Raw genomic sequence first — 109,822 nt, forward strand, 5'->3', positions numbered from 1 at the left:
GCCGCTTTTTTTATAAAATCTCTTCTGCTTTCCATTTATATCATTTCAACCGAAGCGGGTTGATTGGTAGTTGTTTGTGCTGTTGATTTGTCTGACCTGGTGGCGTTGGCGTTCTGTAAAAAATAGATTAGCGATAATACAGCGGCCACACCGCCAACTACGGCCACCACAATAGTGCCCGCATTAAAAAAGTTTAACCAACTGATGCTGCTTATCCCCAACTCCTTGGCCAATAGAACCGCCACGCTGCCCAGGTAACCAATGGCATCGGCAATGCAGATCAAAAAGCCTACGTTACTGCGGTAGTTGAAAGCGGCAATCATCCGGTCAAAGAAAACGGAATTATAGGGCACGTAGCCCATATAAAGACCCAGCCCGGCGATGGTCATCCACGTAACCGGACTAATCTGGTGGTTGTTATAAAGCACGGTGCCTACGCCTACCATCACAAACCCGGCAATCATCATGATGTGGATAATACTAAAGGCTAACAGGTTTCTTTTAACTAATATAAGCAAACCCAGGGCAACCAATACGGTAACGGCAATAATACTATCAATACTGGCATATAACGATGGGGTTTTAATGCCCATTCCGGCCCAGATCTCTACCTCAAAGTTATCGCGTACATCGCGCATGATGTTCAGCATCAGGTAGGTAATTACGGCTAGTAGAATACCCGGGAAGAAGCGGATAACAAACTGGCGGCGTTCTTCGGCGCTCATTGGGGCGCGTTCGGTGCGCAGGCGTTTATCCTCATCGTTTGGTGGAGGCATAATCTCCAGGCAAAACATAAACACGACGAGCGGCAACACAAATAATGCCCCGGTAAGAAAAGGCATATAAAATTCGCTCACATGAAAAACGTTCATGAGCGTGCGGCCAACAAACTTTACAAAGCCCGAAGCAAAGATGAGGCTGATGGCCATCACCGCAGCCATAAACTCGGTAGAGCGACGGCCCTCGATATAACCGAACACCAGGCCCCAGATCATCCCCAGTGGCAGGCCGTTGATGAACAAAAAGATGATGTTATAAGGCGGCGGCACCAACGCAAACCCCAGCAAAGCCAGCCAGGCAACGCCAATAAACAGCAAAATACTTCTGCCCCGGTTAGCCTGCTTAACTTCTGCCACGTAACGGATGCCATAAAACTTGCTGATAGTATAGCCTAGCACCTGCACAATAACCAACCAAACTTTATAATCTATATGCCAATACTCGTGCCCGCTAAAAGTGGCGGCGGTAAATGCCTTGCGCATAGAGTACATACAGGTATAGGTACCAAACGAGGCGATGGCCGCCATTATGGTTAAACCTGAGTAGTGCCATTGGGCCACCCTTGTACGGAGTTTCTCTTTGAATTGCATTGAACTGAGCGTTTAGGCCGCTGCAAAAGGCAACAGCATATCAATTCAATATTAAGACTGTGTTATAAACAGTTCAGTAAATGCAGGTTAAGTGTAAATTAAGTATTTTCAAATAGTTAAGTGTAGTGTGAAATTATGGTTACGCGCCACTGGCAATAGCCTGTGATTGAAAAGCATAAAACTAACTTAACATGAAGTAGATAGCTTTGCCACTACCATCAACATAAAACCATTACCCCATGCCCCTAAAGTATTTAAGTTTATTGCTGCTGTTGTTAATTGGTCGGTTGGCCAACGCGCAGCAGTTGCCCAACGCCCACTCGCATAATGATTATAACAAGGCAGAGCCTTTTGATCATGCTTATCGCAATGGTTTTGGATCAATAGAGGCCGATGTTTTTCTGCGGAAGGGGCGGTTGTTGGTATCGCATGATACGGCAAGCCTTTCAACCAGTCGTTCGCTGACCAGGATGTATCTGAAACCGTTGCGTAAGGCCTTGAAGAAAGATACCTCGCGCCGTATAACCTTGTTGGTAGACTTGAAGGAGAGTTATAGCAGCATCCTCCCTGAGTTGATCCGTGAGCTGAAACCGTTACGTAAGTTTTGTAAAGGCTATAACCTGAATGGCCGACTGCAAATCCTCATCAGCGGCAACAGGCCATTGCCGGCACTGTTTGTAAATTACCCGGATTATCTCTGGTTTGATGAAGATTTGAAACACCCCTATGATGCCGTGGCGCAGAGCAAGATAGGGCAAATTAGTCTCCGGTTCTCTGATTATGCCAGCTGGAAAGGTGTTGGGCCGATGCCTGCCGAAGACGAACAACGCGTAAAAGCCGTGATAAAGGCCGTACACGCCATGCACAAACCCATCCGTTTTTGGGATGCACCCGATAGCCCCGCCGGTTGGACGAAGTTATTGCAGCTGGGTGTGGATATGATTGGTACGGACCATATTGATGAGCTGACAGCGTTTTGGAAACAACGCTAGTAGAACGAAAAGGATCGGGGGATTTGCCGGACGGATATTGTTTTTATTAGAATTAAAGCCTATTTTCATTTTAAATGAAACCTATATCACTGCTCTTACTCCTGCTATTATTCAGCATTTGGGGATTTGCCCAGACTTATGATCCGCTTAGTTTAAGCAAGCGCATATTCTCAAGGGATACAATGCCTGATTTGTCTAAGTACAGTACTGACGAATATCAGGGACACCCAAACGGTACGGATTTGCCGTCTTATTTTACACCGTCTTTTGAATTATTGGGTCAGACAGCCAACACCGCAGTTGTTTGTATGGCGATAACCGACACCACTGGCAATGTTTTGAATGCTTATCTGCATTTTAAACATGAAACGGTTTGGAAACTGGCCGCCTTTCGAGCTCTCGCTATGACAGGAATTATACAGCAGGTTAATGCAGAGTTAAAAGCCATGAAACCGGCACAAATTGATAGCATTATTGCGTCAAAGCCAGTGGATGGAGTAGATCAACGAATATTTAAGTCTAAAGAGGAGTATCAGTTCGTGTTAGACAATAGCAGTTTGACCCTTGCATCAGACGATAAATTGGTGGCACATTTTAATCATCATCGCCAGTTATTTGAACAGTTGAAGGATGAATTGTTAGCAAATAATAATGCGTCAGCTTTTGAGAAAGATGTAAAAACGAAAGCTGACGGTATGAAGCCGCGGATTAATGCATTGCTGATAAGTAATGTAACGGCAAAGGGAGATACACGTTGCACCGGCCTTGATTTCTTAATAGGCGGAATTACAGATAATTCAGTAGGCTATCTATATTTTAAGAATGAGAAAGATGTGCCAGAAATGTCACCCGGCGAATACATTATGATCAGAAAATTGGGCAACGGGTGGTACTTGTATAAAACCACGTAATTAAAAAATGCCCTCCGACATTGCGCCGAAGAGCATTTAACTATAACTGATTATTAATGGAGGCTTAGCCGTTATATCTTTTCCTAAGCAGATTCATCATATAAACATTGTTGGCCCATTGGTCTGAAATGGGTTTTTGTGAGTATGGCAAATGCACCATGTATGGATACGGGCCAAACTCTGGCGTAATGGTAGCCAGTGTATCTCCTGCTGCACGTTTGCGGGCAATTATCTTGTCCCACCAGGCTATGTGGTGTTGCAGGGCTTCATCCCACTCCGGTGCAGCCGGATCTGGCACTTGTGGGCCCTCCTGGTAGCCTACGCGGGCATGAATATGTTCCGCACGCTCAATGGCTATTGCCATGGCTTCTTGCTGATCTTGCAGGAAAGACTCTGCCACGTTTACCCAATGCGAGGCATCCAGCGTGATGCGTAGTTCTGGGATGCGTCTCAGATAATCAGCGGTGATATGCGCTGCGAAAGTGAATTTATTGCGATGCGTTTCATGATACACCTCAACCCCGGTGGCACGGGTATGCTCGGCTGCGCGTTCTACCAGCTTTTTGTTTTGCTCAAAGCTGAAGTAGTCTTTACCGGTTTGGGCATCTATCTTGAGCGCTTTGTAAGGCGCAATCATGTCCAGCCATGCACCATAGTTTTTTAAATGCAGGTCAAAATCAGCATCGTAGGTGCTATAGTGCTGCGGGATGGCCAGCAGGCCATATTTTTCAAAATTGCTCCAGGCCTCGTCCAGCTCCTCTTTGGTTGACTCGGCAGGGATGCCGTATTCAACGCCGTCATAACCGGCCTCTTTTACGTTGCGGCAAAATTCATCCCAGCTTACGTTCTCGCAGCCCCAGCGCGGGCAAAAGAATTTTATTTCCATGTGTTTATATGGGTATATGCGTTAGTTTATTGCGATGCACCAGGCAATCTACAATATGTCATGCTGAGGAACGAAGCATCTCTAAGGGTAGTCCTGTTTGCTTGTCCTCAGAGATGCTTCGTTCCTCAGCATGACATTGTGGTTGAGCATCTCTGGGTGCCGCAATGACTTGTTTTGTTTTCTACTTTACGTTCAATGTAATCTCGTTCTCTTTCGATAGGAAATCCCTATCTGCCGATAAGCCCTTCGCACCTGATTTTGCCACCGCATCATTAGTCACAGTTTGCACCGGCGTGATACAAGAAGTATTCTTCTCGCGGAACGGCACATTGTAAGCCAGGTTGTAAGCCGAGATCATTGACCAACGCGGTTTGTCAGACAGGTTTGCCTCAGACATGTGCAGCGTGTTGGGGTGGAAGAACAGCAGGTCGCCGGGTTCCAGCTCGCAGTGTACCAGTTCAAAACGCTCAAGGGCTACGTTTACAAAGTCCATATCGGCACCTTGTTGCTCGCCCGCAAAACTGTGCTCCAGGCGACCGATCTTATGCGATCCTTTCAACACCTGCAGACAGCCGTTTTGTTTGGTAGCTTCGGTCAGCGCCAGCATCACACTAATCAGTGCATCAGGAAACAGGAAGCCGTTTTTATACCAGTAGCCATAATCCTGATGCCATTCCCATGCGCCGCCAACCTTCGGCTCTTTCTGCATCAGTTTAGAGTGAAAGTGACACACCTGGCCTTCGCCCAGCAGGTCTTGTACTGCGTTAACCATGGCTTCGCTACGGGTAAGCAGGCCGTAGGCATCATCGCCGGGGGTGAACCACAGCGTCAGTTTGGTGCGTTTGCCGGTTTGATCGTTAAAATCAAAGGCTTTATCCTTCAGCACATCATCGTCGGTAGCAATATTATAGAGCATACCTACTTCTTCGGCGCTTAAAAAGCTTTTAACCACCAGGTAGCCGTCGCGGTCATAAGCGGCTTTTTGTTCGGTACTTAATTTTAAATCTTTCATGGTATTAAAATTTCAAATGGATGTTTAATTATAACGCTTGGGAGATCAAAAAGTACTGGGATTGTGCGATTCCCCTCTTGAGAGGGGGGAGGGGTGTGTCCTTTACTCGTCGCATGGTGAATGACACACCCCCGCTTTCGCTCTTTCCTTCGCGCCCCCTCTCTAGAGGGGAGGTCATTTTGGCCCTTACGCCCCTATCTTTTTCAGCGTATCATCAACAAAACGTTTGGCGCGTGGGATGTCTTCCTCGTCCAAATGCTCAATGATGATCGGGATATTCGGGTGTTTTTTTGACAACAGTTTCAGATACAGCTCGTAGTTCAGTACGCCTAAACCAGCAGCTGGCAGCTCTACATCGCCTGCACCGCGGAAGGTGTGCGATTCTACCGCATCAATAGCAGCGTGTTTTTCCTGGGCATTTTCGGCCCGTTTAATGTCTTTGGCGTGGGCTATCTTGATTTTGTCTTGCAGGGCATTAAAGATGCGGTACAGCTCGCCGTCAACATCTTTAATATTGTGTCCGTTGAAATAGTTGGTCGGGTCCATCAGCAGGCCAACACCGGGATGGTCCACCTCTCTGAACAGGCGCAGCAGTTGGTCTACGCTGCCTACCACGTTGTTTACATAATTTTCTACCAGAAAAACGGCATCATGCGCGTAGGCAAAATCAGCCAGTTCCTGAATTACCTCTTTAATCTCCTGGAAAGCTTCTTCGGTAGCATTTTTTTCGTGGAAAACCCAGTCGCTGCTTGGCTCGTAGGTGCCGGTTTCACTGATGACGTATGGAGTACCAAACTCGCGCGCAAACTTCAGCAGGGTTTTTACGTACTCAATATTCTTGCGCTTTTTCTCCGGATCTGGCGAGATCAGGTTGGTATAGCCTGAGATAGCCACAATCTCAATATTTGCATCGCGGAAGGCGTTGCGGATGGTGCGTGCTTTTTCTACCGTTAAAGTTTGTGGCAGCGTATGCGGATCATTCAGATCAAAGTCTTTAAAGCTCAGGTCGAGCTGGATGCAGTTAAAGCCATCTTTTTTTACTTTGGCAATGGTTTCTTCTAAAGTATATGGATAGTATCCATTGAAAATGCCTACTGAGATCATAAAGGGTTTATTTAAGGTTTTGCAGTGTTTCTGATAGTTTTACGGTTCTTTCTTCTTTGATGGAGAGGTACAGCGCATCAATAGTAGCCATAGTGTGCAGGTTGTCGCGGCCGTTAATTTCGGGCAGCGTGTCATCCTCTACTGCGCACAGCAGTGAGGCCATGGTGCCTTCAAATGCATCGGGGAACCAAACGGTATCCCACGTAGGTTCAATCCATTGGTCAGGGTGTTTGCGACTGGTAAATTTTAGCGTGCTCAACCCTTTCTCGGGGAACTTTGGCCAGCCAATCTCGCCGGTAGCCATGCCGTCCAGGCCTTCTACCCGCCAGCGGATGTACATATCCTTTTGGGTGCCCTCGCCCTGCCATGCCCATACATCATCCAGGCTACTTGCCATAATGCCATTGGCATATTGGAAAGTATATTGCGTGATGCCGTCGATATGGTTGAACTTGGTGCGAGGGTCAGGGCGGGTAATGGCCGTAACTTTCTCCGGATCGCCGAACAGGTAGCGGAAGGTATCAATGTGGTGGATACCCATGTTGAGCATCTCCAGACGATCATATTTCTTCAAAAACTCCTGCCAATGCGGTATGGCGCGCATATCAATAGTAGCCAGCACGATCTCGCCAAAGTAATTATGGTCCAGCAAGGTTTTCAGTGCGCGGATAGATTGATCATAACGCATGTTGCTGTTAACCGATAGCTTGATGCCGGCCTCTTCACACAGCAGTACAATCTGGTTGGCCTCGTCCAGGTTCATAGCCAGCGGTTTTTGGCACAGAATGCCTTTGATGTGGCTTTTCTCTTTTACGGCCTCGCGCACAATTTCCAGTTGCACATCGGGTGGAACGGCTATGTCCAGAATCTCAACCTCGGGGTCTTTGATCAGTTCCTGCCAGGTGTCATACACGTTGGGGATATTGAACTCGGCGGCAACTTCTTCAGACTGTGGGCGGTGCAGCGATGCAATGCCATAAGAGTTAAAGCCGGCATTGCGATAAGCCACCTGGTGGCAGCCTTTGATGATGGCTCCCGAACCGATGGTGCCTATCCGCCAGTCTTTACGCCGGGGCATTTGCGCCGCAATTTTGAGATCTAAATTAAATTCACTCATAATTATATACAAGAAATGGTTTTATGGTCAGGTTAAATTGGCTGCCTGCATCGCGCGACCGGCAACGTGTGCGAGTATCTCGCTAAGTGCTTGTTTTTCACACTTCTGTACAAGGCATAGCAAAGCGCTGGCTGTTTGAGCCATCGTTAAGAATTTGCCAGTATTAAAGCGCTGCGTTTATAGCAGTTGGTTAGTTTGCATAACAAAGCTAACGCCAGGCCCCAAACCAATTGTGTAGGATTTTTGCATAATGATGTGATATTCTATCAATCCAAAGAAAAAAAGAGGAAATGGAGAGTGCGGCGATAACCTGAAGAGTGGTTATCGCATGGGGGAATTTAAGCTGCTGTATTTAAGTCTGAATATTGCTAAAGGCCTGAATAATAATCGTAACCGTGTTCTGCCCAGTAGTCTGGTGGTCGCTGATTGCTGAAAGTGATGGTGCCTATTCGCTTTAGGTTCTTGATGCCATACTTTACCGGGATAATTAGCCGCAAGGGTTTCCCGTGTTGGGTAGGCAGAGGCTTGCCGTTCATTTCATAAGCAAGTAATGTTTGGGGATGTATAGCGCTGGATGTATCAAGGCCAACGTAATATCCCTTATCGGGTGTCATCAGGCCCACATAATCCATCTTGATCTCTTCCTGCAAGCCAAAGTGATTGATAAAATCGATAAAGCGAACGCCTCCCCAGTGCTGGATCTGGTCCCAGCCTTCTACACATTTAAAATCAAAAACAAGATCAGTTTTTGGTAGCGCCTGTATTTCCGGCAAACTGACATTTAAACGGCTGCCGTCTTTTTTTATCACCTCCAACCGCCAGGCGCCTGCATCAATTTCTCCTTCTGCGCCGATATCCTCATTATGACGCACATTTTTGGTGGCCATTTCCACCGGATAGGTCTTAACGAGGTGGGTTTCATTAAAAACCAGGCGACGGAAAAAGAGCTCTGTTTTATTTAGGGCCCGCCGTAATGGCAAGCGGGCACCAGCGGTAACACCCGGTGTTTCCGCTGGTGCATTGTACAGCCATCTCCATCCCCCATAAGCAGTGGCGCCCAGCAATCCAAACACGCCAAACGACAGGAAATTCCGGCGTTTGATCTGCTGTTCAACGGTAAGCGGCTTTTTAATTCCTTTCTGCTTCATTGGTTTTTATTGGTGATGATTCTTCAATAACCTCAAATCCTGAAACTACCGACCGGAAATTATTCCAGCCGGCAAGGATAACTTGCACAATATGGATCAGAAAAAAGAACAGGTACCCAAGTGTCAGCACGAAATGCCAGATGCGGGCCATGTGATAGCCGCCCATTACCCAAAGCAGCCAGTTGATTTGAACTGGCTTATAAATAGCCAGGCCGGTTAACACAGAACCCAGCCCCATGATAATAATTGCGGAATAGGCGATGCGCTGTGCTGCATTGTATTTGCCTTGCGGGGGCGCTGTTTTACGGATATGCAGATCATGCAGCATAACCGCCCATGCTTCTTTAAATGACTTTTTCTGTGGCCAGAGCTCGCGCCAATCACCAGAGATAATGGTATAAAGCACGTAAAAGATGCCGTTGAGCGTGAAAAACCACATAAAAAGAAAATGGAAAGCCATGCCCTCTGACAGGTGGTGCGGAATGTGCAATAAATTATAGAACCACTCCGGAAAAAAGCGAACAAAGGTATGGCCAAAGATGGTGACGGTATAAACGTCATTAGCCCAATAGATTAGCAGTCCGCTCCAGATCATGATACCCAGCAACGGAAAATTAACCCAATGGGTCCAGCGCATAACCAGCGAATGCTTTTCTTTAATGGCCTTCATCTGAGTATTAAATATACGACTTACTATTTACCTCAGATTTTGTGTTGCATGTTTTTTTAGGTCAGCGTATTTGTTGTGTGCTTCTTTGTGTTGACAAATTTTTTGCTTTTGATGCAATTCAGGAATTCATTATCGATGTTTTGAAGCCATTATTCGTCAACAAGTCTTTTTAATTATAAAAACACTTCTCCATTATCAGGTACATGGGCCCGATGCTCAAAGCCGTTAGCTTGCAATGCCGCCTTGATGTCGGCGCGCGACTCTGTTATGTGATTAACGCTTTCAAGATGTACTACATATATGTTGGCTATTGGCGCATAATGGCAAACGGTAAGGATGTCTTTAATATCCATAATAATGGGATCTCCGGTGTTGAACCGGGCGCCTCCGCCATTTAATATAATATGATTAGGCTTATATTTATCGATAGCTTGTGCTACTTCGTCGCACCAAATGGTGTCGCCAGCTATATATATGCGTTGTTGCTCGTAAATGATAACATACCCGCAGACTTTGCCCAATAGGGTCTCGATTTCGCCCTTTCCGTGATGTCCGTCAGTACGGATAATTTGTACTTTGCCAACCTGGATTTCCTTTTCAACAGGTATGACATTATTAAAGCCAGACTGTAGAATGGCGTTTACATCTATCGGTGACGCATATACGGGGATGTGTTTAGGTAAAAGCTGCTGCGCGGTTTCATCCCAGTGATCGCGGTGCAGATGGGTCAATAAAACGGCGTCAGTGCTGTTAATAAGTTGTTGAAGCGCCTGGTCGTTTATCGGCAGATCTACTGTTGGGTTTCTGATAGAATTAGCCGTGTTTATTATAGGATCATAACTTCCCTTTTTGCCCAGCATGGGGTCAATCAATATAGTTTTACCATTGATGCTGAGAACTAATGTGGCATTGCGTAAAAGCTGCAGGTTCATGTTTTTTGTTTGCTAAATTTGACACCTCAAAAGTGGTGTTTAGTAAGCTCGGCGCCAAGAAATGCACTTTTTAGTAACCTGTTCACCTATTTGTAACCATGGATTTAAAACAGTTTAAACATTGTGGACTGAATGTAACGCTTGGTATGCTGGCTGGAAAATGGAAACCCATTATCCTTTTTTACTTGTTCCATAACGATCAGATGCGCTTTACCGAACTGTGGCGGGTAATTCCAAAAGTGACGAAGAAGGTATTGTTAGAGCAATTGAAAGATCTTGAAGCCAATCAATTGGTTATACGGGAAGAGAGGCATACTTTCCCGCCAGAAGTTTATTATGGATTGTCAATGCAAGGCAAGGCATTGGGTCCGGCGTTGGCCGCTTTGGAAAACTGGGCTAACGAATATGTACCCACGCAGGTAGAAGCAATGCGAAAAGCCACAAAGCCCATCAATAAGTAATGAGCTCTGGTGGTGCAACGAGCAAACGCCGGTGGCTTATTTGAATACTTTCACAGATATCAAGACAATATATGGCATAAAAAAAGCCCCTCAGATGATCTCTGAAGGGCTTTTAAGTGTGGGAGCAACAGGATTCGAACCTGTGACCCTCTGCTTGTAAGGCAGATGCTCTGAACCAGCTGAGCTATGCTCCCCTCGCGTTTGGGATTGCAAATATAGCATTTAATCGTGGTTTTCAAACTCTGTCTTGTTTTTTTCTCTTCAGATGGTGCTGCTGTGCAAACTATTTGCAAACTATGACCGGGTTAATAAATTGATTGACTTTGTTGGTGTTGATTTAATAGCTGAATTATACTTTTTGTACTTCTATCCATTAAACGTTTATAGTGATTACTTTCACATCTGGCATTTTCTCAATATAGGTTTTTCTAACCTTTGGCGACAGCATTAATAGGAGGTAATAAATGGGAATCCATATTGCTGATTTGATGACTGATTCTAAAAATGGGAATAAAAAAAATGTCATTATACTCAAAGGTTTGTAATCATAGTTTGGATCATAATATCCAGCGACAATACCTGTTTCTTTGAAAATAAATGATCGCGTTGTTAAATATTCATAGTCATCGAATTTTCCTTCTTTCAATAAGTTTTTAAACTCGTCCTTATCTACCAAAATTTTATTTGAGCTTTCAATCCAAATGGGTTCACCATTAGAGCTTGACTCTGAAGAACCATTAAAGCCTTTGTAATTATTGATAAACGGACTGCCATTTAAAATAAATACAAATGTAAAGAGTAAGAAACAAGATGAATAATCCAAAGGGTCGGATTCATAGTTGATACAAAGAAGTAACCAAGAGTATGAGAAAGGTATTATTAAACGCTCTTTTAGATTTCGTGGCTTATACTCTTCAAATAAAGTTTTATACTTATTGCCGTTGGAAGACTTATTATAGTAGCTGGGAAACTTTATAATAAGATATTTACCTATAATGACGAATATCTTAAGACTAAGAAAGACTAATACAATGCGTATGGGTAATTCAAAAATTGAATGATAATTAATTAGATATGTTATCCAAACCAAGGGAATAAATAAACATATTCTTATAGAAACGTATGTAAGAATACTTTTATAGGGGTATTTATTCATTCTTTGTTCCATAAATTCCCATTTTAAATTGACCGCTGGTTAAATCTTTATATGAAAAAAATAAGGTGTTGGAAAACGTATCCTTAACAGGTAGATTGACACCAAGAATAGCGGATGTAAGAAGATTAACCGTCCTAAATTGAGCACCTTCGTCTATATTGTCCCAGTTGAACATTATTGCATGGTATTTAGATGAATCATTTATATGCCATTTAAAACTGCCCTTCGGGATAATTAAATCAGTAGTGTTAACATGTTTATATGAATACCCTGTACCGTTGCTCTTAATGATTAAAAGAGTGTCCGTTGTGTTTTTGCCAATATAAACTCCGACATATTGATTTTTAATCTTATAAAAATAATAGCCAAATGCAATTAATAGGCCTGTAATTAATAAGGTGATTATTGTTTTAAGTTTCATTGAAATAAGATTTAATTTAAAATTAGTAAAATATGGGATATATCCTATAATAGATTAATTGGGGTTACATCACCTTAGCAGAGGTGAATAATATTAGAAATCAAGAGTATTTAATTGCTTTTGGTAGTAACCTTAGGAGTATCAGAAAAGCAAAAGGGCTTTCTATGGAAAAGCTTGCCCAAAGAGCTGGAATTGAGTATTCCCAGGTTTCTGATATTGAACATGGAAAAATAAATACGACAATTTCAACGGTTGCTCTTATTGCATCTACATTAGAAATACCGGCCAAAGATTTATTTGATTTTTAAGCCTCAAATAAGTCAAAATAAAATCAGCAATAATTTAGGCTATATTAATTGAATGTATGCTTCTGTAAGATTGCATGCAGTGAAAGGTTATTAGCTGAGTTATACCAATCGATTAAATTCACCCATGCTCCTTTTTCTTCTAAAAGAGATGAGTAAGTAGGAAGCTATAAAATGTCATCTATAATAATGTAATTCATGTACAGCTGGCATTGGTTATCTATTATATAACAGATTTGATTATTCAAGATAGCAATCTTTTCTACTGATAAAATACATCCTTCGCTTTCTGCATTCTTCTGATATACATTAAATGGACAATAAATACGCTTTAAGGTTCCTGAAGTAGTAATAACCAAAATGCTTATATTATTGACGTACTTATAAAAATCTGAGTTTTTCATAATGATTTAAATTATAGGAATAAGAAAAGGTAACAGACGTCTAACCAGTTACCTTTTCAAATACTAATAGGCTTATAAAATCTATCCTTCAAATACTGTTTCCTCTATACTGTTGTTTACTTCTTTTGGTGAGTACACATAGCGATAATCTAATATTACTTTCTCTTTGGTTTGAGGAATAGTGTATTCATAAGGTTCTTCAACTTTGGCCTTAACAATTGCTCCAGGCATTTCTTTACCAATTAATGTTTTGCAGATAGCTTCATCAAAAGTTGAAGGTATCTTACATTTTCTTGCTGTAACATAAGGCATACCCGTAGCCTTTGATAATACAACTTCGATTTCTCCTTGCAATTGCAACAAGAAAAATTCACCATCAGTCCCCTGACATTTTTCGTAATTCAAGATCGTTACCATTTTTAAATGAGTTTAAATGTGAAATAAATTTGATTGCCTAAGCTTGACGGGGTATGCCAAGCATCAATTTCAGGTGTAACCCCTCCTAAAAGTCGGACTGCTTAAAGGACGAAAAGTCTTAACTTTAAACAGTCAACAATGAAGAACTCTATTATTACCGAAGCACAGATTGTCAAAGCCATCAAAGAATATGAAGGAGGCCGTGAGCTAAACGACATCTGCCGGGAACTGGGCATCCACAAATCAACCTTTTATAATTGGCGAAAGAAGTATGCCGGCATGGATAGCCAAGAACTGAAACGATTGAAAGAGCTTGAAGAAGAGAACCGCAAGCTTAAGCATATGTATGCAGAACTGGCTCTGGACAATAAGATGCTGAAGGACGTTCTTTCAAAAAAGTTCTAAAGCCCTGCCAGCGCAAAGACATGGTTGCTTACTTACTGGAAGTTTACAGCGTAAGCATTAGCAGGGCTTGCCGGGTAGTAAAGCTGCCCAAATCCATGTATTACTATAAGAATGTCCGGGATGATTCAGAGACTATTGATAAGCTAATTGAGTTATCTGAACGTCATCCAACCGAAGGTCAGGATCTATATTACAGCAGGATTCGGCATCAAGGGTTGCTATGGAACTACAAGCGTGTAAGACGTGTTTACCTGCTGCTGGGTATGAATAAACGCCGCAAGGTCCGCAGGCGTGTGCCGGCAAGAGTCAAGGTCCCACTGATCGTGCCTGAGCAAGCTGGAGATACCTGGTCGATGGACTTCATGTGTGATGTTCTGATGAACAGAAGAAGGTTCCGAACGCTGAACATTATTGATGACTATAATCGGGAAGCTATTGCCGTAGAAGCTGCTTATACCATGCCAGCCGTTCGGGTAACTCAGATATTGGAGCGAACGATTCATGAACAAGGTAAACCAAACTGTATCCGGGTAGATAACGGGCCGGAGTTTAACAGTAAAGAGTTTAAGGATTGGTGTAAAAGCAAAGGCATTACAGTACAATTCACGCAGCCTGGCAAACCCATGCAGAACGGCTATATCGAGCGGTTCAATAGAACCTTCCGGGAGAATATTCTGGACGCTTACTTATTTGAAGATATCCAACAGGTACAGGTACTGGCTGATGAATGGATGGATGATTATAACTACAGCAGGCCTCATGAAGCATTGGGAGGGATAACGCCTGACCTGTATAAACGGCTAAACTGTGGGGATATTGAAAACTCTGGCGAGTTTCCAACATCTCCACAGTTACAACAATGATAATTATATTTTTGAATTAAATAATTCTATAAAATACCGGTCCGAACTAAGGGAGGGTTACACAGGGAAGGGAGGTGTTGATGGGCAGGATGGAGAAATAATACACAAAAAAAATACTGGTGAAATTAATCGCCAGTATTTTTGTGTTGCAAATGTTGCATTCGTTGCACTGTTGCTGCAACACTTGAAAGATTTTAGTTTTCTAATTCCTTTCTCCATCGACCAACGGTGGATTTATGTACACCTATTTCATCTGCGATGTTGGTGTCACTAATACCCTGTTTAAATAGAGCGTTAGCTTTATCCCGTTGTTTTTCTTTAACAGCGTCTGATTTTTCCAATAATACATGTTGACTTTCATCAACGTCTTTCTCTTGAACTTCAAACCATAAAGTTTCTCTATTCAATCTTAACAACGTTGCGCTATCACTCTCCTCCGCTTCACGTGATTTCATCCTTTTTAAAATACGATAATCGATATTTAAATAGCTTTTACGTAAGAAGAAATCAGCATCGACTAAATCTGTTAAAGCACCCGCCCCCGATTGCATATCACTATGCGTAAGCTGGTTATAAGAACCTTTTTTTGAATGATGAACGACTAAGAATGCGCAATTAAAATCATCTTTTAATCGATTGATTTCTTTAATCATTTTAGACATTTCATGATTACGCTCATTATCCTTAGAAAAAGCTGTTCTAAGATTATCAATCACTATTAAAACAGGATTATATTCTTTACAGAAATTTCTAATCGATTCAACGTTTTCAAAAAAACCCGATCTAGGACTAAAACAGTAGGCTTCATATTTACTTTCAGGATTGTTATTTCCCAATAAGGTATCCATTCTCTTTTTTATGGAATGATCGCCTAATTCTAAATTTAAATAAAGAACATTTCCATTTAATTCGATTTCTTCTCCAAGAAATTCAGTGTCTCCGGCAGCTACTTTAATGGCTAGCTGCATTGCTAAAAACGATTTTCCTACCCCACGTTCAGAAGGAAATAGAACAGTATTTTTTTCAAGAATAAAATTTCCAAATAACTTCCTAAGCGGTTTTAGATTTTTTCCTTCTTTAGCTAATGCGCTAAAGGACTTGAATTCACTTGTCCAAAGCTTTTGTTGCGAAACTTCTGCAACACTTGCAACCACTGCAACATTTCTTTCTTCTTTAAAATTCTTCATATCAAGGTTTTCCCTTTGACTCTTTTCATTCTCACTTATATCTTGATATTTTTCTATCATAGATTTAAATTAAAATATTGCGCTCCAATATTAGAACGTGAAGCAAATATTAGGATAAGAAAAAAGTCTAAAGGTCTTAAAATGGTCTATTAGACTATTTAATTCATCATTTATATAGGAACATACTCTTTAGTCTCTTAAAGTTATTGGCTGTTTTTTTGAAGTATCTTCTATTCTTTTATCCGGTTGCAAATATGTACTGATAGTGCTTTTAGAAAACTCCCTGCCATCCTTGTCTACGAAATTATTGAGGATAAAATGTTCTAGTTCTTGCTTAGTCAAATCCAGAAACTGTTTTCTTAGATTATTCTTACCATCATTTAAGTCAAGCAGCAATGTTGTAAGTGCATTAATATTACCAAGCCATTTAATTTTCTCATTATTTCCAACTAAAACAACATTGCTTTTGGTTTCCTCATTAACGGATATGTATTTTAAAAGATGGTTTTTTAGGCCACTTATATGAAGTCTAATTGTTTCTAATACTTTATTATCTTCTTTATTAGTTGCATTCTGTATATCTAATTCAAATGACCTGCTTAGGTTATCTAATTCAATTCTTATTATTTTGAGAAACTTGCTTTTTTTTAAATCCTCATTATAAAGTTGGAAAAGCTTCTCTCTTAAATAATTTTCAAAATAGTTATCCCATGATTTTAACTTGCCAACTAAATATGTTTCAAAGGAAATCTTACTTTCTGAACCATCTTTAAATAAGAAAGAATAAACTTGTTCTTTCTCATTCCAAATAATATTTGGCTCATCAAGGTCATTGCTACTGTAGTCTAAAAGGGTATTTGCAATAAATTCGTCGACCGCGTTAAATCTTCTGTGTAGACCGAGGTACTCTTTATTTTGAACAAACCGAAAATAATTATGAAGAGGGTGCTTATCCATCGTTTAGCCAAATTATAAATTATACTTGCAAAAACTTATCAGCTTGATATAATTTGTATAATACGGAGAAGTTGACCAGGTGATTCCGTGGCAAATTGACCACCCAAAGTGCTGGCGAACGAGCGCAGCGAACGCTGTAGAAGCGTTGTCAAAAGTAGTTATTTAAAGTGTGTTTTGCAGATAGCTTTTTTCGGGCTCTGCGGGCCTTCTTTTTCTCATCGACTCTCCCTTTAGTTCCATCCGGTGCGCATCATGCACGATGCGGTCGAGGATAGCATCAGCGATCGTCTTTTCACCAATGACCTCATACCATTTACTGACCGGCAGCTGAGAGGTGATGATCAGGGATGTCTTACCGTGCCTGTCCTCAATGATCTCCATCAGTGCGGCCCTGCTCTGCGCATCAAAAGGTTGTATACCGAAGTCATCCAGGATCAGTAGTTGCTGGCGTTCCAGTTTGGCTACATCCTTCATGTAGGAACCATCTGCCTTGGCCATCTTCAGCTTAGCAAAGAGTTTGGGTGTGCTGGCATAGAACACGCGGTAACCCAGTATGCAGGCTTGGTGTCCGATAGCAGAAGCGATATAGCTTTTGCCGATACCGGTGCTGCCTGTGATCAACAGGTTCTCATTCCGGTCAATAAAGTGGCAGTCTGCCAGGCGCATTACCTGATTGCGGTCGATACTACGGTCGGCATGGTAGTGGATGTTCTCTACCGAGGCCTTATAGCGGAACTTAGCATACATGATCGTACGCTCTATGCGCCTGTTCTGCCGGTCGTCCCATTCGGCCTCTACCAGGTGGGCCAGCAGTTCATCAGTGGTGTATTCTGCGGTCTGTCCCGTTTCCAGGCAGCTTTTAAAGGCATGGTACATGCCATAGAACTTCAGTTTGCGAAGTTTGTCTAAGGTGTTCGTGTTCATATCGATCTGTTCATTAATGGTTATTTATAGTAGTTCTCTCCCCGGATATTGTCATGGCTGGGCATAGGCAGCTCGTCAGCAAATAAGCTTTCCTCGTAGCTGTCCATCTTGTTCTCCAGTATCTGCTGTATGGTCTTGTAGTTGTACACGCCATAGCCGAGCGCACGCCTGCAAGCGCTGGCCAGCCTTTCGTTACCTGCCTTGCGCGCCAGGCTGAGGATACCGATACAGGAGCGGTAAGCTTGTTCCGGATGTTGCTTTCGGTCCAGTATCTTCAGGATGTAAAGCCTCACATCCTCGTGAATGGATGCTGCCCATTCCAGGAACTTATCGGGTGTCCATTCGGTCATAAAGCGGTGTGTCGAAGCCAGGTGATCTTTATCCGTTGTGTAGCTGTAAGGGCTTTTGATGCGCCTGTGCATGGCGATGCGTTCATAGTGGTAGTAGACTTCTACGTTGGTGCGGGAATACAGCAGTTTGACCTTCCTGCCGATAAAGCGGTACGGTACGCTGTAGTAGTGTTTGTCGATACCCAGACAAACATGTCCGTTCTTCATTACAGTGGCCTGGTGCTGCCGTTTGAACTCATAACGTAATGCCGGTAATGGCGAGAGTGCCTGGCGTTCTATCTCCTCGAACTGGAGCTTTCTGCTGTAATTGCGGCCTTTCAGCGGCTGGCTGTTATGTGCTTCTAAAGCGACCTTGATCGCGATATTCAGTTCTGCAAGGGTATGATAGGCCTCTTTGCGAACAGGTGCGTAGATACGGCTGTAAACGATCTTAACGGCTCCTTCTACCAGTGCTTTGTCACGAGGGCGGTACGCCCTCGCTGGTAAGATGGTCGTTCCGTAATGGTCGGCAAAGTCAGCAAAGGTCTCGTTCAGCGTTGGCTCATAGCGGTTACTCTTGGTAACGGCAGCCTTCAGGTTGTCGGGAACGATGGCGGCAGGTACGCCGCCATAAAAGTGCAGGGCATTCTCACAGGCTGCTATAAAGTCTTCTTTCTGCTGGCTCAGCACAGCTTCTACGTAAGTTAGTTGGCTGGCGCCAAGGATAGCAACGAACACCTCGGCCTCGATGACCTCACCGGTATCCTTGTCCGCTATGCTTAGCTTTTCACCGGCAAAGTCCACATACAGCTTATCACCGGCTTTATGATCCAGGTGCATCGTGGGGTTCACGCGGGCTTTCCACTGGTTGTAATAAAAGCAGAATTGGGTGTACTTGAACCCGTCAGGGAACTCTTTGATATAAGCTTCCCACAGGATGCGGCGGTTCATACCGACACGCTTTAACTCTTTATCTATCTGCGGGAAACAGCGTTGCAGGGCCACCATTCGCTTGTCCGGGGGACGTTCACTGCTTTTGCCAAAGAAGTCCTCCAGCTCCTTATCATTAAGGGTATTGATTTCCTCGAACGTAAAGCCGCTGGCATCGAACGCAATAAGGTACTTCTTTGCGGTATTGCGTGACACGCCGGTCTGGGCCGCTATCGATAGCTTGCTGCGGCCCTGGCTGTACATCCTGAGGATCTGTCTTATCTTACTCATGCTTATCGTAGTGTTGGCCATTAGTGAAGTTGTTAAACCTCAAAAATAGGCCTGCTTCTACAGCATATGTGGCTCGTTCGGGGTGGTCAGTTTCCTCCGAAATCAGGTGGTCACTTTCCCGCGGAATCGGTGGTCAGTTTGCGCCGAAATCAGGTGGTCAATATCAGCGAATTCTCCAATATAATTAAAGTACCAAGCCGATAAGCTATTGTAATTTACGTCAGCAAACCTCTATATCACCTTCTTATCACCTCTAAATGCATTTTATCGATAACTTCCTTATCAAAGCTATCCAAATAAATATTGGTAATCTTGTTACCATACTCATGCCCCATTGCTTCTGCAATTAATTCATTAGAATATCCTAATCTTTTAGCTGAGGTAGCCCATGTATGCCTTGCCACATAAGTTGTCACCATATCACCACCAACTCTTTTTAAAAATTTATTTGTGGTTTTAATCCACTGATATATTAGCTTCTTACTTTCTAATGTGTCTTCTTCAATTGAATTTGGCAGCACAGGGAGTAAATATTTGTTCTCGGTTTTTGAATAAACGTTTAGGATTGTATAGGCTTGGCTGAAGAGTTTAATACTGTATAATTTATGTGTTTTTCTTCTTCTAAATTCTACTCGGCCATTTACTACATTCTTACTAGTTAGATAAGCTAAGTCAGTAAATGAGATGCCTATTAGGTAAAAGCTTAAGAGGAAGTAATTACGGGCATGCCATTCCTTAGAGCCTACTTTTAATGGTAAGTTCTCAATAGTATGGATGTCTTGCTTTGTAATGGCTCTTTTTGCCGTCTTTTCAGTTTTTATGGTAGTATCATGGAATGGATAGTGTGATCTATCAATAATTTTAGCTTTTATAGCTTTATTATAAATAGCTCTTATAGTCCTAAGGTAATTGCTGATCGAATTAATTTTAACCTCACTTGATAGTAAGTGATTTTTAAATTCATCTAATAACTGATAGTTTATTTCAATGAACTTCAGATTTGGATTAGTATACTTGATTAGTCTATTTGTTGCCGTTTTATAGACAATTGCATTTCCAATCTTTTTTGATTTGTATAGATCAGCTATTAACTTATCCGCATAGGTTTTAAATGAAGGTAAAATAGGTTTAGCTTTTTTTATCTCAGACGATGAATTAATACATTGTTTTAAAGTATCAAAACTAAAATTACCATCTTCTACTAAATCCTTAATAGCTTTTTGGATTTGATAAAACTTCTTGCTTAGCGCGGTATTTAATAACAAGGCATTGGGGTGATTTTTTCTGATAGTTCTCTGTTCAATATCCCACATATCTGCTAATACGGATGTGCCAAATTGTATGTAAAGAACTTTTTTTACATCGGTTACCCTAAATGTAATTGGGTAAGTGCCATCAGATTTTTGTCTTCTTGTATCTAATACAATCTTTAACTGTACCATAATTTGAGTGTTATGGTCATAGTTGCATTGTTTTGAGCAGCATGCAGTTTGCAAACTATTTGCAAACCACCACATTCAAGCCATAATAAGATGAGGGAATAGTAAAAGCCTTATTCAAGCAAAAGCCCCTCAGATGATCTCTGAAGGGCTTTTATGAGTGGGAGCAACAGGATTCGAACCTGTGACCCTCTGCTTGTAAGGCAGATGCTCTGAACCAGCTGAGCTATGCTCCCTTGCGTTTGGGATTGCAAATATAGAGCGTTAAAATATTTTACCAAAAAATATTTTAAAAAAGCTTATTATATGCAGATTGTCAGTTAATTAGCTTTTATTTCGGTTGTTTGTGAAGCTGATTTAGGTTAATTATTGGGCCTTCAGGAACGAAATTAATCCTTCCAGCGCCCTTGCGCGGTGACTAATGGCATTCTTTTCGTCCATGCTCATCTCGGCGAAGGTGACGCTGTAGCCGTCGGGCTGGAAGATCGGGTCGTACCCGAAGCCGCCGTTGCCGCTCAATTCGTGTCGAATGCTGCCTTCTACCGTGCCTTCAAAAAAGTGTTCCTGTCCCTGCCACATTAAGGAGATGACAGTGCGGAAACGGGCTTTGCGGTTTGCTTGTCCCTGCAGGTTTTGCAACACCTTGGTTATGTTGGAGGTGTGATCGCCATGCGTACCTGCGTAACGGGCGGAGTAAATGCCCGGTTCGCCGTTCAGCGCGTCAATTTCCAGGCCGCTGTCGTCGCCAAAACAGTCCAGGCCATATTTGTTAAAGATGTAGCGGCTTTTAATAGAAGCGTTCTCGTTAAAGGTCAGGCCGGTTTCTTCAATATCGTCGGTACAGTTGATGTCGGTCAGCGTAAGCAGTTTAAAATCATCGCCCACCTTGGCTGCAACCTCATCCACTTTGTGGCGGTTGTTGGTGGCAAAAACTAATTGATGCGGCATGTATTAAATGGTTTTTACTTGCTCCCAAAAGGCACGGGTGTTCTCTTTGTTGCCCAGCATATCGGTAAAGCTAAAAGTGTATAAAAGCGAGCGGTTGCCAGCGCGAATCACCTGGTTGGTTGGTGGTTGTTTTAATCCCTGCGGCAGGGCGTCTGCACCCATAATCAGGGTGCGCTCGGGTTTAAAATGTTCGCGTATTTCGGCGTAGGTTTTACCCGCATGCTGGTGCAGGTTAAATATGGCAATGTCTGCACGGATAAAGCCTATGCGGCCAAGGGTAGCTTCAAGTGCGTTTAGGTGTGCATCATCCATAAACTCGTGCGCAGGGTAATTTACCAGCACCAAAAATTGTTTGCCAAAGCCGCCCAGGTACTTAAATGCTGATGCCGGCGTTTGAGTGGCAGGTTGGGGCACAACTGGTATTTGCACTATTGGTTGCGGAGGAGTGATGTTGATCACAGGCTCTGCAACAATCGGCGCAGGTGTTTCAGTAATGTTTACGGCTTGCTCCGCTGCCGGTGCAGTAACCTGTATAGGGGCTTCTGCAATTGGTTCTGGCAATGGGGCGGTAGAGTCAGTAATGGCGAAAGCGGGCTTTTCGTTGCGCAGCAGGTACACATCATCGGGCAAAATATAGCGCAGGGCAAGCGGGTTTTCGACTAGCATTTTTTAACAAATTTTAACCAAAAATAGTTAAAGCAATTGAGGCTTTATCAGCATATTCGCAACAAATATTTAGCGTAGCCGCGTTTTGGCGTGTGTTATGACTTCATAATCAAATAATTTTACGAAATTCGTGGGCTTTGTTGGCCGGTAACGGCCTGCATCAGCATAAAGAAGGATACATGAGAAAGTTTGGCATAGCCGTTTTAAGTTTAGTTTTATTTGCATCGGTAGCGCACGCACAACGTGTGTTAGATAAAGTGGCCGCGGTAGTGGGCAGCAGCATCATTTTACAGTCTGATATTGAATCTACATACGCGCAGTACATTTTGCAGGGGCAGCAAATGCAGCCGGCTTTCAAATGTCAGCTGTTGCAACAACTGGTTACCCAAAAACTGTTGGCCCAACAAGCCGTAATTGACTCTGTTGATGTAAAAGACGACGAGGTAGATAACGAGGTAGAGCGCCGTATGCGTGGCATGATTCAGCGTGCCGGTGGCCAGGAGCGCCTGGAGCAATTCCTGAACCGCTCGGTTATCCAGTATAAAGACGAGATCCGTCCGGACATTAAAGAGCAAATGATCGCTCAGCGTATGCAGCAAAAAATTACCGAAAAGGTAAGCGTTACGCCAATGGACGTGAAGAAATTTTATGAAGGCATCCCTAAAGATAGTTTGCCATTGTACAACAAAGAAGTTGAAGTGGGGGTGATTGCCTTTAACCCTTCCCTTACCAAAGAAGAAAAAGAAATTTACCGCCAGAAACTGGAAGATATCCGCGCACGCATTAAAGCCGGTGCCGATTTTGGCAACATGGCTACCCTGTACTCGCAGGATACCGGTTCTGCTCCTGATGGTGGCGATTTGGGTTTCCAGGATCGTTCTGGCTTAGTAAAAGAGTTTAGCGCTATGGCATTCAAGCTTAAAGCTGGTGAAGTTTCGCCGGTGTTTGAGACTGAGTACGGTTTCCACATTTTGCAGGTAATTGAGCGTCGTGGCGAGCAGGTGCATGCACGTCATATCCTGATTATTCCGCAGAGCACCCCAACAAGTTTAGATCGCAGCAAATCAAAGGCTGATAGCGTTTATAACCTGATCACCCGAAACAAAAAGATTGATTTCTCAAGCGCAGCATCTTTTTACTCTGATGATAAAGACACCAAGTTTAACGGTGGTATGATGCTGAACCTGGAAAACGTACAAAACCGCTCTACTTATATCCCGACTGACAGATTAGATCCGCAGGTGGCTGCCGTGGTTGATACCATGAAGGTGGGCGAGATTGCCAAGCCATTTATCTACGCAGATCAGGCCGGTAAAAAAAGCTACCGCATTCTGTACCTGAAATCGGTAACAGAGGCGCATAAAGCAAACCTGGCGCAAGATTTCCCTCGTTTGAAAGAGATTGCACAAGACGATAAGGTTAACCGTACCGTTAGCGAGTGGTTTGAGAAAAAACGCAAAGAAACCTTCATTCGCATAGATCCTGAGTACGCGCAGTGTAAACAATTGAAAGATTGGTCTACCACTGCTACCGCATCATCTACCGCAAAAACAAACTGATAACACTATGCAGCACCGCACCGATGTTGAAGCCGCCGACGCTTTGAAACATGCCTACGGGCAGATAAAAGCAGAAATTGGTAAAGTAATTATCGGGCAGGATGACGTAGTGAAATCTGTGCTGATCTCTATTTTTAGTAACGGGCATTGTTTGCTGGTGGGCGTGCCGGGGCTGGCCAAAACCCTGCTGGTGCAAACCGTAGCGCAAGTGCTTGATCTGGAGTTTAACCGCATCCAGTTTACACCCGATCTGATGCCGTCTGACATTATTGGTTCAGAAATTCTGGGTGAGGATCGCAATTTTAAATTTATTAAAGGCCCGGTGTTCTCCAACATCATTCTGGCCGATGAGATAAACCGTACGCCACCAAAAACACAGGCTGCCCTGCTGGAAGCCATGCAGGAGAAAGCAGTGACCGCCGCTGGTGTTACCCACAAACTGGCGCAGCCTTTCTTTGTACTGGCCACCCAGAACCCTATTGAGCAGGAAGGCACTTACCCGCTGCCCGAAGCACAGTTAGACCGTTTTATGTTTAACGTAGCGCTGGATTACCCAACTTTTCAGGAAGAACTACTGGTGGTAAAAAACACCACCGGCGGTAACAAGGCTGAGGTAAGCAAGGTGCTGAATGCCGAGCAGATTATCTACTTTCAGCAACTGGTGCGCAATATCCCGGTGACCGACCATGTGTTGGAGTATGCCGTGAAACTGGTGAGCAAAACCCGCCCGCAAAGTGAGTTTGCTCCCGCACAGGTGAAACGTTTGCTAAATTGGGGCGCCGGTCCGCGCGCTTCGCAGTTTTTGATACTGGGGGCTAAGTGCCATGCTGTCATCAACGGTAAATACTCGCCGGATATTGAAGATGTGCAGGCAGTAGCCAAACCTATCCTAAGGCATCGCATTGTACGCAGTTACCACGCCGAAGCCGAGGGCTTGACCGCCGATGATATTATTACGCAGCTGTTTTAAGCTGATATACATGAAGCGCCTTAACCGAGGCGCTTTTTTTATGATGATTGTTGTTAGGTAGCTTTCAGGGATTTAAAACATCTTTTTGCCTGGTGTTTGGTTTTTAATTTTAACTTTTACATTTTGACTTATTATGTCATCCCACCACATCATCCGCGAAAAACAAGAACCCGCATTACTCATACTCAGTCTGGAAGATTTTCCTGATGACTGGCTGGGCCAACTGCTGGAATGGAGCCCCACGGTATTGGCTGCCGCCGATGTGGCCGAGAGTCTCCAATGTCAGGACATTAAGGTGGACATTATTTTAGGTGCTGATGTGTTGCCCGCCCAGGAACATGTCAATCCAGTAACCACCACGGTTGAAGACGTGTTGATTACCGGCCTGCAGCTGCTTAAAACAGAGGGTTATCCTGCTGTTAATATTGTTTCCAATAGATTTAATGCTGATGCTATTCGCTCGTTTTTGCCGGCGCTGGATGTGGTTGTTTATCACCAGCAGCAAAAAATTGTCGCTATACGTTCTGGATTTAGCAAATGGCTGCCCGCCGGCCGGGTTGTACGTATTCTGGAACACTTGCCTAATTTAGTGTACACTAATTTGGCCGGGGTGGCCCCTGATGTTTATAAAATAGTACAAGACGGCCTGTTTTCTATCAGTTTTGATGGCGATTACTTGTTTATAGCCGAAGAGCTCTAATGGCTACGCGATGGTTTTTTCACCATTGTTTATAAAAATTTCATGGGTTACTTCTCGCACAAGACAAAATTTGGCGGTCCTGCAATTTAACCTATAAGTAAGGGTATCAGTCTGGAAACTATGTGGTTGAAATAGGCACAAAAAGAAAAAGCCCCGCAGACTTGCTCCGCGGGACTTTCAACCTAAACCTTATCACAATTAAACTGGTAAGTTTACCAGTTCGAATAGAATAATACAATTAACGTACCAAAAACGGCTATGCCAAAAATTTCATGAAAAAAGGATGAAATTTTCTACTTAAACGTTTTCGTAACTTTTATCACACACTTTCCACTGCCCTCTTCCGCCGGCGCAGCCATGTATCAGTTAAAAACAGGGCAACTACCACGTCAAATAACACAAAGCATTTTAAGAATACCCCGTTAAGGTGTTGACTGATAGTGTTTTGAAAGCTGATATTTAGGGTCGGTAAATTGCCGGGTGCGCTTTGGCTCGTTCCCAAACTGCCTACTATAATAATCAATAGCGCTACAATAGTGAGTATGAAAAACACTGAAATAAAGCGTATTACGCGCGCATTGATGCTAGCTTTCAAAGGTTTTAAAGCTGCTTCGGCGCGGATGGTTTCCATTACGTTATAAGTGAAGGCCATTGGCGGTTCATCTAACTCTAGTTGGCCAAACTCCTGGTGCAGGCGCAACAATTCCTCATATTGTAGTCGCAATTGCTCATCTTGTACTATTTGGTGTGCAATTTCGTCATGCTCCTGCGGTGTGCAGGTGCCATCAATATAGGCCCACAGTTTTTCTTCTATGTTGCTCATATCAGTTCGTTTACTTCGTTTTTAAGCATGCGTTCCAGTTTTTCTTTCAAACGCTGGCGCGCTCTGAATAATTTTACTTTCACAGTGCCGGTTTCCATATTCATAGTGTCGGCTATTTCTTCCAGCGATTGCTCGCCATTATAGAACAAGGTAATAATGGCAGCATCATCAGGCAGCAATTGTTCAATGGCCATATTGAGATAGTAGGATCGCGACTTACGCTCGGCCAGGTTATTATCAAAACTGCCGGAGCGGTCTGCCACCTGTATAAATGTATCCTCATCATCTATAGAATCCGTTGCCACGCGTTTTTTACGCAGATGCGTCATGGCCGATGTATATACAATGCTATACAACCAGGTACTGAATTTTGACTGCTGCTGAAAGCTACTTAATGACCGGTAGGCCTTCACAAAGCAATCTTGCGCCACTTCTTCGGCATCCTCGCGGGTTTTTACAAAACGCAAAGCCAGTGTAAATACAAAGCGCTGGTGTCGCTTCACCAGATTGGCATAAGCCGACTGGTTGCCACCCAGGGTGTGCGCTATCAATTCTATATCAGAAAGCTTGCTTTGCATTACTAACCACTCTGACGCAGTAAAGGGATAAGGGGTTACACTAATTTATTGATTTTTTAGCGGCATAGAGTAGTTTAGTTAAATCTCCGCCGAAGGCACTATCTTTACCCCACATGAAAAAACTCATCCGCAGTTTTGGTTATGCCTTTAAAGGCTTTGGGTACGCGGCGGCTACGCAACTTAACTTCAGAATCCATGTGGTGGCTATGCTGACGGCTTGCTTGCTGGGGTATGCCTTACACATTTCTGCCGGCGAGTGGATGTGGGTGATGTTGTGCGTGGCCTTGGTCATCTCGGCAGAACTGATTAATACCGCTATCGAAGTGCTGACCGACCTGGTATCACCTGAGTACAACGCCAAGGCCGGGCACGTAAAAGACGCGGGAGCCGCGGCTGTATTGATCATCGCCATTTTTGCGCTGGGTGTAGGGTTGATTATTTTTCTGCCGAAAATTATAGCGCTCATCCATGCTGCATAAAACCCGTGGCATCGTTTTTAAAGTGACCGATTATGGCGAGACCAGCGTAATTGTTCAGCTTTATACCGAGGCTTTCGGCTTGCAATCGTACATCATCAACGGGGTAAATAAGCCGCGTGCAAAGGTGAGTCGTAATATGTTGCAGCCGTTGCATCTGCTTAGCCTGGTGGTTTATCATAAGCCCAATGGCGGCATCCAGCGCATCTCTGAGCTGAAACCGCTGCCCGTGCTGCAAAGCATTCCCTATGATGTAATTAAAACCAGCATCGCGCTGTTTCTGAACGAGGTGCTCTACAAATCGGTTAAACAGCAAACGGACGACGAGGCGCTGTTCAATTTCATATTTTACGCCATAGAACTGCTGGATAATACCGACGATAACCTGGCCAACTTTCACCTGGTGTTTCTGCTCCGACTGAGCCGGCACCTGGGCTTCTACCCCGATAAAAATAAACCCGAAGGTGCCGACTACTTTGATCTGAAAAATGGCACGTTCAGTCGTTACAAGCCTGAGAGCTGGCTGTACCTGTCGCCGCCACATACCCAAAACTTTTACGATCTGCTGCAACTCAACTTTGAGAACTTAGGCAACATCCGCCTGAAAAATGACGAACGCCGCTACCTGCTGGATAAGCTGCTGGAGTATTATGCGCTGCACATTGAGGGGTTCGGTCACATCCGCTCGCACGAGGTGCTGGAAGAGATTTTAAGTTGATTAAAATCGCCTTTTTTTTGGGGCGATAGCCAATTGTGTCATTGCGAGGAACTAAGCAAGCTACGCGAAAAACATGTCATGCTGAGTAATAGAATTCCTGCTTTCGGGACTATGAAGGTGAAATGACGTTATTAGCCGTTAACCAACAGCGTCGGGCTTCTGGTGAAAGCGGGCAGCACAAGAAGGGTTTGTGTGGTGGCAGAGGGCATTCAATTGCCGCCTGAAGCGCAGGGCTTGCGCGGAGCGACAGCAGGGGCGGTAATTGCGGCCCTGTGGTGCTGACTGATTTGCAGGGTATGGCTCTGTGCGGCAAAGAAGCCATTACGCTGTTAAGCGCTTTGGTTACTTTGGTGCCTCAAACGGCGAAGCCTTCTTGAGTGCCTTTAAGAAGCAAATTATACTACGAAAAACTAACAGCCCTCCGGCGGCGACTGAGCCGGACTGACGCTCAACATCAGCACTTACTTTACCCACAAAGTACAACATGTCATGGGTAGCCCCGTCGAAGCATGGTGGGTGGGCCTCTCCGCGCGAGTCTTCGACAAGCTCAGACTGACAGCCCTCTCGTTTGTCATTGCACTTTCATAGTCCCACCGTCGGGATTCTATCGCTCAGAATGACATAGTCAATTTGTTTATCACGCAAACTTCTTCACCGTCTCGGTAATATGCGCCAGGTGATGGCGGCTGTGCCAGGCATACATAGCAATTACCTGCTTTAAAGGTGCAGTAGTTTTTGATTCAGGGTGATAATAGGTGCGCTCCAGATCAGATTCAGTTAAATTTTCCAGTAAGATTACTAGTTTACCATGTAGGCTTTCCAATAAGGCCAATGATGGTTCTATGTCTAAACTATACTCCGGTAGTTGCGCAAAGGCGGTTTCATTATACGGTTTAATGGTTGGATTATCTTCTGTAAGTGCCCATTTAAAACGCAACATTGCACTGAGGTGGCTGTCTGGCACGTGATGGACCACCTGGCGTAGTGTCCACCCCTCTTTACGGTAAGGCGTGTTAAGCTGAGCGTCAGTTAATCTGGCGGTAGCCGCACGCATTTGGGCAGGCAGGTTGCGCAGTACGTCAATCCATTCTTTAATTAGTTGAGGTGTATAGGTTTGCGGCGTTTCAAATTTCCCGATAGGGTAGCGCATCTGTTCGTCGGTAAGCATAGGTATTTTAATCTTTCTTGGTGTCAGGTTTAACCATTGTTGGCGCCATGCTAAATTAACTGTTATCAATCAGTCTAAAACAAAATCCCTGTGGTTTATTGTAATGATAGTAGTGTACTTTAGGCTATTATTTTTTGCGTAACATAATGGTTAACCCTAATTTACGTTTTACAGATGTTATTTTTACCCCATGACTAAAAAACTCCCGGTTCTGCTTTTTATCCTGTTTTTTGTTGCCACCACTTTTGCCGAAACCATTAAAACCAACGTTTTGGTTGTGGGCGGTACGGCCAGTGGCACGGCTGCTGCGGTACAAAGTGCACGCAGTAAGGTAAAGACGATGCTGATAGAACCTGGCCCTTGGTTGGGTGGTGAGATGACTGCCGGTGGTATGTGCATACTGGAGGGCAACAAAACGATGCCCTCGGGCGTGTGGGGCGAGTTTAGAAGCAAGGTTAACGAGTTTTACCGTCATCAACCCGGGTTTGATACCAGTGCAACTGCGCCCGTGCGCTTTGAGCCCTTTGTGGGAGCCGCCATATTAAAGAAGCTTTGTGATACGGTAAAAAACCTCACCGTAAAATTAAAAACGCCTTACACTGATGTAAAGAAAGATGGCGATGGCTGGGAAGTAACCGTTACCATCGATAACAAACCGGTAACTATAAAAGCCAAGGTATTGGTGGATGCCACCCCATGGGCAGATCTGGCCACTAAAGCCGGTGCGGTGATGACCAGCGGATTTGACAGTCGCGCGGAAACCGGCGAAGCCCTGGCCCCAGAAAAAGCGCTGCCGCTGATTGAAGACGTAACCTGGGTTGCCGTGGTAAAAGATTACGGCAAAACCGCCCACTACCTGATGCCTAAGCCCGAAGATTATGATCCTTCACGTTATGCCTGCCTGAAGGGTATGGATATTAACAAAATGCTGCAAGGTGCCAAACTGCCCAATAGCAAATACATGATTAAGTGGGGCGAGTGCGCCAATAGCTACGGCATAACGGTAGAAGATCTATCGCCAGAGAAGCGCGAGGCTTTCTATAAGAAGCTGCGCCTGCATACCATGGGCATGATCTATTTTTTGCAGAATGAGATGGGCTTTAAAAACATTGGGATTGATGACCGTGAGTTTGGATCGTCAGATAACTTGCCCTATATCCCATTTATTCGTGAGTATCGCCGCATGACCGGCGACGTACGCATGACACTGAATGAGATTTATACGCCATACGCTAACAACCTGTACCGTACCAGCATTGGCGTAGGCGACGCGGGCTTTGGTCAGCATTATGAAGATCCGGAAGCACCGAAGACGAATTACCCGCCGCTGCCGGCTTATACCATTCCGCTGGGGGCAATCGTTTGTCGCAACGTTACCAATTTATTTGTGACCGAGAAAGGCATGTCAACCACGCACCTGGTCAATGCCAGTACATTCTATCCGTCTGTACAAATGACGTTGGGGCAAGGTGTAGGTGCCGCCGCTGCCTATTGCGTATTTTTTGAAAAGACTACTAAAACGCTTGATGTGCGCACCATTCAAACCGAGATACTGGATTATCATGGGATGCTTTACTCTTTTGCCGATGTGCCCGTAACCGATAAATATTTCCGCTCGCTGGAGCAGATCAGCGCCACCGGATTAATTAAGCTGGTGCAGGAGACTAAGGGTCGCACGGCTCAAACTCTGTTTAAGCCGGACTCGGTAATCAGTACAGCAGATGTAAAACCTATGCTGATGGATCTGTACACCCGTGCCTTTATCTGGTTTGGTAGAAACAAGCCAGGGGAACAGTTTACCGTAGCCAATCTGTTATCCTTCATCTGCGACCAGACGCTTACTGACCCAAAATCATTCCAGATGATGATGCAAAATCAATGGCAGGACGTCTACAAATTCAGTAAGCCGTTTGATATGGATCGCCCCTGCACACGTTACGAGTTTGCGGTGCTGATGAACAAATACGTTAATCCGTTTAAAACTAAAGTTGACGTGAACGGTAAGGTAGTGAATTGATCTGCTCCGCATGTCAACAATACCCACTTGCGCCTGTTAGATAAATATGCCTGGCAAAGTTGCTCATACCGGTACTTTTATTGCTCTGGCGGTTTTAGGCTGTTGGGTGGCGGGTACCGTTGTGTTGATGCAATGGCATTTTAGCTTTGCCAATCCGCTGGTTTATTTGCTGGTGTTGGTGCAAATGCATTTGTATACGGGCCTGTTTATTACCGCGCATGATGCCATGCATGGCACCATCTCTCCCAACAAGTCTGTCAACAATATCATCGGTTACTGCTGTACGTTTTTGTATGCCGCGTTTTGGTACCCGCGATTGTATGTAAAGCACCATCAGCATCATCGACATGTGCATACCACACAGGATCCAGATTATTATGACGGCAGCTTTTGGCGCTGGTATTTCCAGTTCATGAAGAACTATCTTTCTATCTGGCAAATCATCTGGATGGCAGTGTTGTTCAATATTCTTAAAATATGGATCCCACAGCCCAACCTGCTTTTGTTTTGGGTGGCACCATCATTACTAAGCACGCTGCAACTGTTTTACTTCGGCACCTATCTGCCTCACCGTGGCGAGCATGATAACGTGCACCAATCGCGCAGCCAAAAACGCAATCACGCGTGGGCTTTTATATCCTGTTATTTCTTTGGGTACCATTATGAGCACCATGACTCGCCGGATACGCCGTGGTGGTTACTGTGGCGACACCCCTCTAAATCTCCTCAAAGGGGAGATTTTTGAAGAAAGACAGACAACTTTGTCATTGCGGGGAACGCCGGGGCGCGTGCGTAAGGGTGACGAAACTCAGGGCTTCCCGCTCAACCCTGTTCGCACTTGACAATGTTTTTATATGGTATGATGTCCTGCTTGCCAATTAAGCCCTCGCCTTTGGAGAGGGTTTGGGTGAGGTTAACTATCTTTGCACGATGATCATCAACGTATTGCTGAAGAAAGGCAAAGAAAAAGCCGTACTGCAACGCCATCCCTGGGTATTTTCAGGAGCGATAGAAAAACTGAAAGGTAACCCTGCCAATGGCGATATTGTGCGCCTGGCCGATATTAAAGGGCAGTTTCTGGCCTGGGGCTTTTATAATGATCAGTCGCGCGTGGCGGTACGTTTGCTGGAGTGGGACGAAAATACAGCGGTTGATGACAATTGGTTTCGTGCCAAAGTTAAGCAGGCGGTTGACAGCCGTGCCCATTTGCTGGCCGATAAAACCACCGATACCTGCCGATTGATTTTTAGCGAAGCCGATTACCTGCCCGGCCTCATTGTTGATAAATATGCCGATTACCTTTCGGTACAGGTGCTCACCTCGGGCATGGAAAAACGCATGAGCGTTATTATTGACGAACTGCAAAAGCTACTCAACCCGAAAGGCATTTTTGATAAAAGCGATGCCGGCGCCCGCGCCCACGAGGGTATGGAAGCATCGCACGGTGTATTGGCCGGTGAAGCCCCGCCCGAACTGGTGGAGGTAAAAGAGAATGGCATCACCTACGGCATCAACATTGCCGAGGGACAAAAATCAGGCTTTTATTGCGATCAGCGTGATAACCGCCGCATCCTGGCCGGCTTTGCCGCAGGCAAATCTGTGCTGGATTGTTTTTGCTATACCGGCGGCTTCACGCTGAATAGTTTGCACCAGGGGGCAGCATCAGTAACCAGCGTAGATAGCTCTGCCCTGGCCATTGATACATTGAAAAAGAACATCGCCCTCAATAACCTGCCTGCCGATAAACACCGCGCCATCCAATCAGACGTCAACAAACAACTCCGCGCCTTCCGCGAGGCTCGCGAAACGTTTGACGTTATTGTGCTCGACCCGCCTAAATATGCACCATCACGTTCGGCCTTAGACCGCGCTGCACGTGCTTATAAAGATTTGAACCGATTAGGCATGCTACTCCTTAACAGGGGTGGCCTGCTGGCTACCTACTCCTGCTCTGGCGCTATGGATATGGAGGCATTTAAACAGGTATTGGCCTGGGCCGCGTTGGACGCTGGCAAGCAGGTGCAGTTTATCTACCAGTTCTGCCAGCCAGAAGACCATCCGGTGCGCTCATCGTTCCCTGAAGGGGAGTATTTGAAGGGATTGTTGTGCCGGGTATTTTAAAGAACCCGGATTTAACGAAAATTTAGAATTTACAGGATACCTCGTAGAGCCACATATTTGTGGCTCTTATTCATATGTGCGGCGGCCTAAACGTGCAATTGGGCCTTCGCGCGCCCTTCGACGGAGCTCAGGATGACATCCGATGCGCATAAAATCGAATCAAAGAAAGGCGAGGGTGTCATATTGAGCGCTGTCGAAACTCGTACGGTGGTCTAAACGAGCTTAATGAGCCACAAATATGTGGCTCTACATTGTATCCTGTAAATCCTAAAAATCCTGGTTTAAATTCCTTCCCTTTTCCTCAAAAACCACTCTACACTCAGCAGTGCCAGTATCAGGAAGAAAACCAGTTTGGAGTCAATCAAATCGCTGTAGCGTTTATCTTCATAAACCACCGTTTTGATGTTCTCATTCTTGCGGATGAGTTTGGCCAGCTCGCTGATTTGCGATGGCTGCAGCATTTGTCCGCCAGATTGTTTGGCCAGCGCGTAAAGCAACTGATGATTGGCGGTGCTTTGACGGGTTTCCAGGTTAAGGGCTTTGATGGTGAACTGTCCGCGGGCGGTTTGTGGTTTATCGCCCAGTTTTACGGTGGCAGTATAAGTATACTCGCCAGCTGGAAGTACGCCCGCATCGAGTTGATAGCTTTGCCCCGCGCGACTGAAAAGAAAACTGAAATTCTTGCCTGCATCATTTTGCAGGTTGATTTTCACGTCAGGGGTATTGGTCAGTTCAAGGGCATCATTGTAAAGCTCTGCATTGATCAATACATTCTCTCCCTCATCAAATACCGCTTTAGCCGGATACACCCTGAACCGCTGCTGACCGGCATTGGCGGTTAAATACTGCACCGCCTGACTAAACAGGTCTTCCACCGCATGGTGACTGCCGTAGGCCTGAAACTCTGACAGCTGCCAGCGCCAGATACCCTCGGCGGCCAGCACTGCCTCGCGGCGACCGCCCTCATCACCAAAAACCAGCAGCGGGTATTTGGTAACGATGTTGCCTATCCGTTGGTTCATAAACACCGTAGCGCCACCAGCAGCTTTAAAACTGCCGAAAGGAGCCAGCAGCGGAGGGAAAAGCTTGAGCTTTTGCTGCGTAGAGTCGGCCAGGGTGAACAATGCAAAACCATCAGCCGGTTGGGCAAAAACCTCTTGTACATCAGTCCGATCAGCGTTAATCTGTAATAACTTTTCTGAATTATTGAGTGTGCTGAGGTCGGTTTGTGTGCCGGCTATGTACCAAACAGGTACGCGGGTTTTAGCCACCTGTGCGGCCAGTGTTCCGGTTGGTTGGTAGCAAATCACCAGGCTATAGTCGTTCCATTTGGTGGCAGCGGTCACCTCGTCAGCACGCAGGGTTTTCAGTTCGTAGTTCTGATTGCTCTCGATGGCCTGTTTGATTGCCGTGATATCAGGATGTGGTGCGCTGTATACCAGCAAAATCTTCTGTCGGGCGTCAAGCACTTCCACATAAATGGTCTCGGTGTTGTTTTGAGTGGAAATTTCGTTCTTTATCGGCGCAATGCTGAAAGTGAATTTGTGCACGCCCTTTTTATCGGCATTCAATTTTAAGGTTACTGCCTTGCGAAAGGTGTTGTCGGTCACTGCAATTTGTTGGCTGCCAATAGGGCGACCGTCTTCAGTAATAATCAAATGCATTTGCTCGCCCTTGCTTTGGTTGGCGGCAGTGAGTACTTCTACCTCAAAATCATTCCCCAGAAAAGCGGTTTTATTATAATTTACGTTGGCAATCAATAAATCGCGGCGGGCAATGGTGTCACCAAGGGCAATGGTGTAAATACTGGTTTTAAGGTTGCGCGCCTCGTATTGTGGGTCGGCACCGTGATTATAAAGGCCATCGGTTGCCAATACCAGCGCACCGATATTCTGGTTCACAAAACGATCATTCAGTTGATGGATGGCGGCGGCAATGTCCGTCTGTTTGCCGTTGTAGGTGGTCGAGAAGTCATCATGTAGGTTGCCGTCAAAGTTGAACGTACGTACATCATAATCATCGCCCAAATCTTTTTTCAAGGCTGATAGTTGCTGCTCCATTTGCTGCGGATCAAAGCCCTGCGCCCGGAAATCTTTGATGGATGATGAATTATCCTGCGCAATCAGCACCAACGGCTTTTGCGGCTCATAGTTTACGGCCTTAATCATGGGCGATACCAGCAGCCAGGCCGCAATGGCAACGGCTACCGCTCGAAGTACGGCCAATAGATTGCGCATTTGCCGGGTAAGGTTTACCGGGTTACGATAGAGCAACCAGGCGTACAACACGCCCAACAGCAGGCAGACCGGCGTCCACCAACCAGAAACAGAGCCCCATGTAATGGCAAATAATAATGGCATAGGATTATGGCACGGCGGTTGGCGCGAAGCGTTAGGCGGTGCTTCTGCAAAATGCGAAAAAAAAATGAACTGGGATTTAACGCATTTTTAAGATTAACAGGATATAATGTAGAGCCACATATTTGTGGCTCATTGACGCAACAGAGCGCCCTCCTGAGCATCGTCGAAGGGTGTGCGACGGCTAGCGTTATTAAATATTTAAGTAGTTTTATATCTATGAATCGATACCTTTTCCTGATCTGCTTTATATTTTTCTGCCAGTTATCAAAAATTTCTGCCCAAAGTAAAAGGTCCGTTGATTCTTTGTTAGGACATAGAATACTAAATCAGGAAGAACAAGCCATTACTGCCAAAGAGGCTGCGAAGATGATGGGTAAGGACGTTTACCTATATGACGAAGTTAGGAGTTATAGAACGATCAATGATTCTCTAACTGTCTTGACGGTTGGTGGTTTGCGCCGGACCGAACAAATATTAATACTGATAAAAGGATCTGAAACCAACAGAGAGTGTAAAAACGCACGCCGTGGCAAATGGCATTTCGGCGGAGTGGTTAGTAAATATAAAGGCAGGCCTGCTATCGTTGTTACTCGCGCAGAGCAGTTGGGTACGCGGATTCAGATTTAGTTCGATGATTACAACGTTATAAAAGCCTTCGCGCGCCCTTCGACGATGCTCAGGATGGCACCCTGTCTGGATATGTGAGCCACAAATATGTGGCTCTACGTTATATCATGTTAGTCTTTATCAGATCAAAACTTCTGCATCCAGCCCTGCAGCAAAATCGTGGCCGATACGGTATCCACTAGTCCTTTATCCTGTCGCTGGCTTTTCTTGGCGCCGCTTTGCAGTATGGCGGCGGTGGCCATTTTAGAGGTAAAACGTTCGTCGAACATTTCTATGGGAATCTCCGGGAAAGTCTTTTTCAATAAGTTCACAAAGCCACGCACGTGTTGGGCCGATTGCGATGGTGTGTTATCCATCTGCTTGGGCTCGCCAACAATGAAACGTTCTACAGGTTCGGCTTGCATATATTTTTTCAGATACTCGATGATCTGGTTGGGGTGCACCGTATCTAGTCCGGTAGCAATAATTTGCAGCGGGTCGGTCACCGCAATACCAATGCGTTTGGTGCCATAATCAAAGGCCATGATGCGGGGCATAGAGAGTTGTGAATGGTGAATAGTGAGTAGTTATATGCAAATGTATTTCTTAATAATGAGAGTTGGTTAATTGTAAAATAAAATATCACTCGCAAAAAACTCACTACTCACTATTCACCACTCAGTGTAAATTATTACCTTGCACCAATGCAGTTTAAACAAATAGTTGGCCAGCATGATGTTAAACAACGTCTGCTTAACTCGGTGAAAGAGAACCGGGTGAGCCATGCGCAGCTATTTTTGGGTCCGGAAGGGTCGGGTAGTTTGGCGCTGGCCGTGGCTTATGCACAATATGTTAGCTGCGAAAACCGCCTGGCAGACGACTCCTGCGGCGAGTGCGCATCGTGCCGTAAATACCAGAAACTGGCACACCCCGATCTGCATTTTTCATACCCCTTCTTTGCCAAACATAAAGACGATACCGCGCTTACGTTTATAGAACAGTGGCGCGCGGCCCTACTGGCTAACCCATACCTGAGCCTTGATATTTGGCGCGGGTACCTGGAAGCCGAGAACAAGCAGGCCAACATCAACATAGCCGAATGCCACCAGGTAATCAAAAAACTGAGCCTGAAACCGTTTGAATCGGCCTATAAAATTCTGATCATGTGGTTGCCGGAGTTTCTGGACAAAGAAGGCAACGCACTGCTAAAGATTATTGAAGAACCTCAGCCTAATACGCTATTCCTGTTGGTGGCCCAAAATCAGGATCAGATACTGAATACCATCCTGTCACGCACGCAACTGGTTAAAATACCGCCGCCAGGGTATGAGGAAGTGAAATCATTCCTGATATCGGCCCATCATCAAACCGAGCATGCCGCCGGCGAGATTGCCTACCTGAGCAACGGCAACCTGACCGAAGCGCTCAATATGCTGCAGCAGGACGATAACGGCTACCATCAGCAATTTGTGCAATGGCTGCGCCTGTGCGTAACCAACAAAGGCCAGGAAGTAATTGGCTTTACCGATGGACTGGCCAAGCTGGGCCGTGAGAATCAGAAGAACTTTTTGCGGTATGGCATTAGTTTTATCCGCGAGATCTGTCTGATCGTATCAGGTGCAGGCAACCTGGTAAAATTGCCGCCGGCCGAACTGGAAACGGCCGAAAAAATGGCCAAACTAATAACCGCCCGCATGGCCGAAGCCATTGGGGATGAGCTGGAGAAAGCGCATTATCATGTGGAGAGAAACGCTAATCCCAAAATATTATTTTTAGATGTATCTTTACAGCTTATCAAAATACTGTATTTTAAAACGTTCCCCACAGGGGCTCAATATATACCAACTTAATTATGGGATGTGGAAGTTGTTCTACAGGCGGTGGATGTACGCCTGCGGGCTGCAAAAGTAATGGCTCTTGCCTCACCAACGGCTGCAGTAAATTAGATGTTTACGACTGGCTGTCGCATATGGACATGCCGGCAAATTATAGGCCTTTCCAGATCATTGAAATAAAATTCAAAGGGTCGCGTAAGGATTTTTATGTCAATCAGGATAACCTTTACCTGGAAGCAGGCGAACTGGTGGCGGTAGAAACCACCACCGGCGGTTATGATATTGGCCACGTATCGCTCACCGGCGAACTTGTGCGTATGCAGATGCAGAAGCGCCACGTTAAAGAGGCCGATGTAACCAAAAAAATCTACCGCAAAGCAACACCTGCCGATGTAGATAAATGGAAAGCTGCCAAAGGCCTGGAGTGGGAAACCATGCACAAGGCCCGTACGCTGGCGCTCAATCTTAACCTGAGCATGAAGCTGAGCGATGTGGATTACCAGGGCGATAAAACCAAAGCTACTTTTTATTACACTGCCGAAGGCCGTGTTGATTTTCGTGAGCTGATCAAGAAGATGGCCGAGCAATTTCGTATCCGTATTGAGATGCGCCAGATTGGTATGCGCCAGGAGGCCAGCCGCTTGGGTGGCATTGGCTCGTGCGGGCGTGAGTTATGCTGCTCTACCTGGTTGACTGATTTTAAGACCGTATCTACCGCTGCTGCACGTTACCAGAACCTGTCGTTAAATACCCTTAAACTGGCCGGACAGTGCGGTAAGCTAAAATGCTGCCTTAACTACGAGCTGGATACCTATATGGATGCCCTGAAACACATCCCGGATAACGTTAATGTGTTGAGGACTGAAAAAGGCGATGCCCGTCTGCAAAAAACCGACATTTTTAAACGCATGATGTGGTTCAGCTTCCCGCAGGCCGAGAGCTGGATACCGCTGCATATTAACCGCGTAAAAGAAATTCAGCGGATGAACAAGGAGGGCGTATTACCGCCAGACCTTGGCGAGGTGCAGGAAGAAAAACCGGTAGTGCCGGCCAAAGTACTCGATTACGAGAACGTAGTTGGTCAAGACAGCCTTACCCGTTTAGACGAGCGCAGTCGTAATAAAAAGAAAGCCAAGAGCAAAGGCAAAGGTGGCCAGCCGCAGCAACAGCAGCAAGGCAAGCCAAATAATCAGCAGCAAAATGCGCAGGCCAAACCTGAGCAGCAGCAGAATAAACAAAACAACCAGGGCAACCGCGGCGGCGAGGGCGAGAATCAAAATCAGAACCGCAACAGGCAAAACAATCAGCCCAAACAGCAGCAGCAAAACAGGCCAAAACAACAGCCTAACCAGCAAAATAACCCGAACGCCCAGCAGCAACCTAAAGCCGAGCGCCCACAGCGCGAGCCAAACGTAGCAGCTCCGGCAGAAGGTGCTCCAGAGGCGCAGGGCGGCGGTGAAGGTCAGAGCCGTAACAAGCGTAATAACCGTAACCGCGGCAACAGAAATAAAAACCGTAATAATAAAGAGGGCGGCAACACCGGTAACAGCAGCAATGAAACTAGCCAGGCTTAAATTTATTTTACCCGCGCTGTTATTATTTATGCTGATGACGGCCGCCTGTAACGACCCTAACCGGGTGATGGATGACAACACAGAGATTGCCAGCCGCAATTGGTCATACGCCAACCAAATCCGGTTTGAGCCAATTATTGATGATCCGTCTGCGGCTTATAACCTTTACTTTAACGTCCGTGTAACGGGCGATTATAAATATTCCAACCTTTACGTGTTGCTGCATACCTCGGGCCCTAACATGAAGTCTGGCGTAATGCGCTATCAGCTCAAGCTGGCTAACGCCGAAGGCGCCTGGCTGGGTAGCGGCACAGGCAACCTGTACAGCTTCCGTATTCCTTTTAAAACCAACTATCATTTCCCGGCCAAGGGCACTTACCATTTCGCTATTGAGCAGAACATGCGCGATAACCCGCTGCGCGAAGTAAGTGACGTTGGGTTGAGGATAGAGAAGGCTAAGTAATTCTACAAAACTTTATATAAAAATGTCATCCCGAACGATAGTGAGGGGTCTTTTCGATCAAGTATTAAAGCTTATCGCTCCGAAAAGATCTCTCCCGTTGGTCGAGATGACATTTTGTTTTTATAGGGACTTGAGCGGGCGTGAATTTGCATCCAATACCTCTGCGCCCGGTCAAGCGTCTGCGCTTGACCGAACCAAAAGCATTCAGCGTTCTTGCTGAATATCGTGCAGGCATGGACATATGGCTGCAGGTGAAAGTCAGTTAAATTAACTATTGTCATCCCGAACGAACCAGAATGGGTTGTGTGTTGCGGTGAGGAGAGATCTTATACCTGCAGTGATGTAGACGACTTGGCAATTCTGCTTTGCAATCGGTATAAGATATCTCCCGTTGGTCGATATGACAAGTTAGGTATGATGCCAAATCTTTATTAAATTAGAGTATCCGCATCATGAAGAAATTATATCTCCTGATAGTATTGTTGTTTTGTTTTTGTGCCGTGCAGGCGCAAAAGCTGCAATCGCCGGCTGAGTTTTTGGGTTACCGGCTGGGTGAGCATTTTACTTTCTACTCGCGTATTGCAGATTATTTTAGATATGTGGCACAGGCGTCAAAAAACGTTAAGCTGCAACAATACGGCACCACTAACGAAGGGCGGCCGCTTTTAGTAGCGTTTATCGGGTCTGAACAAAATGTTAACCGACTTGAGGTAGTCCGCAAGTATAATTTGTCGCTTGCCGGGTTGGACAATGGTGTCGCTATCAACAATCCGCCCGTAATTGTATGGCTGAGCTATAATGTGCATGGTAACGAGCCATCATCAAGCGAGGCTGCCATGTGGACGCTGTATGATGTGGCTAATCCAGAGAATGCCAAAACGCAGGCCTGGCTTAAAAACACGTTGGTCATCATTGACCCTTGTGTTAACCCTGATGGGCGCGACCGTTACGTAAACTACTACAACATGGTGGGCGACCGCATCCCAGACGCCAATCCTGCTTCGCGCGAGCATACCGAACCTTGGCCCGGTGGCAGAGTAAATCACTACTACTTTGACCTGAACCGCGACTGGGCCTGGCAAACACAGAAAGAAACTCAGGCCCGTGTAGGTCTTTTTAATAAATGGCTCCCGCAGATTCATGTTGATTTTCATGAGCAGGGCTATAACAGTCCCTACTATTTTGCACCCGCAGCCGAGCCTTTTCATAAGGTAATTACTGCGTGGCAGCGCGAGTTTCAAACCATCATCGGTAAAAACAACGCCAAACTGTTTGATCAGAACGGTTGGATGTATTTTACACATGAGGAGTTTGATTTGCTGTATCCATCCTATGGCGATACCTATCCGTTGTATAACGGTTCCATCGGGATGACTTATGAGCAGGGCGGTATTAGCGGCGGTCTGGCGGTGATAACGGCCGGTAACGATACGCTTACCCTCGCAGACCGCATCGCCCATCACCATGCCAATAGTTTGAGTACGATAGAGACGGCCTCCAAATACGCCCAGAAAGCGGTGGATGAGTTTAAAAAGTTTTATGATAACAGCCGCAGCAATCCGCCGGGTGATTATAAGACTTATGTAATTAAGAACGATAATCAGGATAAGATCAATGCACTGGGGCAGCTACTGGATCGTAACGGCATTCAATATGGCTTTGGGGTTAGTCGCCCGGCCAATGGTTTCAATTATTTTAATCTGAAGACGGAGAACTTTAACATCGGCCCTAATGATATGGTGATTGACGCTTATCAACCCAAATCTGTTCTGGCCAGTGTATTGTTGGAGCCTAAAACCTTTGTGGCCGATAGCAATACTTATGATATCACCGCCTGGTCTTTACCTTATGCTTACGGTTTAAAGGCTTATGGGCTGAAAGAAGAGGTAAAAGCTGCTGATGGCAAACAAACCATTTCCGCGTTGAAGGCAAATGTGCCGGCACCAGGATCGCCGGTTTATGCTTATGTGAGTGCGTGGCAGTCGGTAGAGGATGTGAAATTTATGGCGGCGCTGATGAAGAAAAACATCCGCGTGCGGTATGCTGAGATGCCTTTTGAGGCGGCGGGGAAAAAGTTTAGCCGTGGATCAATCATTATTACCCGTGCGGGCAACAGTCGCCCGGATTTTGAGCAGTTGGTGAGCGGCGCGGCTAAGGAGTTTAAGCGCGAACTCACAGCGCTCTCATCGGGCTTTGTAGATAAGGGGGCAGACATTGGCTCTAAAGAAGTGCACCTGATAGCCAAACCGAAAGTGATGCTGCTCAGCAATGAAGGTACGTCATCATCAAATGTGGGCGAGATCTGGCATTTCTTTGAACAGCAGATTAACTACCCGCTCACGCTGGTGCGTTACCAGGATTTAGGAAAGGTAAAGTTGTCAGACTTTGATGTGCTCATTCTGCCTGATGGCAACTACCCCGATTTGCCTGCTGATAAACTACAGGCCTGGGTGCATGATGGCGGCAAGCTGATTGCCATAGGCGACGGGGCAGCAACGTTGGAAGATAAAAAAGGCTTCCGCATCAGCGGGAAAGACTCGGATAAAGACGGCAAAGACGATAAGGATCAAAAAGCCGATAAAGACAAAAAAAAGAAGACCATCGATGATACCCGGGTTTACGGTGAGCGTGAGCGGCAATCGCTTAAAACCAGTGTGCCCGGCGCCATCTACAAAATGAGGTTAGATAATACCCACCCGCTGGCCTATGGCTTGCCCGATTACTATTATACCCTAAAGCTGGATGATAAGATTTATGCCCCTCTGGGCGATGATGGTTGGAGCGTAGGCACTATAAAAAAAGACGGCTTTGTGGCCGGCTTTGTAGGGCAAACCAGCAAGAATAAAATAATGGACGGTATGCTGCTGGGCGTACAACCTCTTGGCCGGGGCACGGTAGTTTATATGGTAGATGATCCGCTGTTCCGCGAGTTATGGGAGAACGGTAAATTACTGTTTAGTAACGCGGTGTTTATGGTAGGGAACTGAGGGGAGCCAGAGTATAAAAAAGGGTGATGTAATGAGCCCCAGTCGAGACACGCGCGGTGCCCCTCATCAATACGCTTTGCAGAGAGGGAGGCCTTCGCGCACCCTTCGACAAAGCTCAGGATGACACCCAATAATCGTCATAAGAAACTAAACTCCCCTTTAGGGGCTGGGGGCTAAAAAGCTTCCAAAGCGGCTTTTACCTGCTGCATCAACCACATTGGAGTTGAGGTTGCGCCGGCTATGCCGATGGTATCGCCCGGAGCAAACAGGTTTTTGTCCAGCTCGTCAACAGATGATACAAAGTAAGTATCGGGGTTATGTTTGCGGCATACCTCGTAAAGTACTTTGCCGTTTGATGACTTTTTGCCCGATACAAAAACAATTTTGTTGAAGCGGTTGGCAAACTTGGGCAGGTCTTTGTCGCGGTTAGATACCTGGCGACAGATGGTATCGTTAGCCTTAACCTCGTAGCCTTTGGCCAGTAAATGCTCTTTGATCTGATAAAATTTCTCGGTGCTTTTAGTGGTCTGGCTATAAAGGGTAAAGCTTTGCGGCAATGGCAGTGCGTCCAGTTCGGTGATGTCTTGAAAAACCAGAGCTTCGCCGTTGGTTTGCCCTTCCAGGCCAATTACCTCGGCATGGCCATGTTTGCCAAAAATGACAATCTGCTCGTCATTATCATGCGATGTTTTGATGCGGTTCTGCAGTTTCAGTACAACCGGGCATGAGGCATCAATCAGCATAATGTTATGCTCCATGGCCAGGCGGTAGGTTTCCGGTGCTTCGCCGTGGGCACGGATCAGCACTTTCTCGTTATACAGGTCTTTCAGCTGACTGTGATCTATAATCCGCAGTCCTTTTGCTTTCAGGCGCTCTACCTCTTCATCGTTATGCACAATATCGCCCAGGCAGTAGAGGTAGCCGTCTTCGGCCAGTATATCTTCCGCCATATCAATGGCATATACCACTCCGAAACAAAAACCTGAATCCTGATCTATCGTAACCTGTAAATTATACTCGCCCATGTTGATGCAAAGTTAGTTAGAAAATGAATTAGTAGTATATAGGAAGATGTCAGACCGCAATCACCTTGTCTTTTAGTACTCCGAAGATGCGGTCAGTTTCCCGATGGCGCAAGGCTACCCTGCCGGTAAACTTGCCAAATGATGGCAGAATGGCTTGTCGCTCGCCAAAGGCAAAACATGGCAAGGTAACACTTTGCCGAGCGCGACCACTCAGGCAAACGCCCGGGTGGATATGTCCGCAGAATACATAGCCTTTGGCCTGTTCCAGTTGTTCATCAACTAACGGGTGGTGCAGCATCAGGAATGGGCCAACCAATAATTCATTATGTAAGTCCACATCCAGTTGGATGTAATGCCTGTCATGAATAATATCATGATTGCCGCGGATCAGGACAATTTGCAAATGTGCAAAGTGACGGCGCCAAAGGGCAAACCACTCCCAATCACTGTTCATATCACTGTGGAAAAGATCGCCCAGAAAGATAATCTTCTCTGGATGATATTCTTCGATCAGGTCAGACAGACAAGCCAGGTCATCCTGTTCCATATCGCGCGGTACGGCAATGCCTGCTTTACGGAAGTGCCCAACTTTACCCAGATGCACATCGGCCGCAATCAGCGCACGTTCCTCTTTCCAGTAAATAGCTTTTTGCGGTAAAAGTGATAGTGTTTGTCCCTGTAATTCAATCTCCAGCCCGGCAGCAGTCGTCATAGTACAAAGATAATTATTTAGTGAGTTGTGAATGGTGAGGAGTGAGTGGTTTTATGCGGGATACGATTTGCCCTGCCCGTTCACCAGTCGACCACTCACAATTCACTACTCACAACTCACTACAAATCCCTACCTTGCGTTTGCAAAACCAATAATGTTATGAAAAGAATCCTGCTGGCAATGGCGCTTTTATCGGCCGTGCCTGTTTTTGCTCAGAAAAAGCCTAAAGACAATACCCCAAAATCATTCGATCTGCTCATCGGTACTTATACCACCGGCGAGAGTAAAGGCATTTACGTTTATCGTTTTTATACCGAAACCGGCGCTACGGCTTATTTGAATGAAGTGGATGGTATTGATAATCCATCATACCTGTGCGTTGCTGCCAATAATCATTTTGTTTACTCGGTGAACGAGGTGGGTACCGAGCGTAAGGGCAGCGTGAGCTCGTTTTCTTTCGACCCGAAAGAAGGACGCATCGCCTTGCTGAACAAGCAACCGTCTACCGGTACCGGTCCGTGCTACATTTCTATTGATAAAGCGCAGAAGCATGTTTTTGTGGCTAACTATGCCAGCGGTGCGCTTTCTGTATTGCCGATTGCTAAAGATGGTACCTTGCTGCCGGTGGTGCAAACCATTCAGGATGCTGGTACAGGTCCTAACAAGGCCCGTCAGGAAGGACCGCACGTGCATACGGCGGTGCTGTCGCCAGATGAAAAGTATTTGCTGTATACCGATCTGGGTACCGATAAGCTGAACATCTATCGCTACAAGCCGTCGCAACCGCAACCGTTAACCCCGGCCGATCCATCCGTTGTGAAAGTGCTAGGCGGTCATGGTCCGCGACATATTGATTTTACGCCCGACCGTAAGTTTATGTACCTGATTACCGAAATGGGTGGCGTGATTTATGTTTACGATTACAACAAAGGTGAGCCCAAACAACTTGAAGCTATCAGCATAGTGGCCGATGGTTTTAAAGGTGCAGTAGGCGCGGCGGATATCCATGTATCGCCCGACGGCAAGTTTCTTTATGCCACCAATCGTGGTGACGCTAACGAGATTGTGGTTTTTGCGATTAATCCTGATACCGGCAGCCTGACCTTTGTTGAACGCAAACCAAGCATGGGCAAAACCCCACGCAACTTTGTGATTGATCCAACTGGTAATTTCCTGCTGGTAGCCAATCAGATGAGTGACGATATTTATGTTTACAAGCGCGATAAAGCAACCGGTAAACTGACGCTGACGCGTAATAAGATCAGTGTAGGTAATCCGTCTTGTTTGAAATTTACGCCTGCGGAGTAAAAAACAATTTGTCATTGCGAGGAACGAAGCAATCTCGTCTGAGGACATTTGGCCATGATTAACGGCCATGCATGTGACGGGATTGCTTCGTCACTCCTGCCCGCTTTCCTCTGCCGTTCCTCGCAATGACAAAAGATATATAAAAACAAGAAAGGCGCTTCAACGAAGCGCCTTTCTTGTTTTATTTCAAATCCTGAGGTTACCCAACCAGAAAATTCCAGTTGTGCGTATCAGGCGCCTCGCCGTAGCGGATGGCGTTTAGGGTTTTTAATACTTTTTGAGAGAACTCGCGGGTGCTTGGATCACTCATCGGGTAATCTACACCATCGTAGTGCATAGCGCCTACCGGGGCAATGGTAGCAGCAGTACCGGCACCAAAGGCATCTGTCAGGCTGCCGTTTTTGGCGCCTTCAACCACCTCGGCAATAGATACGCGGCGTTCTTCAACCGGCATACCCCAATCGCGGGCCAGGGCTATTACCGTGTCGCGGGTTACACCATCCAGAATGGTATCGCGGGTTGATGGGGTTACCAACTTGCCGTCTAGTACAAACATTACGTTGGCTGCGCCCATTTCTTCTACGTACAGGTGCTCTTTGGCATCGGTCCAGATCAGCTGATCAAAACCTTCTTCGGCCGCTCTTTTAAATGGCTCCATAGAACCACCGTAGTTGCCGGCTGCTTTGGCATAACCAAAACCACCTTCGGCAGAACGAGTATAATGGCTCTCAAACTTCACACGCAGTGGTTTTGAGAAGTAAGCACCCACTGGGCAGCACAACACAATAAATTTATACGTTTTTGATGGCGACACGCCCAGGTATGGGTCTGTAGCAAACATAAACGGACGGATATAAAGCGAGTGACCAGGAGCCGTAGGGATCCACTCGCGCTCCAAATCAACCAGGGCAGCAATGCTGTTCACAAAAATATCTTCCGGCAGTTGCGGCATGCACAGCCTGTCGGCACTTTTGTTAAAGCGTGAGGCATTTTTGTCCGGACGGAAAATGGTGACCTTTCCGTCGGCGTGTTTATATGCTTTCAGTCCTTCAAAAAAGGCCTGTCCGTAGTGCAGGGCAGAAATAGCAGGGCTCAGTTCCAGCGGGCCGTAAGGGACAATCTGGAAATTTTTCCATTCGCCATCAGCATAATCGACGACCAGCATGTGGTCGGTGAATATTTGCCCGAAAGGCAGGTTACTGAAATCTGTTTGTGCTAAACGCGATTGTTGCGTCTTCGTGATCTTGATGTCCAGCGTATCAGTCATGACTTTATGAAAAAAGATGTGAATAAATGAGATGGGCAATGTAGCATTTTTTGGCCACAAGGTTTGTAATCCTTTAGTAAATAATGACGTATATGGTGTTATTTAGAACTTTTTCTAGTAAGCCCCCTTGCAACAATGCTCAGTAATTCCCCCTTCAGGGGGTTAGAGCGCTAAAGCATCTTCCACCCAACCCTTACCCCAGTTTTCTATTTCCTCTGCGCTCCACAGGTCAGGGTAAAAAATACGTTTCTGGAAACGCGGCGGCAAATACTTCTGCCAGTTGGTTCCACCGGTGGCCTTGATCTCTTCGGGCTCGCGGTGGAGGTAGCGAACGGCAGATTTATAATGCACCAGCGGCCAGTTTACGTTTACATGCACATCAAAGCTGCGCAGCTGGCTTTTTAGCTCAGGAGTATTCTGCCCATTGGCGGCCAGTTGTTGATAAAGCTTATTGAAATTGCTGGTGATGTTGGCCTTGCCCAGATTAATAAATGTTTGGGCGTATTTCTTTTCAAATTGCTTGATTGTGAGTGTTTTCTTGCCGGTTGATAGTTCGGTAGCGCCAAATTTCCAGTAGATGTATTCAAACTGTTCTTCAATGGTGGCTACGCGGAGTTCCTGTCGCTTGTCTTTAGCTATCAGGTTGATGAAATCTGTAGCGTAGATCTCGATCATCCGGTACTGGCCCGACTGAAATCCGCTGGCCGGCAGTAGCGACATGCGGAATTTTAGAAATTGCTCTTTCTCCATCCCATCCACCATAATGCTGAACGATTGCGTAAGCGCATCAAAATAACGGTTGACGCGTTTTAGCCGTGTGGTAAAAAACTCCGCTGTTAATTGCTCATTGCCGGCAATCTGTTTGCACTCATGCAGCACCAGCTTAAAATACAGCTCTGTAATCTGATGATACATGATGAAGATCTCCTCATCAGGGAACGGTGTTTTAGGGTTTTGGAGACTGAGCAGGGTATCCAGGTGGATGTAATCCCAATAAGTCAGGAAATCGGCATGCAGCAACCCGTCAAGATAGCTGGTCATATCCTGCCCCATAGCCTCATACTTCTGTTGCAGTTGGGCCAGACGTTCGGCAATTTCAGGCGTAATGTCCATATACTAATTTAGTGATTAGTTTTAATCAGTTGTCATTGCAAGGAGTATCGACCAGGCAATGACATGCTCTTAATAAATCCAAAATCGAACATCCGAAATCTGAAATAAAAAAATCATCTTTGCACCGTACTAACAAGGCGATGGTTGCCGCCTAATTGAACCGCCCTCAAAAGCTAATGCGCCTACCCGGATAAATTTTCATTTATTTGCAAGTAGCGTTATGTTTAAAAAAGTCATCAACCAAAATCTTCCGTTTTTTCGTTATCTCATCCGCTGGACTTTGTTGTCCATCCCCGTTGCCATTGCCATTGGCAGCATGGTAGCCCTGTTTTTGTGGTTGCTTACCTGGGCCATCAACTTTAGGTTTGGGCATAAGTGGCTGCTGTATTTGCTGCCGGTTGCGGGTGTGCTCATCCATTTTTTGTATAAGCTTTACGGTGCCTCGGCAGAGAAAGGCAATAACCTGATCATCGACGAGATTCACGAACCCGGCGCAGGCGTGCCCCGCCGCATGGCCCCGCTTATTTTGGTTACTACAGTAATTACCCACTTGTTCGGTGGCTCTGCCGGGCGCGAGGGTACGGCCGTGCAAATTGGCGGCAGTTTGGCTAATTTGTTTGCCGGATGGTTCAAGCTCAATCAGGCTGATAAACAAATGCTGCTTACCGCTGGCATTGCCGCAGGGTTTGGGGCGGTTTTCGGTACGCCGTTAACGGGCACCATCTTCGCCCTGGAGGTGCTGACCATCGGTCGCATTAAGTATGATTCGCTATTGCCCTGTCTTATTGCCGGTCTGGTGGGCGATGCGACGGTATCTGCGTGGGGTATTATGCACACACAATATCATATTGGTAATGTAGAGGCCGGTCAGTTATTCTACGGGCACCAACTGCATGTAAACGTATGGTTGTTGTTAAAAACCATTGTAGCCTCAGCGGTATTTGGGCTGGCGGCTTATACATTTGCCAAAACAGCGCATGCCGTTAAAGGCATTTCTAACAAATACATTAAAATTAAATGGCTCACCCCGGTTTGCGGTGGTGTTATCATCATCCTGCTCACGGTTATTTTGGGTAAGCCCGATTATCTGAGCCTGGGTGTAAGCCCCGAGTATCCTGGCGCGGTAACCATTGTATCGGCCTTCCGGCCCGGCGGTGCCGATTTCTTCAGCTGGCTGTGGAAATTGCTTTATACCACCATTACGCTGGGTACCGGTTTTAAAGGCGGCGAAGTAACCCCGTTGTTTTACGTTGGTGCAACCCTGGGCAACACGCTGGCTACGCTAATGAGTGCGCCGGTAAGTCTTTTTGCGGCGCTGGGTTTTATTGCGGTTTTTGCCGGGGCAACCAACACGCCGCTGGCCTGCACTATTATGGGTATTGAGTTGTTTGGCGGCGAGTATGCGCTGTTTTATGCAGTAGCCTGTTTTACAGCCTACTTTTTTAGCGGCAATACCGGTATTTATAGCGCGCAACGTTGGCTCACCCCTAAAACTGTTGAATAAAAAAGCAGCTTGATTATCAGTGTGCCTATGCAAACAAATTGCGCTTTTATTGTTTATTCAGGTAAGTATATAATAGCCTAAACATGAAAAAGATTTTAATAGGCGTGGATGATAGCAAGTTTGCCGACCATGCCATAGCATACGGGTTTGAACTGGCTCAGAAATTGGGCGCTGCGGTAGGGTTGGTGCATGTGATACAACCAGTGCCAATGATGGAAGCAACAGATACAGGCGTGGGCATGCCCATAGAGGGCGTTGTGAACTACGTGGCCCCAGAGTTAATGGACCTGCAACAGCAGGGCTCTGAAAACATGATTGACCGCGTAATAACAAAATATGGTCATGGCGAGGATATCTCTCACTTTACCGAATTTGGACCAACGGCCGAGGGTATTGTTGATTGCGCCAAGAAGTTTCATGCCGATATGATTGTGGTGGGTACACACAGCCGCACCGGTTTAGACCGTCTGTTTATGGGGAGCGTAGCCGAGCATGTGGTGCGCTACTCGCCCGTACCGGTAATTGTTGTGCCGATGCCAAAAGAAGAAGAAAAGTAGATTTGATGACTAGGGCTGGTAATTTGATTGTCATGGATAGAGGCTACCTGGGCATTTTGACAAACATTTAACACACAATCAACATCACACAGATACCTTTGGCGGCATGACATCGCATCTATTTACTCCTTTTAACTTAAAATCGATACAGTTACGCAACCGCGTAGTGATATCGCCTATGTGCGAGTACTCGTCTGTTGACGGTTTCGCTAATAACTGGCACCTGGTACACTTGGGTGCATTTGCCACCGGCGGCGCCGGACTGATTATTACAGAGGCGGCGGCCATATCGCCCGAGGGCCGCATCAGCTTTGCCGATCTGGGGATATATAAAGACGAGCACATCGCCAAACTAAAAGAGATTACTGATTTTATACATGAGCACGGCGCGGTGGCTGGTATACAACTGGCACATGCCGGCCGTAAAGGCAGCCATCACCAGCCGTGGAACGGTGGTGCACAAATCCCGTCAGACCAGCCTAATGGTTGGAAAAATGTAGCACCGAGCGCTATCCCCTTCCAGCCAGGAAACGAAGCGCCCATAGAGCTGGATAAAGCAGGCATAGAAAAAGTTAAGGCCGATTTCAAGGCGGCGGCATCCCGCGCGTTGCAAGCTGGATTTAAGCTGATAGAACTACACGGCGCACATGGCTACCTGATCAACCAGTTCCTCTCCCCCATCAGCAATCATCGTACGGATGAGTATGGCGGCTCGTTTGAAAATCGAACTCGTTTGCTGTTGGAAATTGTAGAGGGCATTAAAGAAGTATGGCCGGCAGACCTGCCGCTGCTGGTGCGCCTTTCTGTGAGCGAGTGGACCGAAGGCGGCTGGACCGTTGATGAGTCCATCGCGTTAGCAAAGTTGTTAAAAGCCGAGGGTGTTGACCTGATTGATTGCTCAAGCGCGGGTAACGTGTATGGTGCAAAAATTAATGTGAAACCCGGTTACCAGGTGCCTTTTGCTGAAGCGGTGCGCCATGGTGCAGACATTGCTACCGGTGCTGTAGGCCTGATTACCAGCGCGCAACAAGCCGAGGATATTATAAAGGCCCGTCAGGCCGATCTGGTTTTTATTGCCCGTGAGGCCCTGCGCGATCCGCACTTTGCCCTGCGTGCAGCGCATCAGCTTGGTGCAGAAATTAAATGGCCGGTGCAATATGAGCGCGCTAAGTGGCATTAAACACTTATCTTTATAACAAATACATCTTAAATCACTCAAGAACCATGAAAAGAACCGCGAAAGCACATTGGAACGGTACCCTGAAAGACGGCCAGGGCGAACTGAGCACTCAAAGCACTACCTTAAACAACACCCAGTACTCTTTCAAAACCCGTTTTGAATCTGGCGTGGGCACCAACCCTGAAGAGCTGCTTGCTGCTGCACATGCAGGCTGTTTTACTATGGCTGTAGGTGCTGTTCTAACTCAGGCAGGCTTTACCCCTGGCGACTTGAACACCGAGGCTATCCTTGACCTGGATATGGCTAACCTGACCATCACCGGCATTCACCTGGAACTTACCGGCGCTGCCATTGACGGTGTTGACGAAGCTAAATTCAAAGAAATTGCAGAAGGTGCAAAAGCAAACTGTATCATTTCAAAAGCACTGAGTGTGCCAATTACGCTAAACGTTACTTACGCATAAGTAATAGCTTAATGCAACAAAAAAGGGTGGCCGGTTGGGTCACCCTTTTTTGTTGGTATGTCCGTCTGTCATTGCGAGGAGTAGGGTGAGGATGCGTGTCAGGGACGACGAAGCAATCTCGTCGCATGTGTAAGTGAGCGACGAGGTTGCTTCGTCACCCTTCCCCACGGGGCCATTTTGTTCCTCGCAATGACAAAGTTTATTAGTTGCTTATTTTTGCATTCTCCCGTGCCATCTCCTTATTAAACGCATCTAGCCAAACATGCTCGCCAAACAGCGTCCAATGTGTATCAGAACGGCTGTAAATCTTGTCTTTATCCGGGTTGTTGCTAAACAGGTGGTAGCTATCAAACACGCGCAGTTTCAGGTTCGGGTTACCCTGCACGCGCTGGATGATGTGGTTGTAAGTCATTCCGTTTAGGTTAGGACAAAGCACGCTTACCGGGTTAGGGATAATGGCCAGGTAAACCTCGTCAAAACCCTGATGCTTATAGTTTTCATAAACTTTATTCAGGTTGCTCACCACGTCGTTCACTTGTGCGTCGGTTACTTTTTTAAAGGAGCTTTCGCGGTGGGTGCTGTCAGCTGTGGTATTGTAGAACAGGTATTTTTCATCGGGACTTACCACCACATCGGGTGCGGTACGGTTAAACCATTTGTAGGTTATCCAGGCTTTAAATTCTTTTATCGGGGTAAGGAAACGGTAGTCCCACAGGTTAAACTCAAAGTTGGCGTCTGCATCCTTCATGTTAAAGTTAAAGTGGAAACCTTTCTTGCGGCGACTGGCAGTTTCCAGCAGCGAGGTATCTTCGCCTGGCTTCAGCACGTGGATGGCTTTGCTTAGGTATTCAACGTTATTCAATACAGGTAAAACGTTGCGCTCATTAGCCTCAATAACAATAATATTTCGGGCTGTGGGGTCAAATCGCACCGGTAGCTGATCGAAAAAGTTGGATGCTGCGTAGCCACTTTGGCTGGCGCCGCATAAATTGGCCGGGTTTTTAAATACATCCCAGGTATAACTGTCGCTCACCGCGTAAACATGCAGGTTGCGGGCAGTGCCCTCGCAGGCTGCTTTGGCGGGTGTTATTTGGCCATGAGGCGTGTTTTTAAACTGGGGCAGGTAACTCATGCCATATAAATCGCCGTGATTGTATTTATCAGATCCCCACCAGCTCTCGCTTGCATATTTAGCCTGGGCGGGGAAGTGGGTCAGGTCATCAACCGAACTGATGATGAACACGGCCAGCGTGAGTATTAAAACAATATATCCAAAGGCTTTTCTCATAACTTAGAATTGGAAATAGATAAATTGTTTATTGTTAAACACGCCGAACAGGTAGCAGCTACAAACCATCAGGATAAAGATTACAAAAAACCAAAAGGTGTTTTTGGTAGGGATGGTGAGCCAATATTTTTCTTTAATGCATAGCAACACAATGAGGCCGATAGAAAAGAAGATCTCGGTTGTATTCATGGCGAATGATGCCGGCCCGAACGGCTTCATGTGCACTATCTTACCCAGAATATAAAACGCCTCGTGTACATACGGCGAGCGGAAAAACACCCAGGTAACACAGGCAAATAGATAGGTAATGACAATACTCAGGTTGTTATACAGCCAATGCGGCCATGATTTGGAGAGCTTTTTACGAAACTTCTTGGTTTTAAACTCATACACCATGGCAATACCGTGCAACAGGCCGAAAATAACAAACGTCCACCCCGCCCCATGCCACAAACCACTGATGGCAAAGGTGACAATCAAAGCAAATACCACTGCGTTTTTGCCCCAGTTGCGTCGGGCAATCATAATGGGGGTAAATAAATAATCGTTAAACCAGGTAGAGAGCGAGATATGCCACCTGCGCCAAAACTCGGTAACGCTGGTGCTGATAAACGGCCTGTCGAAGTTGATCATCAGGTTATAGCCCATCGTGCGGGCTGCGCCCAGGGCGATGTCAGAATATCCCGAAAAATCGCAGTAAATCTGAAAGCCGTAAAACAATGCGGCCACACAAAGCGACGAGCCTGATTGTGTTTGTGGGTGTGCATAAGCGCCGTCGACAAGGATTGCAATTCTGTCGGCAATTACTACTTTTTTAAAGAAACCGGTAGCCATTTGCATAAGGCCGGCTTTCAGGTTTTCAAAGTCGTAGTCGTGCTCTTCATGAAACTGGTGCAGTACATTTTGCGGGCGCTCAATAGGGCCGGCTACCAGCTGCGGGTAGAACATGACATACAGCGCATAAATGCCAAAATGCTGCTCTGCTTTTTGGTTACCCCGGTAAACCTCCAGCGTATAACTCATGGCCTGAAACGTGTGGAACGACAAGCCAATAGGCAACAGGATTTTCAGGTAAGCCAGTGGCGGCGTATGGCCCGATACATCAAACAGCTCGTTAACGTTAAAGGCAATAAAGTTGTAGTATTTAAAAACGGCCAGCACACCAATATTGGCCACCAAACTCATCACCAGGAAACGGCGTCGTTTACGGTGATCGGTTATTTTTTCAAGGTAGATGCCTGCATAATAATCAATCACGATAGTGAAACCGAGAATGAGGATATAGATGGGCACAAAGGCCATATAAAAGTAGCAGCTGGCTGCCAGCAACAAGATCCACCGGAATTTATAAGGTAGCTTAAAATAAGCTATGGTTACAATGATGTAAAAAAGAATAAACGGAAGAGAATTAAACAGCATTGAACCGGTGTGTAATTTTTAAAGGCGCAAAATTAAGCAAATTAACGTAAGGTAGAAATGAGGGTATGTACAGCGGCAGTGGATAGGTGTGGGGATGGATGTCCTTGTCATGCTGAACTTGTTTCAGCACCCCACTTGCTTGGTAACGTGCCGACCGTCCTGTGGGGTCCCGAAACAAGTTCGGGATGACCTATAGTGCGGCCGAAGAGATAGTTAATCATTCGTCCGTCGCTCTTTTAACCAGTACCAGCCCAGGTTAAAGGCAATAATAAAGTGATTGAATATGGTTGGTACTAGTCCATAGTAGCGCTTCATAATATCAAAACGCTCCATCAGGCTTTGTTTGTGTTTGGTTTTAGACATGCCGCCAACCATATATTTAGCTACATAGCCGGGTACGCGCACAATGGTTTTAGCTTTTTTAGTTGCGCGGATAATCCAGTCGATATCTGCGCTTAACTGATATTTGGGGTCATACGGCTCGGCCATACTGCGGCGCACATAAATAGCCTGGTGACTAATGCTCATGCCGTATTTAAACCCGCGCCAGGTAAACCGCTCGGGGGCCTTGTGCCGGCGCTGACCCAGGCTCACCTGTTGATCGGTAATCATCTCGGTTTCGCCATAATAAATATCAGCATCGGGTGCGGCGGCAAAAACATGGGCCACGGTTTCGTTATCATAAAACTCATCGCCAGAGTTCATGAAGATCACGTAATCGCCGGTAGCTTTGGCCAGGCCTTTGTTCATGGCATCATAAATGCCTTTGTCTTTTTCGCTGATGAGTTGAGCAATTTTATGGCCCTGCTGCTTTATTTTATCCAGCGTGCCGTCGGTAGAGGCGCCGTCAATCACCAGATATTCAATATTGGTATACGTTTGCCCGATAACCGAACGCATGGTGCGCTCAATATGCCGGGCATCATTATACACCACCGTTATGACCGATAATTTGGGTTGAAACGTTGCCATTATTTTAACAGGGATTGATAAACGGCCATGTATTTAGAGGCTACTACCTCATCGTTAAACGTTGCCAGCACTTTCTGGCGGGCGGCTTGTGCCAGTTGGGTACGATCTGCGGTTGTTAATACGTGATTTAAGCCCGCAGCCAGATCTGTTGCCGATTTATATTTAGCCAGATAGCCGTTCTGCTGATGATCGATCATATCCGGAATGCCGCCCGTGTTAAAAGCTACCACCGGCACGCCGCAGGCCATGGCTTCCATCACAGTGTTGGGCAGATTATCTTCAATGGCAGGGGTTACAAAAACATCGGCCAGACCATATATTTCAGCAATATCTTTTTCTGAACTGATGATGCCCAGCTCATAAGCCTTGAATGGCAGCATCGTGGTGCCAAAAGCCTTGTTTTTGCCAAAAATTACCACGGCAATATCATCGGCATCAACATGCTGCTCTTTTAATAACTCCAGCGCTTCAATTAAATAGGTCAAACCTTTGCGGCGATCCATAATGTTGGCTGCGCCGAAAAGGATAATATGTTTTTCATTACCTATGCCCCATTTGCTGCGCAAGGCGGCTTTATCTCCCGGTTTAAAAACGGTGGAATCGATAGGATTAGGAATGGTCTCGATACGGAAGCCCGAGAGCAGCGAACTTTTGCGCGCCATATCTGCCAGCCAGTGGCTGCACGTTACAAAAGTGATGCTGTCTTTACGCTCATACAAGCGGTTCTTGTGTTTCCATCCGTATGAAGACAGATCTTTGGCTTGGTTGCTGTTCAGCATCCAGCAGTGGCCGCAATGATGCTCAAAATGGTTGCAATCGCCGGCGTAGTGACAGCCGCCGGTAAAGGTCCACATATCATGCAGGGTCCACACCACTGGCTTGTTGAGGCGCAGCAAACGTTTGAGATCTTTGATGGAGAGGAAGCCCTGATTGGTCCAGTGCAGGTGCAAAACATCAGCCTGGGTAATCACCTGTTCTTTGCTGATGTCAGTACCGGTAGATGCTGTTGAAAACGCAAAGCGCACAGTTTTATCCGCCTCGTGAAACAGCATAAACGGAATGCGCTCTGCAAAAAAGTTAAGGTTTTTACGCAGGCGACCGATCAGCCCATTATTTATTGAAACAACTGCTTCATTATCGGTGCGCTTTTCCTGTACCAGTAAACGCGCCTCAGGTGTTTTTTTGCGCAATGCCCTTAGCAGGCGCATACAGGCGGCAGGAGCGCCACCACCGGCGTCGGCAGTGTTAATTAGGGTAACTTTCATGGCAGGCATTGCTTTTTAGGGCAATGATAATGATTATATGCCAATAGCCACAGTTGCCATTTACCTTTGCCCGTAATAATTTTGTGCGCGCCGCTATATCATCAAAATGAAAATTTTACTTTTGATGCTCAGCAACAATGGCAAACAACATTAGCTATAATCTATTTCAGGACCAAAAGGCAAACCGGGGCAACTTTAAGGGGCAACTGGTGATGTTCTTATTTCGGTTGGTGATGCTGATTAACCGCTCAATGATCCTGAAGGTGATCTTGTTTCCGTACCTGATGTTTTACCGCTTTTTTGTGGAGTGGGTGCTGGGTGTTGAACTACCCCGTAAAACACAGGTAGGCCGCGGATTGATTATCTATCACGGTCAGGCACTGGTGGTAAATTTTAAAACTATTATTGGCGAGAACTGCGTACTGCGTAACTCGGTTACCATTGGTCATAAAAAGCTGGCCGACGGCACGCTGAGCGGCTGCCCGCGTATAGGCAACAACGTAGATATTGGTGCTAACGCCTGCATCATCGGCGATATTACCATCGGCAACAACGTTATTATTGGTGCCGGTGCGGTAGTGGTGAAAGATGTGCCGGATAATTGTACAGTGGTAGGAAACCCGGGGAGAATCCTGAGTTCCACACCCCTCCCAACCCTCCCCGAAGGGGAGGGCTTTAGAACTAATTGAAGCTTAATCATGAGTGAGAATAATAATCAGACCGATTCTTTAAATGTCGATAAAGGCAAAGAAACCACGCCATCAGGAGCCCTCCCCCTCGGGGAGGGTTTGGGGGGGGGGGGGTTAACCGACCGCGCCTTCTGGAAAGCCTTTTGGGAATCAAAGAAAGACTTGATTTTTCACATAAAGCCCGATTATTATTTTGGCGATATGATGGGCAAACTGATTGCCGATAAAGGCATCAAAAACGCTATTGAGTTGGGTGGTTTCCCTGGTTATTATGCCACTTATCTCAAGAAATACCAGCACCTGGAAACCACGCTGTTTGACTATTATATTCACAAACCCATCATTGATGAACTGCTCACGTTTAACGGATTGAAGCCGGGCGATGTACAGATCATCGAATCGGACCTGTTTACTTATCAGCCAGAAAAACTGTATGATATGGTGACCTCGTTTGGTCTGATTGAGCATTTTAGCGATACCAAAGATATCATCAACCGTCACCTTAACTTCCTGAAACCCGGTGGCGTGCTGTTTATTACCCTCCCCAACTTTAAAGGCGTAAACGGCTGGGTGCAACGCAGGTTTGACCGCGCTAATTACGATAAGCATTTCATCGAAAGTATGGATTTGCCACGCCTTACCCGAATTTGCAAAGAGCTGGGCTTGGAGGAGGTGGAAAGCACCTATCATGGCCGTTTCTCTGTTTGGCTGGAGAACCGCGCGCAACAGAGTGGCCTGGTAAAAGGCCTGGTAAAAACCATTTGGCTGGCCGGTAAGGTGTTTACTAAGCTGGTGCCTGTGGAGACCAAATCATTATCGCCATATATTGTGGTAAAGGCGGTGAAACCATTAGCTTAAATTTAATTTCCTGGTCTGCATAATGTGCGGGGCCATTCATCAACAACGGCTTTGTAAACACCAGACGTTCCTCCGGAACGTATCCGGACAATGCCGCTTTGCTACCCACCAAACATCCCTCCGGGATGAAAAACGAGATTCGTTCCAGCGGAATGCTGGTCAGTTGCTATCAACCGTATCTGTCTAGAACGTCCCAGCGGAACGCCTGGTGAAAGACGACTTTATCAGTATTCTGTTTTGCCTCGAACAAGCGTGTCTCTTTCATTCCTCACAAAATCACCACTTTAAATTTATTTTCCTGCCCATGTAATATTTAACTAAATTTTTCGTCATATACCGCAACCGATCACAAACGGCCAAACTGAAACCTATATCAACCAAACCTAAATGACCAAATCTATCGCAATCCTGTGTGCTTTGCTGTGCCTTATTGTGTCAGCATCTGCGCAAAATCGCGGAAACATTCATGGGAAAATTATTGACTCCGCCAACCACGAGCCAATGGATTTTGCTACTGTTGCCGCTGTAAACCCTAAAGATTCATCATTAATTTCTTACACGCTTACCACAAAAGGAGGGGCTTTTGCATTGCATAACCTGCCGGCGGGTAAACCGCTAAAACTGGTGGTATCATTTGTCAGCTACCAGAACTATCGTGAAGAGTTTATGCTGGACAAAGGCGAGACGCACGACTTTGGCTCCATCAAACTAAGCAGCAAAATTGCCAGCCTGAGCGAAGTGAAAATAACAGCTGATGCACCGCCTGTTATGGCAAAGAAAGATACCATTGAGTTTAACGCAGAGGCCTTTAAAACACCGCCCAACGCCGTAGTTGAAGAGTTGTTGCGCCGCTTGCCCGGTGTTGAGGTGGATATGGATGGTAATATCACCTACAACGGTAAAACAGTAAACAAGCTGATGGTAAATGGCAAACGCTTTTTTGCCAACGACCCGCGCATAGCATCAAAAAACCTTGATGCAGCCCTGATTGCTAAAGTACAGGTATATGATGACCGGGAGGATGACCCAGACCACCTCATCCCAGACTCGAAAGTAAATAAGATTATCAATCTGAAACTAAAAGCTGCTATTAAGAAGAGCACTTTTGGCAAACTGCACGGCGGCGCCGGTACGCGTGACCGTTGGGATGCGGGCCTGCTCTATAACCAAATGCGCGATACGCTGCAGGCCAGTTTAATATTGGTTGGCAACAACCTAAACCGTACCGGGTTTAACAGCAATGATCTGGGCACTATGGGGGGCTTTAACCGTAGCAATGGTTCAAATGGTGGTTATAACACGGGCATAGCTACCGGAGGGCGCAACCCATCTGGCATACAAACAGTAGCGTCGGGCGGTCTTAACCTCAATAACGATTATGGCAAGAAGTTAAAAGTTAACCTGCTTTATTATTACAGCTACACTAAGGATGAGAACAATTCATCTCAGTTTAATCAACAACTTTTTTCAGATACCACACTTTTTGGCAGAAACAGCTACACACGTAACAACGTTACCAACAATCATAACATTAGCGGTTTGGTAGAGTGGAACCCTGATACTACCACCAAGATCAGGTATCAGCCTAAGGTTACCTTTACCAATAGTAATGGGGGAAGCCATAGTAATAGCTTTACCTATAATAATTTTGTTCCCCAAATAAACCAGTCTGATAACACCTCAAGCAACGCTAACAATAACTTTCAGTTTCAGCACACCCTGAGTTATTACCATCAAAAAGGTAAGGATGGGCCATCGCTTAATATTAACCATAGCTTGTCTGTCAACCCGGGTAGCGGACAAAGCTATAACACCAATTTAATTACGTCTTATACGTCTGCACTGCCCTCTGCCAATTTGTATAGGCTAAGCGATGATGCTAACGAAAGCAGCAGTGGTAATTTGAGTGTTAACTACCGCTATCCGTTTAATAAAAAGTTTACCGGTACGGTTAATGCCAATGCTAATTATAGCTATAGCCACGGGCGCAATTTTATTTATGACGAGGATCTGAAAACCGGCCAGTACACTATTTATATAGACAGCCTGAGCCGCAACATGATCCGTAGGCAAATGACGGAGACTTTGCACCCCGAACTACAGTACCAGGTAACTAAGAAAACCCGCCTCACGGCCGGTTTGGATGTACAGTTGATGCAAACTTACAACATCTTCCATCGCAATCTGCCCGATCTTAACCGTCATGACGTGTTCCTGATGCCATCATTCAGCATGTACACCGGTAACTTTAGTTTTGATTACAATACTTATGTGAGGCAGCCAGATATTAATAGTTTGATGCCAGATACACTGGTTTACAACCAGCTTTCCAGCTCGGCCGGTAACCCCGACTTGAAGCCTACGCGCACCCATAGTTTTTACGCCAGCTATTACGCCAGCAACAGCGATAAAAACATCAACTATAATATTTACGGCAACCTCTCTATTGATGAGAACAGCATTTCTAGTCAGCGCGTAATTACTGCGCAGGGTGCCAGTTTCACCAGACCCATTAACCGCAATGGCGCTTACTATGCTTATGCCGGTGTGGCATTTAGCAAAGGGTTTAAGAAAATAAACAAATGGCAGGTCAGGTATTCTCCGCGCATCTTCTTTAATTATCAACGCAGCTTTTTCCAGGTTAATAACAAGGAGGGTTTCACACTTACTTACGCTGCCCAATTTTATCAGCAATGCTATCTTAATTATGATAATAAGTTTGATCTTAACCCGAGTATCAATATTTCTCCCCGCATCACTACGTACCAGGACGTAGATTATCCGCGGGTAAATTATGTATCGCGCGGTTTTTCATTACCGCTTAACGTGCGCGGTGTTAAGCACTGGGTATTTGAGGCTAATTATGATTATACGTACAACCCGCTGGCTACGCAGGGCTTTCAGCGCACCATGAACATCGTCAATATAGCTGTTACCCGTTTGTTCCAGTTTCGAGATCGCGGGGAGATCAAGCTATCATGCTATGACCTGTTTGACCAAAATGTTAGTTCCTATCGGTACGCAACAGGCAACATTACTGCCGACGTGCAAAGCCTGGTGCTGAAAAGATATTTCCTGCTGACGTATGCTTACCGGTTTACTAAGACGATTACGAAGAAGTAGCGGCTAAGAAAAAGACCTCTTTACAAAGAAATGTCATCCCGAACGAAAGTGAGGGACCTTTTCGGTTTTGCATCCCGTTTGATCGCTTCGAAAAGATCTCTCCCTACGGCCGGGATGACGTTTTTTATTTCTGCGTTTTGTTATTGTTTAATCGCGCAATCACTAATCATTGTCACCTTATTGTCTGCATTTCATAAATAATTTACGCGCTGTTAAACCGTTGAGTATGTTATCCGTCTATGATAATAAATAGACTGAAACAGATTATGAAAAGTAGATATTTGATGCGCGCTGCCCTGAGTGGTTTATTTGTGTTGATGGTAGCATTTACTGCCAGCGCACAACGTCATGGCGGTGGCGGCGGAGGCTCCCACGGTGGTGGTGGTTTCCATGGCGGCGGCGGTTTTCACGGTGGTGGCGGCGGTTTTCACGGCGGCGGTTCATTTAGTCGAGGTGGTGGTTCGTTCCACGGCGGCGGCTCGTTTAACCGCGGTACTGCACCATCGGCACATTATGGCGCCCCACGTTCTGTTGGTCCACGTACTATGAGTGTAGCGCCACAAAACAGAGCCGGCTTACGGGCCTACAGTGCGCGTCCGGGCATTAATGGCAGTCCGGCAGGTCCGGCTTACCGTGGTGCTTACAGAGGCGGTGTTGGCGTAAGAGGTTCTTACGGTTACAGGTATCGTCCTTATTCATATGGCGGTCGTACTTATTACCGTCCGTATAACCCGTTCTATCGTTATAACTACTTTAGCAGATATTACTATCCGCGCTTAGGTTTCCACCTGGGAGTGTTGCCATACGGTTACTACCCATTTTGGTGGGGCGGCGCAGAGTACTTCTACAGCGATGGTTATTATTACCAGTATGACAATGACCAGTATACCGTAGTAGAGCCGCCGCTGGGTGCAATATTGAGCCAGTTACCTGCGGGTGCCCAATCACTGATGATTGATGGCGAACAGTACTACGAGCTGAATGGTGTTTACTACCAGGCGGTAACTAAAGACGACGGTTCTACCGGTTATCAGGTTGCCGGTAAAGACGGCCAGTTAACCACCGGCGCAGCCGACAACGGTCAGTATGATGACAATGGTCAGTATCAGCAAGATGATAATGGTTACCAATATCAGTCGCAGCCCCAGTCGCAACCACAACAACAGCAAAATGTTGATGGCCCGCTTAGGGTAGGTGATGTAGTGGGCAGCTTGCCACCAAGAACTTCAAAAGTGAAGATTGATGGCCAAGCCTACTACCTGTCTCAAGATGGTTACTATTTCCAGGAAGACCGCGATCAAAGCGGCCGCAAAATATACCGTGTAGCCGGCACAGCCAGCGAAGGTTTACAACAATAAGATTTGATGTAGCGTTTTTTTGAAGGTGATTGTTGATGAGGGGGATGATACAGGGATGTATCATCCCTTTTGTTTTGGGGGCGTTACTGCTCCTTGTCATTGCGAGGAACTGCGGAGAAGGTGGGCCGGGGAGACGAAGCAATCTCGTCGCGTGTAAGTCCGATAGGCGTGTCTGAATGTCCTTCGACGAGATTGCTTCGCAGCGCCTTTGCTCAGGCCTTACGCTGCTGCTCGCAATGACACGGTGTAAAGAAATAAAAAGGAGAAGGCTGCCATTGGCAGCCTTCTCCTTTTTATATATAATGCAGATATTTTACCCTCTCACCTGCCCGTCACCCAGTACCACCCATTTGTAGCTGGTCAGCTCTGCCAGACCCATTGGGCCGCGGGCGTGGAGCTTTTGGGTGCTGATACCGATCTCTGCACCCAGGCCAAATTGGGCGCCGTCGGTAAAGGCGGTAGATACGTTGGCGTATACGGCAGCGGCATCAACCTTATTTAAAAATTCGGCAATATGCAGCGGGTTCTCAGATACAATAGCTTCGCTGTGTTTAGAGCTGTTGATGGCAATGTACTCCAGCGCTTCCTCAAAGCTATCTACAGTTTTGATAGCCATTTTTAGCGACAAGAACTCGGTGCCAAAATGCTCCGGCTCGGCATGCTCTAACAAGGCAGCGGGGTAGCCACCATCCAGCGCTGCATAAGCACGGTCATCCGCATAAATAATTACCTCTTTCTCTGTTAACGGCTGTGTGATTTGCGGTAACGATGGTAGTAAGGCTTTATGAATAATCAGGCAGTCGAGCGTATTGCAAACGCTTGGTCTGCGGGTTTTAGAGTTGAAAACAATAGGTGCCAGTTTGGCTATATCGGCGCTGTCATCACCATAAGTGTGTACAATGCCTGCACCGGTTTCAATTACCGGTACTTTACTGTTTTGACGCACAAAGTTGATTAATCCCTGGCTTCCGCGAGGAATCAGTACGTCAATAAACCCAATGGCATCCAACAGGGCAGCGGTGGCTTCGCGCTCGGCCGGCAACAGGGTTGCTGCGTTAACATCAATGCCATGTTGCTGCAATACCGAGTGGATTACCTCAACAATGGCCTTGTTAGAAAACTCCGCATCGCTGCCGCCTTTCAGCACAGCCACGTTGCCGGTTTTAAAGCATAGCGTAAAGACGTCAAAGGTAACATTCGGGCGTGCCTCATAGATTACCCCTACAACGCCAAGCGGTACCCGCACGCGCGAGATGCTCAGGCCGTTAGGCATGGTTTTTTCGTCCAGCAGTTCGCCAACCGGGTTTTCCAGGTCGGCCACGTTGCGTATTTCGGCAGCAATGCCGGCAATGCGATCGGGGGTTAGCTGCAGGCGGTCATATTTCGGGTCGGCCGGGTCCATGCGGTTCAGATCTTTCTGGTTTTCCTGCAATAGTCGGTCGGTTTGCGCTACGGCTGCGTCGGCCACGTCAAGCAAAACGGCGGTAATCACCTCGTTGCTTAAGCCGGCAATGTTGCGTGCAGCCTGTTGCGCGTTCTCAAAATATTTCCTGTAGTCCATATCAGTTACGCGTTCAAATACAAATAATCATAATGCACCAGTGGGCGCTGTTTTTTCTGGCCAATGCGCTCGCGGGCTTTGTCGGCGCCATATTCGGCTATGCCTAAACCCACTTGCCTGCCCTGCTCATCAATCAGCCTGATAATGTCGCCTTTTTGAAAATCGGCTTCAATATTTATTACGCCAATAGGCAGTAAACTGGTGGCTTTTTGTGAGGTTAGAACCTCGCGGGCGCCATCATTTATTTTTACTACTCCTTTGGCAAAATTTTCTGAATGGGCAATCCATTTCTTTTTGCCAGAGGTGTTTTTATTAGGAACAAAGTGGGTGTGAGTAGCTTTACCGGCCAGCACGTCGGTCAAAATACCATCGCGGGTGCCATTGGCAATGTGTACGCTGATACCTAGCTGCGCCACTTTTTGCGCCATGTGCGATTTGGTGAGCATGCCGCCCCTGCCAAACTGCGATTTACCCGAGGTAATAAACGAGGCCAGCGATGTTGCCGAGCCTTCAATCCGTTCAATTACCTTGGTGCCAGGCGTTTTTGGGTCGCCATCATAAATGCCATCCACGTTGCTGAGGATAATAAGTGCCTGGGCGTTCAGCATAGAGGCAATCAAACCGGCCAGTTCATCATTATCGGTAAACATCAGCTCGGTTACAGATACCACGTCATTCTCGTTCACCACCGGGATTACGCCATGCTGCAGCAAGATCTCCAAACAGTTTTTCATGTTGAGATAATGCATGCGGTCACGAAAATCCTCTTTGGTTACCAACACCTGCGAGCACAGCAGTTGGTATTTCTCAAACAGATGCGAGTAGGTATTGATGAGCTTTACCTGCCCGATTGATGCCAGCAACTGGCGTGTGGCCACGGCGTTTACTTTCTCATCAATTGTAATCAAACTACGGCCTGAGGCTACAGCTCCTGACGACACCAGGATCACCTCGCGCCCCTGCTTTTTAATGGCAGCAATTTGATCTACCAGGTGACTGATACGCGCACCATCAGGCAATCCATTTTTTTGTGTGAGCACATTGGAGCCTATTTTAATGATAACGCGTTGATACTGGTGAGACATAAGGCCGCTAATATACGCCAAATGCTACTAAAATTGAAGGCTGAACGGGCACGGAACGGCGTTTAAGTATCACTTTCGCGTCATTTAAACAAGCGCAAGCCTTATCTTTACCACTATGCAGAAAAGAACCGGCAAAGGTAAAATGCCACGAGCGGCAAAAACGGCACTGATATTATTGGCCGTTATTTTGGCGCTGGTGTTGTTAATGCAAAGTCCGTCGCTTACAGAGCAGCTTTACTCCAACGGTATCTATCATTTGTTTTGCTGGGTGCTGCGACCGCTTACCTGTATCTTTCCTTTTAGTTTGGGCGATGTGTTTTATGTGGTGCTGATACTCTATATCATGGTCGGCATAGTCCACTTCTTTAGATACTTGTTCACTAAACGCCACGCTGAGCTAAGGAAGCTGCTGCTAAAAGGCGTAGTGGTTTTTGAATTGGCCTGGCTGGCTTTTTACTGTTTTTGGGGGATGAATTATTACCGTCCGGCGGCGGCAGAGCTGCTCGATCTGAAGGATACTTCTTACCGGATGGAGGATGTGGTTAAAGTAACTAGTCTGATTATTGACAGCGCCAACGCTTGTCGCGCCCAGCTAACACCAGCCGAACTGGCCGACAAAGACAATAATTTCTATAATACATCGCTGGTGGCGGTTAAGAATTTATCGGCCATCTCTCCAAAATTTCAAACCATTTTGCCGCGATTAAAACCCTCGATGATTAGTTTGATAATTAGCTATATGGGTACATCCGGCTATTATAACCCATTCACCTCAGAAGCACAGATCAATACGCTGATGCCATCATTTGAAAAGCCGTTTGTGGCCTGCCATGAGCTGAGCCACCAAACCGGTTGGGGGCGCGAGGATGAAGCTAATTTTGCCGGATACCTGGCCGGCACGCAATCAAACGATAAGTTGCTGCGCTACTCCAGCTATTACGCCGGTATTGAAGAATTTATGCGATACCTGCGCCTGCGCGATACCATTGCACATAAGGTGTTGGTAAAACGAATTTCGCCCCTGGTAATACTGGATTTTAAGGCCGATAGCGCGCATTGGGCAAAATATCAGGGTAATGCCTCAATGGTATCGGGACTGTTTTATGACCGGTTTTTGAAAATGAACAATCAGCCGCACGGGTTACATACCTACAACCGCATGATCCGGCTTACCATGGCCTGGTACCGGCGCAGGTATCATATTTGGTAAGGTTGTTTTATTCGCTCCTTTCTATAGGGGAAATTTATTTACAATTTAATTACAAATTATTGTTTTACAGGAATTTATAGTGCCGATATTTGTAGTTGGGTAATGATTTTAATTCGGTAATTTAATTTCGCCGAAAATTGGTAAATTATCACTCAAAACCGGGACTTCAGGATATATAAAAAAATGCCAAGCCCCTGCGGTAATACTGCAGGGGCTCTTTTTTTAAAACAATAAACTAAAACTATAAAACAGATTATATAAAATCTAACCCGGCAAAATTGCGGGTAAGTATGGCGCTGTTATCTACCTCCAGCCATTTGGTAAGCAGGGTGGCGTATACATCTCTGAAATCTACTTTAAATTTAAGGTCGCCGCTGTCCAGATCGGTCAGGCTGGGGGCATCGTTATAAATACCGGCTTTGGCTAGTTTGCCGCCAAAAACAAACACGTTGTTGGCTGTGCCGTGATCGGTGCCGTTGCTGGCGTTTTGCTCTACCCGGCGACCAAACTCGCTGAAAGTCATAATCAGTGTATCGTCCAGTTTGCCGGTGGCTTTCAGGTCTTTTACAAAGGCGGCTACAGCATCAGCATAAACCTTCAACTGACGGCCCTGCTGGTCCATTTGGCCCACGTGGGTATCAAAGCCACCTAATGAAACGTAGTAAATCCGGGTATCTAGTCCGGAGTTGATGAATTTCGAAACATTCTTTAATTCATTGGCAAAGCCAGTGGCCGGGTAAGTGGCGGTAACGTTATAAGTTTTTGATGTTTTCTGTATGTAATCTGCCGATGAGTAGGTTTCTATCATGGTTTTATACAGATAGCCCAGGTTGTCTTCGCTTAAGTGCTCGGCAGCGTGCTGCTGCTGGATCAGGTTTTTAAAGAAGGGCTCGCGCGTGGTTTGGAAAAGACGGTTAGGGTCTTGCACGGCAATGCCTTTGAGCTTTTCGCCCTTCATGGCCAGCGAGAGCGTATCGTCTACCTCAATAACCAGGTAAGGCGTTTGTGCCGCTTTGTTATTTGCATCGAGATACCGGCCAATCCATCCGGTAGTTAAGAACTGGTTGGCATCGCTGGCTGTTTGCCAGATATCCATAGACCGAAAGTGTGATCGGTCCGGATTTGGGTAGCCTACCGCATTGATCACGCTCATCCATCCCTGGTCATATAATTCCTTTAGGGCGGCTAAGTTAGGATTGAGGCCCTGCATGTCATTCAGCGCTATAACGTTGGGTTGCTGTATGGCAATAGTCTTGCGTTTCTGGTAGTAAATATCATCGCAATAGGGCACAACGGTATTCAGTCCGTCGTTACCGCCTGAAAGCTGGATAACCACCAGATTTTTAAAACCGCTGAGTTGCGAGCCATCGGCAGCAAAAGCTTCAAATGGCTTTAGAAAAGCCGGCATCATTAAAGCGGTTGACGCCAGCGCGGTTTTCTTTAAAAACTCCCTTCTTTCCATGCAATTTTATATTTAATGAGTGAAGGAGTGAGTTGTGAATGAGTGAATAAAAGCAATCACTCATTCGCTCATTCACAATTCACTCATTGATTGAATTCACTCATTCGCTTAACATAACTGATACTCTGGTGTTGATACCACCTGTATCAACATGGTTTTTATATCTGGTGCACTGTTTACTTCGTCTAATACCCGGGCAGACATGGTTGGTTCCAGCATAAACTGGGCGATCTCCGGATGCGGTGTTTTTAGCGGGATCTTCTGGAAAAACCTGTCCCAGTCTGGCACCGTAAGCGTGCGTTTAATTACATTGAACTGCTGCCTTTTGGTGGCGGCCAGGTATGCCTGGTCTTCGGGTGTTGGCTTGCCGTTAAAATCAATTATTCCGGCGCTAAGTATAGTGCTGGGTATCTTCATGCGGTACATGAGCGATGAGCTGTCAATCCAGCTGCGCCCGCCCGGCCAGCCGGCCACGTTTGGCGGCCGGAACAATACCTGCCCCAATGTGCGCTGAAACTGCATCAGCACATCAGGGTTTTGATAATTCACATAAAACTGGCGATTCAATCCCACCAGAAACTCCACCGGCGATTTGATGAGGTTGCCAATGTTCTTATCGTCATAAAACCAATCGGCCGTAAAAACAAATTCCAACAGTGGCGTAATCTCGTAGTTGTTTTTGTAAAACAGATCGGCCATCTGGCTAATGTGTCCATCATCTGGTATATCATTTACCAGATAACGGTACAGCTTGGTGCAGATATACTTTGCCGTAACCGGGTTTTTGATGATGATATCGATGATGTCTTCGCCGCAAAAATTGGCCTGGTTACCCAAAAAAGTTTTAACGCCTGTATCATGCACGCCCGGCCTGAAAACAAACGAGGCCGTTTTGCCATCATACTGCCAGCCGGTAAATGCCCGGGCCGACTCTTTAATGTCCTGCTCGGTATAATTGCCGCGCCCCATGGTGAAAAGCTCCATCAGTTCGCGAGCAAAATTCTCATTCGGGTGGTTTTTAACGTTTTGCTGATTGTTCAAAAACTGCAGCATGCCCGGTGCTTGTGATACCTGGATGAGCATGGTTTTGAAATTTCCCAGTGCATTGGCGCGCTCAATATTATTCAGCTGTTGCTCATAATAAGAGTTGCCAATGTTACAGGCAAAATGGTTGTGCCAAAACAGCGTCATCTTCTCGCGCAGCTGCGCATCACTGGTAGACATTTGCTGCATCCATGTATTGTTAAGGGCTTTCTCCTGCTTGTTGCGCTCCTCTTGTATGGCTTTCTTTTCGTCTTCTGATTGATTGGGATGGTAACGTAAATCCAGGTTCTCTGTCACCACCTTGATGTTTTGTATCTGCACAGATGCCTCAAAAAGTTTTTTTGCGGCTTTTTTTACAGACCAATTTTCATGCTGATGCAAATCTTCAAACCGGATACCAAAGCCAGCACGGGCATATAGGTGTTTTATTTGCCTGGAATTGTTCATAGATGCAGGGGTATTAAATACTAAGACTCTGTATGTTAGAAAAAGTTTGAAAAATTTTGATTAATAAATCAGTCAGAATTTATTGTTTAGTATTACTTTTAATACAGATTGACCAAATCTTAATCGCAATGAAAAGAATTATTATGCCGGCCATACTATGGCTGGGTGTTACCTCCGTGCAGGCCCAAACTCCTGTGGCCAAACCTCTAGCCTACGGTAAAATTGATAAAGCAGATCTGACAATGACCGGGTGTGACTTTGAAAAAGATGCCAATGCCATGGTGCTTATTGATAAGGGCGACCTTTATTATGACCAGGAGCTGAATATTACCGAAGATGTGCATAAACGCATAAAAATTTTTAATGAGAATGGTAAAAAGGAAGCCAACATCCGCATTACTTATATTACCAGCAATCGTTATGAATTTATTACCAACCTGCAGGCAGAAACCATCAACCTGAATGATAAGGGCGAGGTAGAGATTACCAAGCTGGATAAAAAGGTTCTGTATAATGAAACGGTAGATAAATACACCTCGGCCATGGTGTTCTCATTCCCTAACGTAAAGCCAGGTTCGGTAATTGAATACAAATACACGCTTAACCGTCATAGCATGTCATCTATCCCCGCCTGGTATTTTCAAAGTACGTTGCCGGTACGCTACAGCGAGCTGCGCACGTCAATCCCTGAGTATTTTTATTTCAGGCCACAACTTCGGATGCGCGATGCTTTTGCTGTGAATGAAAACTCTGCCGAAACCAAGTCACTGGGTTCCGGCTCAAACCCACTCACCTTTAACTGCTCTGTAGACACCCGCGTAGCAGTTAATGTGCGCTCTATGCCTACTGAGCCATATATGCGCTCGTTAACAGACAATCTGGAGAGAATCAGCTTTCAGTTTGTTTCGTTTAAACCACCGGTGGGTTTTGTTGAAACCTTTTCTGATACCTGGGATAAAGTTGGTACAGGCCTGACTGATGATGAAGACTTTGGCGCACAGTTAAAACGCAAACTGGCAGGCGAAGAAGCAATTATAGCCAAGGCGAAAGGGATGCATACCGACCAGGAAAAAATTAGCTACCTGTTTAATGAGGTGAAAAACGGCATGAAATGGGACGGCTATGACCGTTGGTACACCAACGATGGTACGGTTAAAGCCTGGGACAGAAAATCAGGTAACTCTACAGAGATTAATCTGATCCTGTATCACCTGCTCAAACAATCGGGGGTAAAGGCCTATCCAATGGTGGTAAGCACGCGGTCTCACGGGGCAGTTAATCCGGCGTTTACCGATATCAATCAGTTTAACCGCGGTGTGGTTTATATACCAGTAGATAGCCTGCACAGATATGTGCTAGATGCGACCAGCAAGTATAACAGTTACTGCGAGGTGCCCGATAACCTGTTGGGGTCTGAAGGTTTTTATATAGATAAGGAAAGCAAAACCTCTGACCTGGTATTTTTAAACCAGGTTAACCCGGTTTTGCAGCTGGTTAATGTTCAGGCTGATATTAAAGCTGATGGCAGCATGGCCGGAATGGCAATGATTAAAAGCTACAGCTATAATCGCCTGAGCGGTATTGAACGCTATAAGACCGATGGCGAACAGAAGTTTATAGACTATTTGCGTAATAATGATAATACGTTAAAAATAGCCTCCTTAAAATTGGAGAACATGGAAACAGATACGTTGCCATTGGTTCAAAATATCGACTTTAAAAAGGAGCTTACCGGCTCTGACGGTAACTACATCTACTTTGTACCAAGCGTGTTTGTTCCATTACGCAATAACCCGTTTGTAAACGAAGAGCGTTGGTCTGACATTGATTTTGGTTACCGCAATAATTTTAGCCTGACCGGTGTTTACAACCTACCGGCGGGCTATAAGTCAGAAACGTTGCCACAATCAGTTTCCCTTGAAATGCCCGATCATAGCATTAGTTTCCGCCGTATTGTTGGCGAGCAGAATAACAGCATATTCGTGCGCTATGTTATCGACCTGAAAAATACGGTATATTTTAAGGAGGATTATGCCGGTATCCATGAGTTCTACAAAAAAATGGGAGAGCTGATTAACGAACCCATTGCCCTTAAAAAAGCTGCAGAATAATGATAGGAAGGTTAATAAAAGGCTTTGCTTTTGCGGGTGTACTGGCATTGCCTTACCTGGCTATTGCTCAGGACAAAAATTTGCCTAAAGAGTATTATCAGGCAGCGGCCATTCCTGATTCATTGAAAAAGGATGCGCATGTGGTTACCCGTTATTCATACCAGGAAATAGTAATCAAGGCACCCGGACGCGAGGTGATAAAAACGCATGATATAACTACCATTCTGGATGAGAAAGGCGATAAAGCCGCGCAGATGATTTTGCCTTACAATAAAAAATTTGGCACGATAGACGATGTAGAAATGCGCGTTTATAATGCAAACGGTCAGCTGATCAAAAAGTATAAAAAAAGCGATATGTATGATCACTCTGCCGTTGGCGGAGAAACAGTTTATACTGATGACAGAGTATTGTTGCTGGAACATACAGTAGCTACATACCCCTGCACAATAGAAACGGTGTATGTAGAAGATAACAACAGTTACATGAATGTAGGTAGCTGGAAGATCAGTGATGCTACCGATGATAACGCCACCCAGTTAAGTATCTGCAAGGTTGTAGTAAACCCGGCTATCGGCTTTCGGTACAAAAATCAAAACACAGATATAAAGCCCGAGAAAAGCACTCAAGACGGCATGGATGTATATACCTGGCAGGTGCAAAACCTTAAAGCCGAAAAAACTGAAGAATCAGGCGTGCCAGGCTGGCTTTCTACTAAAAGCGTAGAATTTGCTGCCGATAAGTTTGAGTATTATGGCATCCCCGGCCAAATGAACAATTGGCAAAACTATGGTAAATGGATAGGCGGACTTACCGCCGATGTTAATTCGCTCAGTCCGGCACGAGCTGCAGAAGTCAAAGCCATGACCGATACCATAAAGAACGACAAAGACAAGGCCCGCTTTTTATACCATTACATGCAGCAAAATATGCGATATGTAAGCGTGCAGCTGGGCATTGGCGGTTTAAAGCCTTTCCCTGCTACGTTTGTAGACGAGAAAAAATATGGCGATTGCAAAGCGCTGGTTAACTACATGTATGCCCTGTTAAAGGCAGCTGGTATACCGTCTTATTATGCAGTTGTACAGGCTGGCACTAATGGGCAGCCTGCCGATCCGGCGTTTACTTATGACTCTTTTAACCATATTATTTTGTGCATGCCCATGAAAGGTGATACCACCTGGCTGGAATGTACTAATATGCAGCAACCCTTCGGAAAATTGGGCTCATTTACAGAAAATCGTAATGCAGTATTGATTACCGAAGATGGCGGCAAGCTGGTGAACACCCCACGCAGCCAGATGGCCGAAAATAGTTTAGATGGGCTAGTGCATTTAAGGCTTTTTGCCGATGGCAGCGCCAAGGCCAATATTAAACTACAGGCTACCGGCGACGACAGGGAGTTGTACACGGAGCTGGCCGCTCAAAAGGCGGATTTTCAGAAAAGTTACCTGATGAAAAATCTCAAGATCAAGCAACCATCTGTTTTTGAACTTAAAGATGCCCCAGACGTAGGCGGCGTTAAAGAGACGGATATTGAGCTGGAGTATGATAGTTTTTGTGATCTGCTGGCAGGCAATAAGCAGTTCTACCGCCCAAGCGTGCTGGATTTATGGAGTAACACGCTGAAGGATACCGAGAAGCGTAAATATGATTACTATTTTGATTACCCTATGCAGAAGAGCTGCGTAACCATTATAGATCTGCCTCAGGATTTTGATGTGGAAAGTTTACCGGCAGATGTAAGCCTTAAATTTACTTATGGCGATTATCAGGCATCATATAAATATGACACGGCTAAGAACCAGGTTACCAGCACCACCCATTTTAAATTAAATGATCAGGTAGTACCAGCAGCAAAATATGCCGAAATGCAGGCTTATATGGAAAATATAGCCAAAGCGCAAAACAGAAAGCTGGTGATAAAAAGAAAGAGCTAATTTAGCCCTCATGATATTTGCCCTTGACAAGCGCCTGATATTCCCCAACCCCGAGCTGGCCGAAGACGACGGCCTGTTGGCCGTGGGTGGAGATCTGTCTATCGGGCGCTTGTTACTGGCTTATCAAAACGGGATCTTTCCATGGTATAGTGATGAAACGCCCATCTTGTGGTACTCGCCGCATGAGCGTTTTGTGCTTTTCCCGGCCGAACTGAAAATTTCTAAAAGTATGCAGCAGGTGCTGCGCTCGGGCAAATTCCGCATTAGTTTTGATGAGGATTTTGAAGGGGTGATTGGCAATTGTTCTGCTATTGGTCGTAAAGACCAGGACGGTACCTGGATTACCGCTGATATGCGCGCGGCCTACCTTAACCTGCATCGTGCCGGTCACGCGCACTCGGTAGAGGTTTGGCAAGGTGATGAATTGGTGGGCGGTTTGTACGGCGTACAGGTAAACCAGGTGTTTTGCGGCGAGAGCATGTTCAGTAAGGCAAGTAATGCTTCTAAAGCGGCCCTCATTTGGCTGTGTACTCATAAAGATTTTAGGTTGATTGACTGCCAGGTGCATACCGAACATCTGAAATCAATGGGTGCACGGATGATTAGCCGGGAGGAGTATTGCGGGCATTTAGATTTTTAAACCAAAATGCTAAAAATATTGGTTAAAGATAATTAGCTTTGTACCATGCAGTCAGCAGTCCCGGTTAAAGAGCGTATTATTTTAGGTATAGACCCAGGTACGGCCGTTATGGGTTACGGACTGGTAAAAGAAACCGGTAACAAGCTGGAGTTGATAAGCCTGGGTGTGGTAAAAATGGCCAATCTTGATGATCACAATCTGAAATTGCAACGCATCTTTGAGAAAACGGTAGCCCTGATTGATAATTACCACCCTGATTGCCTGGCTATTGAAGCGCCATTTTATGGCAAGAATATACAGGTGATGTTAAAATTGGGTAGGGCACAAGGGGTGGCTATAGCAGCGGCGCTATCGCGCAGTTTGTCTATTTGCGAGTATGCACCACGCAAGATCAAGCAATCCATCACCGGAAATGGTAATGCCACCAAAGAGCAAGTGGCCGCCATGCTGCAAACCTTGTTGAAATTTAAAGAAACACCTGAGTTTCTGGATGCAACGGATGGATTGGCCGTTGCCGTTTGCCATAGCTTCCAAAAAATTAGCACCGGGCGTGGCGGTAAAGTTAGTTACTCTGGCTGGGAGGCTTTTGTGAAGGATAATAACACACGCGTAACATCACCCTTAAAAATAAAGAAACAGTAATAAGTTACTGGCGGCTATTGAACCAGAAATCTTAGTGAAGTTAAGGGATAAATCTATACCGCTGCTTCTAATGATCCGGCTACGGTTTTCTCAATCATGTTATTGATAGCTGTAATAGTTGCTGATGGCTTAGTGGCTGCAGGTTTCAAAGCCTCGGCATAAATAAACTCATCAACACCCAGTGCTTGCAATAATGCGTCTGTGCTGATATGCCAGGCTTGTTTGTAACAGTAAACCTTTATTTTGCTGTAATAGGCGTTGGCTTTGAATCTGCGCAGAATTTTTTCCAGGTCGTTCCCCAGAAAATCATAATCAAAAATTACCGATGCCGGCTTAAACTCATTAATGGCCGGAAAAATGCGCATAGCCGTGGTGACGTGCATCACCTCGTTTTTACTTGTTAGTTGAATAACGGGCGACGAAGAAATAAAAATAGTTTTGCCTGATTTAATACGGAACATCGGAGTGTGACAATAGTTTTCGCACTATAAATATACCTGTAAAAAACAGTTTGTCAAGTGTTTATGAATCTGTGGTTGTAAATTAACCGTTGTGTTACATAGATTTAATATTGCTTAAAACCTAAGAAAGCCGCTCAGTGGCGGCTTTTTAGTTAAATAAAAGATTAACAACAGGTTACAATATTATACTGAAAACGTCTGTTATTATCGTGGCTTATTTCCCAATTTCAAAAACGGCGTTCACCTGCATGGTGAATTTCATAGGTCTGATACTAAGATCAGAATCGTCTGCAGAAGATCCGTCCATATATCCGGCAGATACATTAGCAGCTTTGAAAACACGCGCTTGCACAACAACATCACCGCCACTCATATCATTTAAAGTAATGTTGATTACGCTGCCTAATTTCTCATTCAGGGCGGTCAGCATATAAGTAGCTTTATCGCGTGCGGCTGTAAGGGCCAGTACATTTAACTCTTTCTTCAGCTCCGGCATTTTTGAATAATCGTAACCGGCAATATTGGTTGATTGGATACCTTTTGGGTCAACCTTGCTCAAGATCTCGTTATACTTATTCAGATCATGAAAGCGAATGTTATACTGTTTACTGGCCAGAAAATCTGGGTTCTTTTTTTTCTGGATCACGTAGTTGTATGATGACAGATTGTTAATGGTAAAATCAGCCTTCGGGATGCCCGCCTCGGCAATGGCTTTTTCCAACTGGCTTTCCAGCTGACTGATGCTCACCTTGTTCTTGCCATCCATATACTCTTTGAGCGAGATGGATACATTGATGATATCGGGGGTCACTTCTTTTTCGGCAATACCCGTCACTTCAATTTTGCGGCGCAGGTCTACACTTTGCGCAAATACTACAGTATTCAATAATAGCAGGGCTATAATAAAGCTTAACTTTTTCATGATTTTTTGTTTTTATTAGTATGATGCAGGTGGGTTTTGATTTCCACAAACATAACATATTTGTTACGGGGATGTTCTGGAGAAGGGTTTGTTAACAGTAAATACAAAGCATTAGGCCGTGCTTTCCGTCATGTCATGCTGAGCCCCGTCGAAGCATGGTGGGTGGGCCTTTCCGCGCGAGTCTTCGACAAGCTCAGACTGACAACCCTCTCGTTTGTCATTTCACTTTCACAGTCCCGCCGCCGGGATTCTATTACGAAGCATGACACGATGGATTGGCAGACCGCCTTACTTTTTTCCTCCTACCCATCTTTAATCTTGCTTCTTTATTCTTTACTCCCTCCCTTCTGTAACAAAAAAAATATAAATCCATATTCATTCTAAATAAAATATTTATCTTGATTGGCTGAGCACCGAGGCATTTCTATGCCGAAATTTACAGCAGTTTTTCACCTCTAACCCCGACGCATATTATGAATGTCGAGATCCTGGCCCGCGTGCAATTTGCATTTACCATTGCGTTCCACTATATCTATCCACCGTTAAGTATTGGTCTTGGTTTAATCATGGTTATCATGGAGGCCATGTACCTGCGTACCGGCAAAAAGCTGTATGAGCAGATGACCAAGTTTTTTGTGCGCATCTTCGCACTCATTTTTGGCATTGGCGTAGCTACCGGCATTGTAATGGAGTTTGAGTTTGGCACCAACTGGGCCGTTTACTCCAAATATGTGGGCGACGTGTTTGGCAGCGCACTGGCAGCCGAAGGTATTTTTGCCTTCGCGCTGGAATCAGGCTTTCTGGGCGTGCTGCTCTTCGGTTGGAACAAGGTACGCCCCTGGGTGCATTTTCTGGCTACGCTGATGGTAACCGTGGGTTCTATGTTTTCGGCCGTGTGGATTGTGGTGGCCAACTCGTGGCAGCAAACCCCGGCAGGTTTCCATATAGTAGGTACCGGCCTGAATGCCCGTGCACAGATTACCGATTTTTGGGCCATGGTGTTTAACCCATCATCAGTACAGCGTTTAACGCACGTATGGCTGGGCGCTTTCCTTTCCGGAGCCTTCCTGGTGTTGAGCATCAGCGCTTATTACCTGGTTAAAAGACGCCACCTGGAGTTTTCAAAGGCGGCTTTTAAAATATCATTAGTGGTGGCTACTGTTTGTTCACTGCTTCAACTGGTGGCTGGGCATGAATCTGCCAAAGTGGTGGCCGAGTATCAGCCTGCAAAACTAGCGGCGCTTGAGGGGCATTATCCTAAAGATAGCGTGGCCGATATGTATCTGTTTGGTTATGTAGATCAGAACAAGCAACAGGTAAAAGGTGTAGCCATTCCCGGCGGGTTGAGTTTTTTGACCAAAGGCGATTTTAAAAAGCCGGTAACCGGATTGAATAACTTTAAACCCGAGGATCGCCCGAAGGCCGTCAATTTTGTATTTCAGACCTACCACCTGATGGTGGCCTGCGGTATGCTGATGATTGGTCTTTCGCTGCTGGGCTGCTATTTGTGGTGGCGCGGTAAACTGTTTGAGCAACGCTGGTTGATGCGCATATTCGCCTTTTCGGTACTGCTACCACAAATTGCCAACCAGGTAGGTTGGTACAGTGCCGAAGTGGGCCGCCAGCCTTGGGTGGTGTATGGTTTGTTGCGTACATCAAAAGCACTATCGCAAGCGGTAACGGCAGGCGAGATTGTTTTCTCACTCATTCTGTTCAGCTGGGTGTACCTGGTGCTGTTCGTGTTGTTCATCTATATTCTGAACAAAAAGATTAAACACGGACCGTATGATGAGGAAAACCTTGACCACAGTCCGCGGCATATTGAGATGGTAGACGCGCTGTCGTAAACTCCTCCCGGCCTCCCCGAAAGGGAGGTGTATTAGAGTGAGGGAAGGCTCGTCTACAGCGGCCAGAGGCCGCGGGATAGTCGTCACTCGCGAAGACGCGAGCGACTGCGGGAAGATAAATTAATAAATAGCGATGGGTTTCAAACCCATCGTAACAAAGCATAAAAAGCGCTCCCCCTTTCGGGGGAGTTGGAGGGGGTATATGACATTTTTAGGCATAGATTATCAAACATGGTGGTTCCTGCTGATAGGCGCCGTATTTACCGGCTACATTATTCTTGATGGTTTTGATTTGGGTGCCGGGGCGCTGCACTTGTTCTTTGTGAAAGAGCAAAGCCGCAGGATTGTGCTCAACGCTATCGGGCCGGTGTGGGATGGTAACGAGGTGTGGATTGTTATTGGCGGTGGCGCGCTGTTTGCCGGCTTCCCGGTGGTGTATGCCACTATGCTGTCTGCCTTTTACGTTCCCTTTATGTTGTTTTTGCTGGGGATTATATTTAGGGCCATCTCCATTGAGTTTCGCAGTAAAGAGCCCATGTTCTGGTGGCGACGCATGTGGGATATCTGCTATACCTGCTCCAGCGCGTTGATTGCGTTTTTGTTAGGTTTGATTTTGGGCAACGTAATTGAAGGCATCAATGTTGGTCCCGATCATGTGTTTCACGGTAGTTTCCTGGACTTTTTTAACATGTATGCCATCCTGATGGGCATTACCACGCTGGCCCTGCTGATGATGCACGGCGCCATTTATTTGGTAATGAAAACCGAAGACCGACTTTACGCCAAACTCACCATCCTGGTGCGCGATACTACCATCTTCTTTGTCATCATGATTTTGCTTACCTCATTCTACACGCTGCTTTACGAGCCGCATATGGCCAAGGTAATCCGTAGTTTCCCAGAGTTGTTTGTTATCCCTGTAATGATGGTGCTGGCCATTGCCAACATTACCCGCCAAATAACCAAACGCAAGTATATCTATGCCTTCGTATCATCGGCAGTAACTATTAGCCTGCTGATGATCCTGGTTGCGATTGAGCTTTATCCAAACATGCTGTTAAGCAGCCAATCGCCGGCTAACCATTTAACTATCTACAACTCTTCATCGTCAGAAAAAACGTTGGGCATTATGCTCACGTTTGCCGCCATTGGCGTGCCGCTGGTGGTTGGCTACACTACCTTTGTGTTTATGACTTTTAAAGGCAAGGTGAAGCTGGATGAGATGAGTTATTAGAAAACCAGGATTAAACGGATTTATAGGATTGACAGGATCCAATGCGCGTAGGATGACGCCTGCGTTTTAAACAAAAATCCTGTTAATCTTACAAATTCGGTAAATCCCGGTTCTTGATCCACGTTAAAATCAGCATATTTGAAATATGTTATTAGCCAGGTTTCAGCATGAATTGATAGAGGCGGGTTGCGATGAAGCGGGGCGCGGATGCCTGGCTGGTCCTGTTTTTGCAGCGGCCGTTATTTTGCCGGCAGATTTTGATCACCATTTATTGAACGACTCCAAGCAGCTAAAGGAGGATGACCGTTATGAGCTGCGCGCAGTTGTAGAGGAGCAGGCCGTAGCCTGGGCCGTGGCCTCGGTTGATAATGTGGAGATAGATCAGATCAATATTCTCAATGCTTCGTTTCTGGCTATGCACCGTGCGTTAGACATGCTGCACACACGCCCTGAGTTTCTGATTATTGACGGCAACCGGTTCAATAAATATCAAGCCGTTCCGCACCAATGTATTATAGAGGGCGACGGTAAATATTTCAGCATCGCGGCGGCATCAATATTGGCCAAAACCTACCGCGATGACTTTATGAAGCAGATTGCAGCCGAGCATCCTGAGTACGACTGGCACAGCAACAAGGGCTACCCTACCATTAAACACCGTAAAATGGTGATGGAGTTGGGTTATACACCGTATCACCGTCGTTCATTTCGCGTTTCTGATCCTCAGCTGACTATTTTTTAGTCGCTACATTTTGATTGCGCACCCCTGTTGGTTATTTTTGTTTGGTAACCATAACCAGTTTAATCTGTCGTTTTGAAAGTATTGATTCTAACACATCGTATTCCGTTTCCACAAAACGGCGGCTACCCCATTGTGGTGGGCAATACCATCCGCGGGCTGGTGGATGCCGGGCACGATGTATCGTTGGTTTCATTAAACACAGAAAAGCGCTACGAAGACTCGCCGCCACCTGATGACGAACTGCTGCAAAGAATTCAATACCGCTCTTATGATATTGATACCAGCGTATCGCTGATGGACGCGTTGCTCAACCTGTTTAGTCATGATTCGGCCAATATCAATCGTTATTATGATCCGGCTTTTGAGCGTCTGCTCATCCGCGAGGTGCGCAATAACCCCTATGATATTATTCAGTTTGAAGGATTATTTGTAGCGCCTTATCTGGAAGAAGTGCGCAAGCATACCAAAGCCAAACTGGTTTACCGGGCGCATAACATTGAGCACCAGGTTTGGCAGCGTCTGGCTCATCAAAAGAGCGATCCGCTGAAGAAGTTATTTTTAAAGCTGATTGCCGGTCGTGTAAAGCGCTACGAGTTGCAGCACATGAATAGCTTTGATGCTATGTCGGTATTTACCGAGCAGGACCGGCTAACCATGATTCAATATGGTGCAACGGGTAAAATTGAAGTGATACCGGTGAGTATCAATATGTCAAAATATCGCCCCAATTTGCATCAAACTGAATTTCCCAGCTTGTTTTTTCTCGGCTCTTTGAACTGGATGCCTAACCGTGAAGGTATTGAGTGGTTTTTGCAAAGCTTTCACCAGGATTTTGTGGATGGTAACCTGCGCTGCCGTTTCTATGTTGCCGGTAACGATATCCCCGAACAGTTTGACGAATACGAGGCCCTGGGCAAAATATTTATACAAGGCGAGGTAGATGACGCACTGGAGTTTGTAAACAGCAAGTCAATCATGATTGTGCCGTTGCTTTCTGGTGGTGGTATGCGTGTGAAAATTGTGGAAGGGATGGCTATGCAAAAATGCATTATCTCAACCACCCTCGGCGCCGAGGGCATTGCCTACACCAAGGGGCAGGATATTCTGATTGCCGATACCCGTGAGGAGTTTCTGCGTGCCATTAACCGCTGCGTTAGCGACGAGGAATACTGCACGCGCATTGGCCGTAATGCTCGTAAACTGGTAGAACAACAATATGATATTACTGCCATTAACAAGCACCTGGTTAAGTTTTATAACGACGTGCTGTCAGTGTAGAACATATACCCGTCATTGCTGAGAGGAACGAAACAATGACGGGTAAGATTAAAGCAGTCATCACCCAATCATCACTCTTCACTTATCAACCGTTCATCCAGCTGCTTTGTTGCCTTTGCGCCCAGCTTCTTCAACGTCTCTACCCGGCCAACCAAATTACCGCTGCCGGTAGATAGCTTGCCAAAAGCATCATTGTAAGCTTTTTTAGACCGGTCAATATGATCGCCAATGCCCTGCAGGTCGTCCATAAAACCTACAAATTTATCATACAACGCACCTGCCTTGGTGGCAATATCAATGGCGTTGCGGGTTTGCTGCTCCTGTTTCCAGATGCTGGCAACGGTTTTTAGCGTAGCCAACAGAGTTGAAGGGGTTACCAGTACCACCTTTTTGTTCCAGGCAAACTCAAACAGATCAATATCGTGCTGAATAGCTATAGCAAACGACGATTCAATAGGCACAAACAGCAATACAAAATCTGGCGAGCGCAGGCCGTATAAGCTTTGATAGTTTTTTCCTCCCAGGTTATTGATGTGGTTTTTAATAGAGATAATGTGCTGGCGCAGATGCAGATCGCGCTCCTCATCGGTATTGCTGTTTACCAATCGCTCATAAGCCAGCAACGACACTTTCGAGTCGATGATGATATGCTTATTATCCGGCAGGTTCACAATTACATCGGGTTGGAAACGGTTGCCATCCTCATCCTCCAATCCCATACCTTTGCCTTGTTTGGTGTAGCTCTCGCCCTCTAACAGGCCCGATGCCTCCAGTATCCGGTCTAAGATTACCTCGCCCCAGTTGCCTTGCTTTTTGGTGTCGGCTTTGAGGGCGCGGGTAAGGTTGTTAGCTTCCTCGCTAATCTGCTTGTTTAGTTCCATCAGTCGGGAGATCTCTCCTTTCAACACATTCCGCTCGTCTGATTCGGCCTTATAAACCTTCTCTACCTTTTCCTCAAACAGCTTGATATTCTCTTTCAGCGGATTGAGCAGCTGATCTAAGCTGGCGCGGTTGGTATCGGCAAATTTCTGCGATTTTTCTTCCAGCAGTTTACCAGCCACGTTTTCAAATTCTAATCGTAACTTTTGTTGTAGCTCTTGCAGGTAAAGTTCCTGCTCGGCCAGTCGCTCACGCTGTGCTCTTAGCGATTGTTCAGCCGCTGTGGTACGCATGCGCTCGGCCCCCAATTCATCGTTGTAAGCTTTAAGTTGACTTTCAAAACGCAAGCGTTCATCCTGTAGCAAACGGGCAGTATTGTCGCGCTCATTAAGCAACCACTCGCTGCGCTCGGTAGCGCGGGCCAGATCAATATTTAATTGATTGTTTTCTGCCAATAAACGCTGTTGTTCGGCGCTGTCAGTACCGCCGGCCGGACGTTTTAATATGATGATGATTGCGGCCAGCAACATTATAGCCCCGGCAGCTAAAACGAATAGTTCCATTTTGATAAAAATTTTAGCAAAACGAAGATGGGGAATTGATTGGTAAAAAACAAGGCGCCTTGACCAGAGATCAAGGCGCCTTGTTTTTTAGTTATTATGAGAGGTTTAATTCATCAATTGAATTAGTTGGATTCGCCAATCCACTCAAATCTGGTGTAAGGTACCAGCGCTTCAGGAATTTTGATGCCATTCTCGGTCTGGTTGTTCTCTAACAATGTAGCCACAATACGCGGCAGGGCCAGTGCGCTGCCGTTTAAGGTGTGAGCTAGCTGAGTTTTACCCTCTGCATTTTTGAAGCGCAATTTGAGGCGATTGCTCTGGAAGGTTTCAAAGTTTGATACGGATGATACCTCCAGCCAGCGTTGTTGTGCTGCGCTCCAGGTTTCCATATCATAAGTCAGGGCAGATGCAAAGCCCATATCGCCGCCGCACAAACGCAGCACACGGTATGGCAGGCCCAACTTTTGCAACAGGCCTTGCACATGGGCACTCATATCTTCCAGTACATTGTATGATGTTTCAGGGTTTACCACCTGTACAATCTCTACTTTATCAAACTGGTGCAAACGATTCAGTCCGCGCACGTGGGCACCATATGAACCAGCCTCGCGACGGAAACATGGGGTATAACCGCAGTTACGCACCGGCAGTTCGTCGGCCTTCAATATCACATCGCGGTACAGGTTGGTGATAGGCACCTCCGCAGTTGGGATCAGGTATAAACCATCCTGATTTACAAAATACATCTGTCCCTCTTTATCCGGCAGCTGACCGGTACCGAAGCCCGACGCCTCGTTTACCACCAGCGGTGGGATCACCTCGTTATAACCAGCTTTTTCGGCTTCATCTAAAAAGAAAGCAATTAAGGCACGTTGCAGTTTAGCACCCTTGCCTTTATAAACAGGGAACCCGGCGCCGGTAATTTTTACGCCCAGTTCAAAATCAATTAAATCATATTTGGCAGCCAGCTCCCAATGCGGCAGCGCGCTGGCAGGCAGTTCTGGCTTGGCGCCATTTTCTAAAACTATCTCGTTTTCCTCAGGTGTTAGCCCTTTTGGTACAGATGAGTGCGGCAGGTTGGGCAGCAATACAATTTTTTGCTGCAGATTTTCTTCAATAGCAGTAAGCTCGGTAGTGTTTACCTTGATGATTTCGCGCAGCTCGGTAGTGTAAGCTTTCAGCTTTTCGGCCTCGTCTTTCTGGCCGCTTTTCATTAGCTCGCCAATCTTTTTGGCTTCGGCATTGGCTTTGGCCTGCAGTTCTTCGCTGGAAGTTTGCAGGCGGCGGCGTTCTTTGTCAAGACTGATGATCTCATCGACCAACTCGGGCTGTTTGAAATTTTTTACAGCCAAACGTTCCAAAACCTGTTCGCGGTTATCGCGGATATAATTAACTTGCAGCATTATTTTATTTTTAAAACGAAGCAAAGATATAAAGTTCGTGGTTAATGGTTCATAGTTGATGGTGTTTTGTAGCACCGTTTTATTGTGGATGTCATGAACTGATCAGCGTCGCCCAATAGTCTATATAGCCATTTACTCAGTTGCTGCGATTGACTATGAACCATGAACTATCATCTATGAACCAACCCGGCAAACTCTACTTAGTACCCACCCCCATTGGCAACCTGGAAGACATGACCTTTCGGGCTGTGCGGATATTGAAAGAAGCCGACCTGATACTGGCCGAGGATACCCGCACCTCTGCCCCCATGCTTAAACACTTTGGCGTTACCGCCCGTGTTTTTGCACACCATCAGCATAATGAGCACCAGAGCAGTAACGAGATTATCCGTTTTTTAAACGAAGGTAAACAGATTGCGCTGATCTCTGACGCTGGCACACCCGCCATCTCCGATCCTGGTTTTTACCTGGTGCGCGAGGCCTTGAAGCATGACATTGCAGTGGAATGCCTGCCCGGCCCGACTGCTTTTGTCCCTGCGCTGGTTAACTCCGGTTTCCCTACAGATAAGTTTTGTTTTGAAGGATTTTTGCCGCTGAAAAAAGGCAGGCAAACCCGTTATAAGCAACTGGCTGAAGAAGACCGCACTATTATATTATATGAGTCGCCACACCGCCTGCTGAAAACGCTGGAAGAAATGGCTACTTATTTTGGCGCCGACAGGTTGATCTCCGTATCGCGCGAGCTAACTAAAATGTTCGAAGAAACGGTGCGCGGCACGGTTGCCGAGGTGAAAACTCATTTTGAAACGCATCCCGTAAAAGGGGAGTTTGTGATTTGCGTGATGGGGAATACCTCTCCTAAATCCTCTCCGAAGGAGAGGACTTCCAAGTATAGGGATGATGAGGATTGATATTGTATTGATGCACCCGGATTCTGCTCTTACTTTATTAAAGTAATGGACTTTGGATTCCGACGGCGGCCGGAGGCCGCGAGATAGTAGTCACTCGCGGAGACGCGAGCGATTGCGGATTTATATATATTAAAGACAAAATGCGGCAAAGCCGCATTTTGTCTTTAATCCCATTTGCAGTCGCTCGCCTCCTGGCGAGTGACTACTATCTCGCGGCCTCTGGCCGCCGTCAGCAATGTATTAGCGTGTAACCTAATCCCTACACCAATCCATACCTGGCCTGCAACAATCCGCTCGAATAACTCTTCGAACCCATAAATTGTAAACTAGTACGATCGATATGCTCAAACAATGGCTTGCCGCTGCCTAATAAAATAGGGTGAATAGATAGCAGCAACTCATCAACCAGGCCGGCCTGCACAAATGCAGATACCAGCTCGGCCCCGCCAAACAACCAGATATCACCACCAGGACTTGTTCTGATTTTTTGCACTTCACTCAGAAAATCAGCTTTGCGAATAATTTCTACTGCCGGATTTTCTTCGGGCATCAGCGTGTCTGAAAATACAAACTTGTATTGCGGGAAAGCATTGATATCGCCCGTACGCTTAATCAGGTCATAGCTTTTGCGGCCCATAAAAATGATCTCGATCTGGCTGAAAAACTCGGTCATGCCATAATCCTGATCGGCAAAGCACCAATCATACTCGCCGTTGGGGCCTTCAATAAAACTATCCAGGCTCACGGCCACATTTAAGATAACTCTACGCATTTATTCTTCTTTATGTCGCTCTTTCCACTGTTGCGAGAATGATTTTTCGGCTACCTGTGGCATCTCGCGGTAATGTCCCCATGTTTTCTTGAAGAGCTTTTTCAGCAGGAAGTTCTTCATCTTGCCGCCGAAGAAATCCATCAGTTTGCGTTTCTTCATGGCGCGTTTCCACCAGTTCCAGCCAAATTTTTCCATACCGGTCACCAGTCCTTCATTTACGGAGTCGCGGCGGTTAAGCAGCAACATCTTGTGGATCTCTATTTTAACCGGGCACACTTCGGTGCATTTACCGCACAAACTGGACGCATTGCTGAGGTGTTTAAACTCTTCCATGCCCTTCATGTGCGGGGTTATGATAGAGCCGATGGGCCCGCTGTAGGTAGTATTATAGGTATAGCCGCCCACATTGCGATAAATAGGGCACCCGTTTAAACAGGCTCCGCAGCGGATGCAGTACAAACCCTGTCGCTGTTCTTTTTGTGCCAGCAGGTTGGTGCGACCGTTATCCAGCAAGATGACGTACATCTCCTCCGGTCCATCGGTTTCGCCAGGTTGGCGCGGGCCACTCAGGATGGAATTATAAACGGTAAGGTTTTGCCCCGTACCGTGTGTAGCCAGCATGGGCCAGTAAATATCAAGATCGGCTATGGATGGGATGATCTTCTCAATACCCACAATAGCGATGTGTGTTTTTGGAAAAGTAGTACACAAACGTGCGTTGCCCTCGTTTTCGGTAAGGCAGATGCTGCCGGTATCGGCCAGCAGGAAATTGCCGCCAGAGAAACCTACATCAGCCTGCAGATATTTTTCGCGCAATAATTCGCGGGCCTTTGCCACCAAAAACTCCGGGGTTGAGTCTGGCGGGGTATTAAACTTTTCGTGAAACAGCTTGGCAATGTCCTCTTTGCTGAGGTGCATGGCCGGGGTGATGATATGGTATGGCTTTTGCCCCAGCAATTGTACAATGTATTCGCCCAGATCACTTTCCAGGCTTTCTATGTTGTTGGCTTCCAGAAATTCATTCAAATGAATTTCTTCAGTTACCATTGATTTTGATTTGATGGCCGATTTAGCGCCCACCCGTTGCATAATCTTCAAAATCTCCTGCTGGGCTTCCTCCACATCATTTGCCCAGATTACCTTGCCGCCACGTTTTTGAAAATTGGCCTCAAACTCAATCAGGTACTTGTCCAGGTTTTCCATTGACCGCCATTTAATGACATGACCTTTGCGCTTGGAGTTCTCCAAATTGGCCAGGCGACTCAGTCCGCGCTCAACAGCCGTATCATAACGGCCAATATTAAAGTTGATGATCTGGCGGTGCCTTTGGTCAAACACCTTCTGCTCTGCATCGGTCAAAAATTCTTCAGCGGTTTTTCCCATATTCATAAAGACGGTTCAGCAAAATTAATTTGATTAACGACAATTTAACGTTAAAGATTTTAACAATAATGCAGGTGAGGCGAAAATGTGTGGAATGCGGGGCGTGTTTTTGAGTAGGGTGGCGCATACCGTTGTCATTTCGAACGAACAAGCGGAGGTGGAGCAGGGAGTGAGGAGAAATCATGTACGATTGCAAGGCCGTACGGCAAGCATGAGGGATAAGATTTCTCCTCACGCCTCCCACAGCCCCACGCGCTGTTCGTCGAAATGACAGACCTTTTTTGATTTTAAACAGCACAAAGTATTTTTTTAACAATGTTGATAACCCCAGATAGGTTTATACTGATGAAATGACAGCTTTAATGCAACCAGATAATTCTCAGCATTTTGAAAATGATTTGAAGAATGTGGAAATTTTTAAAATCAGTTTTTTATTCTGAAAAATAATCTCTATTATTGCAATCCGATTTTTACGGGCTAAAAATCGCATTAAGAGCTAAAAATCATGGATTTAGTAAAATTTGTTGAAGAGCAATCGGTAGAAAATAAGCAGGTTCCTTCATTTAAAGCTGGTGACACTGTAAGTGTACATTATAAAATTAGAGAAGGTAACAAGGAGCGTATCCAGGTTTACCAAGGTGTGGTTATACAGCGCAACAGCGTTGGTGCTAGCGAAACTTTCACAGTTCGTAAAGTATCAAACGGCGTAGGTGTTGAGCGTATTTTCCCAATCAACTCTCCAAACATCGAGAAAATTGACGTAAACAGCTATGGTAAAGTACGTAGAGCTAAATTGTTCTATCTGCGCGCTCTTACCGGTAAAGCTGCCCGTATCAAATCAAAAAGAGTTTAATTCTCTGCAACACCCTCCGATTGCGGGTGTCAAAAATATTAAAGCCGCTGCCTGAAATAGGTTGCGGCTTTTTGTTATGGCATTTGGTGATGCCTTTCTTCCGGTTGTTTATTGAGATTTACGGCTCATGTTTTGAACTAGCGGAGTGTTGTGCTAAAAGGTGCGTAAGGTAATGAATATGTCTCATGGATTCGGCTCCAGTGCGCAGGTGTTGGGATGAGTTAAGATCCCCTCTTGAGAGGGGGCGCGTTGAATGTGCGGCTGCAGGGTGTGTCATTTCGCACGCACAAAGGACACACCCCTCCACCCCTCTCAAGAGGGGAATCGCTCAGCCCTCGCTTTGTTCTCGTCTTTCCAATACTTGTGTGCTCCAGAGGAGCGAACTTTTTGTAGAAGATCGTTGATGAGATAGATCGAGCGCCGTAGGTGCGGCCAGTTGGGATTGCAGTTGGCAGCATGCTTGTTTGGGCTTTATGCGCCCTTCGACGAAGCTCAGGATGATACCCGGCGCGCTGGTGTTTGATCATTTCACAAATAGAAAAAGCGATAGGTTTCCCCATCGCTTTTTTATCTTTCGGACTAAAGTGACTACTCGGCAATATTATAATAAACCGCCTGTACGTCGTCGTCTTCTTCCAGTTTGTCAATCAGCTTCATTACATCGGCTGCTTGCTCTTCGGTTACTTCTTTGAATGATTGGGCAACGCGCTCTAACTTGGCCGATTTGGTTTCGATACCCATCTCTTCCAATGTTTTCTGCATTTTGCCAAAATCCTCGTATGCGGTGTGGATCACAGCTTCTGCATTACCTTCTTCGTTGGCTTCAACAAAGAGGTCTTCCAGACCGCCGTCAATCAGTTCAAGCTCTAACTCTTCCAGGTCACGCTCGCCCGGATCAAAGCGAAATACAGCTTTGCGGGTAAAAATAAAATCGAGCGAACCGGTTTTGCCCAACGCACCGTTAGTTTTGGTGAAATAACTGCGGACGTTGGCTACAGTACGGTTGGTGTTATCGGTAGCGGTTTCTACAAGTACAGCTACACCATGTGGGGCGTAACCTTCGTAAACAATCTCCTCGTAGTTGCTCGAGTCTTTGCTCGATGCACGTTTAATAGCAGCTTCAACACGGTCTTTCGGCATGTTTACTGCTTTGGCGTTTTGGACTACAGTACGCAAAGCCGAGTTTGTCTCAGGGTTCGGACCGCCGGATTTCACCGCCATTACAATCTCTTTACCTAAACGGGTAAACTGTACGGCCATCTTGGCCCAACGTTTAAACTTTCTTTCTTTACGGAATTCAAATGCTCTTCCCATATCTCAAGGCCCCCCGATCCCCTAAAGGAGGAGGATTTATACTGCCAAGGGCAGTGTGTTTAATTATGTGATTAATATTAAGTTGCAAATTTAACTTACCCGGCTAAATAAACAAACTATCATTTGTGGTATAATAGTTTCCCCTTTAGGGATATAAGTAGGCTAAATTACTGTTTTCAAATTCTCCAGCATGTCTGCCGTCATTTTAGGCAGATCAAATTCCAATTGCCAGCCCCAGTCGGTTTGTGCCTGGCTGTCGTCTATACTTTTGGGCCAACTGTCGGCAATGGCTTGCCGCGGATCATCCCCGGCATAGCTGATCTCAAAATCAGGCAGATGCTTTTTAATTTCATCGGCCAGTTGCGCGGGCGTAAAACTGATGCCACCCAGGTTGTAGCTGGAGCGGATGCAGATCTGCTGCGCCGGGGCATCCATCAGCGTTAGCGTAGCGCGGATGGCATCGTCCATATACATCATAGGCAGGGCTGTATTGGCCGAGAGGAAGCTCTCGTACCTGCCGTTCTTCAGCGCTTCGTGAAAAATATGTACCGCATAATCGGTAGTGCCGCCGCCGGGGTTTGCCCGCCAGCCAATCAAGCCGGGATAACGCAGACTGCGCACATCCAGTCCGTGCTTGCGATTATAATACTCGCACCAGCGTTCGCCGGCCAATTTGCTGAAGCCGTAGACGGTGTTGGGATCCATTACGCAATATTGCGGCGTATTATACTGTGGTGAGTGTGGCCCGAAAACCGCTATAGAGCTTGGCCAGAATACTTTCTTTACACCAAACTCTACGGCAAAATCAAGCACATGGATCAGGCCGGTCATATTCAGATCCCAGGCCATGCGTGGTTTTTGCTCGCCGACTGCCGATAAAATGGCCGCCAGCTGGTAAACCTGCGTGGGCTGATACTTTTGAAAAATGTGATGCAGGTTGTCTTTGTCAAGCACGTTCACAAATTCAAAAGGCCCGCTGTAACGGATGGCATACGTAGGGTTGTTAATATCCGATGCAATAACCCGCTCCGTGCCATAGACACCTCGCAAAGCATTAACCAGCTCGGTCCCAATCTGGCCATTTGCTCCAATCACCAGTATCGTTTCGCTCATGCGTATTTACCTAAGTTTGTTATAAACAAATTTATAAAATTGTGTAATAGTGCAAAAGGCCGGTTAGTAGAAGCCGCTAAAATTGATAAATTGCAAGGTGTTAAAAACCATCAAATATATTACGCAGCACCCCATAAGTGGTGCAAAGCCAATACGTAATATATGGGGGTTCATAAGGTGGCAAATTACATCGCGCTTACGTAAGGTGCCGGTTGTTTATCAGTTTACCTCTAAAAGTAAGCTGTGGGTTTGGAACGGATTAACAGGCGCTACGGGCAATGTTTATTGCGGCTTGCATGAGTTTGAGGATATGGCATTCTTGCTGCATTTTCTTCGAGAAGATGATCTGTTTGTTGATGTTGGGGCCAATATTGGTAGTTACACCGTATTGGCGTCTGCACACGTTGGCGCAAGAACGGTATCTATTGAACCTGTGCCACAAACTTTTGGATATCTTCTGAAGAATATTGACCTGAATAATATAGCCGGTAAAGTGAGTGCGCTGAACGCTGGCGTGGGTAGCACAAAAGGGAGATTAAAATTTACCAATTTGCTTGATACCGGAAATCATGTAGTGGTTGATGATGCCGCTGATGGTGTATTTGTAGATATTAACAGCCTTGATGATATTTTGAAAGACAAAAACCCCACCATGCTAAAAATAGATGTTGAGGGGTTTGAAGCTGAAGTGCTAAAAGGATCGGCAGATGTTTTAAAGCAGGAGAGCCTGAAAGCAATTGTTATTGAACTTAATGGCTCTGGTAATCGGTACGGTTTTAATGATGATGGAATACATTTGGAATTATTGAAAAATGGCTTTAAGTCTGTTAAGTATCTGCCATTTGAACGATGTGTTGTTGAAATTCCCCATAATAAAGAACATAATACTTTATATATCCGTAACGATCGCTTTGTGAGGGCGAGGCTTATGGATAGCCCTAAAACAACCATAAAGGGCGTTTCTTTTTGATTGATATGCCATAACTTGCACATTGCCTGATGTGCTGATAACAATCCTTAACAAGGTGTAAACTTATAATATCCCTGTCTTTTTTCTTTCATCGACACAAAATCCCCGTTCACCGATACATCGATAAAAAGCGCATTTTTTCCGCGCACATTTATATCAGCAAGAGCCGTTTCGAGATCAGTATGTGTTTGTGATTTGGTCGAAAAGGGTTAAAGGCTCTTGTAAAAAGACCGGTTTTATGGTGGCCGGTCTTTTTTATTGGTTTTACTTGAAGGCGCTGCACATTAAACTATTTAACAATACCTCAAGCTGGTGAGGCCACTGCCCAAACCCCTCTCCGGAAGGACTCCTTTGGAGGAGATGATTTAGGTGAGGCTGACTGTTTGTTTAAGAAATCTAAACTACTTAAACCAAATGTTACGTAAATGCTGCTTATTGATGGGCTTGATGCTGGGTAGCAAGCTGGCTATGGCGCAATTGTGTACAGGGAGCCTGGGCGATCCGGTGGTGAACATAACCTTTGGATCGGGTACTTCAACGCATGCTGCAGCCTTGGGGAGTGATTTTACCAGCTACACCTACTCATCGGCAGATTTCCCCATTGATGGTTCTTATACGGTAGAGAATACCACTGCCGGGGCCGGCGCAACCTGGTGGAGCACTACCGATCATACCGGCAACACCGGCGGCTACATGATGGTAGTTAACGCCAGCCTTTCAACAACAGACTATTTTTATAAAAGCACCATTACCGGCTTGTGCCCCGGTACCACTTATGAGTTTAAAGCCTGGGTGGTTAACTTGTTACGCTCGCGTGATATCAGTCCGCCCGATATTACTTTTTTGATTGAAAAACCAGATGGTACGGTAATTAAAAGCCTTAACACGGGGTCTATACCGCTCACTACCGATGGCCCGCACTGGGTCCCCGAAGGCATGCTGTTTACCACGCCGGCCGGCGTGTCTGACATTGTGATCAGGATGCGTAACAACAGCTCGGGCGGAGCCCCGGCCAATGACCTGGCGCTTGATGATATCACCTTCCGTCCCTGCGGCCCAATTATTACGTCCACTTTTGGAGCAACCAGCACAACTGCGTTGACGGGCTGTGCGGGCACCAATCAAACCTATACGTTAAAAGGCGATCCGTCATCGGGCTATACCAATCCCGCGTATCAATGGCAGGTGCTCAATGCTGCCAGTGGCTGGACCGATATTCCCGGCGCTACTTCAACCACCTATACGCTTAATTTTGCGCCAGCGGTAGCAGGCACCTATCAATATAGATTGGTAAGTGCAGAGGCCGATAAGATAGGTTCGGTTAATTGCCAGGTAGTATCCAACGTGCTGACGCTAACTATTAACAGTAGTGTGGCTACTGCGCCCACGGTTAATAGTCCGGTTTGTTATGGCGGTACCATTAATTTAAATGCAGTATCTGCGGATAACTATGAGTGGACGGGGCCCAATGGGTTCACGTCCAGCCAACAATCGCCGGCCATTACTAATGCCACCACGGCTAACTCGGGTACCTATCATTTAAAGACCACAAAAAATACTTGCGAGGCTAGTTTTGATGTGCCGGTAACAGTTAATCCACAGGTGGTTGCCACCGCATCAGCCGCTGCAACAACCATTTGTCAGGGCGATCAAACCACACTGTCGGCAACCGGGGGTGGCAGTTATAGCTGGTCGCCTGCTACGGGCTTGTCAAATGCCAATGTGGCTAATCCGGTGGCTACTCCGGCGCAAACCACTACTTATACGGTTACCGTTACCAATGGCAGTTGCAGCAATACGGCCAGTGCTACCATAAATGTGATCCCCAAACCTACGGTGGATGCGGGTGCGGATAAGAAGATCACCCAGGGGCAAAGCGTTACGCTGGATGGTAAGGCCACTTACGCAACCTATTACTGGACGCCCGCTGATTACCTGAGCAATGCTAATATTTTAAACCCGATAGCCACGCCACCATCAGATATTACCTATACCCTGCACGCCGTCCCGGTAAATGGCTGTGGAACGGAGATTACAGACAATGTTTTTGTGCGCGTGTATACCAAAGTAACCATCCCCAATACTTTTACGCCTAATGGCGATGGTAAGCACGATATCTGGGATATTGAAGGGCTGATTACTTACCCCACTTCAACCACGCAGGTGTTTAACCGCTACGGGAAAGTGGTTTTTGCCAGCACCGGCTACGCCCAACCCTGGGATGGCCGCATGAACGGTGAGAACGTGCCCGAGGGAACTTATTACTACAAGATTGATTTGAAGAACGGTAATGTGTTTGCCGGATGGGTGGCGATTGTGCGGTGATATGCGATAGACGTAGCAATTTTTGTCATTGCGAGGAACGAAGCAATCTCGTCGCATGCAATAGTCCTGCGACGAGATTGCTTCGCGCTCCATCCGTGCCCACAGCCCTGCTCGCAATGACATGAGGGTATGTCCTAAAAAATCTCTTTCAGATATCGATCCATCCGATCCAGGTCGATGGCATCGTTCAGATAGCCGATGTGCATATCGGGCCGGATTAACATCGATTTATGCTGCCCTTTGTTGATCTCAAAAGCATCAAACACCTGCTGGTTTTTTTCTGATGGCGGGAGGTAGTAAAAATTGATCAGTCCGGTATAATGCTGGGTGAGCCATTTGGCCACTATAAACAATTCTTCTTCTATCACCTTGCCCATTAGTATTAGAGTGAAGCCGGGTTTGGCGCACCATTCATGCAGATCGGTAGTGATTTGTTTCTTTTCGTCGTAGATGGAAAGACAAGGCAGCCTGTCGCCTGCTTTAATGCTTTTGGCGTGACTAAGGTGCAGGCTGAGTTTGCTGTCGCGATAGTTGATGCCTGTTTGCGATACCGTTTTGAAGAATAGTTTTCTTACGCCGCCTTTATCCCAAACGTAATTCAGCAGCCTGATCATTACATGTTTCTTAAAGAAGCGCGATAGCGGATTACTGGACATAGCAAACTTGAACACCCTATCAGTAGAGTTAAGCAGCCTTTTGGCCACGGGCATGCGTTCATCTGCATAGCTGTCCAATACGCGCGGTTTAGATTGGCCATTCACTACACCGGCCAGTTTCCAGGCCAGGTTATAGGCATCCTGTAAACCGGTATTCATTCCCTGTCCACCCACGGGCGAGTGGATGTGTGCCGCATCTCCAATCAGAAAGCATCGGCCTGATCTGAAATGCTCGGCCATGCGGTGATGTAGTTTGTAAGTGTCAATCCACCGGCAATCTGTAACTTCGAATGCCTGGCCTGTAATCTGCTTCAGCCAAGGCGTAACTTCTTCCAGAGAAAGCTCGTCCTCTCTATCTTGATATTGTTTAGGCAGACTGCCAACTATGCGGAAGTAATCAGGGTCGCCTGGTAAGGGGAAAAATCCAGCCAGGCCTTTGTCTGACAGGAATAATCGCACCAGATCACTATCAAAATGGATATTCAGTTTGCCGTCAATCAGGTAGAACAGGTTTTTATAAGTATCGCCGCCAAAGGAAATATTTAGTTGCTTGCGTACCGGACTGCGTGCACCGTCGGCAGCAACCACCCAGTCGGCAGTGATGGTTTGAGATTCTCCATCGGCCTCAAGAACAACGGTGGCCTGCTCCCGGGTCTGACTAATAGACTCGAAAGTAGTGTTCCAATAAACTGGGCAACAGTTTTGGGTCAGATAATCTAACAACGCCCGTTCATTGCGCGATTGCGGATACATCAGCACATAGGGATACGGCGTATCGGCACCCTCAACCTGGTCTAATCTTACCTGAGCGCGCGGTTCTCCATAAAGGCAAATCTCTACGCCCATGGCCGGCCGACCCTCTTGCTTTACTTTGTCGGCGATGCCCATCTGCCGGTAAATTTCCATGGAACGGGCTTGCACAGCCAGCGCTTTAGAGTGGGTGGTTGGTCCCTGCTTGCTATCAATAATTAGGGGTTGGATGCCGTAACGCAGCAACTGTGCGGCCATCATTAACCCCGACGGCCCCGCGCCAATAATGAGTACCTGTGTATGTTGCGCGGTGATCTTCATAACTATTTCAGGAACAGAAGATGAGGAATATGGTTGGCTTTTTATGCAAATCTGGCAGTTGTTTTTTCCAGGCTGCTATGGTTTGGGTTTGTACCATTTCGTCGGCCGCGGTCAGGTTGCAGGCAATGCACAAACGGGTTGCCGGCTTGAGGCTGCGCAAAATTTCTTCCAGCAGTTGATTGTTGCGGAAAGGAGTTTCAATAAAAAGCTGTGTTTGTTTAAAACGCTCTGCCTGGCCTTCCAGGTCTTTCAGTCGCTTGGCGCGCTGCACTTTATCTATCGGCAGGTAGCCATGAAAAGTAAAGCTCTGGCCGTTAAAGCCTGACGCCATCAGCGCCAGCAAAATAGAACTTGGGCCAACCAGTGGCACCACTTTAATATTACGTCGATGCGCTTCGGCTACAATATCTGCACCCGGATCGGCCACGCCGGGGCAGCCGGCTTCGCTCATCAGGCCAACATCTTTGCCGACCACCAATCCGCTGAAAAAGTCGCCTAAGCCTTTATCGCGTTGATGTTTGCCGTAGTCGTGAATGGTAAGTTCACTTTGCGGAATCTTCAACCCGGCCTCTTTCAGAAAGCGGCGGGCGGTTTTCTCATTCTCTACAATATACTCACTTAGCTGATTGATGGTATCAACCAGGTAGGGCGTAAAAGATTTGCGCGCAGCATCGTCGGCTAGGGGGACGGGAATGAGGTATAAAGTTCCAGGCATAAACCCCTCCTAAATCCTCCCCGAGGGGGAGGACTTTCCTTTTAATGAGTGAATATTTTGTGTTGATGCCATCGACTTGCTGTATTTTAAAGCCCTCTCCTTTGGGGAGGGTTGGGAGGGGTAGTTATTTCAATTTCTCCAGCGCAGCTTTAATTCTGCCCGGTACTTCTTTAATATCGTCCAGCGAGGTAGCGCCTACCGATGCCCTGAACCAGCAAACGTCATGACCGGTACCAAAGGCCGAGAATGGCACCAGGGCCACTTTGGCTTCTTTGATGAGGTAGAAGTTTACATCGGTCGAGTCTTTCAGTAAATCACCTTCTGGTGTGGTTTTGCCCACGTAATCAACTTTAATGGTTAAATAGATGGCACCCATTGGTTCGATAGAATCAACCTGAAGGCCGTCGGCTTTCATTTGTTGAAAACCTTCGTGCAGTACCGTCAGGCTGTCTTGTACTTTGGCTTTCAGGTCCTCTAAGTATTCGTTTACCTGGTCGTCATGTTTTAAAAACTCGGCCATGGCCACCTGCTCTGGTTTTGGCGCCCAGGCACCCATGTGGCCCACAATGGCCTTCATGTTTTCAATAATATGGGCCGGACCGAAGCCCCAGCCCACACGCACGCCGGTAGCGGCAAAGCATTTAGAGCTGCCATCAACAAAAATGGTAACATCTTTAAGTTGCGGGCGCAGGGTTACCGGGTTGAAGTGCTCGTGGCTGCCAAAGGTTAGTTGCGAGTAGATTTGATCGTACAGCAGGTACAGCGGTTTCTCGCCCGCGGCACGGGTTTTGTTTTCGGCAATTACCAGGTCGCAAATTTCTTCCAGGTCTTTCTTTTTGAACATGGTGCCTGTCGGGTTCAGCGGCGAGCACAGGGCCAGCAGCGTAGCACCTTTCAGGTGCGGACGCAGTTCATCCGCCGTAGGCATAAAATTATTTTCGGGCCTGGTTTGCACCATCACTGCGTTGGCGCTGGTTAAATCTGAGTAGTGGTTGTTGTTCCATGACGGACCAGGGAAAACCACTTTATCGCCCGGATCTACAATGGCCAGAAAGGTAGAGTAAATCAGCGGACGTGAACCGCCAGAGATCAGAATCTGATTAGCCGGATACTCCAAGCCCATGCGCTCATTTAAAAAAGCAGAAACGCTTTGACGCAAAATCAGCTCGCCATCTGCAGACGGGTAGTTGGTTTGGTTGTGGGCATAAGCATCAACAATACCTGCCTTTAATGGTGCTGGGATGGGGTACAGGTTAGAATTAAAATCGCCAATGGTGAGGTTGGCAATGTTTTGTCCTTGTTTTTTCAGCTCGTTAATCTCGCCGGCTATTTTAATGATCTCAGAGCCGCTAAGGTTCTGAGCCAGTTTAGATATACTCATTTTATTTTTATAGGCTGTTTATACCAGGCAAATATAGCGTTACCGCCTGTAACACACCGGGCGTGGGTTAACTTTTTTCTGTTTTTACATTGCGGTGCCATATTGGCAAAACGCTTGGACTTTAATAGTTTGAGTTGTTTTATTATCTTTGCAGCTGCATTAAACGCCGTTTGCAGCGGTATCAATGAATTTATGAGCAAGTATCAAACCCTGTTGTATTACTGCTATACAACCATCCAGAACGCGGAGCAATTTGCCGCAGATCACCTTAAATTTTGTAAAAGCATTGGCTTAACCGGCAGGATCATTGTTGCCGATGAAGGCCTGAACGGTACCGTTTCCGGCGCACCCGAAGCTTGTCAGGCTTATATGGATGCCGTAATGGCCGACGAGCGTTTTGCCAAAACCGAGTTTAAGATTGATAACGTTGACGAGCCTTCATTTGTGAAAATGCACGTGCGTTATAAATCAGAGATCGTACACTCTGGCTTGCGTGATCCGCAGATCATCAACCCGAACATCCGTACCGGGAAACATCTGGAGCCGGTAGACTTTCTGGCGATGAAAGACCGTGATGATGTGGTGATACTGGATGTGCGTTCTAACTATGAGCACTCTTTAGGCAAATTCAAGAATGCCATTACGCTGGATATTGAGAACTTCCGCGATTTTCCGGACAAGATCAATGAGCTGGCTCAGTATAAAGACAAAAAAATCCTGACCTATTGCACCGGCGGTATTAAATGCGAGAAAGCATCGGCCTTGTTGTTGCAAGAAGGTTTTGAAGATGTATACCAGCTGCACGGCGGTATCATTAAATACGGCAAAGAAGCCGGTGGCGAAGATTTTGAGGGTAAATGCTACGTGTTTGATAATCGCTTAGCGGTAGACGTAAACTCGGTAAACCCGGTAACTATCTCAACCTGTCGTAACTGCGGTAAAACCACCGACAAGATGATAAACTGCGCTAATCCGGAGTGCAACGAACACTTTACCCAGTGCGAAGAGTGCGGCACCCAAATGGAAGGCTGCTGCAGCGCCGAGTGCCAAACCCACCCGCGCAAGCGTGTGTATGACGGTACCGGCTACTATGTAAAAGTGCCGCAACCAGTGAATGTGAAGAAGGTTAAGGTTGCAGAAGCTTAATCTGCTGCAAGTGATAGTATAAAGAAGCGCCGTTGGATTCCAGCGACGCTTTTGTTTTTATAAGTCATCCCGAACTTGTTTCGGGACCCCACTGGACAGTTTAGCACGCTTGCTAAGCGTATGGGGTGCCAAAACAAGTTCGGCATGACCTGCATAATCAAGTAACCATCCCAGTCACCAACATCCCTGTTTTAAATCAAAACAAATACCTAACTTGCCATTATGTCATTTTAAAACGTGTTTTGTAACATCGGTATGGCATTTGACATCTAACACCTAAATTAATCAACATAGAAAAATGAAAAACTTACTGATAGTAATTGGCATTGTTGTAGTTATTGCTTTAATGGGCGGTTGCTCATATAACGGCATGGTACAGAAAGACGAGACCGTGAAAAGCAAATGGGGCGAAGTACAAACCCAGTACCAGCGCCGTGCAGATCTGATCCCGAACCTGGTAGCTACCGTTAAAGGCGAAGCCAAGTTTGAGCAAGGTACGCTGACTGCCGTTACCGAGGCTCGTGCTAAGGCAACTTCTATCCAGGTTGATCCGAACAAGCTGACTCCTGAAAACGTTGCCAAATACCAGGCTGCACAAGGTCAGCTGAGCGCTGCTTTGGGCCGATTGATAGTTGCATCAGAACGCTATCCGGATCTTAAAGCTAACGACAGCTTTAAACAATTAAGCGCCCAACTGGAAGGTACTGAAAATCGTATTGGCATGGCCCGTAAAGATTTTAACGATGCCGTGCAAGATTATAACAGCAAGATCCGTGCGTTTCCGGCTAACATTGTGGCAGGTATAGCCGGCTTTAAAGAGAAAGGCTATTTTGCTGCCGAAGCCGGCTCTGACAAAGCGCCGAAAGTAGAATTTTAATAGCTAATGAGTGGATGAGTGAAGGATTGAATGAGTGATATTTAAGATTATTCGCTTCTTCAACCCTTCACTCATTCAAAATTCAATCCTTCACTCATTCAAAAAAGATGGCCCGATTTACCGAAGAAGAGCAATTGCAGATTCGCAGAGCCGTTGAGCTGGCGGAGGCTAGCACCAGCGGCGAAATACGTGTTTGCATTGAGAAAAAATGCGATGTGGAGCCATTGGAGCGTGCCACACAGTATTTTGAGCAGTTAAATATGCACAAAACGCGTCTGCGCAATGGTGTGCTGATCTACCTGGCTACGGTTGATCGTAAATTTGCCATAATTGGCGATGGCGGGATCAATGAGCTGGTACCAGCCGATTTTTGGGACAGTACCAAAGAGGCCATGCTGGAACAATTTAAATACGGCAAACTGGTAGAGGGTATCATAACCGGATTACAGATGGCTGGCCAACAACTGAAAAAATACTTCCCCCACCAGGATAACGACCGTAATGAACTGCCGGACGATATTGCCTTTATGGATGGCGAAGACTAAATTGTGTACACAATGTTTAAGAAACTGATATTGAGCCTGGCGTTGGTGCTGGCCATTGGGGCGGCCTTCGGGCAGGAGTTTCCGGCCAAACCGTCTACCCTGGTTGCCGATTATACCAACACCCTTACCGACGAACAGAAAACCCAGCTGGAACAAAAACTTGTAGCTTTTGATGATTCAACATCGGTGCAGGTTGCGGTAGTGATGATGCAATCTACCGGCGATTATGATATTAATGAATATGCCGCGCTGCTGGGCCGTAAATGGGGCGTGGGGCAGAAAGATAAGAACAATGGCGTGGTGGTGCTGGTGGCGCTTAAAGACCACAAAATGAGCATCCAAACCGGCTATGGCTCTGAAGGGATGCTGCCTGACGCTATTACCCATCAGATTATTGAGAACGATATGAAGCCCAATTTTAAACAGGGCGATTTCTTTGGCGGCTTGAATGCTGCTGTAGATGATATTATCCGTTATAACAAAGGTGAGTACAAGAACGATCATCCGCGTCAAAAAGCTGTAAAGCAAGACGATGGCGGTCCGGCCGGATTCATTATCATCATTGTTATTTTTATACTGATCATGGTTTTCCGCAGACGTGGCGGCGGTGGTGGCAACATCATCGGTGGTCGCGGTTCTGCTAGTCCGTTCTGGTGGTTCCTGGCCGGCTCAATGATGAACGGCGGCAACCGCGGAGACGGTTGGGGCGGTGGCTCATCTGGCAGCGGTTGGAGCGGCGGCGGCGGTTCATCCGGCGGCGGCGGTGGTTTCGGTGGTTTTGGCGGCGGCAGCTTCGGCGGCGGCGGTTCTTCCGGTAGCTGGTAGTTTTTTATAAGGTAAAAGCTGAAAGGTTAAAGGTAAAAGGTGCTTTTATTCTTTCGGTTTTTACTTCTGATAATAAAACCTTTCGCCTTTTTCCTTTATTCTTTCACCTCCCTAAAGAATGTATCAACGCGATTATATATTAAACGAAGCGCGCAAGTTTGCCCAATTGCTGGCACGGTTAATGGGCCTGAAGGTGGATGGCGATGACGTGACCTTTCGGCAAGAGTTCAACGCTGCCCTGCAAGCCGAGTATGATATTGCGGCAGAAACCCTGCTGACGCTTGACGAAGATGCATTTACCCAACACATTGAAAATGCTACCTACAGCCCCGAAAAACTAAATGCCCTCGGCCAGTTACTCTACGTTTATGCCGAACCTTTGGAGCAGAACGATGACACCCGCCTGCTGCTGAAAAAAGTACTCATCATATTTGATGCTTTAGAAAGAAAACACCATTTTCAGGCGTTTGAAAACATTGCCAGGCGTAATGATATTTTGCGCTTTTTGAATTGAAAAATACATTAACCCTAATTGTGGGTTCACGTCATTAAAACACGTCATTGCGAGGAACGAAGCAATCTCTGTACATGCAAAGCCGATTTGCCTATCGGACTGTCCTAAGCAGAGATTGCTTCGTTCCTCGCAATGACGTAAGGATATTGACTCGTAATTACCACTCCCAAAATCAACTACATCCCATGAAATGGAAAGTCTGCGCTTCTGAATACATCCACAAAGGCCCATGGGCCACCCTGCGTACCGATCATTGCGAAATGCCTGACGGCCGGCAGGTAAAAGATTATTATGTGCTGGAATACCCTAATTGGGTAAACGCCGTAGCCGTAACCGAAGAAGGTAAAGTGTTGATGGTTCGTCAATACCGCCATGCTGCGGGCATCGTATCGCTGGAAATTCCCGGCGGCGTAATTGATGATGGCGAGGCCCCGGAAGTAGCCATGCGTCGCGAGCTGCTGGAAGAAACAGGTTACCAGTTTGATGATATCGAGCTGATTTCAGTCGTTTATGCCAATCCGTCAACAGCTAATAATCACACCTATTGCTACCTGGCCCGCAACGGCAAAAAAGTACAGGAGCAGGAACTTGACCCTACCGAAGACATTCAGGTTGAAGAATACACCCTGGCTGAGATAAAGCAACTTTTAGCCGAAAACAAAATTGCCCAGGCACTGCATTGCACCGGCTTGTTTTATGCGTTATGGAAGTTGGGGGAGATAGCCCTGTAGAATCCTAAAGTAGAGCCACATATTTTTGGCTCCCATAGATATGGTCTAAAAGCAAAAGAGCCACAAATATGTGGCTCTACATGTTATTTCCATATGTCATTTCGACCAACGGGAGAAATCTTCTCGATCATACATCCCGGCTGATCGCTACGAAAAGGTCCTTCACTTCGTTCAGGATGACATCGTTAATAATTCTTAATTCAGCTTATACGATGCCACCAGGTAAAACTCTGGTATCTGCACGTTAAAAGTAGTGTTGTCCAGCAGGCGCACCATCTGGTACTCGCCTTTCATACTGCCCATATCGGTTTTGAGGTTACAGCCAGATACATACTCGTGGGTTTGGCCCGGCTCAATAACCGGTTGAATGCCAACCACGCCTTCGCCTTCCACTTCGCGGCGGGTGCTGTTGCTATCAAAAATGTGCCAGTGGCGGCGCATTAATTGCACGGTGTAACTACTCAGGTTTTCAATACTGATGCGATAGGCAAACATGAAGTGCTCGTTTGCCGGATTTGAGTACTCGGGCTGGTATTGGGTTTCTACCGTAATTTTAACACCTTCTGTAATCGTTGTCACCATAGCAATCTCCTTTTTTTCAAATATATAGAACCGTTACACAAAAATCAAGCCATCTGCTCGCTATAGTGTTCTGTAACACGGTGCAATATCTCGTCAATCTGCTCAAAAGTATCGGCCACCACCAGTTTCATGCGATATTCTTTAAAATGATCCAGTCCTTTAAAGTAATTGCTATAATGGCGGCGCATCTCAAAAATGCCCGTTTTGGGGCCTTTCCAGGCTATTGATTTCTCTAAATGTGTGCGGCAAACGTCTACACGTTCGGCAATAGTTGGCGGGGCCAGCATTTCGCCGGTTTTAAAATAATGTTTCACCTCGCGGAAAATCCACGGATAGCCAATGGCCGCACGACCGATCATCATGCCATCCACTTCATATTGCATGCGCCATTCAGCAGCCTTTTGTGGCGAATCGATGTCGCCATTGCCAAAAATGGGGATTTTGATCCTCGGATTTTTACGGATCTGGTGGATCAAAGTCCAGTCGGCCACGCCTTTATACATCTGCGCACGGGTGCGGCCGTGTATGGTAAGCGCCTGAATGCCTACATCCTGCAGGCGTTCGGCTACTTCATAAACGTTTTTGGTGTTATCATCCCAGCCCAGGCGGGTTTTTACCGTTACTGGCAGGTGGGTGGCTTTAACAACGGCGCTGGTCATGGCCACCATCTTGTCGATATCCTGCAGCAGGCTGGCGCCGGCACCACGACAGGCCACGTTTTTAACCGGGCAGCCGTAGTTGATATCCATCAGATCGGGACCAGCCGCGGTGGCAATCTCGGTAGCCTCGCGCATATGCTCAATATCACTGCCGAAGATCTGAATACCTATGGGGCGCTCATACTCAAATATGTCCAGCTTCTGGCGGCTTTTGGCGGCATCACGAATGAGGCCCTCACTGCTGATGAACTCGGTGTACATCAAATCTGCACCATTCTGCTTGCACACGTAACGAAAAGGCGGGTCGCTCACGTCCTCCATCGGGGCCAGCAGCAACGGAAAATCACCTAAATCAATATTTCCTATTTGTACAGACATGCTTATATTTAACCCTGCAAAAATACGATTTTTTAAAGTTTGATGGATACCCCCGAGAGATACGTAAAACCTTTATCGCCTGTACTTCAACTTTTTTACCTTTTGCTGATAAGTTTTGGCTGTATGGTGGCTGGTTTGTTTATTGGCAAAGAGGCGGTGGCCATGATCTACGGAAAAACGATATCCGATCAGGTAGTGCAGATGCGGCCCGTACATTCTGCAACCTACGTATATGCCATGCGTATGTTTTTGGGGCTAGGCAATACCGTCCTTGGTTTCTGGACACCTGCCCTGGTGTTTGCCTTTTTAGTGGTCAGAAAACCACGTACTTACTTAAAGTTCGACTCGCATTTCTCGCCCGTTCTATTGGTCTACGGGCTGCTGTTCATGGTGTTCTTTACGCCCGTTACGGATATCACCATTTACTGGAATCAGCATCTTTCATTGCCTGCGCCTTTTAAAGGAGTAGATAAGTTGATACATGATCTGGAAAACCAGAACGAGGCGGTTTTTAAGGAGGTGATGAATATGCGCTCTGGTGGTGATCTGTTGGTAACCTTGTTTGTTGTTGGTTTCCTGCCGGCCATTTCAGAAGAATTCTTATTCAGAGGATGCCTGCAAACCATCTTCAGACGTTGGGATATGAGCGTACACAGTGCCGTTTGGCTGGCTGCTTTTATATTCAGCTTTATGCACTTTGAGTTTCTGGGTTTTGTTCCACGGATGTTGTTAGGCGGTGCGCTTGGCTATCTTTGTGCATGGAGCGGTAGCATCTGGCCATCGGTGTTCTGCCACTTTTTAAACAATGGTTTTGCGGTGGTGGTTACCTATCTGTATCAGCACCAGCAGGTAAAGATTGATCCGGATAGTAATACCCCCATGTTTAGTCATTATATTGTCTATTTGTTTTGCTTACTGATATCTGTATCTATTTTAGTCTATTATCGTAAAAAAGCAATAGCAACAAACCCCGGACAAGATGGAGAAGAACTGGATTAAGTTTTATACATCCACCAACTTTTATCAGGCCGAAATGGTGAAACAGGTACTTACCGAGAACCTGATTGATACGGTGATTATGAACAAACAAGATTCATCGCATCGCACCTTCGGGGATATTTCTGTTTATATACACAAGGACGATTTCAGCGCGGCAGTTGAAATAATGATCCTTAATCAAATTAATCATCAATGAAAACACGTGCCATTACTGGCTTCTTCTTCGTAATTGTAATGCTGGCCTCGGTGCTGATTAACTGGTATGTGTTCAGCGCTTTTTTTCTGCTCCTCTCTGCCGCAAGCTTAGCCGAGTTTTACGGACTGATTAAAACTAGCGGTGCTAAACCCAATGCCATTGGCGGCATTGCCCTGGCTATAACGCTTTACTTATTGTTTGCCTTAATTAATGTGCCTGTACTGGGAGCTGGCTGGCATACAGTCATCCTGTCGCCTGGAGTAGTCAAAGGACTGGTGGGTGTAGCCATCGTGTTATCGGCACTCATTTTCATCAAGGAGTTATTTGGCAAAGCCGTAGCGCCGTTTGCCAATCTGGCTTATACCTACTTTGGGCTGATATTTGTTATTGCGCCGTTCATTTGTTTTTATGCGCTGGGCTTTACCCAGATGACTTATAGCTTCCACTTGCCTCTGGGTTTTATGGTGATGCTTTGGGCTAATGATACCGGCGCTTACCTGAGCGGCAGGTTCTTTGGTAAACACAAATTGTTTGAACGTCACTCGCCTAAAAAAACATGGGAAGGTTTTATTGGCGGCGTCATTATCAGTGCCGGTGTGGGTCTATTGCTGAGCCATTATTATACCGAATTGTTCTGGGGCCACTGGGTGGTAATTGCGCTGATCATTTCCTGTTTCGGCACTCTTGGCGATCTGGTTGAAAGTATGTTTAAACGCAGCATCGACGTAAAAGACTCAGGCGGTATTTTGCCGGGACACGGCGGTCTGCTGGATCGTTTTGATGGGTTACTGATGGCCGCGCCGCTGGTTTATGCTTATTTGAGTTTGGTTGTCTGAACCAGGATTTAACGGATTTTCGTAAGTTGATTTATCGGCACTCAAGGTGGTTTCTTTGTTTAAAAGGATATAAGGAGTGTATTTAAAAGTGGGCTGACTGTCATCCTGAGCTTGTCGAAGGGCGCGCGAAGGCCAAATTAGTCCACGCGCACGTGTTTCGACAAGCTCAACATGACACCCCTTGATCTTTAGATGATATCGTGTAAATATTAAAAATCTCGGTTCAAGACAAACAAAAAGGCATCCCTTTTTAGAGATGCCTTTCTTTATATCTTATAAAATCCTATTAATCCTAAAAATTCGTTGAATCCTGGTTCTGGTTACACCGAGAATGAACTGCCACAACCACAAGTACTGGCCGCATTCGGGTTGTTGAAAACAAAACCGCGGGCGTTCAGTCCGTCCTGAAAATCAATTTGCATGCCTGCAAGGTACAGGCCGTGGGCTTTGTGCATAAACACGCGGATGCCTTCAATATCGTATTCGTTATCGCCATCCTTTTTCTGGTCAAAACCCAGTATATAGTTCATGCCGGCGCAGCCACCACCTTCAACGCCTATGCGTAGGCCAAAGTCGTCACTAAGCTCCTGCTGATCTTTTAGTTTATGTAGTTCTTTAACCGCACCATCGGTAAAAGTTACCGGGGCACTAGCAGTTTCAACAGCGTTACTCATCTTAATTTCAAATTAATGTGTTTTCAAATATAACGCAAAATGCACAACTTTACCGTCGCTAACCCAATTAATGACCTCTGCTTAACATTTATAAATTTGTACGATGATGCTTTTTTCTGTTCTAGTTGAGGTTTTTAAATATGCCGTTGCCGGCATCCTTGTACTTTTTGCGGCTTTGTACCTGTTTAAGCCGTATCTTAATAATCAGGAGAAATTTAAGCTGATAGAATTCAGGAGAGCGCAGGCTGCCCAAACGCTGCCTATGCGCCTGCAGGCTTATGAGCGATTGATCCTGCTGATTGATCGTATCAACCCCGCAAATATGCTCATCCGCTTAAATGCAAACGCCTATAGTGCTGCCGAGCTGCACAGTTTAATTATAAACGAAGTGCGCAACGAGTATCAGCATAACGTAACGCAGCAATTATATGTATCGCCGGCATCATGGACGGTGGCCAAACGCATTAAGGCAGATACCACCAACCTGGTCAACAACGTAGCCCGTACATTGCCGGGCGATGCCACGGGGTTAGACCTGGGGCGGGCCATCCTCACGCAACTGAGTCAGGCTGAGATTGACCCCTACGATGCCGCCGCACAACTGATTAGGGCGGATGTGACAGAGCTATTTTAAACATCTATGATATATGGCAGACGGTAAACAGATCAAAACCACATCGGGAATAGAAATAAAAGAAGTTTACACAGAACCGTCGGCCATGAGCGAGCAGCCAGGCGAGTTTCCGTTTACCAGGGGCATTCAGAAAGATATGTACCGTGGCCGCCTGTGGACCATGCGCCAATACGCCGGGTTCTCTACCGCCGAAGAATCAAACAAACGATACCATTATCTACTCAGTCAGGGCACCACGGGCCTGTCGGTAGCGTTTGACCTGCCCACGCAGATTGGCTACGACTCAGACCATCACATGGCCGAAGGCGAGGTGGGCAAAGTTGGTGTAGCCATAGACTCGCTGAAAGATATGGAGCAGCTGTTTGCAGGTATCGAACTGCAGAACATCACCACCAGCATGACCATCAATGCTACGGCCCCCATCCTGCTGGCCATGTACATCGCGTTAGCAAAAAAGCAGGGGGCAGATTTAAAGCAACTATCGGGCACCATCCAGAATGACATCTTGAAGGAGTATGCCGCACGTGGCACCTATATCTATCCGCCTGCGCCGTCTATGCGCCTCATTACCGATGTGTTTGAGTACTGCAGCAAAGAGGTGCCCAAGTGGAACACCATCTCTATATCGGGCTATCACATTCGCGAGGCAGGATCTACCGCAGTGCAAGAGCTGGCTTTTACCCTGGCTAACGGTAAGGCCTATTTAAAGGCGGCGCTAGAGAAGGGGTTGGATATAGATGTGTTTGCACCTCGCCTGTCGTTTTTCTTCAACTGCCATAATAACTTCTTTGAAGAGATTGCCAAATTTCGCGCTGCGCGCCGGATGTGGGCCCATATGACCAAAGAATTGGGGGCAACTACGCCTGAGGCCCAGAAACTGCGCTTCCACACGCAAACGGGCGGTTCTACCCTTACGGCCCAGCAGCCACTTAATAATATTATACGCGTAGGGCAGCAGGCCATGGCTGCGGTGTTGGGCGGCACACAGTCGTTACATACCAATGGGTATGACGAAGCTTTATCGCTCCCTACAGAAGAAGCGGCACGCATTGCGCTGCGCACCCAGCAGATCATTGCGTTTGAAAGCGGGGTGACGGATACGGTTGATCCGCTGGCCGGCTCGTACTTTGTAGAAGCGCTGACCGACGAGATGGAGGCCGCCGCCAAAATCTATATAGATAAGATAGATGCCATGGGCGGGTCGGTTAAAGCTATTGAGCAGGATTACATCCAGCAGGAGATTGCCCGGGCGTCGTACGAATACCAGAATGAAGTAGAGCGTGGCGAGCGCGTAATTGTTGGCGTAAACAAATTTGTGCAGGAGGAAAAACCGCATGGAGACGTTTTCAGGGTGGATGATAGTGTACGGAAGCAGCAGACCGAGCGCCTTGATCAGCTCAAAAATACCCGTGATAATGCGGCCGTAAAACAGTGTTTAAACGACCTTGAAAATGCGGCAAAAAACAGCCAAAATTTGATGCCTTTTTTGCTCAATTCTGTGCAGAATTATGCCACTCTCGGAGAGGTGGCAAATGCTCTCAGAAATGTGTTTGGAGAGTACTGAAAAAGCGCAAAAAGTGTTGATAATGTGCGTTTTCCACATTGGTTATTAACATTTTGCTTCGCAAAATTTTATTCTAAAACCTTTCGGAATATCATTTTTTTGTGTAATTTTTTGCTTTAAAACAGTATTTTATTTTTCTTGAACAAATAAAACTAAAGCCCAAACAATAGCGTATAATGGTTGTTTTAGAAGCATTATCACTTATGAACATTCCTCGTCGATACAATAACATTCGTTTTTTGATTCGAATTTTCCTGCAAAAAAACAGGGCAAAAATGGCCTTTTCAGGGCCGTTTGAGGGTTCGATATTTTTTTCAAAATTTTAGTTTTTTTAACGGCTTTTTTTTTTAATCTTCGATGTTCCGTAGACGGCACATCTTGCCGGATTAGTTGGGATTGTATATCAGTATTTTAGAAAGAGACAT

Annotated in this window: 100 protein-coding genes, 2 tRNA genes and 1 pseudogene (1 of these 103 running past the window's edge); 51 read left to right on the top strand and 52 right to left on the bottom strand. The window is 46.2% G+C overall.

The annotated features are described in order from the left end of the window. Both ABZR88_RS21860 and ABZR88_RS21865 read right to left on the bottom strand, forming a co-directional pair. On the bottom strand, positions 1-35 hold the 5' end (the start) of the coding sequence (locus ABZR88_RS21860) for a phosphocholine-specific phospholipase C (protein WP_107831385.1). 2,518 nt of this gene lie to the left of the window's left edge; the window shows 35 of its 2,553 coding nt (coding positions 1-35); it begins with the start codon at positions 33-35; its stop codon lies beyond the left edge, outside the window. After that, positions 36-1,370 (bottom strand): DUF5690 family protein, encoded by a 1,335-nt coding sequence (locus ABZR88_RS21865; RefSeq protein WP_211309876.1) that lies wholly within the window; start codon positions 1,368-1,370, stop codon positions 36-38. 239 nt (positions 1,371-1,609) lie between these two features. Here ABZR88_RS21865 and ABZR88_RS21870 point away from each other — a divergent pair, with 239 nt between their 5' ends. Next, complete coding sequence (locus ABZR88_RS21870; RefSeq protein WP_107831383.1) at positions 1,610-2,362, top strand: hypothetical protein; 753 nt, start codon at positions 1,610-1,612, stop codon at positions 2,360-2,362. Between the two features lie 74 nt (positions 2,363-2,436). After that, complete coding sequence (locus ABZR88_RS21875; RefSeq protein ID WP_107831381.1) at positions 2,437-3,273, top strand: hypothetical protein; 837 nt, start codon at positions 2,437-2,439, stop codon at positions 3,271-3,273. Between the two features lie 64 nt (positions 3,274-3,337). On the opposite strand, the gene ABZR88_RS21880 is transcribed toward ABZR88_RS21875, so the two are convergent. The 7 genes from ABZR88_RS21880 to ABZR88_RS21910 form a co-directional block, all read right to left on the bottom strand. Beyond that, entirely contained in the window at positions 3,338-4,159 is an 822-nt protein-coding gene (locus ABZR88_RS21880) for a sugar phosphate isomerase/epimerase (protein ID WP_107831379.1), read from the bottom strand. Between the two features lie 181 nt (positions 4,160-4,340). Then, a complete protein-coding gene (locus ABZR88_RS21885) occupies positions 4,341-5,171 on the bottom strand; it encodes a phytanoyl-CoA dioxygenase family protein (protein WP_107831377.1) in 831 nt (276 codons plus the stop codon). A gap of 186 nt (positions 5,172-5,357) precedes the next feature. Continuing rightward, entirely contained in the window at positions 5,358-6,275 is a 918-nt protein-coding gene (locus tag ABZR88_RS21890) for a sugar phosphate isomerase/epimerase (RefSeq protein WP_107831375.1), read from the bottom strand. Positions 6,276-6,282: 7 nt separating this feature from the next. Further along, complete coding sequence (locus ABZR88_RS21895; protein WP_107831373.1) at positions 6,283-7,392, bottom strand: Gfo/Idh/MocA family protein; 1,110 nt, start codon at positions 7,390-7,392, stop codon at positions 6,283-6,285. 368 nt (positions 7,393-7,760) lie between these two features. Beyond that, on the bottom strand, positions 7,761-8,540 hold the full coding sequence (locus ABZR88_RS21900) for a molybdopterin-dependent oxidoreductase (RefSeq protein WP_107831371.1): 780 nt from the start codon (positions 8,538-8,540) through the stop codon (positions 7,761-7,763). Further along, on the bottom strand, positions 8,521-9,210 hold the full coding sequence (locus tag ABZR88_RS21905; RefSeq protein WP_170113689.1) for a cytochrome b/b6 domain-containing protein: 690 nt from the start codon (positions 9,208-9,210) through the stop codon (positions 8,521-8,523). The genes ABZR88_RS21900 and ABZR88_RS21905 overlap by 20 nt, the downstream gene beginning before the upstream one ends. Positions 9,211-9,383: 173 nt before the next feature. Further along, a complete protein-coding gene (locus ABZR88_RS21910) occupies positions 9,384-10,142 on the bottom strand; it encodes an MBL fold metallo-hydrolase (RefSeq protein ID WP_107831369.1) in 759 nt (252 codons plus the stop codon). 98 nt (positions 10,143-10,240) lie between these two features. Between ABZR88_RS21910 and ABZR88_RS21915 the strand changes: the two genes are divergently transcribed. Continuing rightward, positions 10,241-10,603, top strand: coding sequence for a helix-turn-helix domain-containing protein (locus ABZR88_RS21915; protein ID WP_107831367.1), 363 nt, complete (start codon positions 10,241-10,243; stop codon positions 10,601-10,603). A 119-nt stretch (positions 10,604-10,722) separates the two neighbouring features. Here ABZR88_RS21915 and ABZR88_RS21920 read toward each other — a convergent pair. From ABZR88_RS21920 to ABZR88_RS21930, 3 genes are all read right to left on the bottom strand, one after another. Then, positions 10,723-10,797, bottom strand: a tRNA-Val gene (locus ABZR88_RS21920). A 179-nt stretch (positions 10,798-10,976) separates the two neighbouring features. Further along, positions 10,977-11,426 (bottom strand): hypothetical protein, encoded by a 450-nt coding sequence (locus tag ABZR88_RS21925; protein WP_107831365.1) that lies wholly within the window; start codon positions 11,424-11,426, stop codon positions 10,977-10,979. Between the two features lie 325 nt (positions 11,427-11,751). Continuing rightward, the gene (locus ABZR88_RS21930) at positions 11,752-12,180 is read right to left on the bottom strand and encodes a hypothetical protein (protein WP_107831363.1); all 429 of its coding nucleotides are present in this window, start codon (positions 12,178-12,180) and stop codon (positions 11,752-11,754) included. An 83-nt stretch (positions 12,181-12,263) separates the two neighbouring features. Here ABZR88_RS21930 and ABZR88_RS21935 point away from each other — a divergent pair, with 83 nt between their 5' ends. Then, on the top strand, positions 12,264-12,488 hold the full coding sequence (locus ABZR88_RS21935; RefSeq protein WP_170113688.1) for a helix-turn-helix domain-containing protein: 225 nt from the start codon (positions 12,264-12,266) through the stop codon (positions 12,486-12,488). 482 nt (positions 12,489-12,970) lie between these two features. Here the strand turns inward: ABZR88_RS21935 and ABZR88_RS21940 are convergent, their stop codons facing one another. Then, positions 12,971-13,306, bottom strand: coding sequence for a hypothetical protein (locus ABZR88_RS21940; RefSeq protein WP_107831357.1), 336 nt, complete (start codon positions 13,304-13,306; stop codon positions 12,971-12,973). 138 nt (positions 13,307-13,444) lie between these two features. Between ABZR88_RS21940 and ABZR88_RS21945 the strand changes: the two are divergent. Next, positions 13,445-14,574: pseudogene (locus tag ABZR88_RS21945) on the top strand (IS3 family transposase). Positions 14,575-14,768: 194 nt separating this feature from the next. Here the strand turns inward: ABZR88_RS21945 and ABZR88_RS21950 are convergent. The 8 genes from ABZR88_RS21950 to ABZR88_RS21985 form a co-directional block, all read right to left on the bottom strand. Beyond that, positions 14,769-15,821: an AAA family ATPase gene (locus tag ABZR88_RS21950; RefSeq protein WP_107831789.1), complete on the bottom strand. Its 1,053-nt coding sequence runs from the start codon at positions 15,819-15,821 to the stop codon at positions 14,769-14,771. Positions 15,822-15,950: 129 nt separating this feature from the next. After that, positions 15,951-16,718, bottom strand: a complete 768-nt coding sequence (locus tag ABZR88_RS21955; RefSeq protein ID WP_107831791.1) for a hypothetical protein — start codon at positions 16,716-16,718, stop codon at positions 15,951-15,953. A gap of 162 nt (positions 16,719-16,880) precedes the next feature. Continuing rightward, positions 16,881-17,642: an IS21-like element helper ATPase IstB gene (gene istB / locus ABZR88_RS21960; RefSeq protein WP_107831783.1), complete on the bottom strand. Its 762-nt coding sequence runs from the start codon at positions 17,640-17,642 to the stop codon at positions 16,881-16,883. Positions 17,643-17,662: 20 nt separating this feature from the next. Then, positions 17,663-19,192 carry an IS21 family transposase gene (gene istA / locus ABZR88_RS21965; RefSeq protein ID WP_369434689.1) on the bottom strand — a complete coding sequence of 510 codons (1,530 nt, stop codon included), beginning with the start codon at positions 19,190-19,192 and terminating at the stop codon, positions 17,663-17,665. A 236-nt stretch (positions 19,193-19,428) separates the two neighbouring features. After that, the gene (locus ABZR88_RS21970; protein WP_170113682.1) at positions 19,429-20,634 is read right to left on the bottom strand and encodes a site-specific integrase; all 1,206 of its coding nucleotides are present in this window, start codon (positions 20,632-20,634) and stop codon (positions 19,429-19,431) included. A 158-nt stretch (positions 20,635-20,792) separates the two neighbouring features. Continuing rightward, a tRNA-Val gene (locus ABZR88_RS21975) sits at positions 20,793-20,867 on the bottom strand. 130 nt (positions 20,868-20,997) lie between these two features. Further along, a complete protein-coding gene (locus ABZR88_RS21980; protein WP_107831129.1) occupies positions 20,998-21,579 on the bottom strand; it encodes a non-canonical purine NTP diphosphatase in 582 nt (193 codons plus the stop codon). A gap of 3 nt (positions 21,580-21,582) precedes the next feature. Further along, entirely contained in the window at positions 21,583-22,245 is a 663-nt protein-coding gene (locus ABZR88_RS21985; RefSeq protein ID WP_107831127.1) for a hypothetical protein, read from the bottom strand. 140 nt (positions 22,246-22,385) lie between these two features. Between ABZR88_RS21985 and ABZR88_RS21990 the strand changes: the two genes are divergently transcribed. The 3 genes from ABZR88_RS21990 (at position 22,386) to ABZR88_RS22000 (ending at position 25,474) form a co-directional block, all read left to right on the top strand. Further along, on the top strand, positions 22,386-23,804 hold the full coding sequence (locus ABZR88_RS21990) for a peptidylprolyl isomerase (protein ID WP_369434726.1): 1,419 nt from the start codon (positions 22,386-22,388) through the stop codon (positions 23,802-23,804). A 7-nt stretch (positions 23,805-23,811) separates the two neighbouring features. Next, the gene (locus ABZR88_RS21995; protein WP_107831125.1) at positions 23,812-24,774 is read left to right on the top strand and encodes a MoxR family ATPase; all 963 of its coding nucleotides are present in this window, start codon (positions 23,812-23,814) and stop codon (positions 24,772-24,774) included. A gap of 133 nt (positions 24,775-24,907) precedes the next feature. Next, positions 24,908-25,474, top strand: coding sequence for a thiamine pyrophosphokinase (locus ABZR88_RS22000; RefSeq protein WP_107831124.1), 567 nt, complete (start codon positions 24,908-24,910; stop codon positions 25,472-25,474). Between the two features lie 319 nt (positions 25,475-25,793). On the opposite strand, the gene ABZR88_RS22005 is transcribed toward ABZR88_RS22000, so the two are convergent. Then, complete coding sequence (locus tag ABZR88_RS22005; protein WP_107831123.1) at positions 25,794-26,297, bottom strand: anti-sigma factor; 504 nt, start codon at positions 26,295-26,297, stop codon at positions 25,794-25,796. Further along, positions 26,294-26,875 (bottom strand): RNA polymerase sigma factor, encoded by a 582-nt coding sequence (locus ABZR88_RS22010; protein ID WP_107831122.1) that lies wholly within the window; start codon positions 26,873-26,875, stop codon positions 26,294-26,296. The genes ABZR88_RS22005 and ABZR88_RS22010 overlap by 4 nt, the downstream gene beginning before the upstream one ends. Positions 26,876-26,988: 113 nt before the next feature. Between ABZR88_RS22010 and ABZR88_RS22015 the strand changes: the two genes are divergently transcribed. Next, positions 26,989-27,354 carry a diacylglycerol kinase family protein gene (locus tag ABZR88_RS22015; protein ID WP_107831121.1) on the top strand — a complete coding sequence of 122 codons (366 nt, stop codon included), beginning with the start codon at positions 26,989-26,991 and terminating at the stop codon, positions 27,352-27,354. Then, positions 27,344-28,069 carry a DNA repair protein RecO gene (gene recO / locus ABZR88_RS22020; protein ID WP_107831120.1) on the top strand — a complete coding sequence of 242 codons (726 nt, stop codon included), beginning with the start codon at positions 27,344-27,346 and terminating at the stop codon, positions 28,067-28,069. Before ABZR88_RS22015 ends, recO begins: the two co-directional genes overlap by 11 nt. A 637-nt stretch (positions 28,070-28,706) precedes the next feature. Here the strand turns inward: recO and ABZR88_RS22025 are convergent. Continuing rightward, positions 28,707-29,237, bottom strand: a complete 531-nt coding sequence (locus ABZR88_RS22025) for a YfiT family bacillithiol transferase (RefSeq protein ID WP_107831118.1) — start codon at positions 29,235-29,237, stop codon at positions 28,707-28,709. A gap of 190 nt (positions 29,238-29,427) precedes the next feature. Here ABZR88_RS22025 and ABZR88_RS22030 point away from each other — a divergent pair, with 190 nt between their 5' ends. The 3 genes from ABZR88_RS22030 (at position 29,428) to ABZR88_RS22040 (ending at position 33,375) form a co-directional block, all read left to right on the top strand. Beyond that, positions 29,428-31,254: an FAD-dependent oxidoreductase gene (locus ABZR88_RS22030; protein WP_107831116.1), complete on the top strand. Its 1,827-nt coding sequence runs from the start codon at positions 29,428-29,430 to the stop codon at positions 31,252-31,254. A gap of 46 nt (positions 31,255-31,300) precedes the next feature. Then, a complete protein-coding gene (locus tag ABZR88_RS22035) occupies positions 31,301-31,999 on the top strand; it encodes a fatty acid desaturase (protein WP_107831114.1) in 699 nt (232 codons plus the stop codon). A gap of 188 nt (positions 32,000-32,187) precedes the next feature. Then, positions 32,188-33,375 carry a class I SAM-dependent rRNA methyltransferase gene (locus ABZR88_RS22040; RefSeq protein ID WP_107831141.1) on the top strand — a complete coding sequence of 396 codons (1,188 nt, stop codon included), beginning with the start codon at positions 32,188-32,190 and terminating at the stop codon, positions 33,373-33,375. Between the two features lie 281 nt (positions 33,376-33,656). Here the strand turns inward: ABZR88_RS22040 and ABZR88_RS22045 are convergent, their stop codons facing one another. Then, positions 33,657-35,735, bottom strand: a complete 2,079-nt coding sequence (locus ABZR88_RS22045; RefSeq protein WP_107831112.1) for a VWA domain-containing protein — start codon at positions 35,733-35,735, stop codon at positions 33,657-33,659. A 51-nt stretch (positions 35,736-35,786) separates the two neighbouring features. On the opposite strand from ABZR88_RS22045, the gene ABZR88_RS22050 reads away from it, so the two are divergent. After that, positions 35,787-36,362 (top strand): hypothetical protein, encoded by a 576-nt coding sequence (locus tag ABZR88_RS22050; protein ID WP_107831110.1) that lies wholly within the window; start codon positions 35,787-35,789, stop codon positions 36,360-36,362. Positions 36,363-36,487: 125 nt separating this feature from the next. Here the strand turns inward: ABZR88_RS22050 and ruvX are convergent, their stop codons facing one another. After that, a complete protein-coding gene (gene ruvX / locus ABZR88_RS22055; protein ID WP_107831108.1) occupies positions 36,488-36,898 on the bottom strand; it encodes a Holliday junction resolvase RuvX in 411 nt (136 codons plus the stop codon). A 147-nt stretch (positions 36,899-37,045) separates the two neighbouring features. Here ruvX and ABZR88_RS22060 point away from each other — a divergent pair, with 147 nt between their 5' ends. The 4 genes from ABZR88_RS22060 to ABZR88_RS22075 all read left to right on the top strand — a co-directional run bounded on the left by ABZR88_RS22060 (position 37,046) and on the right by ABZR88_RS22075 (position 43,200). Further along, positions 37,046-38,191 carry a hypothetical protein gene (locus tag ABZR88_RS22060; RefSeq protein ID WP_107831106.1) on the top strand — a complete coding sequence of 382 codons (1,146 nt, stop codon included), beginning with the start codon at positions 37,046-37,048 and terminating at the stop codon, positions 38,189-38,191. 2 nt (positions 38,192-38,193) lie between these two features. Beyond that, entirely contained in the window at positions 38,194-39,750 is a 1,557-nt protein-coding gene (locus ABZR88_RS22065; protein WP_107831104.1) for a regulatory iron-sulfur-containing complex subunit RicT, read from the top strand. Further along, positions 39,731-40,213: a gliding motility lipoprotein GldH gene (locus ABZR88_RS22070; protein ID WP_245917111.1), complete on the top strand. Its 483-nt coding sequence runs from the start codon at positions 39,731-39,733 to the stop codon at positions 40,211-40,213. The genes ABZR88_RS22065 and ABZR88_RS22070 overlap by 20 nt, the downstream gene beginning before the upstream one ends. 452 nt (positions 40,214-40,665) lie before the next feature. Then, positions 40,666-43,200 (top strand): M14 metallopeptidase family protein, encoded by a 2,535-nt coding sequence (locus ABZR88_RS22075; protein WP_107831100.1) that lies wholly within the window; start codon positions 40,666-40,668, stop codon positions 43,198-43,200. 173 nt (positions 43,201-43,373) lie between these two features. Here ABZR88_RS22075 and ABZR88_RS22080 read toward each other — a convergent pair whose 3' ends face one another. Both ABZR88_RS22080 and pdeM read right to left on the bottom strand, forming a co-directional pair. Next, positions 43,374-44,225 carry a 4-hydroxy-3-methylbut-2-enyl diphosphate reductase gene (locus ABZR88_RS22080; protein WP_107831098.1) on the bottom strand — a complete coding sequence of 284 codons (852 nt, stop codon included), beginning with the start codon at positions 44,223-44,225 and terminating at the stop codon, positions 43,374-43,376. A gap of 49 nt (positions 44,226-44,274) precedes the next feature. Continuing rightward, positions 44,275-44,937 (bottom strand): ligase-associated DNA damage response endonuclease PdeM, encoded by a 663-nt coding sequence (pdeM, locus tag ABZR88_RS22085; RefSeq protein WP_107831096.1) that lies wholly within the window; start codon positions 44,935-44,937, stop codon positions 44,275-44,277. 159 nt (positions 44,938-45,096) lie between these two features. On the opposite strand from pdeM, the gene ABZR88_RS22090 reads away from it, so the two are divergent. Further along, the gene (locus tag ABZR88_RS22090) at positions 45,097-46,245 is read left to right on the top strand and encodes a lactonase family protein (protein WP_107831094.1); all 1,149 of its coding nucleotides are present in this window, start codon (positions 45,097-45,099) and stop codon (positions 46,243-46,245) included. Positions 46,246-46,444: 199 nt separating this feature from the next. Here ABZR88_RS22090 and ABZR88_RS22095 read toward each other — a convergent pair whose 3' ends face one another. Together ABZR88_RS22095 and ABZR88_RS22100 are read right to left on the bottom strand one after the other, a co-directional pair. Beyond that, positions 46,445-47,512, bottom strand: a complete 1,068-nt coding sequence (locus tag ABZR88_RS22095) for a branched-chain amino acid aminotransferase (protein WP_107831092.1) — start codon at positions 47,510-47,512, stop codon at positions 46,445-46,447. Between the two features lie 162 nt (positions 47,513-47,674). After that, the gene (locus ABZR88_RS22100) at positions 47,675-48,625 is read right to left on the bottom strand and encodes a tryptophan 2,3-dioxygenase family protein (protein ID WP_107831090.1); all 951 of its coding nucleotides are present in this window, start codon (positions 48,623-48,625) and stop codon (positions 47,675-47,677) included. Between the two features lie 220 nt (positions 48,626-48,845). On the opposite strand from ABZR88_RS22100, the gene ABZR88_RS22105 reads away from it, so the two are divergent. The 4 genes from ABZR88_RS22105 (at position 48,846) to ABZR88_RS22120 (ending at position 52,330) form a co-directional block, all read left to right on the top strand. Then, positions 48,846-50,129 carry a voltage-gated chloride channel family protein gene (locus ABZR88_RS22105; protein ID WP_107831088.1) on the top strand — a complete coding sequence of 428 codons (1,284 nt, stop codon included), beginning with the start codon at positions 48,846-48,848 and terminating at the stop codon, positions 50,127-50,129. A gap of 83 nt (positions 50,130-50,212) precedes the next feature. Further along, a complete protein-coding gene (locus ABZR88_RS22110; protein WP_107831086.1) occupies positions 50,213-50,686 on the top strand; it encodes a universal stress protein in 474 nt (157 codons plus the stop codon). Positions 50,687-50,792: 106 nt separating this feature from the next. Beyond that, positions 50,793-51,866 (top strand): NADPH dehydrogenase NamA, encoded by a 1,074-nt coding sequence (gene namA, locus ABZR88_RS22115; RefSeq protein WP_107831084.1) that lies wholly within the window; start codon positions 50,793-50,795, stop codon positions 51,864-51,866. A gap of 44 nt (positions 51,867-51,910) precedes the next feature. Continuing rightward, entirely contained in the window at positions 51,911-52,330 is a 420-nt protein-coding gene (locus ABZR88_RS22120; RefSeq protein ID WP_107831082.1) for an OsmC family protein, read from the top strand. Between the two features lie 202 nt (positions 52,331-52,532). On the opposite strand, the gene ABZR88_RS22125 is transcribed toward ABZR88_RS22120, so the two are convergent. The 4 genes from ABZR88_RS22125 to ABZR88_RS22140 all read right to left on the bottom strand — a co-directional run bounded on the left by ABZR88_RS22125 (position 52,533) and on the right by ABZR88_RS22140 (position 57,274). Beyond that, positions 52,533-53,618, bottom strand: coding sequence for a hypothetical protein (locus ABZR88_RS22125; RefSeq protein WP_107831080.1), 1,086 nt, complete (start codon positions 53,616-53,618; stop codon positions 52,533-52,535). A 3-nt stretch (positions 53,619-53,621) separates the two neighbouring features. Then, positions 53,622-55,037, bottom strand: coding sequence for an MBOAT family protein (locus ABZR88_RS22130; RefSeq protein WP_107831078.1), 1,416 nt, complete (start codon positions 55,035-55,037; stop codon positions 53,622-53,624). A 213-nt stretch (positions 55,038-55,250) separates the two neighbouring features. After that, positions 55,251-56,009, bottom strand: a complete 759-nt coding sequence (locus ABZR88_RS22135) for a glycosyltransferase family 2 protein (protein ID WP_107831076.1) — start codon at positions 56,007-56,009, stop codon at positions 55,251-55,253. Continuing rightward, positions 56,009-57,274: a glycosyltransferase family 4 protein gene (locus ABZR88_RS22140; protein WP_170113681.1), complete on the bottom strand. Its 1,266-nt coding sequence runs from the start codon at positions 57,272-57,274 to the stop codon at positions 56,009-56,011. The genes ABZR88_RS22135 and ABZR88_RS22140 overlap by 1 nt, the downstream gene beginning before the upstream one ends. A gap of 137 nt (positions 57,275-57,411) precedes the next feature. Here ABZR88_RS22140 and ABZR88_RS22145 point away from each other — a divergent pair, with 137 nt between their 5' ends. From ABZR88_RS22145 to ABZR88_RS22160, 4 genes are all read left to right on the top strand, one after another. After that, positions 57,412-57,963, top strand: coding sequence for a serine acetyltransferase (locus ABZR88_RS22145; protein ID WP_107831073.1), 552 nt, complete (start codon positions 57,412-57,414; stop codon positions 57,961-57,963). A gap of 9 nt (positions 57,964-57,972) precedes the next feature. After that, entirely contained in the window at positions 57,973-58,821 is an 849-nt protein-coding gene (locus ABZR88_RS22150) for a bifunctional 2-polyprenyl-6-hydroxyphenol methylase/3-demethylubiquinol 3-O-methyltransferase UbiG (protein ID WP_107831071.1), read from the top strand. A gap of 387 nt (positions 58,822-59,208) precedes the next feature. Beyond that, positions 59,209-61,944 carry an outer membrane beta-barrel protein gene (locus ABZR88_RS22155; protein WP_107831069.1) on the top strand — a complete coding sequence of 912 codons (2,736 nt, stop codon included), beginning with the start codon at positions 59,209-59,211 and terminating at the stop codon, positions 61,942-61,944. A gap of 266 nt (positions 61,945-62,210) precedes the next feature. Further along, a complete protein-coding gene (locus tag ABZR88_RS22160) occupies positions 62,211-63,302 on the top strand; it encodes a DUF6515 family protein (protein WP_146166603.1) in 1,092 nt (363 codons plus the stop codon). A gap of 313 nt (positions 63,303-63,615) precedes the next feature. Here ABZR88_RS22160 and ABZR88_RS22165 read toward each other — a convergent pair whose 3' ends face one another. Next, positions 63,616-64,863 (bottom strand): glutamate-5-semialdehyde dehydrogenase, encoded by a 1,248-nt coding sequence (locus ABZR88_RS22165; RefSeq protein ID WP_107831065.1) that lies wholly within the window; start codon positions 64,861-64,863, stop codon positions 63,616-63,618. Between the two features lie 5 nt (positions 64,864-64,868). Beyond that, entirely contained in the window at positions 64,869-65,948 is a 1,080-nt protein-coding gene (gene proB / locus ABZR88_RS22170; RefSeq protein WP_107831063.1) for a glutamate 5-kinase, read from the bottom strand. A 115-nt stretch (positions 65,949-66,063) separates the two neighbouring features. Here proB and ABZR88_RS22175 point away from each other — a divergent pair, with 115 nt between their 5' ends. Further along, positions 66,064-67,158: a DUF3810 domain-containing protein gene (locus ABZR88_RS22175; protein WP_107831061.1), complete on the top strand. Its 1,095-nt coding sequence runs from the start codon at positions 66,064-66,066 to the stop codon at positions 67,156-67,158. Positions 67,159-67,411: 253 nt separating this feature from the next. Here the strand turns inward: ABZR88_RS22175 and ABZR88_RS22180 are convergent, their stop codons facing one another. Both ABZR88_RS22180 and ABZR88_RS22185 read right to left on the bottom strand, forming a co-directional pair. Next, positions 67,412-68,620, bottom strand: a complete 1,209-nt coding sequence (locus tag ABZR88_RS22180) for a DUF1501 domain-containing protein (RefSeq protein WP_107831059.1) — start codon at positions 68,618-68,620, stop codon at positions 67,412-67,414. Between the two features lie 108 nt (positions 68,621-68,728). Beyond that, complete coding sequence (locus ABZR88_RS22185) at positions 68,729-70,111, bottom strand: DUF1800 family protein (protein ID WP_107831057.1); 1,383 nt, start codon at positions 70,109-70,111, stop codon at positions 68,729-68,731. Between the two features lie 128 nt (positions 70,112-70,239). Here ABZR88_RS22185 and ABZR88_RS22190 point away from each other — a divergent pair, with 128 nt between their 5' ends. Genes ABZR88_RS22190 through ruvC form a run of 4 tightly spaced genes read left to right on the top strand, consistent with a single transcriptional unit; the run spans position 70,240 to position 75,444 of the window. Beyond that, complete coding sequence (locus tag ABZR88_RS22190; RefSeq protein ID WP_107831055.1) at positions 70,240-72,222, top strand: DUF3857 domain-containing protein; 1,983 nt, start codon at positions 70,240-70,242, stop codon at positions 72,220-72,222. Next, positions 72,222-74,162, top strand: a complete 1,941-nt coding sequence (locus ABZR88_RS22195) for a DUF3857 domain-containing transglutaminase family protein (protein WP_107831053.1) — start codon at positions 72,222-72,224, stop codon at positions 74,160-74,162. The genes ABZR88_RS22190 and ABZR88_RS22195 overlap by 1 nt, the downstream gene beginning before the upstream one ends. Before the next feature lie 10 nt (positions 74,163-74,172). Next, entirely contained in the window at positions 74,173-74,802 is a 630-nt protein-coding gene (gene aat, locus ABZR88_RS22200) for a leucyl/phenylalanyl-tRNA--protein transferase (RefSeq protein WP_107831051.1), read from the top strand. Positions 74,803-74,847: 45 nt separating this feature from the next. After that, positions 74,848-75,444 (top strand): crossover junction endodeoxyribonuclease RuvC, encoded by a 597-nt coding sequence (gene ruvC / locus ABZR88_RS22205; protein WP_107831048.1) that lies wholly within the window; start codon positions 74,848-74,850, stop codon positions 75,442-75,444. A gap of 53 nt (positions 75,445-75,497) precedes the next feature. Here ruvC and ABZR88_RS22210 read toward each other — a convergent pair whose 3' ends face one another. Together ABZR88_RS22210 and ABZR88_RS22215 are read right to left on the bottom strand one after the other, a co-directional pair. Beyond that, on the bottom strand, positions 75,498-75,905 hold the full coding sequence (locus ABZR88_RS22210; protein ID WP_107831046.1) for a hypothetical protein: 408 nt from the start codon (positions 75,903-75,905) through the stop codon (positions 75,498-75,500). A gap of 214 nt (positions 75,906-76,119) precedes the next feature. Continuing rightward, on the bottom strand, positions 76,120-76,827 hold the full coding sequence (locus ABZR88_RS22215; protein WP_107831044.1) for an SIMPL domain-containing protein: 708 nt from the start codon (positions 76,825-76,827) through the stop codon (positions 76,120-76,122). Between the two features lie 473 nt (positions 76,828-77,300). Here ABZR88_RS22215 and ABZR88_RS22220 point away from each other — a divergent pair, with 473 nt between their 5' ends. The 4 genes from ABZR88_RS22220 (at position 77,301) to ABZR88_RS22235 (ending at position 81,928) form a co-directional block, all read left to right on the top strand. After that, the gene (locus ABZR88_RS22220) at positions 77,301-78,674 is read left to right on the top strand and encodes a cytochrome ubiquinol oxidase subunit I (protein WP_107831042.1); all 1,374 of its coding nucleotides are present in this window, start codon (positions 77,301-77,303) and stop codon (positions 78,672-78,674) included. A 202-nt stretch (positions 78,675-78,876) separates the two neighbouring features. Further along, positions 78,877-79,908 carry a cytochrome d ubiquinol oxidase subunit II gene (cydB, locus tag ABZR88_RS22225; RefSeq protein WP_107831040.1) on the top strand — a complete coding sequence of 344 codons (1,032 nt, stop codon included), beginning with the start codon at positions 78,877-78,879 and terminating at the stop codon, positions 79,906-79,908. A 145-nt stretch (positions 79,909-80,053) separates the two neighbouring features. Then, positions 80,054-80,650, top strand: coding sequence for a ribonuclease HII (locus tag ABZR88_RS22230; protein ID WP_107831038.1), 597 nt, complete (start codon positions 80,054-80,056; stop codon positions 80,648-80,650). 72 nt (positions 80,651-80,722) lie between these two features. Then, positions 80,723-81,928: a glycosyltransferase family 4 protein gene (locus tag ABZR88_RS22235; RefSeq protein ID WP_107831036.1), complete on the top strand. Its 1,206-nt coding sequence runs from the start codon at positions 80,723-80,725 to the stop codon at positions 81,926-81,928. 71 nt (positions 81,929-81,999) lie between these two features. Here the strand turns inward: ABZR88_RS22235 and rmuC are convergent, their stop codons facing one another. Beyond that, the gene (rmuC, locus tag ABZR88_RS22240) at positions 82,000-83,370 is read right to left on the bottom strand and encodes a DNA recombination protein RmuC (RefSeq protein ID WP_107831034.1); all 1,371 of its coding nucleotides are present in this window, start codon (positions 83,368-83,370) and stop codon (positions 82,000-82,002) included. Positions 83,371-83,492: 122 nt separating this feature from the next. Next, positions 83,493-84,773, bottom strand: coding sequence for a serine--tRNA ligase (gene serS, locus ABZR88_RS22245; RefSeq protein ID WP_107831031.1), 1,281 nt, complete (start codon positions 84,771-84,773; stop codon positions 83,493-83,495). Positions 84,774-84,949: 176 nt separating this feature from the next. Here serS and rsmI point away from each other — a divergent pair, with 176 nt between their 5' ends. Next, positions 84,950-85,684: a 16S rRNA (cytidine(1402)-2'-O)-methyltransferase gene (gene rsmI / locus ABZR88_RS22250; protein ID WP_211309872.1), complete on the top strand. Its 735-nt coding sequence runs from the start codon at positions 84,950-84,952 to the stop codon at positions 85,682-85,684. Between the two features lie 259 nt (positions 85,685-85,943). Here the strand turns inward: rsmI and ABZR88_RS22255 are convergent, their stop codons facing one another. Together ABZR88_RS22255 and ABZR88_RS22260 are read right to left on the bottom strand one after the other, a co-directional pair. Continuing rightward, the gene (locus tag ABZR88_RS22255) at positions 85,944-86,456 is read right to left on the bottom strand and encodes a dihydrofolate reductase family protein (RefSeq protein WP_107831027.1); all 513 of its coding nucleotides are present in this window, start codon (positions 86,454-86,456) and stop codon (positions 85,944-85,946) included. Then, a complete protein-coding gene (locus ABZR88_RS22260; RefSeq protein ID WP_107831139.1) occupies positions 86,457-87,839 on the bottom strand; it encodes a LutB/LldF family L-lactate oxidation iron-sulfur protein in 1,383 nt (460 codons plus the stop codon). 505 nt (positions 87,840-88,344) lie between these two features. Here ABZR88_RS22260 and rplS point away from each other — a divergent pair. Beyond that, complete coding sequence (rplS, locus tag ABZR88_RS22265; RefSeq protein ID WP_107831025.1) at positions 88,345-88,692, top strand: 50S ribosomal protein L19; 348 nt, start codon at positions 88,345-88,347, stop codon at positions 88,690-88,692. 588 nt (positions 88,693-89,280) lie between these two features. Here the strand turns inward: rplS and ABZR88_RS22270 are convergent. Further along, positions 89,281-90,006, bottom strand: coding sequence for a YebC/PmpR family DNA-binding transcriptional regulator (locus ABZR88_RS22270; RefSeq protein ID WP_107831023.1), 726 nt, complete (start codon positions 90,004-90,006; stop codon positions 89,281-89,283). Between the two features lie 162 nt (positions 90,007-90,168). Then, the gene (locus tag ABZR88_RS22275; RefSeq protein ID WP_107831022.1) at positions 90,169-91,119 is read right to left on the bottom strand and encodes an NAD-dependent epimerase/dehydratase family protein; all 951 of its coding nucleotides are present in this window, start codon (positions 91,117-91,119) and stop codon (positions 90,169-90,171) included. A 97-nt stretch (positions 91,120-91,216) separates the two neighbouring features. Between ABZR88_RS22275 and ABZR88_RS22280 the strand changes: the two genes are divergently transcribed. Beyond that, positions 91,217-92,089 (top strand): FkbM family methyltransferase, encoded by an 873-nt coding sequence (locus ABZR88_RS22280; RefSeq protein WP_107831020.1) that lies wholly within the window; start codon positions 91,217-91,219, stop codon positions 92,087-92,089. Between the two features lie 414 nt (positions 92,090-92,503). Continuing rightward, positions 92,504-94,414 (top strand): gliding motility-associated C-terminal domain-containing protein, encoded by a 1,911-nt coding sequence (locus ABZR88_RS22285; protein ID WP_107831018.1) that lies wholly within the window; start codon positions 92,504-92,506, stop codon positions 94,412-94,414. Positions 94,415-94,548: 134 nt separating this feature from the next. On the opposite strand, the gene ABZR88_RS22290 is transcribed toward ABZR88_RS22285, so the two are convergent. The 3 genes from ABZR88_RS22290 to ABZR88_RS22300 form a co-directional block, all read right to left on the bottom strand. Beyond that, positions 94,549-96,141: an FAD-dependent monooxygenase gene (locus ABZR88_RS22290; protein WP_107831016.1), complete on the bottom strand. Its 1,593-nt coding sequence runs from the start codon at positions 96,139-96,141 to the stop codon at positions 94,549-94,551. Positions 96,142-96,148: 7 nt separating this feature from the next. Next, positions 96,149-96,856 carry an SAM-dependent methyltransferase gene (locus ABZR88_RS22295; RefSeq protein WP_107831014.1) on the bottom strand — a complete coding sequence of 236 codons (708 nt, stop codon included), beginning with the start codon at positions 96,854-96,856 and terminating at the stop codon, positions 96,149-96,151. A gap of 124 nt (positions 96,857-96,980) precedes the next feature. Further along, the gene (locus tag ABZR88_RS22300) at positions 96,981-98,237 is read right to left on the bottom strand and encodes a pyridoxal phosphate-dependent aminotransferase (protein ID WP_107831012.1); all 1,257 of its coding nucleotides are present in this window, start codon (positions 98,235-98,237) and stop codon (positions 96,981-96,983) included. A gap of 192 nt (positions 98,238-98,429) precedes the next feature. Here ABZR88_RS22300 and ABZR88_RS22305 point away from each other — a divergent pair, with 192 nt between their 5' ends. The 6 genes from ABZR88_RS22305 to ABZR88_RS22330 all read left to right on the top strand — a co-directional run bounded on the left by ABZR88_RS22305 (position 98,430) and on the right by ABZR88_RS22330 (position 102,875). After that, positions 98,430-99,383, top strand: a complete 954-nt coding sequence (locus tag ABZR88_RS22305; RefSeq protein WP_107831137.1) for a rhodanese-related sulfurtransferase — start codon at positions 98,430-98,432, stop codon at positions 99,381-99,383. A 298-nt stretch (positions 99,384-99,681) separates the two neighbouring features. Next, positions 99,682-100,260, top strand: a complete 579-nt coding sequence (locus ABZR88_RS22310; protein WP_107831010.1) for a LemA family protein — start codon at positions 99,682-99,684, stop codon at positions 100,258-100,260. Positions 100,261-100,367: 107 nt separating this feature from the next. Then, entirely contained in the window at positions 100,368-100,805 is a 438-nt protein-coding gene (locus ABZR88_RS22315) for a TPM domain-containing protein (RefSeq protein ID WP_107831008.1), read from the top strand. A gap of 12 nt (positions 100,806-100,817) precedes the next feature. Continuing rightward, positions 100,818-101,630 carry a YgcG family protein gene (locus tag ABZR88_RS22320; RefSeq protein ID WP_107831006.1) on the top strand — a complete coding sequence of 271 codons (813 nt, stop codon included), beginning with the start codon at positions 100,818-100,820 and terminating at the stop codon, positions 101,628-101,630. A gap of 118 nt (positions 101,631-101,748) precedes the next feature. Next, positions 101,749-102,144 carry a hypothetical protein gene (locus ABZR88_RS22325; protein WP_107831004.1) on the top strand — a complete coding sequence of 132 codons (396 nt, stop codon included), beginning with the start codon at positions 101,749-101,751 and terminating at the stop codon, positions 102,142-102,144. Between the two features lie 185 nt (positions 102,145-102,329). Beyond that, a complete protein-coding gene (locus ABZR88_RS22330) occupies positions 102,330-102,875 on the top strand; it encodes an NUDIX hydrolase (protein WP_107831002.1) in 546 nt (181 codons plus the stop codon). Positions 102,876-103,070: 195 nt separating this feature from the next. Here the strand turns inward: ABZR88_RS22330 and apaG are convergent, their stop codons facing one another. Further along, entirely contained in the window at positions 103,071-103,457 is a 387-nt protein-coding gene (gene apaG, locus ABZR88_RS22335) for a Co2+/Mg2+ efflux protein ApaG (protein ID WP_107831000.1), read from the bottom strand. Positions 103,458-103,501: 44 nt separating this feature from the next. Continuing rightward, positions 103,502-104,494 carry a tRNA dihydrouridine synthase DusB gene (gene dusB, locus ABZR88_RS22340; RefSeq protein WP_107830998.1) on the bottom strand — a complete coding sequence of 331 codons (993 nt, stop codon included), beginning with the start codon at positions 104,492-104,494 and terminating at the stop codon, positions 103,502-103,504. A gap of 102 nt (positions 104,495-104,596) precedes the next feature. Between dusB and ABZR88_RS22345 the strand changes: the two genes are divergently transcribed. From ABZR88_RS22345 to ABZR88_RS22355, 3 genes are read left to right on the top strand one after another with little or no spacing between them, the layout of a single operon-like run. Then, the gene (locus tag ABZR88_RS22345) at positions 104,597-105,493 is read left to right on the top strand and encodes a CPBP family intramembrane glutamic endopeptidase (protein WP_170113680.1); all 897 of its coding nucleotides are present in this window, start codon (positions 104,597-104,599) and stop codon (positions 105,491-105,493) included. Then, positions 105,474-105,689 carry a DUF2007 domain-containing protein gene (locus tag ABZR88_RS22350; protein ID WP_107830994.1) on the top strand — a complete coding sequence of 72 codons (216 nt, stop codon included), beginning with the start codon at positions 105,474-105,476 and terminating at the stop codon, positions 105,687-105,689. Before ABZR88_RS22345 ends, ABZR88_RS22350 begins: the two co-directional genes overlap by 20 nt. Next, complete coding sequence (locus ABZR88_RS22355; protein ID WP_107830992.1) at positions 105,686-106,525, top strand: phosphatidate cytidylyltransferase; 840 nt, start codon at positions 105,686-105,688, stop codon at positions 106,523-106,525. The genes ABZR88_RS22350 and ABZR88_RS22355 overlap by 4 nt, the downstream gene beginning before the upstream one ends. Positions 106,526-106,845: 320 nt before the next feature. Here ABZR88_RS22355 and ABZR88_RS22360 read toward each other — a convergent pair whose 3' ends face one another. Next, a complete protein-coding gene (locus ABZR88_RS22360; RefSeq protein ID WP_107830989.1) occupies positions 106,846-107,199 on the bottom strand; it encodes an iron-sulfur cluster assembly accessory protein in 354 nt (117 codons plus the stop codon). Positions 107,200-107,302: 103 nt separating this feature from the next. On the opposite strand from ABZR88_RS22360, the gene ABZR88_RS22365 reads away from it, so the two are divergent. After that, positions 107,303-107,833 (top strand): hypothetical protein, encoded by a 531-nt coding sequence (locus ABZR88_RS22365; RefSeq protein WP_107830988.1) that lies wholly within the window; start codon positions 107,303-107,305, stop codon positions 107,831-107,833. Between the two features lie 13 nt (positions 107,834-107,846). Next, entirely contained in the window at positions 107,847-109,397 is a 1,551-nt protein-coding gene (locus tag ABZR88_RS22370; protein WP_107830986.1) for a methylmalonyl-CoA mutase, read from the top strand. The last annotated feature ends 425 nt before the right edge of the window (positions 109,398-109,822 follow it).

The organism is Mucilaginibacter yixingensis, from assembly GCF_041080815.1.
Lineage (GTDB): Bacteria > Bacteroidota > Bacteroidia > Sphingobacteriales > Sphingobacteriaceae > Mucilaginibacter > Mucilaginibacter yixingensis.

What these genes read in the sequence shown, in the direction of transcription:
- ABZR88_RS22010 (WP_107831122.1), bottom strand. Translation starts at nt 26,875, where the DNA reads ATGCAAAGCAAGCTTTCTGATATAGAATTGATAGCGCACACCCTGGGT.
- ABZR88_RS22290 (WP_107831016.1), bottom strand. Translation starts at nt 96,141, where the DNA reads ATGAAGATCACCGCGCAACATACACAGGTACTCATTATTGGCGCGGGG.
- ABZR88_RS22060 (WP_107831106.1), top strand. Translation starts at nt 37,046, where the DNA reads ATGCAGTTTAAACAAATAGTTGGCCAGCATGATGTTAAACAACGTCTG.
- ABZR88_RS22220 (WP_107831042.1), top strand. Translation starts at nt 77,301, where the DNA reads ATGAATGTCGAGATCCTGGCCCGCGTGCAATTTGCATTTACCATTGCG.
- ABZR88_RS22125 (WP_107831080.1), bottom strand. Translation starts at nt 53,618, where the DNA reads ATGAGAAAAGCCTTTGGATATATTGTTTTAATACTCACGCTGGCCGTG.
- ABZR88_RS22165 (WP_107831065.1), bottom strand. Translation starts at nt 64,863, where the DNA reads ATGGACTACAGGAAATATTTTGAGAACGCGCAACAGGCTGCACGCAAC.
- ABZR88_RS21890 (WP_107831375.1), bottom strand. Translation starts at nt 6,275, where the DNA reads ATGATCTCAGTAGGCATTTTCAATGGATACTATCCATATACTTTAGAA.
- dusB (WP_107830998.1), bottom strand. Translation starts at nt 104,494, where the DNA reads ATGTCTGTACAAATAGGAAATATTGATTTAGGTGATTTTCCGTTGCTG.
- istA (WP_369434689.1), bottom strand. Translation starts at nt 19,192, where the DNA reads ATGAGTAAGATAAGACAGATCCTCAGGATGTACAGCCAGGGCCGCAGC.
- ABZR88_RS22035 (WP_107831114.1), top strand. Translation starts at nt 31,301, where the DNA reads ATGCCTGGCAAAGTTGCTCATACCGGTACTTTTATTGCTCTGGCGGTT.
- ABZR88_RS22195 (WP_107831053.1), top strand. Translation starts at nt 72,222, where the DNA reads ATGATAGGAAGGTTAATAAAAGGCTTTGCTTTTGCGGGTGTACTGGCA.
- ABZR88_RS22005 (WP_107831123.1), bottom strand. Translation starts at nt 26,297, where the DNA reads ATGAGCAACATAGAAGAAAAACTGTGGGCCTATATTGATGGCACCTGC.
- ABZR88_RS22095 (WP_107831092.1), bottom strand. Translation starts at nt 47,512, where the DNA reads ATGACTGATACGCTGGACATCAAGATCACGAAGACGCAACAATCGCGT.
- ABZR88_RS22210 (WP_107831046.1), bottom strand. Translation starts at nt 75,905, where the DNA reads ATGTTCCGTATTAAATCAGGCAAAACTATTTTTATTTCTTCGTCGCCC.
- proB (WP_107831063.1), bottom strand. Translation starts at nt 65,948, where the DNA reads ATGTCTCACCAGTATCAACGCGTTATCATTAAAATAGGCTCCAATGTG.
- ABZR88_RS21930 (WP_107831363.1), bottom strand. Translation starts at nt 12,180, where the DNA reads ATGAAACTTAAAACAATAATCACCTTATTAATTACAGGCCTATTAATT.
- ABZR88_RS22100 (WP_107831090.1), bottom strand. Translation starts at nt 48,625, where the DNA reads ATGGACATTACGCCTGAAATTGCCGAACGTCTGGCCCAACTGCAACAG.
- ABZR88_RS22070 (WP_245917111.1), top strand. Translation starts at nt 39,731, where the DNA reads ATGAAACTAGCCAGGCTTAAATTTATTTTACCCGCGCTGTTATTATTT.
- ABZR88_RS22000 (WP_107831124.1), top strand. Translation starts at nt 24,908, where the DNA reads ATGTCATCCCACCACATCATCCGCGAAAAACAAGAACCCGCATTACTC.
- ABZR88_RS22275 (WP_107831022.1), bottom strand. Translation starts at nt 91,119, where the DNA reads ATGAGCGAAACGATACTGGTGATTGGAGCAAATGGCCAGATTGGGACC.
- ABZR88_RS21895 (WP_107831373.1), bottom strand. Translation starts at nt 7,392, where the DNA reads ATGAGTGAATTTAATTTAGATCTCAAAATTGCGGCGCAAATGCCCCGG.
- ABZR88_RS22255 (WP_107831027.1), bottom strand. Translation starts at nt 86,456, where the DNA reads ATGCGTAGAGTTATCTTAAATGTGGCCGTGAGCCTGGATAGTTTTATT.
- ABZR88_RS22015 (WP_107831121.1), top strand. Translation starts at nt 26,989, where the DNA reads ATGAAAAAACTCATCCGCAGTTTTGGTTATGCCTTTAAAGGCTTTGGG.
- ABZR88_RS21885 (WP_107831377.1), bottom strand. Translation starts at nt 5,171, where the DNA reads ATGAAAGATTTAAAATTAAGTACCGAACAAAAAGCCGCTTATGACCGC.
- ABZR88_RS22105 (WP_107831088.1), top strand. Translation starts at nt 48,846, where the DNA reads ATGTTTAAAAAAGTCATCAACCAAAATCTTCCGTTTTTTCGTTATCTC.
- ABZR88_RS21875 (WP_107831381.1), top strand. Translation starts at nt 2,437, where the DNA reads ATGAAACCTATATCACTGCTCTTACTCCTGCTATTATTCAGCATTTGG.
- ABZR88_RS22145 (WP_107831073.1), top strand. Translation starts at nt 57,412, where the DNA reads ATGGCAAACAACATTAGCTATAATCTATTTCAGGACCAAAAGGCAAAC.
- pdeM (WP_107831096.1), bottom strand. Translation starts at nt 44,937, where the DNA reads ATGACGACTGCTGCCGGGCTGGAGATTGAATTACAGGGACAAACACTA.
- ABZR88_RS21995 (WP_107831125.1), top strand. Translation starts at nt 23,812, where the DNA reads ATGCAGCACCGCACCGATGTTGAAGCCGCCGACGCTTTGAAACATGCC.
- ABZR88_RS21865 (WP_211309876.1), bottom strand. Translation starts at nt 1,370, where the DNA reads ATGCAATTCAAAGAGAAACTCCGTACAAGGGTGGCCCAATGGCACTAC.
- recO (WP_107831120.1), top strand. Translation starts at nt 27,344, where the DNA reads ATGCTGCATAAAACCCGTGGCATCGTTTTTAAAGTGACCGATTATGGC.
- ABZR88_RS22185 (WP_107831057.1), bottom strand. Translation starts at nt 70,111, where the DNA reads ATGAACAATTCCAGGCAAATAAAACACCTATATGCCCGTGCTGGCTTT.
- rsmI (WP_211309872.1), top strand. Translation starts at nt 84,950, where the DNA reads ATGAACCAACCCGGCAAACTCTACTTAGTACCCACCCCCATTGGCAAC.
- ABZR88_RS22320 (WP_107831006.1), top strand. Translation starts at nt 100,818, where the DNA reads ATGTTTAAGAAACTGATATTGAGCCTGGCGTTGGTGCTGGCCATTGGG.
- ABZR88_RS21940 (WP_107831357.1), bottom strand. Translation starts at nt 13,306, where the DNA reads ATGGTAACGATCTTGAATTACGAAAAATGTCAGGGGACTGATGGTGAA.
- ABZR88_RS22315 (WP_107831008.1), top strand. Translation starts at nt 100,368, where the DNA reads ATGGCCCGATTTACCGAAGAAGAGCAATTGCAGATTCGCAGAGCCGTT.
- ABZR88_RS22080 (WP_107831098.1), bottom strand. Translation starts at nt 44,225, where the DNA reads ATGGGCGAGTATAATTTACAGGTTACGATAGATCAGGATTCAGGTTTT.
- ABZR88_RS22075 (WP_107831100.1), top strand. Translation starts at nt 40,666, where the DNA reads ATGAAGAAATTATATCTCCTGATAGTATTGTTGTTTTGTTTTTGTGCC.
- ruvC (WP_107831048.1), top strand. Translation starts at nt 74,848, where the DNA reads ATGCAGTCAGCAGTCCCGGTTAAAGAGCGTATTATTTTAGGTATAGAC.
- ABZR88_RS21900 (WP_107831371.1), bottom strand. Translation starts at nt 8,540, where the DNA reads ATGAAGCAGAAAGGAATTAAAAAGCCGCTTACCGTTGAACAGCAGATC.
- namA (WP_107831084.1), top strand. Translation starts at nt 50,793, where the DNA reads ATGACATCGCATCTATTTACTCCTTTTAACTTAAAATCGATACAGTTA.
- ABZR88_RS22370 (WP_107830986.1), top strand. Translation starts at nt 107,847, where the DNA reads ATGGCAGACGGTAAACAGATCAAAACCACATCGGGAATAGAAATAAAA.
- ABZR88_RS22330 (WP_107831002.1), top strand. Translation starts at nt 102,330, where the DNA reads ATGAAATGGAAAGTCTGCGCTTCTGAATACATCCACAAAGGCCCATGG.
- rplS (WP_107831025.1), top strand. Translation starts at nt 88,345, where the DNA reads ATGGATTTAGTAAAATTTGTTGAAGAGCAATCGGTAGAAAATAAGCAG.
- ABZR88_RS22155 (WP_107831069.1), top strand. Translation starts at nt 59,209, where the DNA reads ATGACCAAATCTATCGCAATCCTGTGTGCTTTGCTGTGCCTTATTGTG.
- ABZR88_RS22190 (WP_107831055.1), top strand. Translation starts at nt 70,240, where the DNA reads ATGAAAAGAATTATTATGCCGGCCATACTATGGCTGGGTGTTACCTCC.
- ABZR88_RS22160 (WP_146166603.1), top strand. Translation starts at nt 62,211, where the DNA reads ATGAAAAGTAGATATTTGATGCGCGCTGCCCTGAGTGGTTTATTTGTG.
- ABZR88_RS22230 (WP_107831038.1), top strand. Translation starts at nt 80,054, where the DNA reads ATGTTATTAGCCAGGTTTCAGCATGAATTGATAGAGGCGGGTTGCGAT.
- ABZR88_RS22120 (WP_107831082.1), top strand. Translation starts at nt 51,911, where the DNA reads ATGAAAAGAACCGCGAAAGCACATTGGAACGGTACCCTGAAAGACGGC.
- ABZR88_RS22025 (WP_107831118.1), bottom strand. Translation starts at nt 29,237, where the DNA reads ATGCTTACCGACGAACAGATGCGCTACCCTATCGGGAAATTTGAAACG.
- ABZR88_RS22215 (WP_107831044.1), bottom strand. Translation starts at nt 76,827, where the DNA reads ATGAAAAAGTTAAGCTTTATTATAGCCCTGCTATTATTGAATACTGTA.
- istB (WP_107831783.1), bottom strand. Translation starts at nt 17,642, where the DNA reads ATGAACACGAACACCTTAGACAAACTTCGCAAACTGAAGTTCTATGGC.
- ABZR88_RS21970 (WP_170113682.1), bottom strand. Translation starts at nt 20,634, where the DNA reads ATGGTACAGTTAAAGATTGTATTAGATACAAGAAGACAAAAATCTGAT.
- ABZR88_RS21985 (WP_107831127.1), bottom strand. Translation starts at nt 22,245, where the DNA reads ATGCTAGTCGAAAACCCGCTTGCCCTGCGCTATATTTTGCCCGATGAT.
- ABZR88_RS22360 (WP_107830989.1), bottom strand. Translation starts at nt 107,199, where the DNA reads ATGAGTAACGCTGTTGAAACTGCTAGTGCCCCGGTAACTTTTACCGAT.
- ABZR88_RS21950 (WP_107831789.1), bottom strand. Translation starts at nt 15,821, where the DNA reads ATGATAGAAAAATATCAAGATATAAGTGAGAATGAAAAGAGTCAAAGG.
- ABZR88_RS22260 (WP_107831139.1), bottom strand. Translation starts at nt 87,839, where the DNA reads ATGGGAAAAACCGCTGAAGAATTTTTGACCGATGCAGAGCAGAAGGTG.
- ABZR88_RS22270 (WP_107831023.1), bottom strand. Translation starts at nt 90,006, where the DNA reads ATGGGAAGAGCATTTGAATTCCGTAAAGAAAGAAAGTTTAAACGTTGG.
- ABZR88_RS22295 (WP_107831014.1), bottom strand. Translation starts at nt 96,856, where the DNA reads ATGCCTGGAACTTTATACCTCATTCCCGTCCCCCTAGCCGACGATGCT.
- ABZR88_RS22175 (WP_107831061.1), top strand. Translation starts at nt 66,064, where the DNA reads ATGCAGAAAAGAACCGGCAAAGGTAAAATGCCACGAGCGGCAAAAACG.
- ABZR88_RS22030 (WP_107831116.1), top strand. Translation starts at nt 29,428, where the DNA reads ATGACTAAAAAACTCCCGGTTCTGCTTTTTATCCTGTTTTTTGTTGCC.
- ABZR88_RS22045 (WP_107831112.1), bottom strand. Translation starts at nt 35,735, where the DNA reads ATGCCATTATTATTTGCCATTACATGGGGCTCTGTTTCTGGTTGGTGG.
- ABZR88_RS22365 (WP_107830988.1), top strand. Translation starts at nt 107,303, where the DNA reads ATGATGCTTTTTTCTGTTCTAGTTGAGGTTTTTAAATATGCCGTTGCC.
- ABZR88_RS22305 (WP_107831137.1), top strand. Translation starts at nt 98,430, where the DNA reads ATGAGCAAGTATCAAACCCTGTTGTATTACTGCTATACAACCATCCAG.
- ABZR88_RS22355 (WP_107830992.1), top strand. Translation starts at nt 105,686, where the DNA reads ATGAAAACACGTGCCATTACTGGCTTCTTCTTCGTAATTGTAATGCTG.
- ABZR88_RS22285 (WP_107831018.1), top strand. Translation starts at nt 92,504, where the DNA reads ATGTTACGTAAATGCTGCTTATTGATGGGCTTGATGCTGGGTAGCAAG.
- rmuC (WP_107831034.1), bottom strand. Translation starts at nt 83,370, where the DNA reads ATGGAACTATTCGTTTTAGCTGCCGGGGCTATAATGTTGCTGGCCGCA.
- ruvX (WP_107831108.1), bottom strand. Translation starts at nt 36,898, where the DNA reads ATGCCCCGCATCATGGCCTTTGATTATGGCACCAAACGCATTGGTATT.
- ABZR88_RS22150 (WP_107831071.1), top strand. Translation starts at nt 57,973, where the DNA reads ATGAGTGAGAATAATAATCAGACCGATTCTTTAAATGTCGATAAAGGC.
- ABZR88_RS22065 (WP_107831104.1), top strand. Translation starts at nt 38,194, where the DNA reads ATGGGATGTGGAAGTTGTTCTACAGGCGGTGGATGTACGCCTGCGGGC.
- apaG (WP_107831000.1), bottom strand. Translation starts at nt 103,457, where the DNA reads ATGGTGACAACGATTACAGAAGGTGTTAAAATTACGGTAGAAACCCAA.
- ABZR88_RS22135 (WP_107831076.1), bottom strand. Translation starts at nt 56,009, where the DNA reads ATGGCAACGTTTCAACCCAAATTATCGGTCATAACGGTGGTGTATAAT.
- ABZR88_RS22180 (WP_107831059.1), bottom strand. Translation starts at nt 68,620, where the DNA reads ATGGAAAGAAGGGAGTTTTTAAAGAAAACCGCGCTGGCGTCAACCGCT.
- ABZR88_RS22310 (WP_107831010.1), top strand. Translation starts at nt 99,682, where the DNA reads ATGAAAAACTTACTGATAGTAATTGGCATTGTTGTAGTTATTGCTTTA.
- ABZR88_RS22140 (WP_170113681.1), bottom strand. Translation starts at nt 57,274, where the DNA reads ATGAAAGTTACCCTAATTAACACTGCCGACGCCGGTGGTGGCGCTCCT.
- serS (WP_107831031.1), bottom strand. Translation starts at nt 84,773, where the DNA reads ATGCTGCAAGTTAATTATATCCGCGATAACCGCGAACAGGTTTTGGAA.
- ABZR88_RS21980 (WP_107831129.1), bottom strand. Translation starts at nt 21,579, where the DNA reads ATGCCGCATCAATTAGTTTTTGCCACCAACAACCGCCACAAAGTGGAT.
- ABZR88_RS22300 (WP_107831012.1), bottom strand. Translation starts at nt 98,237, where the DNA reads ATGAGTATATCTAAACTGGCTCAGAACCTTAGCGGCTCTGAGATCATT.
- ABZR88_RS22350 (WP_107830994.1), top strand. Translation starts at nt 105,474, where the DNA reads ATGGAGAAGAACTGGATTAAGTTTTATACATCCACCAACTTTTATCAG.
- ABZR88_RS22090 (WP_107831094.1), top strand. Translation starts at nt 45,097, where the DNA reads ATGAAAAGAATCCTGCTGGCAATGGCGCTTTTATCGGCCGTGCCTGTT.
- ABZR88_RS22110 (WP_107831086.1), top strand. Translation starts at nt 50,213, where the DNA reads ATGAAAAAGATTTTAATAGGCGTGGATGATAGCAAGTTTGCCGACCAT.
- ABZR88_RS21910 (WP_107831369.1), bottom strand. Translation starts at nt 10,142, where the DNA reads ATGAACCTGCAGCTTTTACGCAATGCCACATTAGTTCTCAGCATCAAT.
- ABZR88_RS21915 (WP_107831367.1), top strand. Translation starts at nt 10,241, where the DNA reads ATGGATTTAAAACAGTTTAAACATTGTGGACTGAATGTAACGCTTGGT.
- ABZR88_RS21955 (WP_107831791.1), bottom strand. Translation starts at nt 16,718, where the DNA reads ATGGATAAGCACCCTCTTCATAATTATTTTCGGTTTGTTCAAAATAAA.
- ABZR88_RS21870 (WP_107831383.1), top strand. Translation starts at nt 1,610, where the DNA reads ATGCCCCTAAAGTATTTAAGTTTATTGCTGCTGTTGTTAATTGGTCGG.
- ABZR88_RS22325 (WP_107831004.1), top strand. Translation starts at nt 101,749, where the DNA reads ATGTATCAACGCGATTATATATTAAACGAAGCGCGCAAGTTTGCCCAA.
- ABZR88_RS22050 (WP_107831110.1), top strand. Translation starts at nt 35,787, where the DNA reads ATGCGAAAAAAAAATGAACTGGGATTTAACGCATTTTTAAGATTAACA.
- aat (WP_107831051.1), top strand. Translation starts at nt 74,173, where the DNA reads ATGATATTTGCCCTTGACAAGCGCCTGATATTCCCCAACCCCGAGCTG.
- ABZR88_RS21905 (WP_170113689.1), bottom strand. Translation starts at nt 9,210, where the DNA reads ATGAAGGCCATTAAAGAAAAGCATTCGCTGGTTATGCGCTGGACCCAT.
- ABZR88_RS21880 (WP_107831379.1), bottom strand. Translation starts at nt 4,159, where the DNA reads ATGGAAATAAAATTCTTTTGCCCGCGCTGGGGCTGCGAGAACGTAAGC.
- cydB (WP_107831040.1), top strand. Translation starts at nt 78,877, where the DNA reads ATGACATTTTTAGGCATAGATTATCAAACATGGTGGTTCCTGCTGATA.
- ABZR88_RS22130 (WP_107831078.1), bottom strand. Translation starts at nt 55,037, where the DNA reads ATGCTGTTTAATTCTCTTCCGTTTATTCTTTTTTACATCATTGTAACC.